This is a genomic window from Agromyces fucosus (assembly GCF_004134865.1).
Classification (GTDB): Bacteria; Actinomycetota; Actinomycetes; order Actinomycetales; family Microbacteriaceae; genus Agromyces; species Agromyces fucosus.
In genome coordinates this window covers 112539-226317 of sequence record NZ_SDPO01000001.1, presented here as the reverse complement: position 1 = coordinate 226317, position 113779 = coordinate 112539, and the positions used below count along the sequence as shown (strand labels likewise).

General features: G+C 69.3%; 110 protein-coding genes and 2 tRNA genes (2 of these 112 only partly in view). 31 read left to right on the top strand and 81 right to left on the bottom strand.

What is annotated here, in order from left to right:
- From ESP57_RS01115 to ESP57_RS01105, 3 genes are all read left to right on the top strand, one after another.
- A protein-coding gene (locus ESP57_RS01115; protein ID WP_056008579.1) for an NfeD family membrane protein crosses the window boundary here: on the top strand, positions 1 to 234 show its 3' end. Its footprint begins 237 nt before the window's first position; only the last 234 of its 471 coding nucleotides appear in the window; its start codon lies beyond the left edge, outside the window; it ends in the stop codon at positions 232 to 234.
- A gap of 97 nt (positions 235 to 331) precedes the next feature.
- Positions 332 to 1786: a flotillin family protein gene (locus tag ESP57_RS01110; RefSeq protein WP_129230266.1), complete on the top strand. Its 1455-nt coding sequence runs from the start codon at positions 332 to 334 to the stop codon at positions 1784 to 1786.
- A gap of 72 nt (positions 1787 to 1858) precedes the next feature.
- Positions 1859 to 3295, top strand: a complete 1437-nt coding sequence (locus ESP57_RS01105) for a DUF1254 domain-containing protein (protein ID WP_082571290.1) — start codon at positions 1859 to 1861, stop codon at positions 3293 to 3295.
- A gap of 41 nt (positions 3296 to 3336) precedes the next feature.
- Here the strand turns inward: ESP57_RS01105 and ESP57_RS01100 are convergent, their stop codons facing one another.
- Both ESP57_RS01100 and arfB read right to left on the bottom strand, forming a co-directional pair.
- On the bottom strand, positions 3337 to 3735 hold the full coding sequence (locus ESP57_RS01100) for an MmcQ/YjbR family DNA-binding protein (protein ID WP_129230264.1): 399 nt from the start codon (positions 3733 to 3735) through the stop codon (positions 3337 to 3339).
- A 92-nt stretch (positions 3736 to 3827) separates the two neighbouring features.
- The gene (arfB, locus tag ESP57_RS01095) at positions 3828 to 4265 is read right to left on the bottom strand and encodes an alternative ribosome rescue aminoacyl-tRNA hydrolase ArfB (RefSeq protein ID WP_056008570.1); all 438 of its coding nucleotides are present in this window, start codon (positions 4263 to 4265) and stop codon (positions 3828 to 3830) included.
- A 158-nt stretch (positions 4266 to 4423) separates the two neighbouring features.
- On the opposite strand from arfB, the gene dinB reads away from it, so the two are divergent.
- The gene (gene dinB / locus ESP57_RS01090; RefSeq protein WP_129230262.1) at positions 4424 to 5620 is read left to right on the top strand and encodes a DNA polymerase IV; all 1197 of its coding nucleotides are present in this window, start codon (positions 4424 to 4426) and stop codon (positions 5618 to 5620) included.
- Positions 5621 to 5633: 13 nt separating this feature from the next.
- On the opposite strand, the gene ESP57_RS01085 is transcribed toward dinB, so the two are convergent.
- Complete coding sequence (locus tag ESP57_RS01085) at positions 5634 to 6215, bottom strand: dihydrofolate reductase family protein (protein WP_056008565.1); 582 nt, start codon at positions 6213 to 6215, stop codon at positions 5634 to 5636.
- Positions 6216 to 6347: 132 nt separating this feature from the next.
- Between ESP57_RS01085 and ESP57_RS01080 the strand changes: the two genes are divergently transcribed.
- Positions 6348 to 6539, top strand: a complete 192-nt coding sequence (locus ESP57_RS01080; RefSeq protein WP_056008562.1) for a hypothetical protein — start codon at positions 6348 to 6350, stop codon at positions 6537 to 6539.
- A gap of 21 nt (positions 6540 to 6560) precedes the next feature.
- Here the strand turns inward: ESP57_RS01080 and ESP57_RS01075 are convergent, their stop codons facing one another.
- On the bottom strand, positions 6561 to 7136 hold the full coding sequence (locus ESP57_RS01075; protein ID WP_129230260.1) for a DapH/DapD/GlmU-related protein: 576 nt from the start codon (positions 7134 to 7136) through the stop codon (positions 6561 to 6563).
- A gap of 41 nt (positions 7137 to 7177) precedes the next feature.
- A complete protein-coding gene (locus ESP57_RS01070; RefSeq protein WP_056008556.1) occupies positions 7178 to 8056 on the bottom strand; it encodes a helix-turn-helix transcriptional regulator in 879 nt (292 codons plus the stop codon).
- Positions 8057 to 8278: 222 nt separating this feature from the next.
- Between ESP57_RS01070 and ESP57_RS01065 the strand changes: the two genes are divergently transcribed.
- Positions 8279 to 8677 (top strand): (R)-mandelonitrile lyase, encoded by a 399-nt coding sequence (locus tag ESP57_RS01065; RefSeq protein WP_129230258.1) that lies wholly within the window; start codon positions 8279 to 8281, stop codon positions 8675 to 8677.
- A gap of 39 nt (positions 8678 to 8716) precedes the next feature.
- A complete protein-coding gene (locus ESP57_RS01060) occupies positions 8717 to 9751 on the top strand; it encodes a zinc-binding dehydrogenase (RefSeq protein ID WP_200941697.1) in 1035 nt (344 codons plus the stop codon).
- Here the strand turns inward: ESP57_RS01060 and ESP57_RS01055 are convergent.
- From ESP57_RS01055 to ESP57_RS01020, 8 genes are all read right to left on the bottom strand, one after another.
- Positions 9700 to 10065: a type I phosphomannose isomerase catalytic subunit gene (locus ESP57_RS01055; RefSeq protein WP_165877349.1), complete on the bottom strand. Its 366-nt coding sequence runs from the start codon at positions 10063 to 10065 to the stop codon at positions 9700 to 9702. The two genes, ESP57_RS01060 and ESP57_RS01055, sit on opposite strands and share 52 nt — an antisense overlap.
- 128 nt (positions 10066 to 10193) lie before the next feature.
- Complete coding sequence (locus tag ESP57_RS01050; RefSeq protein WP_129230253.1) at positions 10194 to 12266, bottom strand: cellulase family glycosylhydrolase; 2073 nt, start codon at positions 12264 to 12266, stop codon at positions 10194 to 10196.
- Between the two features lie 77 nt (positions 12267 to 12343).
- Positions 12344 to 13309, bottom strand: a complete 966-nt coding sequence (locus ESP57_RS01045; RefSeq protein ID WP_129230250.1) for an N-acetylglucosamine kinase — start codon at positions 13307 to 13309, stop codon at positions 12344 to 12346.
- Complete coding sequence (locus tag ESP57_RS01040; protein WP_424219016.1) at positions 13306 to 14304, bottom strand: glycoside hydrolase family 113; 999 nt, start codon at positions 14302 to 14304, stop codon at positions 13306 to 13308. Before ESP57_RS01040 ends, ESP57_RS01045 begins: the two co-directional genes overlap by 4 nt.
- Positions 14301 to 16796, bottom strand: a complete 2496-nt coding sequence (locus ESP57_RS01035; RefSeq protein ID WP_129230248.1) for a glycoside hydrolase family 2 protein — start codon at positions 16794 to 16796, stop codon at positions 14301 to 14303. The genes ESP57_RS01040 and ESP57_RS01035 overlap by 4 nt, the downstream gene beginning before the upstream one ends.
- A gap of 11 nt (positions 16797 to 16807) precedes the next feature.
- On the bottom strand, positions 16808 to 17626 hold the full coding sequence (locus tag ESP57_RS01030) for a carbohydrate ABC transporter permease (RefSeq protein WP_207904453.1): 819 nt from the start codon (positions 17624 to 17626) through the stop codon (positions 16808 to 16810).
- On the bottom strand, positions 17623 to 18627 hold the full coding sequence (locus tag ESP57_RS01025) for a carbohydrate ABC transporter permease (RefSeq protein ID WP_129230246.1): 1005 nt from the start codon (positions 18625 to 18627) through the stop codon (positions 17623 to 17625). The genes ESP57_RS01030 and ESP57_RS01025 overlap by 4 nt, the downstream gene beginning before the upstream one ends.
- 118 nt (positions 18628 to 18745) lie before the next feature.
- Positions 18746 to 20062, bottom strand: coding sequence for an ABC transporter substrate-binding protein (locus ESP57_RS01020; protein WP_243648361.1), 1317 nt, complete (start codon positions 20060 to 20062; stop codon positions 18746 to 18748).
- A 273-nt stretch (positions 20063 to 20335) separates the two neighbouring features.
- Here ESP57_RS01020 and ESP57_RS01015 point away from each other — a divergent pair, with 273 nt between their 5' ends.
- Positions 20336 to 21358, top strand: a complete 1023-nt coding sequence (locus ESP57_RS01015) for a LacI family DNA-binding transcriptional regulator (protein ID WP_056008539.1) — start codon at positions 20336 to 20338, stop codon at positions 21356 to 21358.
- Between the two features lie 4 nt (positions 21359 to 21362).
- Here ESP57_RS01015 and ESP57_RS01010 read toward each other — a convergent pair whose 3' ends face one another.
- The 4 genes from ESP57_RS01010 to ESP57_RS00995 form a co-directional block, all read right to left on the bottom strand.
- Positions 21363 to 22397: a LacI family DNA-binding transcriptional regulator gene (locus tag ESP57_RS01010; protein ID WP_129230244.1), complete on the bottom strand. Its 1035-nt coding sequence runs from the start codon at positions 22395 to 22397 to the stop codon at positions 21363 to 21365.
- 504 nt (positions 22398 to 22901) lie between these two features.
- Positions 22902 to 22978 (bottom strand) — tRNA-Ile (locus tag ESP57_RS01005).
- Positions 22979 to 22988: 10 nt separating this feature from the next.
- A complete protein-coding gene (locus tag ESP57_RS01000) occupies positions 22989 to 24242 on the bottom strand; it encodes a glycosyltransferase (RefSeq protein WP_243648359.1) in 1254 nt (417 codons plus the stop codon).
- A gap of 169 nt (positions 24243 to 24411) precedes the next feature.
- The gene (locus ESP57_RS00995; protein WP_129230242.1) at positions 24412 to 25329 is read right to left on the bottom strand and encodes a DMT family transporter; all 918 of its coding nucleotides are present in this window, start codon (positions 25327 to 25329) and stop codon (positions 24412 to 24414) included.
- 40 nt (positions 25330 to 25369) lie between these two features.
- Here ESP57_RS00995 and def point away from each other — a divergent pair, with 40 nt between their 5' ends.
- Complete coding sequence (gene def / locus ESP57_RS00990; protein ID WP_056008505.1) at positions 25370 to 25933, top strand: peptide deformylase; 564 nt, start codon at positions 25370 to 25372, stop codon at positions 25931 to 25933.
- A gap of 36 nt (positions 25934 to 25969) precedes the next feature.
- Here def and ESP57_RS00985 read toward each other — a convergent pair whose 3' ends face one another.
- A complete protein-coding gene (locus ESP57_RS00985) occupies positions 25970 to 26275 on the bottom strand; it encodes an AzlD domain-containing protein (RefSeq protein WP_056008502.1) in 306 nt (101 codons plus the stop codon).
- Positions 26272 to 27033 (bottom strand): AzlC family ABC transporter permease, encoded by a 762-nt coding sequence (locus ESP57_RS00980; protein ID WP_129230240.1) that lies wholly within the window; start codon positions 27031 to 27033, stop codon positions 26272 to 26274. The genes ESP57_RS00985 and ESP57_RS00980 overlap by 4 nt, the downstream gene beginning before the upstream one ends.
- Positions 27034 to 27115: 82 nt before the next feature.
- Here ESP57_RS00980 and ESP57_RS00975 point away from each other — a divergent pair, with 82 nt between their 5' ends.
- Positions 27116 to 27601, top strand: coding sequence for a GNAT family N-acetyltransferase (locus tag ESP57_RS00975; RefSeq protein WP_129230238.1), 486 nt, complete (start codon positions 27116 to 27118; stop codon positions 27599 to 27601).
- 62 nt (positions 27602 to 27663) lie between these two features.
- Here ESP57_RS00975 and ESP57_RS00970 read toward each other — a convergent pair.
- From ESP57_RS00970 to dusB, 10 genes are all read right to left on the bottom strand, one after another.
- Positions 27664 to 27736: transfer RNA gene (locus ESP57_RS00970), tRNA-Asn, on the bottom strand.
- Positions 27737 to 27828: 92 nt separating this feature from the next.
- The gene (locus tag ESP57_RS00965; RefSeq protein WP_129230236.1) at positions 27829 to 28845 is read right to left on the bottom strand and encodes a D-isomer specific 2-hydroxyacid dehydrogenase family protein; all 1017 of its coding nucleotides are present in this window, start codon (positions 28843 to 28845) and stop codon (positions 27829 to 27831) included.
- The gene (locus ESP57_RS00960) at positions 28842 to 29699 is read right to left on the bottom strand and encodes an ATP-binding cassette domain-containing protein (RefSeq protein WP_056008496.1); all 858 of its coding nucleotides are present in this window, start codon (positions 29697 to 29699) and stop codon (positions 28842 to 28844) included. Before ESP57_RS00960 ends, ESP57_RS00965 begins: the two co-directional genes overlap by 4 nt.
- A complete protein-coding gene (locus ESP57_RS00955) occupies positions 29699 to 31387 on the bottom strand; it encodes an ABC transporter ATP-binding protein (RefSeq protein WP_129230234.1) in 1689 nt (562 codons plus the stop codon). The genes ESP57_RS00960 and ESP57_RS00955 overlap by 1 nt, the downstream gene beginning before the upstream one ends.
- A complete protein-coding gene (locus ESP57_RS00950) occupies positions 31384 to 32457 on the bottom strand; it encodes an ABC transporter permease (protein WP_129230232.1) in 1074 nt (357 codons plus the stop codon). The genes ESP57_RS00955 and ESP57_RS00950 overlap by 4 nt, the downstream gene beginning before the upstream one ends.
- Position 32458: 1 nt before the next feature.
- Positions 32459 to 33550 (bottom strand): ABC transporter permease, encoded by a 1092-nt coding sequence (locus ESP57_RS00945; protein WP_056008486.1) that lies wholly within the window; start codon positions 33548 to 33550, stop codon positions 32459 to 32461.
- Between the two features lie 97 nt (positions 33551 to 33647).
- On the bottom strand, positions 33648 to 35279 hold the full coding sequence (locus ESP57_RS00940; protein WP_056008483.1) for an ABC transporter substrate-binding protein: 1632 nt from the start codon (positions 35277 to 35279) through the stop codon (positions 33648 to 33650).
- 187 nt (positions 35280 to 35466) lie between these two features.
- Positions 35467 to 37341, bottom strand: a complete 1875-nt coding sequence (gene dnaG, locus ESP57_RS00935) for a DNA primase (RefSeq protein ID WP_129230230.1) — start codon at positions 37339 to 37341, stop codon at positions 35467 to 35469.
- 107 nt (positions 37342 to 37448) lie between these two features.
- On the bottom strand, positions 37449 to 38705 hold the full coding sequence (locus tag ESP57_RS00930) for a deoxyguanosinetriphosphate triphosphohydrolase (RefSeq protein WP_056008477.1): 1257 nt from the start codon (positions 38703 to 38705) through the stop codon (positions 37449 to 37451).
- Between the two features lie 2 nt (positions 38706 to 38707).
- Positions 38708 to 39865 carry a tRNA dihydrouridine synthase DusB gene (dusB, locus tag ESP57_RS00925; protein WP_056008474.1) on the bottom strand — a complete coding sequence of 386 codons (1158 nt, stop codon included), beginning with the start codon at positions 39863 to 39865 and terminating at the stop codon, positions 38708 to 38710.
- Between the two features lie 92 nt (positions 39866 to 39957).
- On the opposite strand from dusB, the gene ESP57_RS00920 reads away from it, so the two are divergent.
- The gene (locus ESP57_RS00920; RefSeq protein ID WP_129230228.1) at positions 39958 to 40434 is read left to right on the top strand and encodes an aminoacyl-tRNA deacylase; all 477 of its coding nucleotides are present in this window, start codon (positions 39958 to 39960) and stop codon (positions 40432 to 40434) included.
- 28 nt (positions 40435 to 40462) lie between these two features.
- On the opposite strand, the gene ESP57_RS18815 is transcribed toward ESP57_RS00920, so the two are convergent.
- Positions 40463 to 40594: a hypothetical protein gene (locus tag ESP57_RS18815; RefSeq protein WP_279387782.1), complete on the bottom strand. Its 132-nt coding sequence runs from the start codon at positions 40592 to 40594 to the stop codon at positions 40463 to 40465.
- Positions 40591 to 41256 (bottom strand): DsbA family oxidoreductase, encoded by a 666-nt coding sequence (locus ESP57_RS00915; RefSeq protein ID WP_129230225.1) that lies wholly within the window; start codon positions 41254 to 41256, stop codon positions 40591 to 40593. Before ESP57_RS00915 ends, ESP57_RS18815 begins: the two co-directional genes overlap by 4 nt.
- 75 nt (positions 41257 to 41331) lie before the next feature.
- Here ESP57_RS00915 and ESP57_RS00910 point away from each other — a divergent pair, with 75 nt between their 5' ends.
- The 5 genes from ESP57_RS00910 to ESP57_RS00890 all read left to right on the top strand — a co-directional run bounded on the left by ESP57_RS00910 (position 41332) and on the right by ESP57_RS00890 (position 48994).
- A complete protein-coding gene (locus ESP57_RS00910) occupies positions 41332 to 41901 on the top strand; it encodes a P-loop NTPase family protein (protein WP_129230223.1) in 570 nt (189 codons plus the stop codon).
- 46 nt (positions 41902 to 41947) lie between these two features.
- On the top strand, positions 41948 to 42532 hold the full coding sequence (locus tag ESP57_RS00905; RefSeq protein ID WP_129230221.1) for a PadR family transcriptional regulator: 585 nt from the start codon (positions 41948 to 41950) through the stop codon (positions 42530 to 42532).
- Positions 42533 to 42582: 50 nt separating this feature from the next.
- Positions 42583 to 44301 (top strand): ABC1 kinase family protein, encoded by a 1719-nt coding sequence (locus ESP57_RS00900; RefSeq protein ID WP_129230219.1) that lies wholly within the window; start codon positions 42583 to 42585, stop codon positions 44299 to 44301.
- A gap of 80 nt (positions 44302 to 44381) precedes the next feature.
- Positions 44382 to 45722: an SWIM zinc finger family protein gene (locus ESP57_RS18345; protein WP_165877348.1), complete on the top strand. Its 1341-nt coding sequence runs from the start codon at positions 44382 to 44384 to the stop codon at positions 45720 to 45722.
- Positions 45719 to 48994: a DUF7824 domain-containing protein gene (locus ESP57_RS00890; RefSeq protein ID WP_129230217.1), complete on the top strand. Its 3276-nt coding sequence runs from the start codon at positions 45719 to 45721 to the stop codon at positions 48992 to 48994. The genes ESP57_RS18345 and ESP57_RS00890 overlap by 4 nt, the downstream gene beginning before the upstream one ends.
- A gap of 31 nt (positions 48995 to 49025) precedes the next feature.
- Here the strand turns inward: ESP57_RS00890 and ESP57_RS00885 are convergent, their stop codons facing one another.
- Both ESP57_RS00885 and recO read right to left on the bottom strand, forming a co-directional pair.
- On the bottom strand, positions 49026 to 49835 hold the full coding sequence (locus ESP57_RS00885; RefSeq protein WP_056008451.1) for an isoprenyl transferase: 810 nt from the start codon (positions 49833 to 49835) through the stop codon (positions 49026 to 49028).
- A complete protein-coding gene (gene recO, locus ESP57_RS00880) occupies positions 49832 to 50569 on the bottom strand; it encodes a DNA repair protein RecO (RefSeq protein WP_056008448.1) in 738 nt (245 codons plus the stop codon). The genes ESP57_RS00885 and recO overlap by 4 nt, the downstream gene beginning before the upstream one ends.
- A gap of 107 nt (positions 50570 to 50676) precedes the next feature.
- On the opposite strand from recO, the gene ESP57_RS00875 reads away from it, so the two are divergent.
- A complete protein-coding gene (locus ESP57_RS00875) occupies positions 50677 to 51336 on the top strand; it encodes a trimeric intracellular cation channel family protein (RefSeq protein ID WP_056008445.1) in 660 nt (219 codons plus the stop codon).
- Between the two features lie 71 nt (positions 51337 to 51407).
- Here the strand turns inward: ESP57_RS00875 and leuA are convergent, their stop codons facing one another.
- From leuA to hrcA, 13 genes are all read right to left on the bottom strand, one after another.
- Positions 51408 to 53183 carry a 2-isopropylmalate synthase gene (gene leuA / locus ESP57_RS00870; protein WP_129230215.1) on the bottom strand — a complete coding sequence of 592 codons (1776 nt, stop codon included), beginning with the start codon at positions 53181 to 53183 and terminating at the stop codon, positions 51408 to 51410.
- A gap of 226 nt (positions 53184 to 53409) precedes the next feature.
- A complete protein-coding gene (locus tag ESP57_RS00865) occupies positions 53410 to 54807 on the bottom strand; it encodes an ABC transporter permease (RefSeq protein WP_129230213.1) in 1398 nt (465 codons plus the stop codon).
- The gene (locus ESP57_RS00860) at positions 54807 to 55568 is read right to left on the bottom strand and encodes an ABC transporter ATP-binding protein (RefSeq protein ID WP_056008437.1); all 762 of its coding nucleotides are present in this window, start codon (positions 55566 to 55568) and stop codon (positions 54807 to 54809) included. Before ESP57_RS00860 ends, ESP57_RS00865 begins: the two co-directional genes overlap by 1 nt.
- Positions 55569 to 55663: 95 nt before the next feature.
- Positions 55664 to 56335: a response regulator gene (locus tag ESP57_RS00855; RefSeq protein WP_115958156.1), complete on the bottom strand. Its 672-nt coding sequence runs from the start codon at positions 56333 to 56335 to the stop codon at positions 55664 to 55666.
- On the bottom strand, positions 56332 to 57519 hold the full coding sequence (locus ESP57_RS00850; RefSeq protein WP_129230211.1) for a sensor histidine kinase: 1188 nt from the start codon (positions 57517 to 57519) through the stop codon (positions 56332 to 56334). The genes ESP57_RS00855 and ESP57_RS00850 overlap by 4 nt, the downstream gene beginning before the upstream one ends.
- Before the next feature lie 129 nt (positions 57520 to 57648).
- On the bottom strand, positions 57649 to 58542 hold the full coding sequence (gene era / locus ESP57_RS00845) for a GTPase Era (protein ID WP_235507672.1): 894 nt from the start codon (positions 58540 to 58542) through the stop codon (positions 57649 to 57651).
- The gene (locus tag ESP57_RS00840; protein ID WP_129230209.1) at positions 58535 to 59851 is read right to left on the bottom strand and encodes a hemolysin family protein; all 1317 of its coding nucleotides are present in this window, start codon (positions 59849 to 59851) and stop codon (positions 58535 to 58537) included. Before ESP57_RS00840 ends, era begins: the two co-directional genes overlap by 8 nt.
- A gap of 1 nt (position 59852) precedes the next feature.
- Positions 59853 to 60314: an rRNA maturation RNase YbeY gene (gene ybeY / locus ESP57_RS00835; RefSeq protein ID WP_056008422.1), complete on the bottom strand. Its 462-nt coding sequence runs from the start codon at positions 60312 to 60314 to the stop codon at positions 59853 to 59855.
- The gene (locus ESP57_RS00830) at positions 60311 to 61327 is read right to left on the bottom strand and encodes a PhoH family protein (protein ID WP_243648416.1); all 1017 of its coding nucleotides are present in this window, start codon (positions 61325 to 61327) and stop codon (positions 60311 to 60313) included. The genes ybeY and ESP57_RS00830 overlap by 4 nt, the downstream gene beginning before the upstream one ends.
- Positions 61328 to 61415: 88 nt before the next feature.
- Positions 61416 to 61778, bottom strand: coding sequence for an HIT domain-containing protein (locus tag ESP57_RS00825; protein ID WP_129230205.1), 363 nt, complete (start codon positions 61776 to 61778; stop codon positions 61416 to 61418).
- Positions 61779 to 61802: 24 nt separating this feature from the next.
- Positions 61803 to 62537, bottom strand: a complete 735-nt coding sequence (locus ESP57_RS00820; RefSeq protein WP_129230203.1) for a 16S rRNA (uracil(1498)-N(3))-methyltransferase — start codon at positions 62535 to 62537, stop codon at positions 61803 to 61805.
- A 12-nt stretch (positions 62538 to 62549) separates the two neighbouring features.
- A complete protein-coding gene (dnaJ, locus tag ESP57_RS00815; protein ID WP_056008409.1) occupies positions 62550 to 63650 on the bottom strand; it encodes a molecular chaperone DnaJ in 1101 nt (366 codons plus the stop codon).
- Between the two features lie 55 nt (positions 63651 to 63705).
- Positions 63706 to 64728, bottom strand: coding sequence for a heat-inducible transcriptional repressor HrcA (gene hrcA / locus ESP57_RS00810; RefSeq protein ID WP_056008406.1), 1023 nt, complete (start codon positions 64726 to 64728; stop codon positions 63706 to 63708).
- A 196-nt stretch (positions 64729 to 64924) separates the two neighbouring features.
- On the opposite strand from hrcA, the gene ESP57_RS00805 reads away from it, so the two are divergent.
- Together ESP57_RS00805 and ESP57_RS00800 are read left to right on the top strand one after the other, a co-directional pair.
- Positions 64925 to 65344 carry a DUF4870 domain-containing protein gene (locus ESP57_RS00805; protein WP_129230201.1) on the top strand — a complete coding sequence of 140 codons (420 nt, stop codon included), beginning with the start codon at positions 64925 to 64927 and terminating at the stop codon, positions 65342 to 65344.
- Positions 65345 to 65482: 138 nt separating this feature from the next.
- Entirely contained in the window at positions 65483 to 65869 is a 387-nt protein-coding gene (locus ESP57_RS00800; protein ID WP_056008399.1) for a DUF4870 domain-containing protein, read from the top strand.
- On the opposite strand, the gene hemW is transcribed toward ESP57_RS00800, so the two are convergent.
- The 3 genes from hemW to ESP57_RS00785 form a co-directional block, all read right to left on the bottom strand.
- Positions 65853 to 67103 carry a radical SAM family heme chaperone HemW gene (gene hemW, locus ESP57_RS00795; protein WP_129230199.1) on the bottom strand — a complete coding sequence of 417 codons (1251 nt, stop codon included), beginning with the start codon at positions 67101 to 67103 and terminating at the stop codon, positions 65853 to 65855. The two genes, ESP57_RS00800 and hemW, sit on opposite strands and share 17 nt — an antisense overlap.
- A 2-nt stretch (positions 67104 to 67105) precedes the next feature.
- Entirely contained in the window at positions 67106 to 67744 is a 639-nt protein-coding gene (locus ESP57_RS00790) for a DUF1990 family protein (protein ID WP_129230197.1), read from the bottom strand.
- Positions 67745 to 67876: 132 nt separating this feature from the next.
- Complete coding sequence (locus ESP57_RS00785; RefSeq protein ID WP_207904452.1) at positions 67877 to 68842, bottom strand: S66 peptidase family protein; 966 nt, start codon at positions 68840 to 68842, stop codon at positions 67877 to 67879.
- Between the two features lie 134 nt (positions 68843 to 68976).
- Between ESP57_RS00785 and fosX the strand changes: the two genes are divergently transcribed.
- Positions 68977 to 69414: a FosX/FosE/FosI family fosfomycin resistance hydrolase gene (fosX, locus tag ESP57_RS00780; protein ID WP_056008391.1), complete on the top strand. Its 438-nt coding sequence runs from the start codon at positions 68977 to 68979 to the stop codon at positions 69412 to 69414.
- Positions 69415 to 69441: 27 nt separating this feature from the next.
- Here the strand turns inward: fosX and lepA are convergent, their stop codons facing one another.
- Positions 69442 to 71295, bottom strand: a complete 1854-nt coding sequence (lepA, locus tag ESP57_RS00775; protein ID WP_129230192.1) for a translation elongation factor 4 — start codon at positions 71293 to 71295, stop codon at positions 69442 to 69444.
- Between the two features lie 79 nt (positions 71296 to 71374).
- On the opposite strand from lepA, the gene ESP57_RS00770 reads away from it, so the two are divergent.
- The 4 genes from ESP57_RS00770 (at position 71375) to rpsT (ending at position 74461) form a co-directional block, all read left to right on the top strand.
- Positions 71375 to 72616 (top strand): sensor histidine kinase, encoded by a 1242-nt coding sequence (locus tag ESP57_RS00770; RefSeq protein ID WP_129230189.1) that lies wholly within the window; start codon positions 71375 to 71377, stop codon positions 72614 to 72616.
- Positions 72613 to 73236, top strand: coding sequence for a response regulator (locus ESP57_RS00765; RefSeq protein WP_129230187.1), 624 nt, complete (start codon positions 72613 to 72615; stop codon positions 73234 to 73236). The genes ESP57_RS00770 and ESP57_RS00765 overlap by 4 nt, the downstream gene beginning before the upstream one ends.
- A gap of 3 nt (positions 73237 to 73239) precedes the next feature.
- Positions 73240 to 74082, top strand: coding sequence for an alpha/beta fold hydrolase (locus ESP57_RS00760; protein WP_115958180.1), 843 nt, complete (start codon positions 73240 to 73242; stop codon positions 74080 to 74082).
- A 118-nt stretch (positions 74083 to 74200) separates the two neighbouring features.
- The gene (rpsT, locus tag ESP57_RS00755) at positions 74201 to 74461 is read left to right on the top strand and encodes a 30S ribosomal protein S20 (RefSeq protein ID WP_056008379.1); all 261 of its coding nucleotides are present in this window, start codon (positions 74201 to 74203) and stop codon (positions 74459 to 74461) included.
- Between the two features lie 218 nt (positions 74462 to 74679).
- On the opposite strand, the gene holA is transcribed toward rpsT, so the two are convergent.
- The 10 genes from holA to ESP57_RS00705 form a co-directional block, all read right to left on the bottom strand.
- Positions 74680 to 75717 (bottom strand): DNA polymerase III subunit delta, encoded by a 1038-nt coding sequence (holA, locus tag ESP57_RS00750; RefSeq protein WP_056008376.1) that lies wholly within the window; start codon positions 75715 to 75717, stop codon positions 74680 to 74682.
- Positions 75718 to 75743: 26 nt separating this feature from the next.
- Positions 75744 to 78128 (bottom strand): ComEC/Rec2 family competence protein, encoded by a 2385-nt coding sequence (locus ESP57_RS00745; RefSeq protein WP_056008372.1) that lies wholly within the window; start codon positions 78126 to 78128, stop codon positions 75744 to 75746.
- Positions 78129 to 78794 (bottom strand): ComEA family DNA-binding protein, encoded by a 666-nt coding sequence (locus ESP57_RS00740; protein WP_082571281.1) that lies wholly within the window; start codon positions 78792 to 78794, stop codon positions 78129 to 78131.
- Positions 78795 to 78985: 191 nt separating this feature from the next.
- Positions 78986 to 79612 (bottom strand): Chromate resistance protein ChrB, encoded by a 627-nt coding sequence (locus tag ESP57_RS00735; RefSeq protein WP_235507670.1) that lies wholly within the window; start codon positions 79610 to 79612, stop codon positions 78986 to 78988.
- On the bottom strand, positions 79599 to 80213 hold the full coding sequence (locus ESP57_RS00730; protein WP_056008366.1) for a DUF1349 domain-containing protein: 615 nt from the start codon (positions 80211 to 80213) through the stop codon (positions 79599 to 79601). Before ESP57_RS00730 ends, ESP57_RS00735 begins: the two co-directional genes overlap by 14 nt.
- A 107-nt stretch (positions 80214 to 80320) precedes the next feature.
- Entirely contained in the window at positions 80321 to 80734 is a 414-nt protein-coding gene (locus ESP57_RS00725; protein ID WP_129230185.1) for a hypothetical protein, read from the bottom strand.
- 442 nt (positions 80735 to 81176) lie between these two features.
- Positions 81177 to 81383 (bottom strand): hypothetical protein, encoded by a 207-nt coding sequence (locus ESP57_RS00720; protein ID WP_115958185.1) that lies wholly within the window; start codon positions 81381 to 81383, stop codon positions 81177 to 81179.
- A gap of 164 nt (positions 81384 to 81547) precedes the next feature.
- Positions 81548 to 81877 carry a hypothetical protein gene (locus ESP57_RS00715; protein WP_115958186.1) on the bottom strand — a complete coding sequence of 110 codons (330 nt, stop codon included), beginning with the start codon at positions 81875 to 81877 and terminating at the stop codon, positions 81548 to 81550.
- Between the two features lie 83 nt (positions 81878 to 81960).
- Complete coding sequence (locus ESP57_RS00710) at positions 81961 to 82335, bottom strand: hypothetical protein (protein ID WP_129230183.1); 375 nt, start codon at positions 82333 to 82335, stop codon at positions 81961 to 81963.
- Positions 82336 to 82438: 103 nt separating this feature from the next.
- A complete protein-coding gene (locus tag ESP57_RS00705) occupies positions 82439 to 83140 on the bottom strand; it encodes a LysE family transporter (RefSeq protein WP_129230181.1) in 702 nt (233 codons plus the stop codon).
- 69 nt (positions 83141 to 83209) lie between these two features.
- On the opposite strand from ESP57_RS00705, the gene ESP57_RS00700 reads away from it, so the two are divergent.
- The 3 genes from ESP57_RS00700 (at position 83210) to ESP57_RS00690 (ending at position 86106) form a co-directional block, all read left to right on the top strand.
- A complete protein-coding gene (locus tag ESP57_RS00700) occupies positions 83210 to 83629 on the top strand; it encodes an Lrp/AsnC family transcriptional regulator (RefSeq protein WP_129230179.1) in 420 nt (139 codons plus the stop codon).
- A gap of 469 nt (positions 83630 to 84098) precedes the next feature.
- Entirely contained in the window at positions 84099 to 85415 is a 1317-nt protein-coding gene (locus ESP57_RS18665) for a TrkH family potassium uptake protein (protein ID WP_129230839.1), read from the top strand.
- Positions 85408 to 86106 (top strand): potassium channel family protein, encoded by a 699-nt coding sequence (locus ESP57_RS00690; RefSeq protein ID WP_235507667.1) that lies wholly within the window; start codon positions 85408 to 85410, stop codon positions 86104 to 86106. Before ESP57_RS18665 ends, ESP57_RS00690 begins: the two co-directional genes overlap by 8 nt.
- A 97-nt stretch (positions 86107 to 86203) precedes the next feature.
- Here the strand turns inward: ESP57_RS00690 and leuS are convergent, their stop codons facing one another.
- From leuS to ESP57_RS00660, 6 genes are all read right to left on the bottom strand, one after another.
- Positions 86204 to 88780, bottom strand: a complete 2577-nt coding sequence (leuS, locus tag ESP57_RS00685; RefSeq protein WP_056008341.1) for a leucine--tRNA ligase — start codon at positions 88778 to 88780, stop codon at positions 86204 to 86206.
- A gap of 77 nt (positions 88781 to 88857) precedes the next feature.
- The gene (gene pabB, locus ESP57_RS00680; protein WP_129230177.1) at positions 88858 to 90348 is read right to left on the bottom strand and encodes an aminodeoxychorismate synthase component I; all 1491 of its coding nucleotides are present in this window, start codon (positions 90346 to 90348) and stop codon (positions 88858 to 88860) included.
- Between the two features lie 9 nt (positions 90349 to 90357).
- Entirely contained in the window at positions 90358 to 92076 is a 1719-nt protein-coding gene (gene cydC / locus ESP57_RS00675; RefSeq protein WP_129230175.1) for a thiol reductant ABC exporter subunit CydC, read from the bottom strand.
- Entirely contained in the window at positions 92069 to 93754 is a 1686-nt protein-coding gene (cydD, locus tag ESP57_RS00670; RefSeq protein WP_129230173.1) for a thiol reductant ABC exporter subunit CydD, read from the bottom strand. The genes cydC and cydD overlap by 8 nt, the downstream gene beginning before the upstream one ends.
- Entirely contained in the window at positions 93755 to 94759 is a 1005-nt protein-coding gene (cydB, locus tag ESP57_RS00665; protein WP_056008327.1) for a cytochrome d ubiquinol oxidase subunit II, read from the bottom strand. It abuts the gene before it with no gap.
- Positions 94760 to 94770: 11 nt separating this feature from the next.
- The gene (locus ESP57_RS00660) at positions 94771 to 96183 is read right to left on the bottom strand and encodes a cytochrome ubiquinol oxidase subunit I (protein ID WP_056012643.1); all 1413 of its coding nucleotides are present in this window, start codon (positions 96181 to 96183) and stop codon (positions 94771 to 94773) included.
- A gap of 111 nt (positions 96184 to 96294) precedes the next feature.
- Here ESP57_RS00660 and ESP57_RS00655 point away from each other — a divergent pair, with 111 nt between their 5' ends.
- The 3 genes from ESP57_RS00655 to ESP57_RS00645 all read left to right on the top strand — a co-directional run bounded on the left by ESP57_RS00655 (position 96295) and on the right by ESP57_RS00645 (position 98476).
- The gene (locus ESP57_RS00655) at positions 96295 to 96669 is read left to right on the top strand and encodes a BlaI/MecI/CopY family transcriptional regulator (protein ID WP_056008324.1); all 375 of its coding nucleotides are present in this window, start codon (positions 96295 to 96297) and stop codon (positions 96667 to 96669) included.
- Positions 96670 to 96688: 19 nt separating this feature from the next.
- Positions 96689 to 97624, top strand: a complete 936-nt coding sequence (locus tag ESP57_RS00650; protein ID WP_056008321.1) for a M56 family metallopeptidase — start codon at positions 96689 to 96691, stop codon at positions 97622 to 97624.
- A gap of 105 nt (positions 97625 to 97729) precedes the next feature.
- Entirely contained in the window at positions 97730 to 98476 is a 747-nt protein-coding gene (locus tag ESP57_RS00645) for a DedA family protein (protein WP_115958194.1), read from the top strand.
- Here the strand turns inward: ESP57_RS00645 and ESP57_RS00640 are convergent.
- The 5 genes from ESP57_RS00640 to ESP57_RS00620 form a co-directional block, all read right to left on the bottom strand.
- The gene (locus ESP57_RS00640; protein WP_115958196.1) at positions 98473 to 99399 is read right to left on the bottom strand and encodes an ABC transporter substrate-binding protein; all 927 of its coding nucleotides are present in this window, start codon (positions 99397 to 99399) and stop codon (positions 98473 to 98475) included. The two genes, ESP57_RS00645 and ESP57_RS00640, sit on opposite strands and share 4 nt — an antisense overlap.
- Entirely contained in the window at positions 99396 to 100139 is a 744-nt protein-coding gene (locus tag ESP57_RS00635; protein WP_056008315.1) for an ABC transporter permease, read from the bottom strand. Before ESP57_RS00635 ends, ESP57_RS00640 begins: the two co-directional genes overlap by 4 nt.
- On the bottom strand, positions 100136 to 100822 hold the full coding sequence (locus ESP57_RS00630; RefSeq protein WP_115958198.1) for an ABC transporter permease: 687 nt from the start codon (positions 100820 to 100822) through the stop codon (positions 100136 to 100138). The genes ESP57_RS00635 and ESP57_RS00630 overlap by 4 nt, the downstream gene beginning before the upstream one ends.
- Entirely contained in the window at positions 100819 to 101631 is an 813-nt protein-coding gene (locus ESP57_RS00625) for an ABC transporter ATP-binding protein (RefSeq protein ID WP_115958200.1), read from the bottom strand. Before ESP57_RS00625 ends, ESP57_RS00630 begins: the two co-directional genes overlap by 4 nt.
- A 106-nt stretch (positions 101632 to 101737) precedes the next feature.
- The gene (locus ESP57_RS00620) at positions 101738 to 102403 is read right to left on the bottom strand and encodes a TetR/AcrR family transcriptional regulator (RefSeq protein ID WP_129230170.1); all 666 of its coding nucleotides are present in this window, start codon (positions 102401 to 102403) and stop codon (positions 101738 to 101740) included.
- A gap of 106 nt (positions 102404 to 102509) precedes the next feature.
- On the opposite strand from ESP57_RS00620, the gene ESP57_RS00615 reads away from it, so the two are divergent.
- Entirely contained in the window at positions 102510 to 103568 is a 1059-nt protein-coding gene (locus tag ESP57_RS00615) for an App1 family protein (protein WP_056008305.1), read from the top strand.
- Between the two features lie 68 nt (positions 103569 to 103636).
- Here ESP57_RS00615 and ESP57_RS00610 read toward each other — a convergent pair whose 3' ends face one another.
- From ESP57_RS00610 to ESP57_RS00565, 10 genes are all read right to left on the bottom strand, one after another.
- Entirely contained in the window at positions 103637 to 104689 is a 1053-nt protein-coding gene (locus ESP57_RS00610; protein ID WP_129230168.1) for a quinone-dependent dihydroorotate dehydrogenase, read from the bottom strand.
- A 40-nt stretch (positions 104690 to 104729) separates the two neighbouring features.
- The gene (gene nrdR, locus ESP57_RS00605; protein WP_056008298.1) at positions 104730 to 105203 is read right to left on the bottom strand and encodes a transcriptional regulator NrdR; all 474 of its coding nucleotides are present in this window, start codon (positions 105201 to 105203) and stop codon (positions 104730 to 104732) included.
- A gap of 88 nt (positions 105204 to 105291) precedes the next feature.
- Positions 105292 to 106599, bottom strand: coding sequence for a histidinol dehydrogenase (gene hisD, locus ESP57_RS00600; RefSeq protein ID WP_129230166.1), 1308 nt, complete (start codon positions 106597 to 106599; stop codon positions 105292 to 105294).
- A 46-nt stretch (positions 106600 to 106645) separates the two neighbouring features.
- Positions 106646 to 110179, bottom strand: a complete 3534-nt coding sequence (gene dnaE / locus ESP57_RS00595) for a DNA polymerase III subunit alpha (protein WP_056008293.1) — start codon at positions 110177 to 110179, stop codon at positions 106646 to 106648.
- A gap of 88 nt (positions 110180 to 110267) precedes the next feature.
- Positions 110268 to 111188 carry an RluA family pseudouridine synthase gene (locus ESP57_RS00590; RefSeq protein WP_115958210.1) on the bottom strand — a complete coding sequence of 307 codons (921 nt, stop codon included), beginning with the start codon at positions 111186 to 111188 and terminating at the stop codon, positions 110268 to 110270.
- On the bottom strand, positions 111188 to 111802 hold the full coding sequence (gene lspA / locus ESP57_RS00585) for a signal peptidase II (RefSeq protein ID WP_129230163.1): 615 nt from the start codon (positions 111800 to 111802) through the stop codon (positions 111188 to 111190). The genes ESP57_RS00590 and lspA overlap by 1 nt, the downstream gene beginning before the upstream one ends.
- Entirely contained in the window at positions 111792 to 112487 is a 696-nt protein-coding gene (locus ESP57_RS00580) for a DivIVA domain-containing protein (RefSeq protein WP_082571278.1), read from the bottom strand. The genes lspA and ESP57_RS00580 overlap by 11 nt, the downstream gene beginning before the upstream one ends.
- 115 nt (positions 112488 to 112602) lie before the next feature.
- Positions 112603 to 112920 (bottom strand): YggT family protein, encoded by a 318-nt coding sequence (locus ESP57_RS00575; protein WP_115958214.1) that lies wholly within the window; start codon positions 112918 to 112920, stop codon positions 112603 to 112605.
- Positions 112921 to 112926: 6 nt separating this feature from the next.
- Positions 112927 to 113403, bottom strand: a complete 477-nt coding sequence (locus ESP57_RS00570; protein WP_115958216.1) for a cell division protein SepF — start codon at positions 113401 to 113403, stop codon at positions 112927 to 112929.
- A gap of 33 nt (positions 113404 to 113436) precedes the next feature.
- On the bottom strand, positions 113437 to 113779 hold the 3' portion of the coding sequence (locus tag ESP57_RS00565) for a YggS family pyridoxal phosphate-dependent enzyme (RefSeq protein WP_165877347.1). It continues 350 nt past the right edge of the window; the window shows 343 of its 693 coding nt (coding positions 351-693); its start codon lies off the right edge, out of view; it ends in the stop codon at positions 113437 to 113439.

The window sequence follows — 113779 nt, the reverse complement described above, 5'->3', positions numbered from 1 at the left end:
TGCGTGCTCACGATCCGCAACCTCACCCGGAGCTCCGACGGCGTGCCCGCCTCGGCGGTGGGTCTCTCGGGCGTCGCGCGGTCCGGCATCACGACCGCGGGCGGCGAAGTGAGCCTCGACGGCCCCGGAGAGCTCGAACGCCGGCTCGCCTACTCCGACGAGCCGATCGCCGAGGGCGCCCGCGTGCGCGTCGTCGAGCACGCCGGCAGCCGCGTGAAGGTCGTCGCGGGCTGACCTCGGCCCTCGCCCGCCACGCCCCACTCCTCCCCCGAACCCCCTGCACCACCCCTCCTGCACCACCTCCCTGCGTCTCCTCCCGAAAGGAAACCCGATGCTCTCCCCCCTGCTGATCCAGGTCATCTCGGTCGTCGCGATCGTCATCGCGCTGCTCGCACTGTTGACCTTCATCGCCCGTCGCATCCGCCGTGTGCCGCCGAACGAGGCCCTCGTCATCGTCGGGCGCGGCGCCGGCCGCACCGCACCCGAGCAGTCGTCGGCCCAGCGCGTGGTCATCGGCGGTCGCACCTTCATCTGGCCGATCCTGCAGCAGGGCTTCGCGATCTCGCTCGAGCAGCGCCAGATCGGCATCACTGTCGAGGGCGTCGACAAGAACCGCATCAAGATCGCCATCAAGGCGTCGATCAACTTCAAGGTCAGCGGCACCGAAGACGGCGTGCGCCGTGCAGCCCAGCGCTTCCTCTCGCAGCAGAGCCTGCTCACCGAGATCATCAAGGAATCCCTCGAGGGCTCACTGCGCTCCATCGTCGGCGACATGACGATCGAGCAGATCATCTCCGACCGCAAGAGCCTCTCCGACCGTGTCGTCGCCGAGACGAAGACCGACCTCGTCGAGCAGGGCCTGCAGGTCGACCTGCTGAACATCTCCGACATCTCGACGCCCGGCAGCGAGTACCTCGCGAACCTCGGCCGCGCCGAGGCCGCCCGCGCCCGTCAGGTCGCCGAGGTGAGCGAGGCCGAGGCCGCCCGAGTCAGCGAGTTCGCTCGCATCGAAGCCGCCGAGCAGGTCGCCGAGCGGCAGAAGGCGCTGAGCCTGAAGCAGGCCACGATCAAGGCCGAGACCGATCGGGCCAACGCCGAGGCCGAGGCATCCGGTCAGCTCGCGAAGGCCGAGCAAGACAAACTGGTCGCCGTGCAGGAGCGCGACGCCCTCTCGGAGCAGGCGCTCGTGACGCAGGAGCGCCTCGACATCGAGATCCGCAAGCCCGCCGAGGCCGAGGCCTACGCCGAAGTGCAGCGCGCCACCGCCATCCGCGACGCCGCCAACGCGAGCACCGAGGCCGAGGCCTACAAGCGCACGAAGATCGCCGAGGCGAACAAGGTCGCCGCGGTGCAGGACGCCGAGGCGTCGGCGACCTCGGTGCGCTTCGCCGGTGAGGCCGAGCGCGACCGGCAGGTGGCACTCGCCGCCGGTATCCGCGCCGATGGCGAGGCCCGCGCCGCCGCGATCCAGGCCGAAGGTCTCGCCGAGGCGGCAGCGACCGATGCCAAGGCCATGGCACTGAAGAAGTACGGCGAGGCCGCGCTCGCGCAAGAGATCATCTCTCGCCTGCCCGAGATCGTGCGCGCCGCAGCGGAGCCGATCTCGAACATCAAGACGCTTACTGTCGTGTCGACCGACGGGGCGAGCGCCGTCACGAAGACCGTCGGCCAGGTGCTCGGCGAGGGCACCGAGGTCGTGAAGTCGCTGACCGGACTCGATGTCAGCTCGATCCTCGCGGGACTCGCGGGCGGCCAGCTCGTGAAGTCCGACGCCACGACGGACTGACGCGCCGTACCCCTTGATCGACGTCGGCGCGACCCACTGCCAAGGTGAGAGGACGTTCGATCAAGGGGGAACATGTCAGAGCAGCAGCGTCCAGGATTCACCGCGGCCGAAATGGCGGAGGCAGTGGCCTCGGTGAGCACACCGGACACCGTAGCGTCGCCATTCGGTGAACTTCACTTCTTCGACGGGGTGCCGTTGCCCGAGACGGTCGAGACCGCGTACGACGCGCTCGACCTGATTCGGGCCATCGACGTGTTCCTGAACGCCGTACCCGGCGCGTCACTCGTCGCGTTCCGCGCCGGCCTGCGCGTCGCCGGTGTCACCTCTCCCAGACAGATCGGCATCACCGAACCCCGGGCGACGTCGAAGGCGTTGTTCCTCACGCCGAACACCGAGACGACCTACGGCGTCACCATGCTCGATCTCAAAGCGTGGGGACCCACCGTCATCGAGGCGCCGCCGCAGTCGCTGTGCGTCGTGGACGACTTCTGGTTCCGCTATGTCGCCGACATGGGCATCGCCGGTCCCGACCAGGGCGCAGGCGGCAAGTACCTCTTCCTGCCGCCGGGGTACGAGGGAGACGTGCCCGACGGCTACTTCGTCTACCACACACCCACGTACACGAACTTCGTCGTGCTGCGCGCGCTCGGCGGCGTGCCGGCGATGAAGCAGACCCGCATCTATCCGCTCGCCGACGCAGCGAACCCCGCGGACAACGAGTTCATCAACCTCGCGGAGACCCCGTTCAACACGGTGCACGCGAACGACTTCTCGTTCTTCGAAGAGGTGGCGGAGCTCGTGCAGGAGGAACCCGCATCGGCACTCGACCCGGAGCGTGCCGGGCAGCTCGCCGCGATCGGCATCGCGAGCGGTCAGCCGTTCGCCCCCGATGCACGCCTGCGCGGCATCCTCGAGCAGGCGGCGCCGATCGCCGCCGGGCTCGCTCGGACGGTCAGCTACGCGCCCCGCGACCCCGAGGCAGTGCTCTACGGATCGTGGCGCAACGCCTTCGTCGGCGGCGACTACGAGTTCCTCCGTGACGGAGCACGGCTCCTCGACGCGCGCACCCAGTTCCACTACATCGCGACCGTCATCACCCCGGCGATGGCGCATGCCCAGGTCGGTGCGGGCTCGGCGTACGCGTACACCGTGCACGATTCGGCGGGCAATCTCTTCGACGGGTCGCGCACGTACCGTCTGCACGTCGAAGCCAATCCCCCGGCGAAGAACTTCTGGGCGGTCGACGTCTACGACACGCAGACGCGATCGCTGCTCGTCGTGCCATCGACCCCGTACCCCGCCCTTGCCAGCAACGACGGCAAGATGCAGGCCAACGAGGACGGGTCGTTCGACCTGTACTTCGGCCCGAGCGCACCCGCCGGAAAGGAGTCGAACTGGGTCGAGACGGTGCCTGGAAAGTCCTGGTTCCCGATCCTCCGGATCTACGGCCCGCTCGAGCCCTGGTTCGAACAGACGTGGCGATTGAACGAGGTCGAGCCGATCGACTGAACGCGAGGCCGGCAGCGAACGCGAGCGGGCCGAGCGCGTTGTCACCGCCCGCTCAGGCGGCCGCCATCGAGCTCGGCCCGCAGGTACCTCGGCGCCTGCACCCGCCACGCCTCCGTCACGAGTTCGGCGAGATGCCGCTCGTCGACGGCCGCCATGCGGAACGCGACCTTCGGCTCGCCCCACCTCGTCGTCGTGCGCAGGAACACGTCGGGCGCCATCTCGACGAGGGCCAGGGCGTCGATGGGATCGCTGACCTTCACCCCCACGACGAGTTCGGCCGCGATGATCGCGCGCATGTCGGCCGGGATGCTCGGCCACGGGTGGCACTCCCACGCGTAGAGCTTGCCGCGCACGAACCACGCGGCGCCGCCGGTCGTCGAGCGCTCCTCGCTGCCGGGAAGCTGAGCGGCAGTGCGGCGGAGATCGTCGAGGTTCGGCACACCGCGAGTGTACGGCCGGCCACCGACGCGGCAGCTCGGGCTCGTGATGCGACGCGACGCCCTCGACGAGCATCGCGACCGCCACCTCGTGATCAGTCGTGAGGCGGGCGACGCAATCGCTTGACGTCGGTGCGCCGCTTCTTCGCATCGAGGCGCCGTTCCTTGGCTCCGCGACTCGGCTTCGTCGCTCGTCGCGACGGTGACGGCGGCCGCAGGGCGTCGGCCACGACGGCAGCCAGCCGAGCGCGCGCCGCATCCCGGTTGCGCAGCTGGGCGCGGTGCTCGGATGCCGCGATCGTCAGCACGCCGTCCACGAGGCGACCGCTCAGGTGTTCGAGGATCCGCTCCCGCTGGAGCGTCGAGAGCGCGGCCGAGCGTGCTGCATCCCACACGAGCTCCACCCGCGAGTCGGCCGTGTTCACGCCTTGCCCGCCGGGACCGGAAGACCGCGAGAACCGCCATGACAGCTCGGACTCGGGGATCGTGAGTCCGGCGTCGACCCGGAGACCGGGACGGTGGGCTGCGGGCATAGGTCCATCATCCTCTCCCGCTCGAGCCCTGACACGCGGGATCGCGCGGCAGAGACCGTGCCGATCGCGCGCGACCCGTTCGATGAACGCGAAGACGGAGCATCCGGTGTCGTCGGGGCATGCGACGATCCGCAGGACGGACGATCGTTGGGAGCGAGATGCGGGGCGAGGCCACCGTGCTGCATGCGGATCTCGACGCGTTCTACGCCTCGGTCGAGCAGCGCGACGCGCCCGAACTGCGCGGCCGGCCCGTCATCGTCGGCGGAGGCGTCGTGCTGGCGGCGAGCTACGAGGCGAAGGCACGTGGCGTGCGCACCGCGATGGGCGGCCGACAGGCGCGAGACCTGTGCCCCGATGCCGTGGTCGTCCCGCCGCGCATGGACGCCTACTCGGCGGCGAGTCGGGCCGTGTTCACGATCTTCCGAGATACCACGCCGCTCGTGGAGGGGCTCTCCATCGACGAGGCGTTCCTGGAGGTCGGGGGCCTGCGTCGCATTGCGGGCACGCCCGAAGAGATCGCGGTGCGATTGCGCGAGCGCGTTCGCGTCGAGGTGGGGTTGGCCATCTCGGTCGGGATCGCACGGACCAAGTTCCTCGCGAAGGTCGCGAGCGCCGTCAGCAAGCCCGACGGCCTCCTGATCGTCGAGCCAGGACGAGAGGAGGCGTTCCTGCTGCCGCTTCCGGTGGAACGATTGTGGGGCGTCGGTGCCGTCACCGCCGAGAAACTGCATCGGCTCGGCATCCGCACGGTCGGAGAACTGGCCGAGCTCGAGGCCGCGACCGCGGAGCGGCTGCTCGGCAGGGCAACTGGCGCCCACCTGCACGCGCTGGCCCGTCTGCGGGACCCCCGCCCGGTCGTCGCCACGCAGCGCCGCGGCGCCATCGGCTCCCAGCGTGCACTCGGCAGCCGCCCGCGCTCAGCCGAAGAGCTGGATCTCATCCTCACCCAGCTCGTCGACCGTCTCGCCCGCCGACTCCGGGACGGCGACCGGGTCTGCCGCACGGTCGTGCTGCGGCTTCGCTACGCCGACTTCGCCAAGGCGACCCGATCTCGCAACCTCCGCTCCTCGTCCGGCCGCACCGCGGTGCTGCTCACCGTCGCACGGGAGCTGCTCGCCGGCGCACAACCCGAGATCGACGAGCGGGGCATCACCTTGATCGGCGTCTCGCTGTCGCAGCTCGGCCGCGCCGCCGACCTCCAGCCGGAGCTGCCGATCGACTGGGACGACGGGATGCGCCTCGACACGGCGCTCGACGCGGTACGCGACCGCTTCGGGGCGACCTCCGTCGCGCGGGCGACGCAGCTCGGTCGCGATCCGGGCTGGTCGCCGCCGCTGTTGCCCGAGTTCGAGTGAGCAGCCGGGTCGATCAGCGGCGTACTCGATACCGAAGGTGGAGTACCCGTTCGCCCTGGATGACCACATCTGGATCCTCCAACAGGTGCTGCGCCTGGACGGAGCCGAAGTATCGTTTGCCCGACCCGAACACGACCGGAGCGACGTCCATGCGCACCTCGTCGACGAGGCCCGCGGCGAGCACCTGGCCGCCGACATCGCCGGCGGCGACCTCGACGATGCGGTCGCCCGCAAGCTCCTGTGCGATGGCCACGGCCGCCTCGACGCCGTCGACGAAGGTGAACGGCGCATCGGAATCCCAACCCTCGGGTTGTGGTCGGTGCGTCACGACGACCACGTGGTCGATCCCGCTCGGAGGCGTGCCGTCCCAGCCGTCCGTCAGGTCGAAGACGTGGCGGCCCGCGATCGTCACACCGATCCGATCCCAGTACGGCCGCGTGTAGTCGTACGTCGCCTGCGAGACCTTCAGCACGCCGCTCGCGTCCAACGGGACGTCGCCGCCGGTCAACCAGTCGAACAGCGGTCCGGGCTGGTCGTTCGCGTCGGCGATGAAGCCGTCCACCGACACCGAGCCGTACATGACCACCTTGCCCATGGCACGCTCCTCTGCATCGGGTGTCCCCAAAATATCGTGCTCCGTCGCGCTCGGAAAGACGTCGATCGCCTCAGGAATCGCGTATCCCGACCCGCTTCCGGGGGCGTATCGTGAGCCTTGGGGAGGCCGAACATGAATGACAGAGGTTCGAATGCCGGATGCTTCGCCGGCGGCGGTGCGATCTACGGACTCGGCATCATCGGCGCGTGGGTGTTCTTCTTCCAACAGGCCGATGCGTTCTGGGAGTTCATCGGAGCGTTCTTCCAGGGCCTCTTCTGGCCGGCGTTCATGGTCTACGAGGTGTTCACGGCGCTCGTGGAGTGAGACACGAGTTGGCGAGGCCGCTTACTCCTCGATGGTGCGGACCACGCGTGCGGGTGAGCCGACGGCGATCGCGCCCGCGCCCGCGGGGATGTTCTTGGTGACGATGGAGCCGGCACCGATGACCGCGTCTTCCCCGATGGTGACGCCTGGGAGGACGGTGACGTTGGCTCCCAGCCAGACGTTTCGCCCGATGACCACCGGGGAGGGTATGAGGTCGCTGCGCCGGCGGGGGTCGATGTCGTGCTGGAGAGTGGCGATGACGGCATTGTGGCCGATCAGGCAGTCGTCGCCGATCGTGATGCCGCCTTGGTCTTGGAATCGGCAGCCGGAGTTGATGAAGACGCGCTTGCCGAGCGTGATGTTCTTCCCGAAGTCAGCGGAGAACGGCGGGAAGAGTGTCACGGTCTCGTCGACGGGCTTTCCGGTCAGTCGCGCCAGGAGTTCCCGTACTTCCGCCGGCTCGTGGTAGCCGGTGTTGAGCTCGCCCGCGATGCGGAGTGCGTCTTGACTGGTGTCATGCATGACGGCGTGGGCGGGTGAACCGCCGGTGATGGTCTCGCCGGCGTCGAGGAGTGCGAGAAGTTCTGTGAGCGTCATGCGTGCCTCTGTGTGGATCGGGATGGGACGGCTGAGCGCTGTCATTCTGACGGCGCCGTGCGGGCCGGAACGTCGGCACTCCAGTTGGCGAGCATCTGGAGTCGCTCCGCTGACGGTGACCCGGGCTCGGCCGTGTAGATGAGGAGGCTGAGGCCGTCTTCGGCGGTGACGGTGAGTTCTTCGTAGAGCAGGGTGAGCTCGCCGACGATCGGGTGTTGGAAGCGTTTGGTGCCGGTGCCATGGGTCCGGACGTCGTGTGCGGACCAGAGTCTGGCGAAGGTCTCGCTTCTGGTGGTGAGTTCGCCGACCAGGTCCTGCATGGCGCGGTCATGTGGGTCTCGCCCCGCTTCGACGCGCATGATGCCGACGCACATCTGAGCGAAGAGCTCCCAGTCGGGGTAGAAGTCACGGGATGCGGGGTCGAGGAACTGGAATCGTGCCAGGTTCGGCACCCTGCCGCTGGTCCCGATGACGGGTGAGTAGAACGCTGCCGCTAGGGCATTCGTGGCGATGAGGTTCTGGTGACGGTCCCGGACGAACGCAGGCCCTCCGGTGATCGCGTCGAGCGTGCGTTGCAGACCGGCGCGGGCTGGCTGCTGTGCCGTCGCGCGCCGACGCGGACGACCGGAGGTCGGGATGCCATCGGCCGCCCGTGCGAGATCGAGCAGATGCATCCGCTCGGTTTCATCCAGACGTAGTGCGCGTGCAAGTGCTTCCAGGACTCCTGCCGATGCGCCGGCGATGTCGCCGCGCTCCAGCTTCGCGTAGTACTCGACGCTGACGTCAGCCAGCATCGCCACCTCGGCACGGCGCAGCCCGGCCACGCGCCGGTTCGCGCCGGCCGGGAGCCCGACGTCGGCGGGTGAGATGCGCGCGCGTCGTGACATGAGGAACTCGCGCACCTCCGCCTTGTTGTCCATGCAATCCACAGTAGGACGATCCGTACGCGGGAGGGATGCACTGCGGGTACACCTTCCGCAAGGGACTCCCTCGGCAGGCCTTCCGCGGCTTGACTTGCAACGTGACCAATCGACGCGCCATCTCTGCAGGACTGATCGCCGTCGCAGTGCTCCCCGCTCTTGCCGAGTGCATGGCGAGCGAACAAGCTCCGTCGATCCAGTAACGCAAGAGAGGACCGAACCATGCACATCCTTCCCATCGCCCCCACGGTGAAGAATCCCGCGAAGTGGTTCACCGGTGACGTGTGGCTCGACCAGGTCATCTCACCGCAGGACGACGGCCAGCGGTTGAGCGCTGGCCTGGTGCGGTTCAGCCCGGGCGCCCGCACTGCATGGCATACGCACCCGCTGGGCCAGACGCTTCGCATCATGGAGGGCACCGCGCTCGTCCAGGCCCGCGGCGGAGACGTGATCGAAGTCCATGCCGGCCAGACCGTGTACACACCTCCGGGCGAGGAACACTGGCACGGCGCCGCCCCCGACAGCTTCATGACGCATCTCGCCCTTTGGGAAACGCCCGACGGCGAAGACAGCGCCCACTGGGGTGCACACGTGACCGACGCCGAGTACGGCAACCCCTGAACGAACTCCACCGCTGAGTTCCAGAAGAAAGGACTGCTCATGCGAGCAACCCTGATGTACAACGCCGGCGACATCCGAGTTGAAGACGTCCCCGAACCCACCATCCAAGAACCGACCGACGCCATCATTCGCGTCACGTACGCGTGCGTGTGCGGATCGGACCTGCACCCCTACCACTCGCTCGAGGAGACGCCCGAAGGGCGTCGCATGGGGCATGAGGCGATCGGCGTCGTCGAACAGATCGGCTCGGACGTCGCACGTCTGTCCGTCGGCGACACCGTGATCGTGCCGTTCGCATGGTCGGACAACACCTGCTCGTTCTGTCGCGACGGTGTCACGACGTCCTGTGTGCACGGCGGATTCTTCGACGGGGCCTCGTCGGCGACGCAGGCGGAGAAGCTGCTCGTGCCGCAGGCGGACGGTACCGCAGTCGTGATTCCGGAGGGCACCGACGAATCGTTGATGCCGTCGTTGCTGACCCTCTCCGACGTCTACCTCACCGGGTACCACGCCGCCCACAAGGGCGGAGTCGAGCCCGGAAAGACCGTCGTCGTCATCGGCGACGGTGCGGTCGGTCTGTCGGCGGTCCTCGCCGCCAAGCAACTCGGCGCTGAAACGATCATCCTCATGGGCCGCCACGAAGACCGCACCACCCTCGGTCGAGAGTTCGGCGCCACCCATGTCGTGCCCGAGCGCGGAGAAGAAGGGATCGCGAAGGTCCTGGGCATCACGGGCGGGGAAGGCGCGCACGTGGTGCTCGAAGCCGTCGGCCACATGCCCGCTTACGAGCAGGCCTATGGCATCGTCCGCCCCGGCGGCACGATCTCACGTGTCGGAGTACCGCAGTACGAGGATGCCCCCGTCGGTTTCGCATCTCTGTTCGGAAAGAACGCGACCCTGACGGGTGGGCCTGCAACGGTTCGCGCCTACCTCGAGGCCGCGCTGCCGCAGGTCCTGGATGGAACGATCGACCCCGGTCGGGTGTTCGATCGCGAGCTTCCCCTGGATGAGATCGCCGAGGCTTACCGACTCATGGACTCCCGCGAAGCGCTCAAGGTACTCATCCGCCCGTAGGGCTCGGCCAGCACGCTGGCCCGGCCGCACAGCTTCGTCCGTGGGTCGGGATGCGCCTGGATCGACAGCGGCGACGCCGCGCAGAGGATCTTGAGGAGGAACGGCAGGCTGCGCCCGCTCGCCTGCTCCCACTCGGCGAGATCGGCCCACGCGTGAGCCTGCACATCGGAGAGACCCGCGGCATCGGGGCCGCCCGTGGCATCCGTCACCGCCCGGCTCGGTCCCGAAGGGTGCGCTCCGAGCCAGAGCTCAGCCTGCCGCTCGCCCGTCGGCGGATGCCCGAGCACACGCGAAACGCCGTCGACCGCCCCCACTCGTATCCCTTGGAGTCGTTCGCGATCTTGGTGAAGAGGGGCGGCATTCGGGTCATCGTTTCCTCGGTGCATCTGTGGGTGGGAGGCGGATGCCGAGCCTCGGGCGACGCCCGACATCCGCCCGTCGACTACCGCAGCGTGAGGCGGTCGATCGAGTACTCACCGGCGTTGAAGTACACGAGCACGTCGTGCACGTCGGTGAGGGTCGTCACGTCGCAGCCGAAGGTCTCCATCGGCACGGTGACGGTGGTCGAGGTGTTCTCGGGCACCCACGTCCACGGCGACTGGCACCAGGTCCAGTCCCCGCCCGATCGCACCGCGATCGAGACCGAGGATCCCGTGACCGCGGTCGTGACGTCGAACTCGAGGGAGGACTTCGTCGACAGGTCGAGCAGGGGCGAGTCCGCGGGTGAACCGAACCAGGCGCCCTTCGAGCTCACCTGCAGGGCGGATGCCCCGTCGGTGGCCCCCGCCGCGCCGGTCGAGAGGGCTCCGGGGTCCGACTGCCAGTTCGCCGGCGCCCAGCCCTCGAGGCCGCTCTCCCACGAAGCGAGCACCACGGGATCGCCTGGGGCGGGCTTCACGGTCACCGTGAGGGTTGCCTGCGCCGTGTCGATGCCGTTGCCCACGGAGTACGGGAATTCGACCTTGCCGGTGAAGCCGGCGTCGGGCGTCACGAGCACGGTCCCGCCCGCCTGGATCGCCGCGGTTCCGCCGGCGCGCACGATACTCGTCTGGCGACCCCTCGTCCCGGGGTCGAGGTCGAGCGTCTTCGCCCGCACGGGGAGCGTGAACGAGACGTCGTTGGCGAGCACGTCGACGACCGCGGTCGTGTCGCGCTGGATCGTGACGGCGTCGTGGTCGGCGATGATCTCGAGCAGGGTCTTCGCGCCGCTCAGCGAGAGCGGGACGAGCTTCGCCTGATCGCTCATGAGCTCGCAGACGGGGCTCGGGCAGTAGACCGTGAAGCCGTCGTAGTCGGCGTAGGGCGTGCCGTCATCCTGCTGCGAGGCGAGCATCCAGTAGAGGGTACCGTCGACGCCGAGAAGGCGGATCGTCTTCAGCCACTCCTCGTAGACCGGCATGCGCGTGGCCTTGTCGGTGATACCGAACTCGCCGAGGTAGACGGGCTTGTCGATCTTGGCGGCCGCCTTCGCATGCTCGGTGATCCAGCCGGTGCCCCAGGCGGTGCTGGTCTTCCAGTGGTCGGGGTAGAGGTGCATGGACATGAGGTCGATGTTCGGCAGGGAGGCGAGTGCGACGGTGTCGACGCCATCGGCGCAGTCCTCGCCGAAGCCCGGGCCGTAGCCCGAGGCACCGTACTTCTGGGTGAGGATCCACTGGTCGGCGGGGCGGCAGAAGAACCCCTCGTCGCCGGCCGAGAGCAGGTGGTTGCGGTCGATCGACTTCACGAACGTGCTCATCTCGTCGGCCCACGTCGTGATGGTCGTCGTGTCGCAGTCGCCGTCGGGGTAGACGCCGGCGCTCGTGCATCGGGGCTCGTTCGCGAGTTCCCAGGAGAGGATCGTCGGGTCGTCCTTGTACTGCACGCCTGTGACGGTGTTCGTGCGGTTCAAGAGCGTCGAGATCCAGTCCTGGAACCATCCGCGGATCGTGGGGTCGGTGTAGAAGTCGGCGTGCTCGTCGAGGCCCGCCCAACGCACGTACTGGTCCATGCCGCCGAAAGCGTTCCAGTTGTTCGTGAACGGGATCACGAGCTTCAGCCCGCGTTCGCCCGCCTCCGCGATCGCGTAGTCGAGCTTCTCCAGCCCGTCGGCGCCGGTGTTCACGATCGGCGCACCGGATGCCTCGTCCCACGCCTGGTACCAGACGCCCTCGAAGTTCTGGTGCACCGAGTCCGAGCCGTCGGGGTTCTGGAAGTCCTGGAATCCCCAGGTGCGGATCACGTCGAACCCGGCGGTCTTCGCGTCATCGAGCACGGCGTCGACCATGGCCTCGGACTTGTAGCCGAGGTAGTAGTTGTTCGTGCCGGCGAACTCGTAGGCCTTGCCGGCGAGCGTCAGCCTCGAACCGCTCGCCTTCACGAACGGGGTCGGCGTCGCCTTCGACGAGACGGATGCCGCGGCGGAGGCCGGTGCTGCGACGGCCGGGCCGGCGAGCCCGACGACGCTGGTCGCCGCGAGCACCGCCCCGAGTGCGGTCGCGAGCACTCGGGCCCGCGAGGTGGATCTGTGTGTCATCTTCGACTCCTGTCAGGTGCTGCTCGAGGTGATCGACGATCACCTCGGGGAACCCGGCGCCCGATCCGGGGGTTGGTTCACGTGGTGGCCGAATGCTCCACCGACGCGATGGTCAGGTGCGCCCGCAACGGATGCCGCTCGGCGAGCGCCGCGAGCGCGGCGGAGCCGTCGAGCCCGTTGCCCTTGGGCGCGATGATCTGGATGTGCGGCACGGCGTCCCGCACGCGGTGCTCGAACCGGTTGCGGATGCGGTCCGAGCGGAAGACGCCGCCGATCGCGCTCAGGCGCGGTTCGGCATCGGGTCCGGTTTCGCCAACGCTCTGCAGCGCGGCGAGGACGGAGAGCGCGAGTTCATCGGCGGCGGCGCGGCAGATGTCGGCCGCGACGTCGTCGACCGACGCGAGCGCCGCGACCTGCTCGGCGAATGCTGCGACGACGCTGACCCGGTGCGGGTCGGCCTGCAGGTCGATGTAGGCCTGCTCGATGTCAGGCCAGCGATCGGTGATGAGCCCGCTGAGCAGCGTCTCCGGGCCTCGTCCGTCGTAGGAGCGCATGCCCGCCTCGAGCGCCTCGCGGCCGATCCAGTAGCCGCTTCCGGCGTCGCCCATGATATTGCCCCAGCCGTCGACGCGCCGAACACGCTCCCGCCCGACGCCCAGGGTGACGACACCTGTGCCCGACGCGACGACCGCGCCGCGGTCATCACCGAGCGCGCCGACGAACGACGAGATGGAGTCGTGCGCGAGGAGCACGCGGCGCACACCGAGCGGGGCGACGGCGGCGAGCAGTGCAGCGGCATCGGCATCCGCCCGCGTCAGGCCCGAGACGCCCGCGGTAACGGTGTCGATGCCGGTGATTCCGCCGGAGACGTCCGTCCCCGTGTTCGGTGCGAGCTGCGCGGTGACCTGTGCGAGCTGTGCGAGCAACGGCTCATGCGTGCGGATGCCGGGGAGCAGCGTCTCTCGAACAACGGCGCCGTCGACGACCAGGCGGGTCTTGATGCCCGTCTGGCCGGCGTCGATGGCGAGCACGGACCGGGTCATGCGCTCGCCTCGGCGGCCCAAGCGCGGTACTCGCGCATCATCACGTCAGCGGCCGGCTTGCCGTACGGGCAGTAGTCGTCGTTCAACGATGCCTGCTCGGGGGCATAGAGGTCGGCCGGCCAATCCCACAGCATGAGCCCGCGAACCCACGGCCGCGCCCGGCACGCAGCGAACATCGCCCCGAAGTAACGCACCTGCTCGGCGCCCGACGGCGAACCGACGAGGTTCCAATCGTTCGGGAGCTCGGCCGAGCCCTCGCGTGACGGGCACCCGGCCTCCATGAAGAAGAACGGCTTGCCGTGCTGCAGGGCGACCCGCTCGATGCGATCGAGCTGCTCCTGCCAGGAGTCGATCGGGTAGTACCCGCTCGAGCTGATCACGTCGACCGCATCCCACCAGGTGACGCGGTCTTCCTGGTACTTGTCGCAGTTGTACGTGATCGGGCCTGTGTAGACGGCTCGCACCTCGGCGATGAGCGCACGCCAATGCGCCTCCTGGCCGTCGGCGCGCACCATCTCGCAGCCGATGCAGAGCATCTCGCAGCCCTCGGCTTCGGCGATACGCGCCGCGTGCAGGATGAAGTCGCGGTACGAGGCGAACCACTGGGTCCAGCTCGGCTCGCCCGGCACGTCCCAGTCGAAGAAGCCGATGTTGGCACGCCACGTGCCGTCGGCGACGTTCACGACGGGCTTCAGGCAGACCTTCATGCCGAGCCCGTGCGCGCGCCGGATCGACGCGACGATCTCGTCGTCGGTCACCGTGGGCTCGGCCTCGAACGGGATCTCAGTCGAGAACGGCGTCGCCTGTTCGGCCGCGTACGCGATCGCCGTCCAGGTCACGGCATGTTCGGCCATGCGGCGCATCGACTCCTCGGCGGCCGGGGTCGTCCACGTTCCGCGAATGCCGGTCCAGCCCCAGGTCATGCCGCAGACGGGCTCGCGCAGCAGCTCCACGGCCGCGGCGGCAGATATCGCCGCGGCGTCGACGGCGCTCACTCTGCGACCAACTGGTTCGCGCTGCGCAGCACTCGGGGGTCGCGAACGACGTCGAGGTCGAGCGCGTCGACGCCGCGGACGAGGAAGGTCCACGACTCCCCCGGCAGCAGCGTCACGAGGCCGGACTCGACCGAGGCGCGCACGTCGAGCTTGTCGACGAGCAACGTGAGGTCGCGGACGACAGAGTCCTCGGCGGTCACGGTGACGGCGATCCCGTCGTCACCGGAACCGGTGCTCTTCACCACCAGGTCGGCGGCCTTCAGGGCGCTGTCGCGCGGCTCGACGAACCACCAGAGGCCGCGCACCTCACCGATCGACGCCGTGAGCAGTTCGCCCCCGGCATCCGTCGCCTCGGCGACCTCGGCGGGGATGGGCACGGTGCCCGAGGCGCGCGGTGCCACGTCGACGGATGCAGCGGCGCGCGCGATGACCGATCCGTCGAACCCGCGCCGCTCGAACACGACCTCGCCCGACCAGGCGTCGCCCGTGTCGTTGCCAAAGATCGCCGCGAGTCCATCACCCCGGGGCTGGATCGTCACGACGCGCGGTGCGAACGCGGTGCGGATCGCGTGCAGCAGCGGCTTGGCGTGGCCGTCGCCGTCGATCGCCGCCCACGAGGTGACGGGCCAGCAGTCGTTCAGCTGCCAGACGACCGCACCCGCGGTCTTCGGCCAGTGCGAGCGGTAGTGGTCGAGTGCGCAGGAGATCGCGTTCGCCTGGTTCAGCTGCATGGCCCAGTGCCAGGTCTCCATGTCGTTCGGCACGCGGAAGTGGCGCACGACGCCAGCGGTGAGCTTCGCGTTGCCGTCGATGGCCTTCTGGTGCACGATCATGCCCGGCGATGCGGGCGTCAGTGGGTCGTCGCTGATTGCACGGGTGAGCGTTGACCATGCGGGCGGGCCCTGCCAGCCGAACTCGGCGACGAAGCGCGGTTCGAGGTCGCGGTAGTGCGGCCAGTCCTTCTGGTTCCACAGGTCCCAGACGTGCATGGTGCCGTGCGCCTCGGCGTTCGGGTGCGCGCCGTTCGGGCTGAACGGACTGCCCGGCGCATACGGCACCTGCGGTGCGAGCTCGGCCACGAGGCCGGGAAAGAGCTCGTGGTAGTAGTACGCGCCCCAGGTCTTGCCGTCGAGCGCGAGCTTCCAGTCCCAATCCTCGTAGCCCCAGAGGTTCTCGTTGTTGCCCGTGAGCAGCGCGAGCGAGGCGTGGTGGGCGAGGCGCACGATGTTGTCGCGCGCCTCTGCCGCGACCTCGGAGCGCAGCGGCTCCTCCTCGGAGTACGCAGAGCACGCGAACAGGAAGTCCTGCCAGGTGAGCAGGCCCATCTCGTCGGCGAGGTCGTAGAAGTCATCGGCCTCGTAGATGCCGCCGCCCCAGACGCGAATGAGGTTGAGACCGGCGGATGCCGCCTGCTCGAGCCGTGCGCGGTACCTGGTGCGGCCCACGCGGGACGGGAAGGCGTCGTCGGGAATCCAGTTGACGCCTTTCACGAAGACGGGCTGCCCGTTGACCACGAGCTGGAACGGGGTGCCGTCGGCGTCGGGCGTCGTGTTCCACTCCAGCTCGCGGAAGCCGACGCGACGCGCGGTCTCGTCGAGCACCCAGCCCTCGACGCCGAGACGCACGTGCACATCGTGGAGCACGGGGTCGCCGTAGCCGATCGGCCACCAGCGCTCGACACGGTCGAGTTCGACGCGCACGACTGCCTCGTCGGATCCGGCCGGCAGGTCGACGGCCGCGCGCACGCCGCCGACCTCGAGGTCGAGGTGCAATTCGGCGCCTGCGCCGGCGGCCCCCGCAGCCCGCTGCACGCGAACAACAGCCTCGACGCTGCCGCCCTCGCCGTCGGGCGTACCCCGCACAAGCACCTCGTCGAAGCGCGCGGTCGACCAGGATTCGAGGCGCACAGGGCGCCAGATGCCGCTGGTGTACGTGGCGATGCCCCAGTCCCAGCCGAAGCTGCAGGCCGACTTGCGCATCGCGTCGAAGGGCATGGCGTAGGGCCCGGGGCGCGCGCCGAGGGCGGCGCTCTGGGCGGCGGCGTACTTCACCGGGCTGCGGAACGCGACGACGAGGTCGTTGACTCCGTCCTGCAGCACCGCGGTGACGTCGATGCGGTGCACCCGGTGCTGGTTCGCGACCTCCGCGACGACCGTGCCGTTCAGCAAGACTGTCGCCACGGTGTCGAGTCCGTCGAAGACGAGTTCGTGCACGGATGCCGCGGCGCGGTCGGATGCCGGCAGCTCGAACGAGGTCTCGTAGGTCCAGTCGACGAGTCCCACCCACGCGACCGCCGATTCGTTGTCGTCGAGGTACGGGTCGGGGATGAGCCCCTCCCGCATGAGGTCCAGGTGCACGACGCCGGGCACGGTGGCCGGGATCGCCGAGCCCCCCACGGCTTCGGGAGCAGGGCCGGCTGCGGCGCGCACGCGCCATGCCGTGTGCAGGCGGCGCTCGATGCGGTGCACGTACTGCTGGGATGTGGTGGTCATGATCTCCGGGTTCATTTGACGGCTCCGGCCACGAGGCCCTTGTAGATCCAGCGCTGCAGGAACAGGAACGCGACGAAGGTCGGCACGATCACGAGGATCGTGCCCGCCGCGATCACCTCCCACTGCGCGCCGAACGGCCCCTTGAAGTTGAACAGCGAGGTCGAGATCATGCCCTCCGACGGCAGGTACAGGAAGGGCAGGTAGAACTCGTTGTAGATCGCGATGCCCTTGATGATCACCACGGTGGCGATCGCGGGCTTCAGCAGCGGCAGGATGACGCGCCAGTAGATGGTCCAGCGGTTCGCGCCGTCGATCATGGCCGCCTCGTCGAGGGAGATCGGGATGCCCGCCATGAACTGCAGGAAGATGTAGATCGCGATGATGTCGGTGCCGAGGAAGAGCAGCACGAGGGCCGCCTTCGTGTTGAAGAGGCCGATCCCTGAGATGATCTGGAACGTCGCCACCTGGCTCGTGACGCTCGGGATGAGCGTGGCCACGAGGAAGAGGCCCATGATCAGCTTGCGTCCGCGGAACTGGAACCGGTCGATCGCGTAGGCGGCCATCGTGCCGATGATGATCGTGCCGGTGAGCGAGATGATGAGCACGACCGTCGTGTTGACGAAGCCCTCCACCATGTCGCCGCTCGTGAACGCCGTCGCGAAGTTCTCGAAGTTGAACCAGTTCACCGGCGGGGTGAGGGGGCCGGTCGAACCGTACTCGTTCGAGCTCTTGAAGCTGGCGAAAAGCACGACCGACAGCGGCAGGATCACGAAGACCGCGGCGATGATGAGGGAGGCGTACTTTCCTACGCCGGGCAGTACGCGGGTCACGTGAGGTCCACCTTCTCGTCGGGGAAGAGCTTGCGTTGGATCCAGGTGACGACGAGCACGATCGCAAGGAGCACGACGGCCATCGCGGAGGCGAGGCCGACCTGTCGATACGAGAACGCCGTCTGCAGGGTTTGGATCACGAATGTCGCGGTGCCGTTGGCGCCGCCGGTCATGATGAACGGGATCTCGAACACCGAGAGCGCGCCGGCCACGGCGAGGATGAACGAGAGGCCGATGATGCGGCGGATGCCCGGGAAGATGATGTTCGTGAACTGCTGCCACCGGCTCGCGCCGTCGAGTTCCGCGGCCTCGTAGAGGTCACCGGGGATCGACTGGATCGCGCCGAGGAAGAGTACGAAGTTGAGGCCCGTGTAGCGCCAGACCGAGGTCCCGGCGAGCGAGTAGTTCGCGATCGATGCGTCGCCGAGCCACTGCGGCGGGTCGCTCAGTCCGAACCACGAAAGCACGGTGTCGAGCGTGCCGTCGGGCTGGAACAGGTAGAGGAAGACGAACCCGATCGCGACGCCGTTGATCAGATACGGGAAGAAGATGACCCCGCGGAAGAAGTTCGAGAACTTGGTGCTGAAGCTGAGCAGGGTGGCGAAGTAGAGGGCGAGCGCCATCTGCACGAACGCGCCCACGAAGTAGTAGAGGCTCACGCCGAAGACCGAGAAGATCCTTGGGTTGGTGAAGACCTCGACGTAGTTGTCGAAGCCGACCACGTTCTCGATCCGGCCGAGGCCGTTCCAGTCGGTGAAGCTGTACCAGATCATGTTCGCCGCGGGCAGGTAGGTCAGCAGCAGCAGGAGTCCGACCGCACCGACGAGGAACAGGTACGGGGTGAACCGCGAGATGAGTGGCTTGCTGCCGGCCGGGCCGCTGCGGCGAGGTGCCCGGACCGCGCGGTTGGCGCGCGTGGGCGGGGGGTCCTCGAGCGATGCGACGCCGTGAAGCGGACCGGAGATGCCCACGGGGTCGGGTCCTGTCGTCGACACGGACATGCGGTGCTCCTTCGTCATGCACTCGGCCGTTCGGGGTCGGGCTCGGTGCGGTGGTGCGGGTGGTGCGGGATGCAGGGAGATCCCGGCGCCTCGGGCCGGGGCGCCGGGATCCGAAGTGCTACTCGGCCAGTTCGTCGACCGCCGCACCCCACTGCTCGTTGAGCTGCGCGAAGAACGACTTCTTGTCGCCGTCGGCCTGGCCGCGGGCCACGTCGATGAGCTTCTGGCGGTAGATGTTGCCCCAGACGTCGACCTGGGACAGGTCGGCGGTGTCGCTGAAGAGCGACTCCTCACCCGCGGGTGCCGCGGCGATCTCGAGCAGTTCGGTTCCCGATTCGCTCAGGCCGCTGAGGTTCTCCGGGAGATCGGCAGCCTTGATCGCCGAGATCATGCCCTGCGTGTCGGTGAAGCCCGAGTCCTCGATCAGCCAGTTCATCCAGGCCTCGGCCGTCGCCTTGTTCGACGAGTTCTTGTTCACGCCGAGGAAGTAGTCGCCTGCGACGGTCGCGTACTGCTGGCCCTCGAGGTTCGTCGGGAACGGCATGAATCCGACGACACTCGGGTCGGCACCAGCATCCGTCGCCGCGGCCTGGAACTGCGAGATCGCCCACGAGCCGAGCACCATCGCACCGATCTTGCCGGTCGCGAAGTCGCCCTTCGACTGCTCCCAGTTCGTCGTGAGCGGGTCGGCCTCGGTGAGGCCCTGGTTCACGGCGTCGAAGAGCAGCGAGTCGAGCGCGTAGATGTCGGTGCCCTCGGTCCACGGTGCCGGGTCGTGCGCCATGACGGTCTGTGCGGTCGGGTCGCCCGTCACCGCGCCGATGATGTTGGTCCACTGCCCGCCGAGCGGCCAGCCGTCCTTGTAGTTCGTGTAGAGCGGCGTGACGCCCTTGGCCTTGATCGCCTCGAGGTCGGTGAGGAACTCCTCGGGCGTGGTCGGCAGGTCGGTGATACCTGCGTCGGCGAACACCTCGGTGTTGTAGAGCACGCCGTTGGCGTTGCCGCCGAGGGCGAGGCCGTATTGCGTGCCGTCGACCGTCTTCGGCGCGAGGAACTGGTACGTGTCAGCGAGGTCGGCGGCATCGCCGAGGGGCTCGAAGAAGTCCGCATACTGATCGGGCGAGACGCCGTTCGGAATGAGCAGCACGTCGCCGTAGCCGTTGGGCGTACTGAGACGCGTCTTGACGTCATCCTCGTAGTTGGTGATCGCCTCGACCTTGACCATGGCGTCGGGGTACTTCTCCTCGAACTCCGCGACGTACTCGTCCCAGGTGCCGTCGGTCTCCAGGTCGGTGCGGTTGGTGAGGAACGTGATGTCGCCGTTGACCTCGCCGGAATCGCCGCTGTCGTCGGTACCGCCTGCGGCGCACGACGTCAGCAGCAACGTCGCGGCGGCCACGGCGGCGAGGCCGACGATTGCCTTGCGTGATGCCATGTGAACTCTCCCTTGTGTGTGGTCACCCTCGGATTGCAGTCGAAGGTGCCCTCGACAGCGGGGGTGGCAGAAGTGAGCATACGCATTTCTAAAGCGCTTTAGCAAGTGCTAGTGTCATCGCTGTCTCGTTCTGTCCCCGGATCGGTAGTTCCCCCGATATATCGCCTGGCCTCGCGTTTCTTCGGGTGCGACAGTTGCCGGAATTCGAGAATGTCTTCCCGAATGTCTCACGACAGACATCAGCCGGCACAACCCCAAATGTAAGGAGAATTTATGGCCGTGCAGACCAGGGCGACTTTGCACGATGTCGCGCGGCTGGCCGGCGTCAGCGCGAAGACCGTCTCACGCGTCTACTCGCAACGCGACCTCGTCGCACCCGACACCGTCGAGCGCGTGATGAGCGCTGCGAAGCGATTGCGCTTCCGACCGAACCTCCTCGCCCAGAGCCTGCGGCGCGGCGGCGGGGCGACGACTGTCGGATTCATCATGGGCGAACTACTGAACCCCTTCTACTACACCGTCGCCGCGGGCATCGAGCGAGAACTCGCACTGCACGGGTTCGCGCTCATCGTCGCCACGACCGACGATTCCGTCGAGGGCGAGGCTCGCGTCGCGGACACGCTCCTCTCCCAGCGGGTCGGGGCGCTACTCATGATCCCGGTGGGCGAGGATCAGTCCTATCTGGAGGGCGAACGACAGCTGGGCACACCAGTCATTGCGATCGACCGACCAGCGCGCGATCTCGTCGCGGATTCTGTCGTTCTCGCCAACCGTGCCGGCGCGTATGAGGCGACCAGAGCTCTCATCTCGCGAGGCCACCGACGCATCGCCTACATCTGCAATCCTGCGTCCGTCTATACCCAGGTGGAGCGGGTCACGGGGTATCGCGCCGCATTGGCAAGCGCGGGCATCGACCCCGATCCGCGCTGGGAACGTCTGCTGGACGACCCCGCATCCTCTCCTGAATCAGTCGTGCGCGATCTCATGGTGCAGCCGTCCGTCCCGACGGCGATCATCGCCGGTAACAACCGCGTCTGCATCGGCGCTGTACGGGCGACCCTCGAGATGCCGGCGCCCCCGGCCCTCATCGGCTTCGACGATTTCGAGACCGCCGATGTCCTCGGAATCAGCGTGGTCGGACACGACCCGATGGAGATGGGCCGCCGTGCCGCGCGCCTCGCCGTCGAACGTATGCGCGACCCAATTGGTTTCACCACGCAGCTCGAACTGCCGACCAGGCTCATCGCGAGAGGAAGTGGGGAACGCGCTCCAGCTCTTTCCGAATCGTCCCGTTGATCGATCAGGCCGGTCCGGTAGATCCGCGAACCACGAGGCGCGGCGTCTCGTCGAGATACGCTCCCCGCTCGGCACCGTCGATGAGGTCAAGCAATCGACGGACCACATGCGCGCCGAAGCCAACGACATCGCGTCGGAGGGCGGTGAGCTGCGGAAAAGTGTGCTCGCAGAGCACGGAATCGTCCCATGCGATGATCGATAGGTCAGACGGAACGGAGAGACCACGTTCCATCGCCACGCTGAGACCCGTGACCGCCATCACGTCGTTGTCATAGATGATGGCCGTCGGGCGATCGGCTTCGTCAAGGAGCGACCTCGTCGCGACCCGGCCGGACTCGGGCAGGTAGTCGGTCCGGGCGATGGTGGAACTCAGTCCGAGCCGCTCGGCCTCATCGAGGAATGCGACCTCACGAACCGCGGTATGCGCGAAGCGATCGAGGCCCGCGACCCGAGCGATGCGCCGATGGCCGAGACTGGCCAGGTATCGCACGGCTTCGCGCATGGCAGTGTCGTCGTCGGTCGAGACGCTCGTGAGGCCATCGGCGACGCTCGCATCCCCGACAACGACCGTCGGTAGGTCATCGGAGGCCGCGAGCAGGTCGACCCGGGGGTCATCCGGAGTGAGATCGACCAGGAGTACGCCGTCGACGCGTCTCGTCGCGCGCCATTTCGCGATCGCCTCGAGCTCAGCCGCCGGCGTCGGCACGAGTTGCATCAAGAGTGCGTAACCGCGGATCGCGAGTTCCGACTCCATGCCCGCGATGAATCGCATGTAGAAGGTCTCGATCCCAAGCGTGTCGGGATCGCGGGCAAGCACCAGCCCGATCATCTCGGTGCTCGCGACGGCGAGCGATCGCGCGGCGGTTGAGGGAGCCCATCCGAGTTCGTCAGCGACCTGACGCACGCGCTCTCGGGTGGCCTCGGAGACTCCGTCTCGGCCGTTCAGCGCGAAGGACACTGCCCCGATGGAGACGCCCGCCCGCTCGGCGATGTCCTTGATGGTGACTCGCCTTGCCTGCGGGGCTCGGTCCTTTGCCACGGCTACTCCCCGGCCTTGTCTCGGCGTGTCGGTGCGCCGACCTGCGAGACCGATGGAAGGAGTTGAATGTTGCGCACACGCACAAATCTACGCCCTTCGCCGAGCACCGACTGAGTCGTCGCCGGACTACCCTAACCGGGGGGACTCAGCACGATGAACGATCGCCCTCCATGGGGTGGCGGAGCCCCGCCGCCCGGGGCGGGACATCCTCGAACCAAAGCCAGGCCGCTTGCTGATGTCGTCTTTCGTGGCAATCGCGACTGCAACGCCAATTCGCTGGCCTGGCGGGCAACCGTCTCGGAGCAAGCTCCTCCAGTGTCATGCCGACGACCAGGGATCTCGAAGCCTACAGTCTCGTTGCTAGCCGAAGGAGATGTCCTCCAAGTAGGACGTGGGCCCCGAGCGAGGACTCGTGCAATACAGATTTCAAGCCGGATCGAGCGGGTCGTCTCCTATCCGCGGCCAGCAGGTGTCAGCGAAGAAAAAGCCCAGATCAGAGGCCATTGGTAGGGCGGACGGGACTTGAACCCGTGACCGATGGATTATGAGTCCACTGCTCTGACCAGCTGAGCTACCGCCCCGCGCACCGGGTCACTCTGGAGTGGCGGCCGGCGCGACGTCGGTGACCGGATCGGTCACCGGCTTCCCACGATACAGACTCTCGAACGTCGAGATCGTGCGCTGGATGTCGTGTGCGGCGATGAGCCGGATCGACCCCTCCTTCAGCGCTCGGTACTCGGCCGGCGACGCCTCGAGCACGATGCGCAGCTTCGCGGCGAGGTCTTCGGCGTTGCTCGGCTCGAAGAGGTAGCCGTTCTCGCCGTCGTGCACGAGGTGCGGCAGCGCCATTGCGTTCGCCGCGACGACGGGCAGCGCCGAGGCCATGGCCTCCATGGTCACGATGCTCTGCAGCTCGGCGATCGACGGCATCGCGAGCACCGACGCGCGGTGGTAGGCCTCGCGCAGCTCGTCGTCGGTCACGTACCCGGTGAACTTCACCCGGTCGGCGATGCCGAGTTCGACCGCCAGGTGCTCGAGGTGCTTCTTCTGGTCGCCCCCGCCGACGATCTCGACCTTGGCGTCGAGCTCCTTCGGCAGCAGCGTGAGGGCGCGCAGCAGCACGTCGATCTGCTTCTCGCCGGTCACGCGACCGACGAAGAGGATCCGGTTCTCGGTGCGGGGCTCCCAGTTGGGCGAGTACTTGTGCGCATCGATGCCGCACGAGATCGCGTGCACGCCGACGAGACCGGTGTGCTTCTCGAGGAACTGCGCGGCCTTGCGGGTCGGTGTCGTCACGGCCTCGGCGCGGCCGAAGGTGCGGCGTGCGGCCTTCCAGGCGAGACCGACGGCCCACTCCTGCCACCCTGCGGGCAGCAGGGTGAACTCGAGCATGTTCTCGGGCATGAAGTGATTGGTGCCGATGATGCGGATGCCGCGCTTCTGGGCCTCGACCGAGAGACCACGGCCGGTGATGATGTGCGACTGGAAGTGCACGACGTCGGGCTTGACCTGGTCGATGACCTTGGCGCTGTTCTGCCGGATGCGCCACGGCAGCGCGAATCGCAGCCAGTCGTGCGGGTACCAGCGCCAGCTGCGCAGGCGGTGCGCGGTGATCTCCTGACCCTCGTGCACCTCCTTCCAGGTGCCGTGCTTGCGGTTTCCGGCGGGGGCCATGACGTGCACGTCATGGCCGCGTTCGGCGAGACCTGCCGCGAGGCGCTCGGCGAAGCGCGCGGCACCGTTGACGTTGGGGGCGAAGGTGTCGGCGCCGATCAGTACCGTGAGCCGTCGTTCGGTCTCGGCTCCGGCGGTGCCGGGACCACTCGCACCGGGGGTGTCTGACACGTGGGGTTGTTCCTCACCATTTCAAGGGATCGAGGGCGATCGGCCCTCGTCGGGGCATCGGGGCGCTGCGATAGGCGGCTCGACGCGCGGACTGAATCCGACGATAGTCTACGCAGCGCACCGGATGCTCCCCTGTGCACGCATGTCGCCGGAGCCGTCGTCGCTCAGCTCACAGGCGCGTCTGCGGGTGGTTCCGTGCGAGTTGGAAGACGCCCCACACCGCGATGACGCCCGCGACGATGAAGACGCCGATCGCCCAGAGCGGCGCCTGCGACGCCTCGCCGAGCACCGCGATGCCGATCGCGACGGCGACCATGGGATCGACCACCGTCAGTCCGGCGATGACCAGGTCGGGCGGGCCGGAGGCGTACGCGTTCTGCACGAAGTAGGCGCCGAGGGCGGCGGCACCGAGCAGCCCGATCACGCAGAGGGTGGTCAGCCACTCGAACTCCCCCTGCTCCACCCGCCCGATGACGACCTTGGCGAGCGTGGCCACGAAGCCGTAGAGCACGCCGGCCATGATGACGTAGTAGATCGCGCGGATGTGCTGGCGGAAGAGTGCGAACGTGACGCCGGCGGCCGCGAGCACCACGGCGAGGATGATCAGGATCGTGATGAGCTGCTTGTCGGTGACCGGCTTGTCGACGGCCGTGAACGCGGCGACGCCGACGAAGAGGAACACGCCGCCCACGCACATCACGATGGCCGTGATCGACTTGCGGTTCAGCTTCACGTGATTGATGCGGGAGTTGAGGATCGAGGTGATGACGAGCGCGATGGCGCCGAGCGGCTGCACCACGATGAGCGGCGCGAAGTAGAGGCTCGACAGCTGGAAGACGATCGCGAGGCCGAGCATGACCGTGCCGATGACCCACGAGGGCCGCGCGAGGAGCAGCGCGAGTTGCTTGAAGTTCAGCCCCTTGCCGAAGCTGTCGACGGTGCGCGACTCGACCTTGACCACGCCTCGGTGCTGGAACTGCGCGCCGAGGGAGAGGAACACCGCGCCGACGAGGGCCAGCGGGATCCCGATGAACTGGGTGGGGTCGAGTGCGATCTGCTCGGTGAGGTCGCTCAGGTCCGGTTCCACGCATCGACCCTACCCGGTCCGTGCCGGATATCCTTGCCGAATGGCCGTGCTCCCCATTCGAATCACCGGTGACCCGGTGCTGCATTCCCCCGCCCTCCCGATCGAGGAGATCGACGACGAGATCCGCACCCTCGTGGCGGACATGTTCGAGACGATGGATGCCGCTCCGGGCGTCGGGCTGGCCGGCCCGCAGGTCGGCGTGGGGCTCAGGCTCTTCACCTACGGATGGGTCGAAGAAGACGGCACGCGGTGGCGAGGCGTCGCGATCAACCCCGAGCTCTGGATCTCCCCGCCGCCGGCCGGTGAGCCCGACATCGACGAGGAGGAGGGCTGCCTCTCGTTCCCGGGCGAGCGTTTCGGGCTTCGACGCGCCGAACGCGCGATCCTCCGCGCGACCGACCTCGACGGGGAGCGATTCGAGATCACGGCCGAGGGATGGCTCGCACGCATCTTCCAGCACGAGTACGACCACCTCGACGGCACGCTCTACACCGACCGTCTCGGTGAGCGCGATCAGCGCATCGTCGCGAAGATCACCCGCAAGCTCGGCTGGGGCAAGCCCGGTGCGCAGTGGATGCCGGGCGTCGACGAGCTCGAGGCCTGAGCGGCACCAGATCAGCGGATGCCGCGTGGCGCCGGTTCATGCGAGGGCGCGGATGCCGGCGGCGACGAGCGCGGCGACCGCCACGACGACGATGAACGGCACCCTGAGCGCGTAGAGCGCGGCCGCGACGATCACCGCGGGAACCCGCGCGTCGACCACGATCTCCTGGCCGGCGCCGAGGGTCTGCACCGCGATGAGCGCGGCGAGCAGCGCGACCGTCAGCAGGTCGGCGATACGTGCCGGGCGCTCGCGCTCGAGGAAGCCGGCCGGCACGAGGTGCCCGACGAGCTTGAGTGCCAGGGTCGCCGCACTGGCGATGAGGATGATGTGCCACGTGGTCACGATGCACGCCGCCGATCGAACAGGTTGAACCAGCCGACGACGACCGCGACCACGGCCGCCACCAGCACCGGGAGGCCGGGCATGAGCACCGGCGTGGTGAGCGTCGCGACGACCGCCGCCGCCACCGCGACGGCGCCCGCCTGGAATCGCTTGAGACGCGGCCACAGGAGTCCGAGGAAGGCCGCAGCGGCCGCGGCATCCAGCCCCCACGCCCGCGTGTCGCCGATCGCGTCGCCGATGAGGGCGCCCGCGAGCGTCGTCAGGTTCCAGCCGACGAAGATCGTGATGCCCGTCACCCAGAAGCCCATGCGCGCCGCCCGATCGTTCGACTGTGCGAGCGCGACCGCCGTCGACTCGTCGATCGTGACCCACGCCGCAGCGACGCGTCGCCAGATGCTGCCTCGTCCGGTCGCCGGATCGACGTCGTCGACGATCGGCTTCATGCGCATGCCGTAGACGACGTTGCGGATGCCGAGCATCGCCGCGGTCGCGATTGCCGACCATCCGGCCGCGACTCCACCGCTCGCGAGCACGCCGACGAGCGCGAATTGCGAGCCACCGGTGAACATCACGAGGCTGAGGAAGCAGGTCTGCCAGATGTCGAGGCCCGCCGCCACCGCGAGTGCGCCGAAGGAGACGCCGTAGATGGCGGTCGCGAGGCCGACGGCCAGGCTGTCGCGGACCGCCGTCGAGCGCTCGGCAGCAACGTCGTCGCCGTCGCCGGCGGCGGATGCGTCGGCAGCGGTGCGCTCGTCCACAGACCCTCCTGTTCCGTCCACCAGAATATCCGGGCGCGGCGGCCCCGAAGCCGGCTCGAGGGGCCTCGGCTAACGTTGGCGAGTGCTCACCTTCGTTCACGCCGACCCGACGACCGAGGCCGCGCGCCTGATCCTCCGCCGCTACTACGACGACATCATCGGCCGGTACCACGGGCGCCCCGCGACGGCCGCCGAGATCGAGGAGACGCTCGCCGATGAGCCGAGCGACGACCTGCAGGGCGGCACCGGAGCCTTCGTCCTCGCACTCGACGCCGACCATGTGCTCGGGTGCGCCGGCGTGCGGTACGTCGGCGACGAGATCGGTGAACTCACCCGTGTCTTCATCACGGCGGAGGCGCGCGGCCGAGGCGTCGGGGCAGCGCTCATCGGTGAGGTCGAGCGCCTGGCGGAGCAGCACGGGGTGCGACGCATGCGACTCGAGGTGCGCGGCGACCTGGTCGAAGCGCAGCGCCTGTACCGTCGCTCCGGCTATCGCGAGGTACCGGCGTTCAGCGATGGTCCGTACGCCGACCACTGGATGGCCAAGGATCTCGTCGCACCGGCGTGAGGCCGCCACGGCAGGGCGGAGACGAGAACGGCCCGGCCTCCGAAGAGACCGGGCCGCGAATGCTCCCCCACTTGGACTCGAACCAAGAACCTACCGGTTAACAGCCGATTGCTCTGCCAATTGAGCTATGGAGGATCGCTTGTTCAGCGATGGATACTCTAGCAAAAGGTTCGCCCGACTCCCAATCCGAGGCCGCCTCGACAATGCCGCACGCGACCGCACGGACCTCAGTAGCCTGCGACCGGATCGATCCGACCCTCGAAGTCGCCGTCGCCGAGGAACGCGCGCACGTTGTGCGCGATGCGCTCGGCGAAGAGCGGCACGGTCATCTCCTCGGTGTCGGCCACGTGCGGCGTCACGATGCAGTTGGGCGCCTGCCAGAGCGGATGCCCCGTGGGCAGCGGTTCGGGGTCGGTGACGTCGAGCCCGGCACCGCCGAGGTGGCCCGACTCCAGCGCCTCCACGAGCGCTCCGGTGTCGATGAGACCGCCTCGTGCCACGTTCACGAGCACGGCGCCACGAGGCATCCGCTGCAGCTCTGCCGCTGCGATCAGGCCGCGTGAGTCGCCGGTGAGCGCCGCGGCGAGCACCACCACGTCGGCGTCGTCGAGTGCCTCGCCGAGGCGCGTGGTCGGCAGCGTGCGTTCGGCGCCGACCACGGGCTCTGCGCTGCGCCGCACGATCGTCACGCGCGCACCGAATGGAGCGAGCAGACGCAGCAGCTCGACGGCGATGCCGCCGGCGCCGACGATGACGACGTTCGCACCGTAGAGCGTGCGGCCGACCTCGTCGACGTGCCACGACGTCGCGCGCACACGTCGTGGGAGCTCACGGAGCACCGCGAGCACGAGCATGAGGGCGTGCTCGGCGACGGGCTGCGCGTAGGCGCCCTTCGCGCTCGTCCACACACGCCCGTCGCCGGCCGCACGCCCGATGAGCCCGGCGAACGCGTCGACGCCCGCCCACGGCAACTGCAACCACGCGACCGACGGGTGCTCGTCGAGCACGCCTGCGAGATCTTCGCTGCCGGATGCCGCAGTCCACACGATTCCGCGCGTCGCGGCCGTCAGCGGGGCGACGACTCCCCCGGCGCGCTCGACGGCGGCGACGAAGGCAGGCTCGGCCGATGGCAGGATCGCGATCGGACCCGCCTCGACCGGCGTGACCGCCGCGCGGCGCGAACCTGGTGCGCCGGGCACGACGCGATGCCGTGCGCGCGGCGCGGGCGCCGCGGCATCCGTCATACCGAAGGACCCAGATCGAGGTCGTCGATCACGGCATGACCGGCATCGAGCGCGCCCGCGAGGGCCTTCACGTACGGATGCTGCGGGTCGTCGAGCACCTCGTCGATCGTGCCGATGGCGACGAGCCGACCACGATCGAGCACCGCGACGCGCTTCGCGGTACTGCGCAGCACCGGCAGGTCGTGGCTGATGATGACGGCCGAGAACGTGTGCTCGCGCTGCAGCTCGCCGATCAGCTGCGCCACGACGTCGCGCACGGTGAGGTCGATGCCGGCGGTGGGCTCGTCGGCGATGAGCACCGACGGCCCGAGCACGAGCGCCCGGGCCAGCGCCACCCGTTGCCGCTGCCCGCCCGACAGTTCGTACGGGTACATCTCGAGCTTGCCGAGCGGCAGGCGCACGCCGTCGAGCATGGTCGCGACCCGGGTCGCGAGGGCGCGCGCGTTGTAGCGGTGGTCGCGCTCGAGGATCGGCTCGCCGATGATCTCGGCGACCGTGCGATCGGCGGGCAGGGTCGACGCCGCGTCCTGCGGCAGGTAGCCGACATGGAACTGGTACTCGGGCAGCTTCCGCTTCGGGATGCCGCGCAGCGACTGCCCGAGCACGGTGGCGTCGCCGCCGGTGATGAGCGGCCGGCCCTCGGATGCGCGGGCGTCGAGCGCGACGCCCGCGAGCAGCCGCGCGAGGGTGCTCTTGCCGCTGCCAGCGCTGCCGAGCAGGCCGAGGACCTCGCCCGGCGCGACGGAGAAGCTCAGGCCGTGCAGGGCGACGTGCGCCGGACTCGGGCCACGGGCCGGATACTCGACCGACAGGTCGTCGAGCACGATCGGATAGCCGTGGGCGGCGCCACGCATCACACCGCCTCCCGGAGTCGCCGGAGTTCTTCGCGACGCTCCGCCTGGGCGACCGGGTCGGGGACCGGCAACGACGCGAGCAGTCGCTGCGTGTACGGATCCTTCGGCGCACCGAGCACCTCGGCACCCGTGCCCTCTTCCACGAGCGAACCGCGGTAGAGCACCGCGATGCGGTCGGCGAGGATGTCGACGACGGCGAGATCGTGGCTGATGAAGAGCGAGGCGAAGCCGAACTCGCGCTGGAGCTCGGCGAAGAGCTCGAGCACGCGGGCCTGCACCGAGACGTCGAGCGCCGAGGTCGGCTCGTCGGCGATGAGCAGTTCGGGCTCGAGCGCGAGCGACCGGGCGAGGCTCGCGCGCTGGCGCTGCCCGCCCGACAGCTCGTGCGGGTAGCGGTCGCCGTAGGCCTTCGGCAGCTGCACCGCCTCGAGCAGCTCGTCGACCCGCTTGCGCGCTGCAGCGGGGTTCGAAGCCCTGCCGTGGATGACGAGGGGCTCGGCGACGCATTCGGCGATCGTCAGCAGCGGATTGAAGCTCGACGCCGGGTCTTGGAAGACGAAGCCGATGCGACTGCGCAACGGCCGGAACTCGCGCTCCCGCACGCCGTTCATCTCGTGGCCGAGCACGCGCAGCGAACCGCCCGTGACCTTCGTCAGTCCCGCGATGGCACGACCGATGGTGGTCTTGCCCGAGCCGGACTCCCCCACGAGCCCGAGCACTTCGCCCGGGCGGATGACGAAGTCGACGCCGCCGACGGCCTGGAACCCGGGCTTGCCGAAGCGGCCCGGATAGACGATCTCGAGACCGGATGCCTCGACGACGGGCGCCTGCTCGAGCCAGTCGGCCGGTCGCTTCGCCGCGCGTTCGATCGCGCTCGCGGTGCCGGTACCGACGTAGGGCACCGCGGCGAGCAGCGCCTTCGTGTAGTCGGCCTTCGGCGAGGCGAAGAGGGTCTTGGCATCGGCCTCTTCGACGACCTTGCCCTGGTACATCACGGCCACTCGGTCGGCGAGATCGGCGACGACGCCCATGTTGTGCGTGATGAGCACGATGCCCATGCCGAACTCGTCGCGGCAACGGCGGAGCAGATCGAGGATCTCGGCCTGCACGGTCACGTCGAGCGCCGTGGTCGGCTCGTCGGCCACGATCAGGCCGGGGTCGAGCACGAGCGCCATGGCGATGACGATGCGCTGCTTCTGGCCGCCCGAGAACTGGTGCGGGTAGTGGTCGACCCGGTGCTCGGGGTCGGGGATGCCGACCCGGCCGAGGATCTCGATCGCCTTCGCCCGCGCGTCCTTCGTCGAGATCGACGTGTGGGCACGGAGCCCCTCGATGATCTGCCAGCCGACGGTGTAGACCGGGTTCAGGGCGCTCGAGGGCTCCTGGAACACCATCGCGACATCCGTGCCCCTGACGGCTCGCAGCTGCTTCTTCGAGAGCGAGATGACGTCGCTCTCGGAGGTGCCGGCCTTGTTCGACAGGATGACGGCACCGTTCGTGGTGGCCGTCTCGGGCAGGAGACCGAGGATCGTCTTCGCGGTGACGGTCTTGCCGGATCCCGACTCGCCGACGATCGCGAGCACCTCGCCGCGCTCGACCTTCAGCGAGACGTCGTCGACGGCCTTGACCGCCCCGGCGTCGGTGGCGAACGAGACGCCGAGCCGCTCGATGTTGACGACCGTGCTCATGAGCGGACCCCGATTCCGTGTTCGTCGAATGATTCGCCGTCTTCGAGACCGCCGAGCCCTCCGGGACCCGCGGTCAGCGTGCCGCCGGGGACGACGGAGGTCTCCGCAACGGTGCCGGAGGCCTGTGCGACGCGACGACGGCCGCGCAGGCGCGGGTCGGCGAGGTCGTTCAGGCTCTCGCCGACGAGCGTGATGCCGAGCACCACGAGCACGATCGCGAGGCCCGGGTAGAGCGCCGTCCACCAGATGCCGCTCGACACGTCGGAGAGCGCCTTGTTGAGGTCGTAGCCCCACTCCGCCGCCGCCGTCGGCTCGATGCCGAAGCCGAGGAAGCCGAGGCCCGCGAGGGTCAGGATCGCCTCGGACGCGTTCAGCGTGAAGATCAGCGGCAGGGTGCGGGTGGCGTTGCGCAGCACGTGGCGGAACATGACCCGGCCGTTCGAGGCCCCGAGCACCTTGGCCGATTCGACGTACGCCTCGGCCTTGATGCGCACGGTCTCGGCGCGGATCACCCGGAAGTACTGCGGGATGAACACGACCGTGATCGAGATCGCCGCCGCGAAGACGCCGCCCCAGAGGTTGGACTGGCCGCCCGAGATGACGATCGCCATGACGATTGCGAGCAGCAGCGACGGGAACGCGTAGATCGCGTCGCACACCACCACGAGCACACGGTCGAGCCAGCCGCCGAAGTAGCCGGAGACGAGGCCGAGCAGCACGCCAGCGAACAGTGACAGGATCACCGCGATGACGATGACGTACAGGGCGGTCTGCGCACCCCACAGCACGCGGGAGAGCACGTCGTAGCCGCCGACCGTCGTGCCGAAGAGGTGGTCGGCCGACGGCGGCTGCTGGCTGCCGAAGGGGCCCTCGAGGTCGCGCAACTGCGCGAAGCCGAACGGGGCGATGAGCGGTGCGAAGATCGCGACGAGCACGAAGAGCCCAGTGAGCACGAGGCCCGCGACGAGCATGCCCCGCTGGAGGCCGACGCTCTGGCGCAGCTGGTGCACGACGGGAAGGCGGTCGCGCAGGCGCCGCCTCGGCGGCTGGATGACGGTGTCGGTCGACATGTCAGTACCTCACCCTCGGGTCGATGAGCGCCGCGATGATGTCGACGATGAAGTTGGTGAGCGCCACGATCACAGCGAGCAGGGCCACGATGCCCTGCACGGCGACGAAGTCGCGCGCCTGGAGGTACTCGGAGAGCATGAACCCGAGGCCCTTCCACTCGAAGGTCGTCTCGGTGAGCACCGCGCCGCCGAGGAGCAGCGCGATCTGCAGGCCGATGACCGTGATGATCGGGATGAGCGCGGGGCGGTACGCGTGCTTGCGCACGAGCCGGTACTCGCTCACGCCGCGCGAACGCGCGGCGTCGACGTAGTCGGTCGAGAGCGTGCCGATGACGTTGGTGCGTACGAGCCTGAGGAACACGCCTGCCGTGAGCAGTCCGAGCGCGATGGCGGGCAGCACCGCGTGGGCGAGCACGTCGCCGAGCACCGCGGGATTGCCGGTCATGATCGCGTCGATCGTGTAGAGGCCCGTCTTGTTCGGCAGCAGCTCCATCTGGAGCTGCGCACCGACCGAGGCTCGACCCGAGACCGGCAGCCAACCGAGCCACACCGAGAAGACGAGCTTCAGCAGCAGGCCCGAGAAGAAGACCGGGGTGGCGTAGCAGAGGATGGCGAACACGCGCAGCGAGGCATCCTGCCCCTTGTCGCGGAAGTACGCGGCGATGAGGCCGAACGGAATGCCGACGACGAAGGCGACGATGAGGGCGTAGAACGCGAGCTCGAGGGTCGCGGCGCCATAGGTGACGAGGATCTCGGTGACCGGTCGGTTGTCGGTCAGCGTCGTGCCGAAGTTGCCCGTGGCGATCTGGCCGAGGTACTCGAGGTACTGCACGATGATCGGGCGGTCGTAGCCGGCCGCGTGGATGCGCTCGGCGAGCTGGTCGGCCGGGAGCTGGCCGCCGAGTTTCGCGGTGATCGGGTCGCCCGTCGAGCGCATGAGCACGAAGACGAGGGTGACGAGGATGAACACCGTCGGGATGATGAGGAGGGCCCGCACGATGATGTAGCGGCCGAGGCCGCCACCGGAGGATCTGGGTGGTCTCCGTTTTGCGGGGGACGCGCTACTGGCGGGCGCCGTCGTCGTTGAGGTCAATGTTCGCCAATCGGGTGAGGCTCGAATGCGGATGGCCCGCTCCGGAGAGCGGGCCATCCGTTCCTTGCGTAGAAGTGACTCTAGCCGTTCAGTCGGCTCAGCCCTTCGACAGCGCCGCGTAGCGGAACTTGAACGAAGCGTCGAGCGTCTGGTCGGCGCCCTCCACGTCGGTGCCGGTCACGGCGACCTGGGCGCCCTGCAGGTACGGCACGGTCGACAGGTCGGCCGCCACCTTCTGCTGGATCTCCTCGATGAGCGCGGTACGGGCCGCCGGGTCGAGCGTCGACGCCTGCTCGATGATCAGGTCGTTGACTTCCTGGTTCACGTAGTGGTTCGAGAGGAAGTTCTCGATCAGGAAGAACGGCGTGACGTAGTTGTCGGCGTCCGAGTAGTCGGGGAACCAGCCCAGCTGGTAGGCCGGGTACACGTCGGACGTGCGGTCCTCGGAATACTGCACCCACTCGGTGGTCTGCAGGTTGACCGTGAACAGGCCGGTCGACTCGAGCTGGTCCTTGATGAGTGCGTACTCATCGGCCGACGAGGGGCCGTAGTGGTCGTTCGAGTACTGCAGGTTGAGCTCGACCGGGGTGGTCACGCCGGCAGCCGTGAGACGCTCGGCGGCCTTGTCGGCGTCGGGCGCACCCGAACCGTCGCCGTACATCTCGACCAGCGGCTCGATCGCACCGGCGAGGCCGGCGGGAACGTAGGAGTACAGCGGCGTGTAGGTGCCCTTGTAGACCTGGTCGGCGAGCTCATCGCGGTCGATGAGGTCGGCGACGGCCTGGCGGACGGCGAGCGCCTTGGCCGGGTCGGCCTCGGGCGTCTTCGCGCCGTACGGCTGCGTGTCGAAGTTGAAGACGATGTAGCGGATCTCGCCGCCGGGGCCCTCGACCACGTTGACCTTGTCGTTGCCCTTGAGGTCGTCGATGTCGGTCGCGGAGAGGCTGCGGTAGGCGACGTCGATGCCGCCCTCCTGCACGTCGAGCTTCAGGTTCGACGACTCGGCGTAGTACTTCAGGTTGACCGTGTCGGTCTTCGCCTCGGCGAGAAGGCCCTTGTACTCGGGGTTCTTCTTGAACGAGATGAGCGTGTTGAAGTCGTAGCTCGTGATCGTGTACGGACCTGCGAACGCGTTCGCCGCGACGATCTCGTCGTCGGGGGTCAGCGCGTCGGCCGCGAACACCTCGTCGTCGACGATGGCGCCCGGGAAGCTCGTGAGGATGAGCGGGAAGACCTGGTCGTTCTCGGCCTTGAGGTGGAAGACGACGGTCGTGTCGTCGACGACCTCGGTGCTGTCGAGGTTGTAGAGCAGGCTCGATGCGCCGTTGGGGTCGGCGATCGCGATCTGGCGGTCGAACGAGAACTTGACGTCGTCGGCCGTGAGGTCGTTGCCGTTGGCCCACTTGAGGCCCTCGGGAAGCGTGACCGTGTACTCGGTCGGCGAGGTGAACTCGGCCGACTCGGCGAGGTCGGGCACGACGTCGGTGCTCTGGTAGTCGGTGTTCAGCAGGTACGGGAAGACCTGCGTCTGCACGGCGAGCGAGCCGTTGTCGTACGAGCCGGCCGGGTCGAGCGTCGTCACCTTGTCGGTCGTGCCGACGGTGATCGAGCTGCCGGAGGCCTCGTCGGCCGGCTGGCCGGCCGAGCAGCCCGCGAATGCGAGGGCTGCGGCCGAGAAACCGGCCACTGCGACGAGGCTGCGCCGCCCGTTCTTGGATGCGGATGTCATATCCGTCTACCTCTTCCTGTCAGGACTCAATCGCGCTGCGTTGCGCGCAGGCGCGTTTTCGTATCCCCAACAGGTAGCACACCAGGCATGAAAGCTGCATGGCTCGTCCACAGGACGGCGGAATGTTTACCGATCTGCAACCTGACGCGCAACCGATGAGCGTCGTTCCCGTGCTCGGCGGATTCGCTCAGTCGGCCCTGAGCGCTCGCCGCTCGGTCTCGATCTCGACGAGCGCGCGCTGCAGCGCCGCATATGCGGCGACGTCGGTGCGGTCGGTGCGCTGCAGGCGCCCGAGCAGTTCCGACTTCTGGCGCAGCAGCTCGCGATCGACGAGCGCGCCCACCACGCCCTGCACGTAGACGGTGAGCTCGGCCTCGTTGCGATGCGGCATGGGAGCGACGGCGAGCTGCTGCACGAGGCTCGCGAACGGTGCGGGCACCTCGGCGACGACGCGATCGACGCGCACCTGCGGATCGGGAGAAGCGAGCACGGAGGCGATGCCGTCGCGGATGACCGCGAGCGACGGGTTGCCGAACCGGCAGTCGATCGCGTGGCGCAGGAGGTCGGCGCCGACCGTGTCGGGATGCTGCACCATCGCCTGGAGGGCGTCGCGTTCGAGGCGGGTCGCCGGGTCGCTCGGCAGCTGGGTGATCGAGAACGGGCGCTCTGGGGCATCCGTCGCCTCGGTGGAACCTGCCGGGCCGGATGCCGCGGACTGACCGCTGCCCGACTCCCCCGACTTCGGCCGGCTCGCCGCGGAGCGCACCGCGCGCGAGACCTCGCCGAGCTCGACGCCGAGCATGCGGGCGAGCTCGCGGGTGTATCCGGGCCGCAGCGCGGGGTCGCGGATGTCGGCGACGACGGGCGCGGCCGCCCGAAGCGCCGCGACCCGGCCCTCGACCGTCTCGAGGTCGTAGCGGGCGAGCGTGTGCTTGATGACGAATTCGAACATCGGCGTGCGCGACTCGATGAGGGTGCGCACAGCGGCGTCGCCGCGCGCCAGGCGCAGGTCGCACGGGTCGAGCCCGTCGGGCGCGACGGCGACGAAGGTCTGGGCGGCGAAGCGCTGCTCTTCGCCGAAGGCGCGGATCGCCGCCTGCTGGCCGGCCGCGTCGCCGTCGAACGTGAACACGACCTCGCCGACGCCCGAGGCGTCGCCGAGCACCCGGCGCAGCACCTTGATGTGGTCGACGCCGAACGAGGTGCCGCACGTCGCGATCGCCGTCGTGATGCCGGCGAGATGGCACGCCATGACGTCGGTGTACCCCTCGACGACCACGACGCGATGGGTCTTCGAGATGTCGCGCTTGGCGAGGTCGAGCCCGTAGAGCACTTGCGACTTGTGGTAGATCGCGGTCTCGGGGGTGTTCAGGTACTTGGGGCCCTTGTCGTCGTCGAGCAGCCGCCGGGCGCCGAAGCCGACGGTCTGGCCGGTGACGTCGCGGATGGGCCACACGAGGCGGCCTCGGAAGCGGTCGTAGACGCCCCGGTCGCCTTGCGAGACGAGGCCCGATGCGGACAGCTCTTCGGTCGTGAATCCGCGACCCTTGAGGTGGTCGGTCAGGGCGTCCCAGCTCTTGGGCGCGAAGCCCACGCCGAAACGACGCGCGGCCTCGGCGTCGAAGCCGCGCTCGCCGAGGAACCGCCGGCCGACCTCGGCGTCGGGGGCGCTGAGGCGCTCGACGAAGAACTCGGCGGCGGCCTGGTTGGCGGCGAGGAGACGGGCACGGTTGCCGTGGTCGGACGCCTGGCCGCCGTCTTCGTAGTGCAGCTCGAAGCCGATGCGCCCCGCGAGCCGCTCCACTGCCTCGGTGAACGAGACGTGGTCCATGCGTTGCAGGAACGAGTAGACGTCGCCCGACTCGCCGCAGCCGAAGCAGTGGTAGTAGCCGAGGCCGGGGCGCACGTGGAAGCTCGGGCTGCGCTCGTCGTGGAAGGGGCAGAGGCCCTTCATCGAACCGACGCCGGCCGACTTCAGGCTGACGTGCTCGCCCACGATGTCGGCGATGTTCGTGCGGGCCTTCACCTCATCGACATCGCTCTGTCGAATTCGGCCCGCCATGGCTCTCATCCTAGTTCGCCGCGGGACGTCGGCGGCCGAACGGACCAGTCGTCACCGCTGCGCCACGCCTTCGCCGCTGCGCGATGCCGTGCTGCTGCGCGATGCCGTCACTGCTGCACGAGGCGTTCGTACCAGGCGAGGGCCGACTGGTCGGTCAGGCTCGCGACCTGGTCGACGACGACGCGCTTGCGAGCGGTGTCGTCGCCGGCGGCGCGCCAGTCCTCGGCGAAGCCCGCGTCGAGATGCCGCTCACCGCTTGCGAGGAGCACGTCGGCCAGGGTGGTGAGCACCTCGCGCTGCTGGTGATAGATCGGCTGGCGCGTGTTCTTCGACATGACGTACGCCGCCACGATGCCCTTCAGCACCGCGATCTCGGCCTGGATCTCTCGCGGCACGATGACGTCGGCGTCGAACCGGATGAGGCTCGCGAGCGGGAACGCCGACCGGGTCGCCGAGGTCGCCGCGTGTGCGAACCGGCCGATGAGCTGGCTCGTGAGGTTCTTGAGGCGCCCCTGGTCGACGCGGCTGCCGTTCCACGTGTCGAGCCAGCCGTCGAGCGAGTCGAGGCGGTCGAACGCGGCGATGAGCTCGTCGTGCGTGACGGACCCGCCGACCCACTCGTGCATCGACGTGACGAGGTTCTCGTGGTCGACGCGTGCGCCGAGGGCGGCGACGTCGATGTAGCCGTTGACGATCGCGTCTTCGAAGTCGTGCACCGAGTAGGCGATGTCGTCGCTGAGGTCCATGACCTGCGCCTCGATGCAGAGCCGTCGCTCGGGCGCGCCGGCGCGGAGCCAGCGGAAGACCTCGGTGTCGCTCTGGTAGAAGCCGAACTTCGCGCGCCCGGACGGGTCGGCGACGCTCGTCTCCTCAGGCCACGGGTACTTGCAGCTCGCGTCGAGGCTCGCACGCGTGAGGTTCAGGCCGTAGGTGCGGCCGTCGGGGCCGAACACCTTGGGCTCCAGCCGGGTGAGGAGGCGCAGCGTCTGTGCGTTGCCCTCGAACCCGCCGATGTCGGCCGCCCAGGTGTTCAGCGCCTTCTCGCCGTTGTGCCCGAAGGGCGGGTGCCCGAGGTCGTGCGCGAGGCACGCGGTGTCGACGACGTCGGGATCGAGGCCGAGGCTCGAGGCGAGCTCGCGGCCGACCTGCGCGACCTCGAGCGAGTGCGTGAGGCGGTTGCGGGCGAAGTCGAGGCCCGCCGTGGGGCTCAGCACCTGGGTCTTCGCCGCAAGACGCCGGAGCGCGCTCGAATGCAGCAGTCTCGCGCGGTCGCGCGCGAAGTCGCTGCGCCGCGAGGAGTGCTCTTCGGGAAGCCAGCGCTCGGTGTCGGTGGCCTCGTAGCCGCCGAAGAGTGGTTCGCGCATGCTCAGCCGCCGCTCGTGTCGAGTTCGGCGTCGACGAGCGTCACGCGGTCGTGACCCGCGAGCTCCTGCGAGTCGAGCCATCCCTCGGGCAGCGCCGGCTTCTTCGGCGTGCCCGCGCGGCCGCGAGGGCCTTCGGCGCCTTCACCGGGGTAGGGCATCGACCAGTCGAGCGTGCCGAGCAGCTCGTCGAGCTGGGCGAGCGACTCCACCGTCGCGAGGCGGGCGCGGAGGTCGCCGCCGACGGGATAGCCCTTGAAGTACCAGGCGACGTGCTTGCGGATGTCGCGGCACCCGCGCTCTTCGCTGTCGAAGAACTCGGTGAGGAGTTCGGCGTGGCGACGGAAGGTCTGCGCGACCTGCCCGAGCGACGGGTGGAAGCTCTGCGACTCCCCGCGGAAGGCCGCGGCGAGGTCGCCGAAGAGCCAGGGGCGGCCGAGGCATCCGCGCCCGACGACGACGCCGTCGCACCCGGTCTCGGCGACCATGCGCAGCGCGTCTTCGGCCGACCAGATGTCGCCGTTGCCGAGCACCGGAACACTCGTCACCGTCTCTTTGAGCTTCGCGATGGCCGACCAGTCGGCCTCGCCGGAGTAGAACTCGGACGCCGTGCGCGCGTGCAGCGCGACCGCCGCCACGCCCGCGCCCTCGGCGATGCGACCGGCCTCGAGGTACGTGAGGTGGTCGGCGTCGATGCCCTTGCGCATCTTGATGGTGAGCGGCTTGTCGCCGGCAGCCCGCACGGCTCCCTCGACGATGTCGCGGAAGAGCCCGCTCTTCCACGGCAATGCGGCACCGCCGCCCTTGCGGGTGACCTTCGGCACGGGACATCCGAAGTTCAGGTCGATGTGATCTGCCCGGTCTTCGGCCACGAGCATGGTGACCGCCTCTGAGACGGTCTTCGGGTCGACGCCGTAGAGCTGGATCGAACGCGGCGTCTCGGACTCGTGGTGCGTGATGAGGCGCATCGACTCGGGCGTGCGCTCGACGAGGGCGCGGGAGGTGATCATCTCGCTGACGTAGAGACCGGCGCCGAACTCGCGGCAGAGGCGACGGAAGGCCGTGTTCGTGATGCCGGCCATGGGGGCGAGCACGACGGGCACGTCGAGGGCGAGCCCGCCGATCGTGAGCGGGCCCGTGGGAAGCGTGGTGGTTGAGGACATCACCGTCGATTCTCCCAGAGATCGGGGCGCGCTCGCCCGCTTCGGCCGTGCGCGCCTAGGATTCTCGGAGGAACGAGGCTGGGGAGGACGACATGTCGGAGCTCACGGGCGTGGATCGGGTGCGAGCGGATGCCGCGGCGCGCGGCCTCGAGGTCGAGATCATCGAGCGCCCGGCCGCGAACAGCCTCGAGGAGGCGGCGAAGCTCATGGGCATCACGCCCGCCGACATCGTCAAGTCACTCGTCGTCAAGCGCAGCGACGGCACCTTCGTCTTCGCCCTCGTGCCCGGCGGCCGCAAGATCTCGTGGCCGAAGCTGCGCGCCGTCGTCGGCGTGAACAAGCTGCAGCTGCCCGACGCCTCGCTCGCGCTCGCCGCGACCGGCTACGAGCGCGGCACGATCACCCCGCTCGGCTCGACCACGGCGTGGCCCGTCGTCGCCGACGCCTCGATCGAGGGGCGGCGGGTCTCGATGGGCGCCGGCGAGCACGGCCGCAGCCTCTTCGTCGACGCCGACCGGCTCATCGACGCGTTCGACGCGACCGTGGCCGACATCTCCGACCCCGAGTAGACGAGGTCTCGATACGGCGCCTGAGCGCCTATTCCCCTGCTGCGGTGCCGGGGATGTAGCAGACGTCGCCCTCGCAGACCATGGCCGACGGATCGCCCGCGATCATCGCGAAGGGCGCGGGCGCCGCGGCATCCGCTTTCGCAGTGTCGACGTCGTTCACGCGACGGCGCCCTCGCGCTCGCCGGCGACCTGCGTGAGCGCCTGGGCGAAGACCTCGGCGGGCTGCGCGCCGGAGATGCCGTACTTGCCCTCGATGACGAAGAAGGGCACGCCGTTGATGCCGTAGGCCTGGGCCTGGGCGATGTCGGCCTGCACGGCGGCGGCATAGCGGCCCGAGTCGAGCGCCTCGCGTGCCGCGTCGGCGTCGAGGCCGACCTCGGCGCCGAGTTCGACGAGCTCGTCGATGCGGCCGACATGGCGGCCTTCGGTGAAGTACGCGCGCAGCAGCCGTTCGGTGAGTTCGAGCTGCAAGCCCTGCTCCTTGGCGAAGTGCAGCAGCTCGTGCGCCTTCAGCGTCTTGGTGTGCTGCAGCGCGTCGAAGTCGTAGTCGAGACCGGCGGTCGCCGCGACGCCCGTGACGTGCTCGAGCATCTGCTGCACGCGCTCGGCGGGCATGCCCTTGTGCTTGGCGAGGAAGTCGATCTCCGACCCCTCGAAGTCCACCGGGGTGTCGGGCGCGAGCTCGAAGGAGTGGTACGTGATGTCGACATCGGGGGCGTCGTCACCCAGCGAGGCGATGCCGCTCTCGAGGTGGCGCTTGCCGATGTAGCACCACGGGCACGCGATGTCGGACCAGATGTCGATCTTGATGGGTTCACTCACGAAGTATGCGAACGGATGATTCGCCCGCGGTATTCCCGACTGGAGCGTGGTTCCGGCCCGGTTTAGGGTGAACGGATGCCTCACGCCGCCGATGCCCCACGCGACCACGCACCCCGGCGCATCCTCGTCGCCGGCGCGAGCGGCGCGGGCAAGTCGACGCTCGCGCGGCGGATCGCAGCGGCGGCCGGCGTGCCGTACACCGAGATCGACGCGCTGTTCCATGGCGAGGACTGGACGCCGCGGCCGAGCTTCGTCGCCGACGTCGACGCATTCACTTCGGAGCCCGGCTGGGTGACCGAGTGGCAGTACGACTCCGCGCGTGAACTGCTCGCCGACCGCGCCCAGCTGATGATCTTCCTCGACTACTCGCGGTCTCGCGTGATGCGGCAGGTGGTCGCCCGTACGGTGCGCCGCCGCGTGCGGCGCGAGGAGCTCTGGAACGGCAACGTCGAGCCGCCGTTGACCACGATCTTCAGCGACCCCGAGCACATCATCCGCTGGGCATGGAGCACGCACTCCTCGAGAGGCGAACTCGTCGCGGAGGCCGCCCTGCGTCGCCCGCACCTCGAAGTCGTGCGGCTGCGGCATCCGCGCGAGGCCGAAGCCTGGCTGGCCGACACCTACCCCTTCCATCCGGAGTCGTAGCGATATATCGTTGAGTATCGTTCAATTCGAACGCCGGGAGGTCATCATGAACGGTCAGCGCCCGACAGGCGGATTCGGTGGAGCAGGTTTCGGTGGTGAGCGCGGCTTCGGCGCAGGCAGCCCCGGCGCCGCGATCTGGGAGGCGATGGAGCAGTTGCGCTCCACGTTCGACCCTCGGCCGGGAGCGAAGCGGATGGCGCGGGGCGATGTGCGCGCGGCCGTCCTGGCCCTGCTCGCCGAGCAGCCGATGCACGGCTACCAGATCATCCAGGAGATCGAGGAGCGCAGCGGCGGCTCTTGGAAGCCGAGTGCCGGATCGGTCTACCCCACGCTGCAACTGCTCGCCGATGAAGAGCTCATCGTCGCCGAAGAACTCCGCGGCCGGAAGACCTACTCGCTCACCGACCTCGGCCGCGCAGAGGTGGAGGGCACCGCCGACCGTGCCGCCCCGTGGGAGTCGTCGTCACCGCACGGCAGCGAACAGCATCGTGCGCTCTCGAAGGCGGCCGTCGATCTCGCCGCCGCCACGGCCCAGCTCGGCCGCAGCGGAACGCCCGAGCAGGTGAAGCAGGCCGTCAGCGTGCTCGACGACGCCCGTCGCGCGCTGTACTCGATCCTCGCCGAGAGCTGACACGTGCCGCTGCTGCCTCCCCGTCGAGGAACCGACGAGAGCACGGTGCGATGAGCGACGGTGCACGCCGTGCGCGCTCGCGCCGCATCCTGACGTTCGCCGCCCGGCGGCTCGTCCAGCTCTGGTGGTTCGAACTCGCACTGCCGAAACTGGGCCTCGCCGGCATCGCCGAGCGCACGCGCGAGCGACGGATCCGGCGCCTCGCCGAAGACTTCCGCACGCTCGCCGTCGAGCTCGGCGGCCTCATGATCAAGGTCGGGCAGTTCCTCTCCTCGCGCCTCGACGTGCTGCCGCCCGAGATCACCTCGGAGCTCGAGGGACTGCAGGACGAAGTGCCGCCCGTGCCGTTCCCGGCGATCCGAGAACTCGCGGAGGCCGAACTCGGGGCACGCCTCGGACAGGTCTTCGACCGGTTCGACGAGGTCCCCGTGGCGGCGGCGTCACTCGGGCAGGTGCACCGGGCCCGGCTCCTCGACGGCGACGCCGATGAGACCGGACTGCGGGACGTCGTCGTCAAGGTGCAGCGCCCCGGCATCGATGAGATCGTCGCCGTCGACCTCGCCGCGCTCCGCCGGGTCGCCGGCTGGCTGCGACGGGTACGCATCGTGTCCGACCGAGTGGATACCCCGGCCCTCGTCGAGGAGTTCGCACAGACGAGCCTCGAGGAGATCGACTACCTGCACGAGGCCGCGAGCGCAGAGCGCTTCGCGGAGTCGTTCGCCGACGACCCCCGTGTGTACGCCCCTGCCGTGGTGTGGGAGCGCACGACACGTCGGGTGCTGACCCTCGAGGACGTCACGGCGATCAAGATCAACGACACCGACGCCCTGAGGGCCGCCGGCATCGCGCCCGCCGACGTCGCCCGGGTCTTCGCCGAGATCATGTTCGACCAGGTCTTCACCCATGGCTTCGTGCACGCCGATCCGCACCCCGGCAACATCTTCGTCACGCCGCTGCCGCCCGCGACCGGTCGCGGCGGCGAAGAGCCAGGCGACCGGGCCGGCCCCCTCTGGCGGCTCACCTTCGTCGACTTCGGCATGATGGCCGAGGTGCCGACCGAGCTGCGCTCGGGCCTCCGGGCACTCGTCATCGCCGTGGCCGCTCGTGATGGCAAGGCGATGATCGAGGCCGCGCGCGAGATCGGCGTGCTCATGCCGACGGCCGCGACCGGCGAGCTCGAGCGTGCGCTCGCCGAGCTCTTCGAACGCTTCGGCGGCATGGGCTTCGCCCAGCTGAAGGACGTCGATCCGCAGGAGTTCCGCGAGTTCGGCACGGAGTTCGGCGATGTCATGCGTTCGCTTCCATTCCAGCTGCCCGAGCGACTGCTGCTGTTGATCCGCTCGATGGCCCTCACATCGGGCATGTGCAGCGGGCTCGACCCCGAGTTCAACGTGTGGGATGCCGTCGAGCCCTACGCCGGCCGACTCCTCGACGAGGAGCGGGGCGACCTCGCGAGAGATCTCGCTGCCGAGGCGATGAAGAGCGCGGGGCTGATCTGGCGGATGCCGCAACGCGTCGATGCCCTCATCACGAAGGCTGATCAGGGCCGCCTCTCGTTCGACACGTCGCGTCTCGAGCGGCGACTCGACCGGCTCGAGGGCGTCGCCCGCCGGGTCGTGTCGGCCGTGCTGTTCGCCGCGCTGCTGATCGGCGGCGCAGTGCTCGTCGGGCCGAACCCCGTGCTCGGGACGACGCTGATGATCGCCTCGGCCCTGCCTCTCCTGCACGCCCTGTTCGCCGGAGTGCTCGGCCGCCGGGGCCGCCGCTAGGGGCTGTCCGAATCTTCCGTCGAGTCCGTATCGATCCGCGTGGCGAAAGACGGAGGAACTCCTCCGCTAGCCTCGTCCGCATGGGTGTTCGCGGGTTCACGACGGCGTCTTCGGTGACTCGGGATCGGCTCGCACTCGCGCTCGCCCCCGCGCTCACGCCCGACGGTCCAGTCACCAGTCCGAGCTTCTTCCACGGCTTCTCGACCGAGCCGCAGGTACTGGCACGCGGACTGCTGTCGCTCGCCGACATCACCGCGACACGGTACTTCAAGTACACCCCCACCACCCAGCGCGACCCGGTGCTCACCGCTCACGGCGACCGCCTGCGCGCCGAGGTGTTCTCGGCGTGCAACAGCGTGTACGCGCGCCTCGACCTGCTCGGCTCGGGCCTCGACGGCGGCGAGGTGTCGCATGGAACCACCAACGTCGACATCGGGATGTCCACGCGACGGGCCCTCGCCTCGGTCGGGCGAAATGAGCTGTTCCACCTCGATGTCGGCCGCCATGGTCTGAAGGTCGCCACTCCCTCCGATGCTGCGACCGAACGACCGGTCGAGATGCCCGGTCGCTGGGTCCACGCGCTCGGCAACGTCGCGGAGATGCACCGTCGGCTCACGCGAGCCTTCAGCCTCGACCGGGCGGCCGCACGCGCACTACTCACCTCGATCCCTGCGGCGACCGTGGCAGGGTCGGCCGGATGGCTGACGCAGACCAGCGCAGGGGTCCGCATCGCGCCGCGTCGCACCGTCGGCGCGGTCCACGTGCACGGACTGCAGCGCCTGAGCGCCCTGAAGCGCCTGCTGCCGCACGTCGACGGACTCACCGTGTACGGCCCGGCCGACGGTGAGCCAGGGGCCGCGGCGTTCGAGGTCGATCTCCCGCACTCCCGCCTGCTGCTCGGGATCACGAAGGAGGCGTGGCGCGGCTTCTCGGGTGAGGGGTCGCTGCTGGGCGCCCTGGCCGGCCCCGGGGCGGCCGAGCACGCAGCGCTCGTCTCCGCACTGCTGGCCTTCGAGCCAGTGATCGACGTCGACCGGCTCCGTCTCGCATCGGGACTGCCGACCGCAGACGTCGAGTCGGGACTCGCCGTGCTCGCTGCTTCCGGACGTGTCGGCTGGGACGTGCACGCGGGCGCCCATTTCCACCGTGAGCTGCCGGACGACCCCGCGCGGGTCGCGCGCGACAATCCGCGCCTCGCAGCTGCGCGACGCCTCGTCGCGCAGCACCTCGTGGAACGCGGCACCGAACTCGGCGAGTGGCTCGTGCACGCAGGCACCCGAACCGAACCTGCCACCTACACCGTGCGCGGCGCCGACGGCGGCTTCCGCTGCAACTGCACGTGGCAGCTCACCGGCGGCGACGATCGCGGACCGTGCAAGCACGTGCTCGCCGTGCAGATCCTGATGGAGGAGATCCGATGACCGACGCCCTCACCCGTTCGCTCGAGCTGTTCCGCGACCTCGGCTGGGCCGACGCCGCGCAGGCGGGCGCGCTCGAGCTCTCGGTCGGCACCGAAGCGCAACGGCGCGAGGCGCGTATCGGTCTCCAGCGCGGCGATTGGAGCGACTGGATCATCGAGGGGAACACCCTCACCCGCGAGTCCGTGGTCGGCACGGCCGACCACGGGATGCTCGCACTGTTCGCGATCCGGGTGGGTGCAGACCCGCAACGTGCCGAAGCCGTGCTCGGCGGGCCGGGTTCCGTGCCGGATCACCTCGCTGCCGAGGTGCTCGCGACGCGCGGCCCCGAGTTCGCGATCGCGTTCACCGCACGTGCCTGCCGTTCCAACCGTCGCCCATGGGAGCACGCGACCTCGGTGCACGCCGGTCGCGCGGTGCGCCTGGTGCACCATCACGAACTCCCCGTGCCCGAGAGCGTGGAGTACCTGAAGGACTGGGCCGTGTACGCGGCCGTCGCGCTCGGCCTCGAGGCGGAGCTGTATCCGGCCGACCGTGGCCCGATCGAGACCGGCCTCATTCGATCGCGCTTCGCCGACCACCTGCGGACCGGCGTCGCCGTCGGTGCGCCTGCAACCGGTCCGTTCGGCGGCGTGCTCGCCGCCGGAGCCGAACAAGGATGGATCGAGCGGGACGAAGCCGTCTCGCTCGCGCTCGATGCCCTCGATGCCGCCCAGCGCCCTGGTGATCGCAAGGTGTGGGCCGGACTCCTCGTCGGTTCGCTCGCGCTCACCGACGCCGAGATCGCCGCGCGCGCGGATGCGCTCGTCGGAGCCATCAGCCACGCCGAGGCCCCCGTGGTGACGGCGCTCGCGCCCGCGATCATCGAGCACGGTGACGACCATCAGGCCGCCGACGTGCTCTCCCTCTCGCTCGCCGCGAAGTCCGGAGCCGCCCGAAGGGCGGTACTCGACGCAGCATTGCGCCGCGTGCGGCCCCTCACCGGCGACGCGGCCGCGACCGCCGTGATCGCACTGTCTCCGATCGAGTCCGGACGAGACGGCTCGCTCGCGAAGTCGGCGAAGGCGCTCCGTGAGCGATGGGGTGTCGACACCGAGCACGTGCCGGAAGCAGCGATCGCGTCGACCCCGTGGCAAGCTGCGCCCGAGGTGTGGACGGTACCGCGATTCCGACCGTCGGTCGTCTCCCCTGCCGCGCTCGCCGAGGCCGCTGGGATCCTGGCATCTCGCCCGGACGGCGCGGAGGACGTCGAGGTCGACCGCTTCCTGGAGCTCGCGAACGCGGTCGCGCGTGCGGATGCAGCGGCCGCGCGCGCCGCGCTCCGCGGGCTGAGGCCGAATTGGAGCGCTGGGGTGAGCGCCGCTGCAGACTCGGTCGCCGGCACCCGCATCCGCATGCTCGACCGCCTCGTGCAACCCGGCGACGACGATTGGCGGAGCGATGTGGTCTTCGGTCCGACGCCGTCACGCGAGGCCGCGGTCGTCCAACGGCTCGGCGAGGTCCCCGTGCTGCTGTCCACGCCGTCGTGGGACGACCTTCGGATCGCACCGTACGACCTCGTCGAACGTCTGCAGGCGTACCGCGATGCAGACGCCACCTCGAGCGAGGCGGATCTGTTCCTCGCGCTGCTCCGGCTCGACCTGACGCTCGTCGAGCGACGACACCTCGATGCGTTCGCCGCGCTGCACGTGCCCGTGGTGCTGCAGTCGGGAGCCCTCATGCCCATCGCGGCCGGCCCGGCAGCACGGGCATACGCGCTCGATCCATTGCTCGAACCCGCGTTGGTGCAGGACGAGGACGGCGACTGGCGTCGCGAGCCCACCGCACTTCCGGCATCGCTGGCCCAGTTCCCGCGGCGCATCGATACGACGAGGTACGGCTGGGGCACCCCGGTCGACGTGCCGACGTGGGGCGACGGGGCGTTCTCGGGCGACGGGCTCGAAGCCGGCAGCGGCTACGAGTGGCGGCAGCTCGCGCGCCGCAAGGAGCCGCTCACACCACGCCTCGCTGCACGGATGCTCTGGGGACTCGGCTCACCACACCCGCGCGCGGCCACCGACATGTTCGAGGGCGTGCTCGAGGCCTGGGACCGAGGACTGCTGCGACCGGGAGTGGCTGATCTCGCCCTGCTCGGCCGGGGTGCTCCGGGTGGTGCGCAGCTCGCCCGCGTCGCGCTCGAGCTGAGCGAGGCCGGTCTCGGCTCGGTCGTCTGGCCACTGCTCGACGATTTCGTGGGTCAGTCGCTCGGAGCGGTTCGGATGACGGCGGGCACCGCCGAGATCGTCGAGGCGATCGGCACCCTGCTCACCGCTGCCGCGGATGCCGTCGCGGCAGGGCTCGCCGACCCGTCGACCCTCGACCTGCCGCACACGCGCACCCTTGCTGGACGACCGGGCTCGTCGCGCGCCGTTGCCGCAGCGAAGGCGATCGCCGGGCGGCTCCCCGAACCGAACCCGGCTCCCGGCTCCGATGTCGCTGCGCCGCGGCCCTCGATCGATCTCGACGCGATCTGGCCCGACGGGGACAGCGAAGGACCGGTGGTCGACGACGGCGTCCGCATCGCCTCGTCATCGCACACTCGGGGGTCGAAGCGGTTCGTGCCGCTCGAGTTCGCGCTGCCCGAGGCACCTGCCGTGCGCTACCGGGCACTCATGTCCTGGTCCTACGCCCTCGACCGCGAAGGGCAGCTCGATGCCGACACGATCGAGGGCGACGAACGACGCTGGTTGCAATGGGATGACGCGCTCGACCGGATCATCCCCTCGGAGTTCCGCGATCGCAGTACCAGCACGGACGGGCCGATGAGCAACGGCCCGGTGCCGCCGCTGACGGTGCTGATGGTCGCGGTCGTGCTCGCCTCGCTGTGCTCCGACGTCGAGTCGCGTTACAGCGTCGACGCGATGGTCGCGAACCGCCGATTCAGCGCGGAGTCGGTGCGCCTGGCCGCCGCACGACTCCTGCCGCTGCCCGACATCTCCCCCGCACGAATGATGGGGTCGATCGAACGCGAGCTGCGCGCCCTGCCGGTGCTGTGGCCGCTGCTCACCGAATCCGTCCGCTACGCGGCATCCCAGTCGAAGCCGCCGTCGTGGCTCAATCGCGTGCTCGACGTCGGGCTGCTTCGAGCCCCGGTACTGCGCGCCGCCGCTGCCGCGGGACGGATTCCGGCCGAGCACGCCGTCTGGCCGGGCCTCGCCGAGCTTGCATCGCGGTCGGGATCGAGTGCCGTGCTCACCAAGGCACGAAAGCTCGTCATCGAACTCGGCCTCGGTTGACGCGCACCATGGCCGAAGGAGTCGGGCCGACTCAGCTTCCGGCGGTCGGCGCGTCGACCGCGCCGCCGAAGCGGCGATTGCGCCCGGCGTAGAGCTCGATGGCCTGCCAGAGGTCGACGCGTGAGAAGTCGGGCCACAGCGTGTCGAGGAACACCATCTCGGCGTACGCCGACTGCCAGAGCATGAAGTTCGAGGTGCGCTGCTCCCCCGAACTGCGCACGAAGAGATCGACGTCGGGCAGGTCGGGCACGTAGAGCCGCTTCGCGATGAGCTTCTCCGACACGGCCGACGGGCGAAGGCGACCGGATGCCACGTCGTCGGCGATCGATCGCACGGCGTCGGCGATCTCGGTGCGCCCGCCGTAGTTGACGCACATCGTGAGGGTCAGGGTGTCGTTGCCGGCGGTCAGTTGCTCGGCGACCTGCAGTTCCTTGATGACCGAGGCCCAGAGGCGGGGCCGGCGGCCGGCCCAGCGGATGCGCACGCCCCACTCGTTGAGCTGGTCGCGCCGGCGGTGCAGCACGTCGCGGTTGTAGCCCATGAGGAAGCGCACCTCTTCGGGCGAGCGCTTCCAGTTCTCGGTCGAGAAGGCGTAGACCGAGACGTGCTTCACGCCGGCCTGGATCGCACCGGCGACGACGTCGAGCAGCGCGATCTCGCCGGCCTTGTGCCCCTCGATGCGGGTGAGCCCGCGCCGGTTCGCCCATCGTCCGTTGCCGTCCATCACGATCGCGACGTGCGCCGGCACAGCGCCCTTCGGGAGCTCGGGCGGGTAGAGGCCCGTCCAGTCGAGCGGCCGGTAGGGCACGGCGTCGCGGTGGGTGTAGGGCTTCGGGCTCACTGGGCGGTCGTCTCTCTGGATACGTGCGGCAGCGAGCGGAGGCCCCGCTCGAGGTGCCACTGGGTGTAGGCGGCGATGATTCCGCTGGCCTGCCCGCGGTCTCGGTCGCTCGACGCCTTGGCGAAGGTCCAGTCTCCGGCGAGCAGTGCGCCGAGGAGGGCCACCGTGGACCCGGCGATGCGGGGCGTGCCGGGCGGGGCGCACTCGTCGCAGACGACGCCGCCGAGCTGCACGACGACCGCCGTGTGCTCGCCGACCTTGCCGCATCGGGCGCAGTCCTGGAAGCTCGGCGCCCACCCGGCGAGGGCGAGGGCGCGCAGCAGGTAGGAGTCGAGGGTGAGGCTCGCCCCGTGCTCGTGCCGTGAGAGGGAGCGCAGGGCGCCGACGAGCAGCAGGTACTGCTGCAACGACCCTTCGGCCTCGGTGAGCTTGTCGGCGGCCTCGACCATCGCGTTCGCCGCCGTGTACGCCGAGTAGTCCTGCGTGATGAGCGCGCCGTACGAGCCGAGCGACTCGGCTTGCGTCACGACGTCGAGGCTCCGACCCTCGTAGAGCTGCAGGTCGGCGACCATGAACGGCTCGAGCCGCGACCCGAACTTCGAGCCGGTGCGCCGCACACCCTTGGCGACGGCCCGCACCTTGCCGTGCTGCCGGGTCAGCAGCGTGACGATGCGGTCGGCCTCGCCCAGCTTGTGGGTGCGGAGCACGACGGCTTCATCTCGATACACGGGCACCCTTCATTCTCCCACCCCGCGCAGTCGAACCGTCCGAAGCGGATGCCGCGGCGCTCCACGAGCGTCACGTTCGAGCGGTTCCTCTCGCCGCGTGATTCACTGGTGGCGTGAGCTCCGCACTCTTCGTCATCCCGCTCTGGCTCGACCTCACCGCAGTGGCGATCGGAGCCATCCAGGGAGCGATGTTCGCGGCCCGTCTCACCGAGCGCCGCATCGACCTGCTCGGCGTCGCCCTCATCGGCGTGCTCGTGGGGCTCGGCGGAGGTCTGCTTCGCGACGTGCTCCTGAATCAACCGCCCGCGGCGATCTTCGACAACTGGTACATTCCCGTCGCGACCGCCGCCGCCTTGCTCGGCATGCTGCTGCTCCGGGTCTTCACGAGGCTCAACGGGCTCATCATCGCGCTCGACGCTGTGACGATCGGACTCTTCGGCGCGATCGGCACGACGAAGGCGCTCGCCTACGGGGCGCCGGTGGTGCCGGCCGTCTTCGTCGGCGTGCTCTCCGCCGTCGGCGGCTCGATCCTCCGCGACGTCGCGCTGAACCTGCCGATCGCCCTCATGCACGTCGGTTCGCTCTACGCGATCGCCGCCACCGTCGGTGCGGCGCTCCTCGTCGTGCTCGTCGCGCTCGGGGTCAACGTGATCGTCGCGGGCAGCGCCTGCGTCGTCGTCACCACGCTGATCAGGCTCGGCTCCGTGCGGTTCGGCTGGAGCCTGCCCGAGCAACGTGCCCTCGGCTCCTGGAAGGTCTGGCGTCGAGCCTGACCACGGCACCCTGAACGAGCGGATGCCGCGTGCACACCTCGTGCACGCGGCATCCGATCAGATTCTGGGAATCAGACGCCGACGACCTCGCGCTCGGCCTCGGCGGGCGCCGCGCTGCGGAGCGCACGGTTGACCGCGGAGACGACCGCCTTCAGCGATGCCGTGGAGATGTCGGCGTCGATGCCGACGCCCCAGAGCACCCGGCCCTCGACTTCGAGCTCGACGTAGGCCGCGGCCAGAGAGTTGCCGCTCGCGGCGAGCGTGTGCTCGACGTAGTCGCGCAGCTGCACCGCGACGCCCTCGGCGCCCAGAACGGCGAGGAACGCCGAGATCGGGCCGTTGCCGCTCGCGTCGGCCTCGACGCGCTCGTCGCCGTCGCGGAGACCTACCCGCACGTTGACGACGCCGTCGAGTGCGCTCTCGGTGCGGAGCGACAGCAGCTCGAAGCGTCCCCACTTCTCGTCGGGGCGATCCTGCGGCGCCGGCAGGTACTCGTCGTTGAAGACGCGCCAGATCTCATCGCTCGAGACCTCGCCGCCCTCGGCGTCGGTCTTGGCCTGCACGACGCCCGAGAACTCGATCTGGAGACGGCGCGGCAGGTCGAGCGCGTGGTCGGTCTTCAGCAGGTACGCGACGCCGCCCTTGCCCGACTGCGAGTTGACCCGGATGACCGCCTCGTAGCTGCGGCCGAGGTCGCGCGGGTCGACGGGCAGGTACGGCACGGCCCACTCGAGCTCGCCGAGCGTGACGCCGCGGCGCTCGGCCTCGGCGTCCATGGCCTCGAAGCCCTTCTTGATCGCGTCCTGGTGCGATCCCGAGAACGCCGTGTAGACGAGGTCGCCGGCCCACGGGTGGCGCTCGGGCACCGGCAGCTGGTTGCAGTACTCGACGGTGCGCTTGACCTCGTCGACGTCGGAGAAGTCGATCTGCGGGTCGATGCCCTGCGTGAACAGGTTGATGCCGAGGGCGACGAGGTCGACGTTGCCGGTGCGCTCTCCGTTGCCGAAGAGGCATCCCTCGATGCGATCGGCGCCGGCCAGGTAGCCGAGCTCGGCCGCCGCGACGGCGGTGCCGCGGTCGTTGTGGGGATGCAGCGAGAGGATCACGTTCTCGCGGTGGGCGAGGTGCCGCGACATCCATTCGATCGAGTCGGCGTAGACGTTGGGCGTGGCCATCTCGACGGTCGCGGGCAGGTTGATGATGACCTTGCGCTCGGGCGTCGGCTCGAAGATCTCGATGACCTGGTTGCAGACGTCGACCGCGAACTCGAGCTCGGTGCCGGTGTAGCTCTCGGGCGAGTACTCGTAGAAGACGGTGGTGCCGGGGATCGACGCCTCCATCTCACGGCACTTGCGTGCGCCGTGCAGGGCGATGTCGATGATGCCCTGCTGGTCGGTGCGGAAGACGACCTCGCGCTGCAGGATGCTCGTCGAGTTGTAGAGGTGCACGATCGCCTGCTTCGCGCCGGCGATCGACTCGTAGGTGCGCTCGATGAGGTGATCGCGGGCCTGCGTCAGCACCTGGATGGTGACGTCGTCGGGGATCGCATCGCCCTCGATCAGGCTGCGCACGAAGTCGAAGTCGGTCTGGCTCGCCGACGGGAAGCCGACCTCGATCTCCTTGTAGCCCATCTTGACCAGAAGGTCGAACATGATGCGCTTGCGCTCGGGGCTCATCGGGTCGATGAGTGCCTGGTTGCCGTCGCGCAGGTCGACGGCGCACCAGCGCGGCGCGACCTCGATGCGCTTCGACGGCCACGTGCGATCGGGCAGGTCGACGCGGATCTGCTCGTGGAAGGGGCGGTAGCGATGCACGGGCATCGACGACGGCTGCTGGGTGTTCTGCATGGGGTGCTCTTCTCGCTTACGGATGGGTTTCAGCCGACGACGAACTCCGCAGCGAGGGAGGCCTGAGACTAGGACTCGCTGCGGCAGCTAAGGAGAAGCAGGCCGTGAAGCACACGCCAAGGCTAACACCACCGCTCTCCGCTCGCGCAATATGACGGAACGAGCGGATGCCTCCCCCGACGCATCCGCTCGTTCCGTTCCCCGCAGCACCTCGCAGTCGTGCTCCCTAGTCGACCGCGAGGGCGACCACCGGCGAGACGCGCATCGCACGACGAGCCGGGGCGAAGGAGGCGACGAGCGTCAGGACGCCGGCCGCCACGAGCAATCCGCCGAACAGCGCCCACGGGATGCCCGGCAGCACGAACGTCGGCTCGCCCTGCGCACCGCCGAGCAGCGCCTGGGCCCCCGCCCAGCCGTAGCCGAACCCGAGGACGATGCCCATGAGCGTGGCGGCCAGCGTGAGCGCGGCGCTCTCGACGACGATCATGCCGCGGAGCTGCCGGCGGTCGAAGCCGAGTGCACGCAGCAGCCCGAGTTCACGGGTGCGCTGCATGACGCTCAGCGACAGGGTGTTCACCATGCCGATCGCGGCGATGAGGGCGCTGAAGCCGATGAGCACGGTGAAGATGGCCACGGTGACGTTCAGCATCTCCTCGATGCCCGCGTAGACCTCGGGCTGAGCCTGCTGAGCGGCGAGCAGCATCGCCCGGTACGACTCCATCGTCACCGAGAAGGTCGTCACGAGCGTGACGCCGATGACGAGGCCGATCGTCATGCGGGAGCTCCGCTCGGGGTGACGCACCGCATTCTCGGCGGCGAGCCGCGCCGCGGGCGAGGCACCGAAGAGTCGGCCGACGAGCCGAAGCACCGGCGGCATCACGACGTGGGCGCCGAGCACGATGCCCGTGAACGAGACGAGACCGCCGACCATGCCCACGAGCACGCCGTACGGCTCGGTGAGACCCCAGATCACGCCGGCGACGAGCAGGGCGATGCCCACGACGAAGAGCACGAGCGCAGTGACGTTGCGCCCGCGACGACGACCGAGCTCCTCGCGGTCCTGCTCGTTGGCATTGCCGATCGCCTGGATCGGGCGCACCCTGAGCACGCGGCGCGACCCGACCCACGACGCGAGCCACGTGGTGATGACGACCGCGACCGCCGGCAGCACGATCAACACGTTCAGGTAGTCGTAGTCGGTGGCCGGCATGAGGTCGTTGGCGACGGAGACCTCCTCGAGCCCGAAGGCGATCGCGGTACCCGCGACCACGCCGATCGCCGCGCCGATCGCGCCGACGAGGAGCCCCTCGCGGGCGATCTGCGCACGCTGTGCACGGGCGCTCGAGCCGATGAGTCGCAGCAGGGCGATGAGCCGGGTGCGACCCGCCACGACGGTCGAGACGGTGTTGGCCGTCACGATCGCGCTCACGTACACCGCGATCACGATGAAGACCACGGCGACCAGGGTGAGCATGAGCGCCACCGTGCTGCTCTGGCCGGTGACATCGTCGGCGGCGATCGCGGCGGCGAGCAGCCCCGTGATGTGCAGCAGGGCGACGCCGAACGTCCCGGCGAGGGCGGCGACGAGCAGCGTCGGCCACTGGTCCTTCAGCCGCGTGTGCATCAGGCCGCGACCTCCATCGAGAGCATGAACGAGGAGATCTCCTCGGCGCTCGAGCGGCCCGAATCACGCACGATACGACCGTCGGCGAGGTACAGGATGCGGTCGGCGTGGCTCGCGGCGACGGGGTCGTGCGTGACCATCGCGATGGACTGGCCGTAGCGCGCGCTCGCCGCGGCGAGGAGGCCGAGCACCTCGCGCCCGGTGCGCGAGTCGAGGTTGCCCGTGGGCTCGTCGGCGAAGACGAGGTCGGGGCGCGTCGCGAGGGCGCGGGCGATCGCCACGCGCTGCTGCTGGCCGCCCGACAACTCGTGCGGGCGGTGCCCGATGCGGGGCCGCAGGCCCAACGTGTCGAGGAGCTCGTCGATCCACGCCTGCTCGTCGCGCGTCGGGCGACGCCCGTCGAGGTCGAACGGCAGCATCACGTTGCCGCGCACGTCGAGCGTCGGCACGAGGTTGAACGACTGGAAGATGAAGCCGATGCGGCGCCGCCGCAGCACGGTGAGGGCCGAGTCGGAGAGTTCGGTGATGTCGGTGTCGCCGAGCCACACCTGGCCGGCCGTCGGCGAATCGAGACCGGCCATGATGTGCATGAGGGTCGACTTGCCCGAGCCGGAAGGGCCCATGATGGCGGTGAACTCGCCGCGGCGGAGGCCGAGCGAGACGTCGTCGAGGGCGGTGACGGTGCTCGCACCGGTTCCGTAGCGCTTGCCGAGTTCGGCGACGCGGGCGATGAGGCCGAGGTCGGAGGGTTGGATCTGCATGTCTTCGACGCTACGGACGGCGCGGCTGCCGGGGCATCCGGCTCATGGATGGTTCGCCGTCATCCTGCAGGATGACTCGGCATCGCCCGCGAAGGTCAGGACACCGTCGGAAGCTCGTGCTCGTAGGCGAACACCACGAGCTGCACCCTGTCGCGGAGCCCGAGCTTGGCGAGGATGCGGCTCACGTGCGTCTTCACCGTCGCCTCCGAGAGGAACTCGGATGCCGCGATCTCGCCGTTGCTGAGGCCGCGCGCGGCGAGGGCGAAGATCTCGCGTTCGCGGGGCGTCAGCTCCGACCAGGCGGCGGGAGCCGGGCGCCTGCCGCTTCCCCGGCCGACGTGCGCGAAGAGCGCCCGCGTGGCCGCCGCCGCGATCACCTGGTTGCCCTGGTGCACGGTGCGGATCGCGGCGAGCAGGAACTCGGGATCCGCGTCCTTCAGCACGAAGCCGCTCGCGCCGGCGCGGATGGCCCTCGCGGCGTTCTCGTCGAGGTCGAAGGTGGTCAGCACGACGATGCGCGGCGGCGGTGTGCCGTCGCGGTCTGCGGCGGCGAGGATCTGCTCGGTCGCGGCGATGCCGTCCTGCACCGGCATTCGCACGTCCATGAGCACGACGTCGGGACGCTCGCGGCGCGCGAGCTCGACGGCGGCCCCGCCGTCGCTCGCCTCACCCACGACCTCGAGGTCGGGTTGCGACTCGATGAGCATGCGCACGCCCGCACGGAAGAGCGCCTGATCGTCGACGAGGGCGACGCGGATGCCGCTCATGCCGGGCGGCCCGTCTGTGCGGGGATCCGCGCAGTCACGCGGAACGTCGCGTCGCCGCCGGCCTCGACGAGCAGCGTGCCACCCGTGAGCTGCGCCCGCTCGCGCATGCCGGGGATGCCGTGGCGGAAGGCGTGCGACTCGGGCGCCGAGGCATCCGCTCGCCTGGCGTTCACGAGCGAGACCGTGACGCCGTCGGCGTCCCAGGCGAGCTCGAGGTGCACCGGTTCGGAGGTGTCGCCATGGCGGAGCGCATTCGTGAGGCCTTCCTGGACGATGCGGTAGACCGCGATCTGATGGCCGGTGCCGAGCGGCAGCCGCTCGCCGGTCTCGCTGAACCTGAGGTCGAGTCCGGCGGCGCGGACCTGATCGAGCAGGCCGTCGAGGTCGTCGAGCACCGGCTGCGGAGCCCCGGCCTCGTCATGTCGGAGTTCGGCGAGGAGCAGTCGCACGTCGCCGAGCGCGCCGCGCGCGACGCCGGCGATCGTGCCGAGGGCGTCGACGGCGGCCTCGGGCCGGTTGGGTGCGGCGAACCGGGCGCCGTCGGCCTGTGCGATCACGACCGCGAGCGAGTGGGCCACGACGTCGTGCATGTCGCGCGCGATGCGGTTGCGCTCCTGCTCGACGACGTATCGGTACTCGACGAGCTCGCGCTCGCGGTTCGCGGCCTCTTCACGGCGCCGCACCTCGCGGGTGTCGCGCACGGAGCGCACGAGGAGCCCCGCCGTCCAGGAGAGCACCAGCACCGCGATCGAGGCGACGAAGAGCACGAGCGTCAGCACGACCATGCTGACGGTGTCCTGCGGACCGACGAAGCCCGCGTTGTCGATGAGCGGCTTGACGACCGCGAGGTAGCCGGTCGCGAACAGGGCGCCGACACCAGCGGAGACGAGGCCGAGCCACTTCACGAGGCGGCCGCCGTGCGCCGCGGTCGAGTACAGTACCCCGAGCACCGCGACGTCGTAGAGCTGCAGGTCGCGCAGCAGCAGCATCTGCACGAGCGCGCCGCCCCAGGCGAGGCCGAGCGACCACCCGGGCGATGCACGGCGCACGGCGAGGGCGGCAGTGAAGGCGAGGAGGGCGACGATGTCGGCCCACTCGCCGAGGAGCGCGAACGGCAGGCAGGCCAGGCCGAACACGCCGGCGAGCACGATGTCGGTCGTGAGCTTCGCGCGGCTGATGGTCATGGGCACCGATCCACCGTACGCGCTCCGGCGTTGCCAGACCTCAGCGGACGGCCGGAATCATCCTCGAGTCGTACGCACGCGACGACAGCAGGAAGCGCCCCGATCGCGACCGCGGCGACGGCCGACGGCTCAGAAACCGAGACGGCCGAGCTGCTTCGGGTCGCGCTGCCATTCCTTCGCGACCTTCACGTGCAGCGCCAGGTGCACCTTGCGGCCGAGCAGTCCCTCGATCTGCGCACGGGCGGTCGTGCCGACCTCCCGCAGTCGCGAACCGCCCTTGCCGATGATGATGCCCTTCTGGCTGTCGCGCTCGACGTAGAGGTTCGCGTAGATCTCGAGCAGGTCCTTGTCTTCGCGCTCGACCATGTCGTCGACCGTGACCGCGATCGAGTGCGGCAGCTCGTCGGAGACGCCCTCGAGCGCGGCCTCGCGGATGAACTCCGCGATGCGCTCGCTCGTGTCCTCATCGGTGAGGGTCTCGGCCGGGTAGAGCGGCTGGTCGGACTCGGGCAGGAGCGCCAGCAGCTCGTCGACGAGCACGTCGAGCTGATCGCCCTGAGGTGCGGAGACCGGGATGATCGCCGCCCATTCGCGGAGCTCTGAGACGGCGAGCAGGTGCTCGGCGATCTTCGACTTCGACGCGGCATCCGTCTTCGTGACGATCGCGACCTTCTTGGCCCGCGGGTACTGCTCGAGCTGCTCGTTGATGTAGCGGTCGCCCGGGCCGATCGGCTCGTTCGCCGGCACGCAGAACGCGATGACGTCGACGTCGCCGAGGGTCGACTGCACGAGGGAGTTGAGGCGCTCGCCGAGCAGCGTGCGCGGCCGGTGCAGGCCCGGCGTGTCGACGAGGATGATCTGGCCGTGCTCGCGGTGCACGATGCCGCGGATCGCGCGGCGCGTCGTCTGCGGCTTCGAGCTCGTGATGGCGACCTTTTCGCCGACGAGGGCGTTCGTGAGCGTCGACTTGCCGACGTTCGGCCGCCCCACGAACGAGACGAATCCGGCACGATACTCAGCCACGGGAGTTCCTTCCATCGGTGTCGCTCGACCCGAACGCGCTCTGCACGTCGATGAGCGCCTGGTCGCGCTCGACGAGGATCGTCGAGATGCGCTTGCGTCTGCCTTCGGTGCGCTCGGCCTCGAGCAGGAGTCCCGACACGGTCACCCGTTCGCCCGACTGCGCGAGACGACCGAGCTCCTTCGCGAGGAGGCCGCCCGCCGAGTCGACGTCATCGTCTTCGATGTCGAGTCCGAACAGTTCGCCGAGCTCGTCGATCGGCAGACGCGCATTCACGCGGAACCGCCCGCCGCCGAGGTCTTCGACCTGCGCCGCTTCGCGGTCGTACTCGTCGGCGATGTCGCCGACGAGCTCTTCGATGACGTCTTCGAGGGTGACGAGGCCGGCGATGCCGCCGTACTCGTCGACCACCATCGCGAGGTGGTTCGACTCGAGCTGCATCTGCCGCAGCAGCGCGTCGGCCTTCATCGACTCGGGCACGAAGAGCGCCGGGCGCACGAGCTCGCCCACGGTGAGCCCCTCGGCGTCGAGCGGGCGCTCGAAGCCGAGTCGCGCGAGGTCGCGGAGGTAGAGCACGCCCGTCACGTCGTCGGCGTCGCGCTCGACGACGGGGATGCGCGAGTACCCCTCTTTCAGGAAGACGGCCATGGCGTGCGGCAGGTGGGCCGCAGCCTCGATCGTGACCATGTCGGTGCGCGGCACCATCACCTCGCGCACGACGGTGTCGTTGAACTCGAAGATCGAGTGGATCAGTTCGCGGTCGCCCTCTTCGAGGACGTCGAGCTCGGTGGCCTCGTCGACCATGCTGAGCAGTTGCTCTTCGCTCGATACCCCGGCGAACCTGATGCGCCCGGGCGTGACGCGATTGCCGAGCGAGACGAGCGCGCCGGCGAGCGGTCCGATCAGCACCCGCAGGAAGTGCACGAGCGGTGCGGTGAGACGCAGCACGTTCTCGGCGTTGACCCGCCCGACGCTGCGGGGGCTCGCGCCGACGAGCACGAACGAGACGGCGGTCATGATGAGCGCCGAGTACAGCAGCACGAGCCAGACGTTGTCGAGGAACGAGGCGAAGGCGAGTGTCACGAGCACCGCAGCCGTCGTCTCGGCGATGATGCGAACGAAGTTCACCGCGTTGACGTGGGCGCCGGTGTCCTCGGCGATCGCGAGCAGCGAGCGACGAGCGCGGGATTCGAACGCGAGCTCCGTCACATCGGCGCGGGAGCTCGAGGCGATCGCCGAGTCGACGGCGGCCATGAGGCCGCCGAAGGCGACGAGCACGAAGGCGGCGCCGAGGAAGAGCCAGGGCTGCATGTCAGCGGCGCCGCTCCTGCATGGAGAATCCGACGAGGATGTCGCGCTGCACGCCGAACATCTCCTTCTCCTCGGCCGGCTCGGCGTGGTCGAAGCCGAGCAGGTGCAGGATGCCGTGCGTCGTCAGCAGCAGCAGTTCGTCGATGAGCTGGTGCCCCGCGGTGCGCGCCTGCGCCTCGGCGACCTGCGGGCACAGCACGATGTCGCCGAGCAGTCCGGCAGGCGTCGGCGCGTCATCGGTGCCCGGACGCAGCTCGTCCATCGGGAAGCTCAGCACGTCGGTCGGGCCCGGCTCGTCCATCCACTGCACGTGCAGCTGCTCCATGGCGCCCTCGTCGACGAGCACGATCGCGATCTCGGCATCGGGGTGCACGTGCATCGCATCGAGCGCATAGACGGCGAGCCGCTGGATGGCGGCCTCGTCGACCTCGATCGCCGACTCGTTGTTGATCTCGATGCTCATGCCTTGCCCTTCCTCGGCAGGTGGTCGCGGGGGCCGGCGCCGCGCCGTTCGGCGCGGTTGGCGAACTCGCGCGCCTGGTCGCGCTCGTATCGCTGCGCCTGCTGGCGCTGGTCGTACTCGGTGTAGGCGTCGACGATGCGGCCGACGAGGGTGTGTCGAACGACGTCGTCGCTCGTCAGCCGCACGAACTCGATGTCGTCGACGTGGTCGAGGATGCGCGTGACGAGCCGCAGGCCGCTGGACCCGGTGGGCAGGTCGACCTGCGTGATGTCACCGGTGACGACCATGCGCGAACCGAACCCGAGACGGGTGAGGAACATCTTCATCTGCTCGGGCGTCGTGTTCTGCGCCTCGTCGAGCACGACGAACGAGTCGTTGAGCGTCCGGCCGCGCATATACGCGAGCGGCGCGACCTCGACCGTGCCGGAGGCGAGCAGCTTCGGCACGAGCTCGGGGTCCATCATCTCGTTGAGCGCGTCGTAGAGCGGCCGCAGGTAGGGGTCGATCTTGTCGGTGAGGGTTCCGGGCAGGAATCCCAGTCGCTCGCCGGCCTCGACCGCGGGGCGCGTCAGGATGATGCGGCTGACCTCTTTGCGCTGCAGCGCCTGCACGGCCTTGGCCATCGCGAGGTACGTCTTGCCGGTGCCGGCGGGGCCGATGCCGAAGACGATGGTGTGCTCGTCGATCGCGTCGACGTAGCGGCGCTGGCCCTCGGTCTTCGGCCGGATGGTCTTGCCGCGGCTCGAGACGATGACCTGCCCGAGCAGTTCGGACGGCTTGGCATTGGAATCGGCATCGAGCATTCGGGCCGAGCTCCTCACTTCGGTGGGTGTTGGATCCTGCCCGGCGCGTACGAGCTCGAGCAGTTCTTCGATGAGTCGGCGCACGTGCATGCGCCCGTCGGCGTCGCCCCGGATCGCGATCTCGTTGCCGCGGACGTGCACCTGGACCCCGGGGTACTCGCGCTGCACCTGGGCGAGCAGTCGATCCTGCGGGCCGAGGAGTCGCACCATGGCGACACCGTCGATCGTGAGCCGCTCCTCGTCGGCCGTGGCGGCCTCCGTCGTCGGGCGGTCGGCCGCGGCGCGGTCGTCGATCGGGTCAGTCTCCGGCAAGCGTGGCCTCCTCGAGACCGCCGGCCAGCACATGCGCGTGCACGTGGAAGATCGTCTGGCCCGCGGCGGCTCCGGTGTTGAAGACGAGACGGAACTGGCCGTCGGCGAGTTCGTCGGCCACGCCCTGCGCGACCTCCACGAGTTCTGCGAGCAGCCCGGGGTCGCCGGCGGCGAGTTCGACGACATCGCGGTAGTCGCCCGACTTCGGCGTCACGATGACGTGCACGGGCGCCTTCGGCGCGATGTCGTGGAACGCGATGACCCGGTCGGTCTCGGCGACGAGGCGCGCGGGGATCTCACGGGCGGCGATGCGCTCGAAGAGGGTCGGTTCTGCGCGGGACTCGGTCATGACTCCATCGTAGCGACGGATGCCTCACCACCGCCCGAGCGCGGCGTTGAGCACGGCGATCGCCGCGGGTCCCGCGGTCGAGGTGCGCAGCACGGATGCACCGAGCCGCACGGGTTCGGCACCGGCGGCCGAGAGACGTTCGATCTCGGCGGGCGAGATGCCGCCTTCGGGGCCGACGACGAGCGCCAGGTCGCGCCCGTCGGGCCGGATGTCGGTGAGCAGTGCCGTCGCGGTCGGCTCGAGCAGCAGCATCCGCTGGCCCTCGAGGCGTTCGGCGAGCTGCGCGGTCGTCGTGACGGGCGCCACGGGCGGCAACCATGCCCGAATGGACTGCTTGACCGCCTCGCGCACGATGGTCGCCCAGCGCTGGCGACCCTTCTCGGCCTTCGGCCCCTCCCAACGGGAGACCGAGCGGATCGCCGCCCAGGGCACGATCGCGTCGACGCCGAGCTCGGTCGCCGCCTGCACGGCGAGTTCGTCGCGGTCGCCCTTCGCGAGCGCCTGCACGAGCGTGATGCGCGGTGAAGCACCCTCTTCGACGAACACCTCGTCGACCGTCAGGTCGAGCTCGCGGGCGCCCGTCGAGGCGACGACGCCGTGCACGAGCGTTCCGCGTCCGTCGCCGATCGCGATGCGCTCACCCGCGCGCACCCGTGAGACGGTGACGGCATGGCGCGCCTCGTCGCCCGAGATCGCCACCGTGGCACCGGGCGCGACGGCGGAGAGATCGAGCGACTCGTCGAGGTAGAGGTGGCTCACCGGTGCGACCGCCTAACCGAGGAACCGGTCGCGCAGGCGGGCGAAGATGCCCTGCTGGAAGTGGCTGAGCTCGGGCGCGGGCGCCTTCTTCGACGCGGCGAACTGCTGCATGAGGTCGCGTTCCTTGGAGGAGAGCTTGGTCGGCGTGACCACCTGGATGCCGACCTTGAGGTCGCCGCGGCCGGACCCGCGCAGGCGCGACACTCCCCGGTCCTTCACGGTGAGGATCTCGCCGCTCTGGAGGCCGGCCTTGAGCTCGAGCTCGACGTCGCCGTCGAGAGCGGGGATCGTCGAGTGCGTGCCGAGGATCGCGTCGGTCATCGACACCTCGAGGGTGCACAGCAGGTCGTCGCCGTTGCGGCTGAAGACGTCGTGGTTCTTGACCTTGATCTCGAGGTAGAGGTCGCCGTTCGGGCCACCCGCGGGGCCGGCCTCGCCGGAGCCCGGCATCTGCAGGCGCACGCCAGTGTCGACACCTGCGGGGATGTCGACCGGAACGGTACGACGTGCGCGCACGCGGCCCTGGCCCTGGCACGTCACGCAGGGCGTCGCGATGACGGTGCCGTAGCCGCGGCAGGTGCCGCAGGGGCTCGACGTCATGACGTTGCCGAGGAGCGAGCGCACCGAGCGCTGGATGGAGCCGGTGCCGTGGCAGATGTCGCACGTGACGGGCGCGGTGCCGGGCTGGCAGCACGAGCCGTGGCAGGTCTCGCACGTCACCGCGGTGTCGACCTCGATGTCGCGGTGCGTGCCGAAGATGACCTCGTCGAGGCCGACCTCGACGCGCAGCAGCGCGTCTTGACCGCGCTCACGGCGCGAACGCGGTCCACGGCTCTGCTGGCCGGCCCCGAAGAACGTCTCGAAGATGTCGCCGAAGCCGCCGAAGTTCTGGCCGCCGCCGAAGCCGCCCTGGTCGCCGAGGTCGTACTGCTGGCGCTGCTTCGGGTCGGACAGCACGTCGTACGCGTGCGTCACCGACTTGAAGCGCTCGGATGCCTCGGCGCCCGGGTTCACGTCGGGGTGCAGTTCACGGGCGAGACGGCGGTACGCCTTCTTGATCTCGTCGGGGGTGGCGTCGTGTGAGACGCCGAGGACCTCGTAGTGGTCGGCCACGGAGGGCTTGTCCTTTCGGTTGCCGGATGCCGGTCGTGCGAGACGGGCGGCTGGTTCAGTTCTCGCCGAGCGTTCGGGAGAGGTAACGGGCGACGGCGCGAACGGCCGCCATGCTGTGGGAGTAGTCCATGCGGGTGGGGCCGACGATGCCGAGGCGCGAGATGTCGCGGCCCGGGATCGCGAAGGCGCTCGAGACGACGGAGGTCTCGCCGAGGCCGAACGACGCGTTCTCGCGGCCGATGCGAACGGTGACGGCGTGCTCGTCGGTCGCCATCTCGCCGAAGAGCTTCAGCAGCACCACCTGCTCTTCGATGGCCTCGATCACGCCGAGGATCGAGCCGGCGAAGTCCTGCTCGGTGCGCACGAGGTTCGCCGCCCCGGCGACGACCAGGCGGTCCTGCCGCTGGGCCCGCGCCTGCTCGGCGAGCGTGACGGCGAGGGTGTGCAGCACCGCTGCATGGCGCGGGTCGACGTTGTCGATCTCGCCCGACAACGCGTCCGCGGCATCCGCCATCGCCCGGCCGCCGGCGATCTCGTTCAAGCGCACGCGCAGGTCGCCGAGCGTCTGCTCGTCGACCGGCTCCACGAGCTCGGCGAGGCGCTGCTCGACCTGACCGGAGTCGGTGATGAGGATGCAGAGCACGCGCTCGGGGGCGAGCGCGATGAGCTCGACGTGGCGCACGCGCGCGCTGCCGAAGCTCGGGTACTGCACGACCGCGAGTTGATTGGTGAGTTGGGCGATGAGTCGCACGGTGCGTGCGAGCAGTTCGTCGAGATCGCTCGATTCGCCGAGGAACGTCTCGATCGCCTGACGCTGGGCGCCGCTCAGCGGGCGCACGTCGGTGAGCTGGTCGACGAAGACCCGATAGCCCTTGTCGGTCGGGATGCGACCCGAAGAGGTGTGCGGGGCCGCGATCAGCTCCTCCTCTTCGAGCAGTGCCATGTCGTTTCGGATCGTCGCCGCGGAGACGCCGAAGGCGTGCCGTTCGACGATCGACTTCGAGCCGACGGGTTCGCGGGACGCGACGTAGTCCTGCACGATCGCGCGCAGAACGGCGAGGCTGCGTTCGGAGACCATGACCCTCGCTTCCCTCCATCGCTTAGCACTCGTTCTGAGTGAGTGCTAATCATATCGCGCCATACCGTGACACGGCCGTTGCCAGCCGCCGGGCGCGGCGCTAGCTTATGGGTATCCCCCGCGAGTCACCCCCTTTGCAGCGACCCCCGTCGCGCGAGATGCGGTTCATCTGAGAGCCCCCTGAAAGGCACGCACCATGACCGATTCCAATATTCCCGCCCCCGACGCCGACGGTCAGCCGACACCGCCGCCCGCCGCGCCGCAGGGTGCACCGCAGCCGGTTGCAGCGGCGCCCCTCTCGCAGGAGCAGGACGTGCAGTGGGGTTCCTTCGCCCACCTCGGCGGCATCGTCGGGTTCCTCCCGTCGCTCATCATCTGGCTCGTCTTCAAGGACCGCGGCTCGTTCACCAACACCGAGGCGAAGGAGGCGCTGAACTTCCAGATCACGATCGTCTTCGCCTACATCGTGGGCTCGATCCTCACGTTCATCGTCATCGGCGTCTTCATCGTCTGGGCCGCCTGGATCGTGAGCGTCGTCTTCTCGATCATCGCCTTCCTGAAGGCGAAGGACGGCCAGCACTACCGTTACCCGTTCGCCATCCGACTCATCAAGTAGCGAGCCGGCACCGAGCGCGCCGGGCGGGGTCTTCACCCGGCGCGCTCTGCTGTGCCAGCATGAGAGAGCCTCGACCTTTCGCCCATCGGGCGACGAGACCGAAATCTCGCCCCCGGGCGAGTCGACCAAGGAGACATCATGTCCGGTGCAACCCCGCCTCCCCCGCCTCCCGGCAACCCCTACGAGCAGCCGAGCCAGCAGCTGAGCCCGGCCGACGAGAAGCTCTGGGCGACGCTGATCCACATCGGCGGCATCTTCTTCAGCTTCGTCCCGGCCCTGATCGGCTACTTGGTCCTGAAGGACAAGGGCCCGTTCGTGCGCGAGCACACCGCGACCGCCCTGAACTTCCAGATCACGATGGCGATCGCCTACGTGGTCAGCTACGTCCTGTGGCTCATCCTCATCGGATGGCTCATCACCATCGCGATCGGCATCGTGGTCATCGTCTTCAGCATCATCGCCGCGGTGAAGGCCAACCAGGGCCAGCCCTACACCTACCCGCTCTCGATCAAGTTCGTGAGCTGAGCTCCGACGAATCGTCGAGCAGGCGCCGTACCACGGCGTCCGCGAGCAGCCGCCCTCTCCTGGTGAGTGTCACCATTCCCGAGAGGGCGGCTTTCGCGTCTACGAGGCCGTCGGCCATGAGACCGGCGACCGCGTGGCCGCCACCGGCGTGGAGCGTCTCAATGCTGATGCCCTCGCGGATGCGCGTGAGGAGCAGCACCCGCTCGACCTCGCGGGTCGGGTCGTCGAGCGTCTCGCGGCCGACGGCCGGTGAAACACCCGCGGTCACCCGGTCGGCATATGCCGAGGGGTGCTTCGCGTTCCACCACCGCACGCCGCCGACGTGGCTGTGCGCACCGGGGCCCACGCCCCACCAGTCGTCGCCGCGCCAGTAGCCGAGGTTGTGCCGCGACCGGTGCGAGGCATCCGTCGCCCAGTTGCTGACCTCGTACCATTCGTAGCCGGCGGCCGCGAGCAGGTCGTCGGCGAGCTCGTACATGTCGGCCTCGAGGTCGTCGTCGGGCTGCGCGAGCTCGCCGCGACGGATCTGCCGCGCGAGCTTCGTGCCGTCTTCGACGATGAGCGCGTAGGCGCTCACGTGGTCGGGTCGCTCGGCGACGACGGCCTCGACGCTGCGTCGCCAGTCGTCGATCGACTCCCCCGGCGTGCCGTAGATCAGGTCGAGGCTGACGTCGAGCCCTGCCTCGCGCGCCCAGCGCACGACGAGCGGCACCCGCGCCGGGTCGTGCGTGCGGTCGAGCGCCGCGAGCACGTGCGGCACGGCCGACTGCATGCCGAACGAGATTCGCGTGAAACCGCCCTCGGCGAGGCGCACGAGGTCGTCGGGGCCGACCGAATCGGGGTTCGCCTCAGTCGTGACCTCTGCGCCGGGTTCGAACCCGAACTCGTCACGGATGGCGCCGAGCATGCGCACGAGGTCGTCGGCCGGAAGCAGCGTCGGCGTGCCGCCGCCGAAGAAGACGGTCGATGCTGGGCGCGCAGGCAGAGCGGATGCCTCGAGCATCTGCCGCGACATCCGGATCTCGGCGATCGCGTGGTCGGCGTAGTCGACCTGGCGCGCGCCTCGCAGCTCGTCGGACGTGTAGGTGTTGAAGTCGCAGTACCCGCAGCGCACCCGGCAGAACGGCACGTGGAGGTATACGCCGAAGGCGCGATCGTCGGCGCCGACGGCGGCGGACGCGGGCAGGAGTCCGTCGGCCGGTGCCGGGTCGCCCAGGGGCAGGGCGGATCCCACGACTAGACGCCGCCGGCGGGGTGCAGCGCCCGCAGTTCGAGGCGGGTCAGCTCGCGGCGCCGCTTGCGCTGCATCGGTGCGGTGACGCCGGTCGTCGCGAAGATCGATCGGATCGTGAGCCAGACGGTGTCGTCGTCTCGGTGCTCGACGATGAAGGACTCCTCGCCGCTCTCGGGGCCATCGGCAGTCGTGCCGTACGCGAAGCCGAGGCGCTGCGGCTCGTCGATGACGTACACGATGAGGACGGGGGTCTTCTCGGAGCCGAACCGCTTCTTGCGCTCGAGCGTCGCCGTCATGCCGGGCGCGATGTAGGGCGTTCCGTCGGCGCCGAAGCGCTCCTCGATTCGCGGTGCCGGCTGGTCGGCGAGCGGGGCGCCTTCGGCGTCGTAGACGATGCCCGGGTACTGGGCGCCGGTGCCGGTCGAGATGTCGGAGACCTCGAATCCCGAGCCGCGCTGGATGCCCCAGGTCATGAGTGACTCCGCGGCGCGCTCGAAGCGCTCGAGGCCGGATCCGAGGCGCACGGCGTCTTCGGACGGGCGATAGCCGGCCGGCGGGTAGCGCAGCAGGTCGGGCGCGAGGGTCGCCCCGATTGCTCCGTACGTGACCGACTGGTCGGTGAAGGTGCTTCGGCGGGTCATCCGTGGGCCTTTCCTGTGGTGCGGCGCCTGCCGGGCGCGCACGTCTGATGCGATTGAGGCTCGACAGGCATCGCTCGATTCTACGGAGGTCGCCTGTGTCCGCACTGGTGATGGCGACTCGTCGGCTTGGACTCAGCGTTCGACGACGGCCGATTCGAGCAGCGAGAGGGTTGCGGCATCCGCATCGAGCTGGGCGCGCACGCCGAGCGGCAACGGCAGGTTCGGCGGGTTGTGGCCGATTTCCAGATTCGCGAGAACCGGGATGTCGCGGCCGCCGAGCACGTCGAGCACGACCTCGCGCAGGCCGGGGCCGCCATCGGTGACCTCGATGTCGGCGACCGGGCCGACCAGCATTCCCGCGATGCGATCGAGGATGCCGGCGTGGCGGAGCACGTGCAGGTCGTTCCAGACGGCGGAGGTCGAGGTGTTGACATCCTCCCAGAACAGGATGGCGCCGTCGAAGCGTTCGGGCGGCAGCGCGAACGGTGTCGCCTGCAGACGCACGAGACGGTTCAGGAGTCCGCCGATCAGCGGGCCGACCGCGTGGCCACCGCGCCAGCGTTCCCAGGCGCTGTCGGCCGGCAGGAGGCCGACCGGCGACGTGCTCGTCAGCAGACGGCTCGAGACGTCGGCGAGTTCCTGTCGTCGTTCGGCGCCGGCGCCCTGCCACTCGCCGTACCCGAACGTCACGAGGTCGCCGTGCCCGCCGACGAGACCCGTGCGGGAGTGGAGCGCGAGCAGCACGCCGTCGATGTCGCTGAAGCCGATGACGGGCTTGGGGTCGGCTTCGACGGCCGCGTAGTCGATCAGGTCGAGGTAGCTCAGGGTCATGCGACCGCCGATGAGTGCGAAGATCGCGCGCACCTCGGGGTCGCGGAGCATTCGGTTGAACTCGTTTGCGATCTCGACCGGTGTTGCCGCGCCCCACCACCAATGGCGCCCGGTCTCGATGAGCGGCGAGATCTGCACGTCGAAGCCGAGGCCCTCAAGTTCGGCGACCCCGCGCCGGAAGAGCGCCTCCTCGTCGGCGTCGAGACCATCCGACAGCGCCGCCACGGCGACCGTGTCGCCGGGCCGGAGCGCGCCTGGACGCAGCATCCGGATCATGCTCTGCCCCTCTCGGAGTGAGTGCGACCGCTCGATGCGGTGCGCCTCGTCACCTGCGGCGACCACGCTAGCGCGGCCCGGCGTCGGCGTCGAGAACCCGGGTCGAGCTCTCCGAGAATGGAGGCATGGCAGACACCACCCCTCGAATCGGCAGCTCCGGCCTCAGCCACGTGACCTTCGTCGTCTCCGACCTCGACCGAATGGAGACCATCCTCACGCGCGTGCTCGGAGCGGTGCGCGTGTACGACAGCGGTGCCGAGACGTTCTCCCTGTCGGAAGAGCGCTTCTTCCTCGTCGGCGACGAACCGGCGGCGACCTGGGTGGCGATCATGCAGGGCGACGGCGGGCTGCCGCGCTCGTACAACCACGTCGCGTTCCAAGTCGACGCCGATTCGCTCGATGAACTGCGTCAGGTCATCGATTCGCTCGGTCTCGAGCAGCGACCGCCGCGCTCACGAGTACAGGGCGAGGGCGAGTCGATCTACTTCTACGACGACGACGCGCATCTCTTCGAACTGCACACGGGTTCGCTCCGCGAGCGGCTCAGCGCGTACGCGCCGTGACGCCCGGCACGTCGGAGCGACCGAAGGCTACTTCTTGTCCTTCTTCTCGACGTCGCCCGAGAGCGCGGCGATGAACGCCTCTTGGGGGACCTCGACGCGGCCGACCATCTTCATGCGCTTCTTGCCCTCCTTCTGCTTCTCGAGGAGCTTGCGCTTGCGGCTGATGTCGCCGCCGTAGCACTTGGCCAGCACGTCTTTTCGCATCGCACGGATCGACTCGCGCGCGATGATGCGAGCGCCGATCGCGGCCTGGATGGGCACCTCGAACTGCTGGCGCGGAATGAGCTCGCGCAGGCGCCCCGTCATGAGCACGCCGTACGCGTAGGCCTTGTCGCGGTGCACGATCGCGCTGAACGCGTCGACCTGCTCGCCCTGCAGCAGGATGTCGACCTTCACGAGGTCGGCAGCCTGGTCGCCCGTGGGCTCGTAGTCGAGCGAGGCGTAGCCGGCCGTCTTCGACTTCAGCTGGTCGAAGAAGTCGAAGACGATCTCGCCGAGCGGCATGTTGTAGCGGATCTCGACGCGGTCTTCACCGAGGTACTCCATGCCGATGAGCGCACCGCGGCGCGACTGGCAGAGCTCCATGATCGTGCCCACATAGTCTTTCGGCGCGAGGATCGCGGCGCGCACCATGGGCTCGCGCACCTCGACGATCTTCGCCCCGGTCGGGAACTCGCTCGGGTTCGTGACCGTGACGGTCTTCTTGTCTTCGGTCGTGACCTCGTAGATGACCGACGGCGCCGTCGCGATGAGGTCGAGTCCGAACTCGCGCTCGAGGCGCTCGGTGACGATCTCGAGGTGCAGCAGGCCGAGGAAGCCGCAGCGGAACCCGAAGCCGAGTGCGACGGAGGTCTCGGGCTCGTAGACGAGCGCGGCATCGGAGAGCTTCAGCTTGTCGAGCGCCTCGCGGAGCTCGGGGTAGTCGCTGCCGTCGATCGGGTACAGACCCGAGAAGACCATGGGCAGCGGTTCGGTGTAGCCGGGCAGGGCCTCGGTCGCCGGCTTCGCGGCGGTCGTGACCGTGTCGCCGACCTTCGACTGTCGCACGTCTTTCACGCCGGTGATGAGGTAGCCGACCTCGCCGATGCCGAGACCCTTCGACGGGGTCGGCTCGGGTGCGCTCACGCCGATCTCGAGGATCTCGTGCGTCGCCCTCGTCGACATCATCTGGATGCGCTCTCGCGGCTTCAAGTGACCGTCGATCATGCGCACGTAGGTGACGACGCCGCGGTAGCTGTCGTAGACGGAGTCGAAGATCATCGCGCGCGCCGGGGCATCCGCATCGCCGACCGGGGCCGGGATGCGCTCGACGACGCGGTCGAGCAGCTCTTCGACGCCGACGCCCGTCTTGCCCGAGACCTTGAGCACGTCGTCGGGCGAACCGCCGATGAGGTCGGCGAGCTCCTTCGCGTACTTCTCGGGCTCAGCGGCCGGCAGATCGATCTTGTTCAGGACGGGGATGATCTCGAGGTCGTTCTCGAGGGCCAGGTACAGGTTCGCGAGCGTCTGGGCCTCGATGCCCTGAGCCGCGTCGACGAGGAGGATCGCACCCTCGCAGGCCGCGAGCGACCGGGAGACCTCGTAGCTGAAGTCGACGTGGCCCGGCGTGTCGATCATGTTGAGCGCGTACGAGGCGCCGTCGACCCGCCACGGCATGCGCACGGCCTGGCTCTTGATCGTGATGCCGCGCTCGCGCTCGATGTCCATGCGGTCGAGGTACTGCGCGCGCATGTCTCGATCGCTCACGACGCCCGTGATACCGAGCATGCGGTCGGCGAGCGTGGACTTGCCGTGGTCGATATGCGCGATGATGCAGAAGTTGCGGATCAGCGCGGGGTCGGTGGCAGCAGGCACCGGCGGGTTCGTGGCTCTCGGGGACATCCTGACGATTCTCCCATGACTTCGCTTCAGACTTTCGACGGATGCCCCGTGGCGCGCCCCCGGGCTACGCTCGGAGCAAATGGCGGTCATCCAGATTCCAAGCGAACGCGTCGCTCCCTCGGCCCTGCGACCCGTCTTCACGGCGCTCCGGCTCGGCCTGCACGTGCTCGTTATCGGCCTCACGCTCTTCGTCGTCGTGCGGGCGCTGCTCGACGACGCGCCCGATGAGATCGGAGTGACGGTGCTCGCCGTCGCGTTCCTCGCCTGCTACGGGGCCGGCATCGCGGCAGCGCATCGGAACCTCCCGACCTGGGCGCGGGTGATCTGGCTCGTGAGCCTCCTCGTGCTGTGGGTCGGCATGTCGGCCATGACCCCCGACGCCGCCTTCCTCGCGTTCCCGCTCTTCTTTCTCGAGCTGCACGTGCTCGCGGCTCCGATCGCGGTGCCGCTCGTCGTCGTGACCTTCGGCCTGTCGGTCTGGGGCACGGCGACGCACCTGGGGTTCGAGGTCGGCTCGATCCTCGGCCCGCTCATCAGCGCGGGCGTCGCGATCGTGATCGGCCTCGGGTACCGCGCGATGGCGCAGGAGACGCAGGAACGCCAGGCGCTGATCCTCGACCTGATGGCGACGCGAGAGGAACTCGCGGCGGCGAGCCGGGAGGCGGGCACCCTCGCCGAGCGCGAGCGCCTCGCGAAGGAGATCCACGACACCGTGGCGCAGGGCCTCTCGAGCATCCAGATGCTGCTGCACGCCGCGGAACGCGACGTCGCCGACGAGGCCACGCAGCAGAAGCTGCAGCTCGCCCGCGAGACGGCCGCCCAGAACCTCGGCGAGACGCGCCGGTTCATCCGTGAGCTCGCGCCGCCGTCGCTCGATGCGCAGTCCCTGCCTGCTGCGCTCCGACGCCTCACCGAGTCGACGACCGAGCAGTCACTGCAGTCGGGCACGCCGCTCCGGGTCGAGTTCTCCACGAGCGGCGAGCCCGTGATGCTCTCGATGGCGGCCGACGCGGCGCTCCTCCGCATCGCCCAGGGGTCGCTCGCGAACGTGCTGCAGCATGCGAATGCGTCGCACGCGTCGGTGACGCTCAGCTACCTCGGCGACGAGATCGCTCTCGATGTCGTCGACGACGGCGTCGGATTCCGCTCCGCTCCGGCGAACGGCGTCGACGGCGAACAACCCGGTGACGCCGGCGTCGGCGGCTTCGGCCTGCGGGCGATCCGGCAACGAGCCGCGGCCCTCGGCGGCAGCGTCGACATCGAATCGACGCCCGGCGACGGCACGGCGATCTCGGTGCGCATCCCGGTGGTGGCGCCTTGATCCGCATCCTGCTCAGCGACGACCACCCCGTCGTGCGCGCCGGCATCCGTGCGATGCTCGAGAGCGAACCCGATCTCGAGGTCGTCGGCGAGGCGACGACGGCGGAAGACGCGGTGCGCCTGGCCGAGGCATCCGCCGTCGACCTCGTACTCATGGACCTGCAGTACCCGGGCGCGATGCAGGGCGCGGAAGCGACCCGCCGCATCCGCTCGCAGCAGAGCTCGCCGCGCGTGCTCGTGCTGACGAACTACGACACGGACGCCGACATCCTGGGGGCGATCGAGGCCGGTGCGAGCGGCTACCTCCTGAAGGATGCCCCGCCCGCCGAACTCATCGCCGCCGTGCACGCCGCCGCCGTCGGCGACGCCGCGCTCGCGCCCGGCGTCTCGTCGCGCCTGGACGCCTCGCGCACGAGCGGCGAACGGCTGACCGTTCGCGAGGCCGAGGTGCTCTCGCTCGTCGCCGAGGGGCGCACCAATCGCGACATCGGTCGCGCGCTCTTCCTCAGCGAGGCGACCGTCAAGTCGCATCTCGTGCACATCTTCACGAAGCTCGGGGTCGGCTCGCGCACCGCCGCGGTCGCCAGAGCACGCGAACTGGGTGCGATCAGGGCGGGCTGACGGATGCCTCGCGCTCGCGTCGTGCTCGTGCACGGACTCCGCACCTCATCGTCGATGTGGCGCAGGCAGCTCGAGCTGCTCGGTGCGCACGACCTCGACGTCGTCGCGATCGACCTGCCCGGACACGGCAGCAGGATCGGCGAGGCGTTCTCGATCGAGGCGGCACTGGAGGAGATCGACGCGGCGTTGAATCCCCAGGCTGGAGTCCGCGGCGCTGACCGCTCGGTGCCGCGCCTGCTCGTCGGCCTCAGTCTCGGCGGGTATCTCTCGATCGAGTTCGCCGCACGGAACCCCGACCGACTCGACGGACTCGTGGCCGCGTCGTGCAGCACACGGCCACGAGGCGCGCCCCTGAGTGGCTACCGGCGGCTCGCAGCACTCATCGGACGCATGCCCGATCGCGGACGCGGCCTCAACGATGCGATGGCACGGCTCTTCCTCTCCCCCGAAGCCGCCGACGACGTGCTCGCGGGCGGCGTCGCCCTCGATGTCATGGCGCCGGTGCTCGCGGCCGTCGGCGACCTCGACCCCGTCGGAGCGCTCTCGGCGATCGAGGTGCCCGTCTGGCTCGTGAACGGCCGCTTCGACCACTTCCGCATCGAGGAGCGACGGATGCTGCGCGCCGCCCACGACGCACACCTCGTCATCGTGCCCCGGGCGACGCACCTCGTGAGCCTCATCCGCCCCGACGATTTCGCGGCGGTCGTGCTCGGGGCCGTCGCGGAGCTCGATCGCCGTGCGGCCGCCGGGCGACGCCGTCGAAATGCGCACGCTGGTGCATCTGCGGGCTCGCCGAGTTTCCCCGGGCAACTCGCAGGCGCGAACGTTGGTGACCCACTCTCATAGCTGGTATCGTTGCCTGTTGGCTTGCGTGTGGGTCCCACCCCGCACGATTCGCCGGTGAGGCCCCTCTACCTTTCCCGGCACATCCGGTACCCGCACAAGAACGAAAGACGAACTCCACGTGGCAAACATCAAGTCGCAGATCAAGCGCAACCGCACGAACCTCAAGGCGCAGGAGCGCAACAAGGCCGTCAAGAGCGAACTGAAGACCGTCATCCGCATTGCGAAGGACGCGATCTCCACGGGCGACAAGGACAAGGCGACGACCGCCCTCCGTGCCGCGACCCGCAAGCTCGACAAGGCTTCGAGCAAGGGCGTCATCCACAAGAACCAGGCCGCGAACCGCAAGTCGGCTCTCGCGAAGCAGGTTGCCGCGCTCTGACGCGAACACGCACTCGATGAAGGCCCCGGCACGGATGTGTCGGGGCCTTCGTCATGCTCGGAGCGGTGATTCGATGCCGTCGTGCCTGAGCACCGCTTCGTTCCATCGCGGCGTGCGCGACGGCTCGTCACGGTGGGGTGATCGGGGCTCGCGCGTGGGCGCGCGGGCGTGGGCGTGGGCGCACGGGCGCGGACGCGCAGGCGATGCGGCGCACGAGGCTAGGCGCGGCCGCGGGAGGCGATGACGCCGACGAGCCGTTCGAGCGCGAACACGGGGTCGCGTTCAGCCCCCTTGACGGCGGCATCGGTGGCCGCGAGTGCTTCGATCGCTCGCCCGAGCCCCTCGTCAGTCCAGCCGGCGAGATCGCGCCGCGCACGATCGACCTGCCACGGCGCGAGACCCAGCGAGCCGGCGAGCTGCGCTCCCCCGCCGCGGGTGCCCGACACCTTCGCCATCGTGCGCACCTTCATGGCGAACGCCGCGACCATGGGCACCGGGTCGGCACCGCTGTCGAGCGCGTGTCGGAGCGCGATGAGCGCCTCACCGTGGCGGCCCGCGATGGCGGCGTCGGCGACGGCGAACGCATTGGTCTCGACGCGGCCGCCGTAGTAGCGCGCGACGACGGTCTCGGTGATGTCGGACGGCGCATCGGCCAGGAGCTGTCGGCATGCGGCGGAGAGTTCGCGGAGGTCGTCGCTGAACGCGCCGACGAGAGCACGCAGCGCACCGGGGCTGATCTTGCGACCAGCTGCACGGAACTCCGCGGCCGCGAAGTCCTGCTTCTCGGCGTCTTTCTTGAGTTCGGCGCAGACGATCTCGATGCCGCCGCCACCACCGGCGCGGATCGCGTCGAGGAGCTTCTTGCCGCGCACGCCGTTGCGGTGGCGCAGCACGAGGGTCGTGGACTCGGCCGTCTGCTCGAGGTAGTCGAGCGCGTCGAGGAGGAAGTCGTCGCTGGCGCGCTCGACGCCGCTGACCCGGATGAGGCGCGGCTCGCCGAACAGCGACGGGCTCGCGAGCGTCATGAGCTCGCCGCGCCGATAGCCGTCTGCTTCGAGGTCGCTCACCTCGAGCGCCGGGTCTTCGGAGCGGAGGAAATCACGGAGCATCGTGATCGATCGCTCGGCGAGCACGTCTTCGGCGCCCGTCACGAGCACGACGGGAGCAGGCCGGATCGCGTGCCACGCGAGCTGCGGGATCGCCGCCTTCGCCTTGGGCGATGCCCCTGAGCGCGATGCTCCTGTGCGCGATGCCACCGCACCTCCCGTTCGTCGCTTCGAGTCTACGGGCCGCCGACGACACCGGCAGTGTCGCGCTCGCTCCACAGGCTGAAGCCGCCGCCATCGGCCGTCAGCAGCGCCGTGCCCGACCGATCGGTGCGCACGATCGCAGTGCCGTCGGCACGCAGCAGGTCGAGCAGCCGGTCGGTCGGGTGGCCGTATCCGTTGTCGGCACCGACCCCGATCACCCCCACCGTCGCGCCGAGTTCGTCGTAGAGACGCTCACTCTGATCGGCGGAGCCATGATGGGCGACCTTCACGAGATCGACGCGTCCGAGCGCGGCGGACCGCAGCATGCGCGCCTGGGCCTCCTCACCGAGATCGCCGAGGAAGAGGCCGCGGTAGTCGGGAGTCGAGACGTCGAGGACGACGCTCGCATCGTTGCCCGGTTGCGCGTCGCGCTTCGGCCACACCACGCGCCACCGGGCGTCGCCGAGAGTACCGCCGAACCCTGCCACGACCTCGACCGGCTCGGCGCCCGCCGCGACGAGCGGATCGAGCGCGCGCGTCGAGCGGTCGCCGTCGAGCGGCCCGTGCACCACGGTGTCGACGAGTCCCACCGCCGCCGGGACTCCCCCGACATGGTCGGCATCCCAGTGCGTCAGCACGAGCAGGTCGATCCGCGAAATTCCGAGGAAGGTCAGACACCGCGAGAGTGCAGCGGGATCGGGCCCGGTGTCGATCAGCGCCGTCGCGTCGCCCGAGCGGAGGAGGACCGCGTCGCCCTGCCCGATGTCGCACGCAGCGACATCCCAACCACTGGGCCGGGTCGCCGCACCGATGAGCGGACTGCCGGCGAAGAGCCCAACGGGCACCGCGATCGTGACGATCAGCGTCGCGGCCGCGAGCATGCGAAGTCGTCGGCGGCGCCGTGATCCCAGCAGGAGCCAGAGTCCGATCGCGGTGCACGCCGCGAGCAGCAGCGCGCCCGGGGCATCCGGCAGCCATTCGAGGCGTGCGGCGGGCAGCGCCGATGCCGCCTGGGCGAGCAGCGCGATCCAGGTCGCGGGCAGCCACGCGAGCTGGAGGCACGCGAACCCGACCGACGGCAGCACCGGCAGCAGGAGGCAGCCGATGAGCCCGACGACGGTGCCGATGGGTGCTGCGGGTGCTGCGAGCAGGTTCGCCGGCACACCGTAGAGCGCAAGTGCCGGGTCCAGCAGCACGAGCACGGGCTGGCAGGCGAGCTGGGCGGCGAGTGGCACGCCGATGACTGCGGCGATGGGCAACGGCATCCAGCGCGCGAGCGCCTCGCTGAGGGGTCGCGCGAGCAGCAGCAGACCTGCCGTCGCGAACACCGACAGCGCGAACCCGTAGTCGCGGGCGTACCAGGGATCGATCGCGAGCAGCACGACCACGGCGAGTGAGAGCGCTGCGACACCGCCGCCGGGGCGACCTGCGGCGATCGCCACGAGCACCACGATCGCCATGGTCGCCGCGCGGACCACGCTCGCCTCGGGGGTGACGAGCACCACGAATCCCGTCAGGGCGAACAGCGCGACGACGACACGGGCCAGCCGCGGCAGACCGATCAGGGCGGCGAGGGCGAACGCGGCCGCCGTGACGATCGCGCAGTTCGCGCCGGAGACGGCGGTCAAGTGGCTCAGCGACGACGCCTTCATCGCGGCGTCGAGCGTCTCGTCGACCGCACTCGTGTCGCCGATCGCGAGCCCGGGTACGAGCGCTCCGCCATCGCCGCCCAGTGCGCCGGCGGCGTCGGCGAAACCGGTGCGCAGTCCGACGGTCCAGGCGAGCCATGGCGGGGGCGGTGCAACCGAGCGGATGTCGCCGACCGCCGCCAATCGGAACGCCGAGCCCTCGTCGGCCGGCAACGGCGTGACACGGGCCGTGAACGTGACCCGCGCGCCGAGCTGCAGCTCCCCAGTCGGGAGCGACAGCGCCGTCGTCACCGGTACCGCGCGCGCCGCGGCGCCGTCGACGGAGACGAGCTTTCCCTCGACTCGGAGAGCAGGCGCCTCGCCCTCGGCGAACCAGCTCGAGCGCATCGCCCTCGGCGCACCGGTGAGTTCGATCGTGACCACGGCGGTGCGATGCTCATTCGCCGCCTCGGCGAGTGGAGACGACTCCCTCGCACCGAGCCCGAGCGCCGTGGCGCTCACGACGAGCGCACCCGCCGCGAGTACGACGAGCAGGGTGGCCGCTGCAGCGCGGACGACCCGCGCGACGACGCCGGCGTCATGTGTCGGCGCGGAACCATGGCGCCTCCGCATGGCCGCGGTGATGACGAGTCCGGCGACGAGCCACGCCGCAACCCAGCACGCCACCGCGACGAGCCCGGCAAGTGCGGCGCCGCCAGGGATGCCGATGGCGCACCACGCGGCGATCCACGCGAGCGACGCGGGCAGGAGCAGGCGGAGGTCGCGCACTCAGAGGGCCACGAGTGGTTCGAGGCCCGCGAACACGGCGTCGCCGATGCCGGCGACGTCGAGCAGCTGGTCGACCGAGGTGAAGGGGCCGTTTGCGTCACGCCAGTCGAGGATGCGCTGCGCCAGCGCGGGGCCGATGCGCGGGAGGGTGTCGAGTTCGGCGACGCCTGCGCTGTTCAGGTGCACGAGCCCGTCGGACGGTCCCGCACCCGGCGCCGACGCGCCGCCGGCGGCGGGCGGCGCCACCTGTCCGACGACGGGAACGGCGAGCTGCTCGCCGTCGACGAGCGGCCGCGCGAGGTTCACGCCCGCGGGATCTGCGTCGGGCGCCAGCCCGCCGGCCGCCGCGATCGCGTCGACGACCCGGGCGCCCGCACCGAGTTCGACGAGGCCCGGCCGCACGACGGCGCCGAGCACGTGCACGAGCACCGACGGCGCCCCCACGGTCGAGGTCGCGTCGGCCGAGACATCCGCTCGGTCATCGGATGCCTCGATGCGATCTTGATCGCCGCCGCCGCCGGCGCCGAACGACATGAGCGCGGCGACCGCCACGGCGAGCACGAACAGCACCACGGCGGCGCCGACTCCGACGCGCACCCGCGGGCCGGCGCGGCGGGCGGACGCATCGAGCACCGCCATCGGGTCGACGGCATCACGAGCGGGCATGCTCGCACGCTAGACCGCCGGAAGTCGGTCGAAACGGGAGCGGGCCGCGCCCGTGCACCGGTTGGCGACATCCTCACCTGTCGAGGAAGAGTCGTACCCTCGTTACCGCCGAACCCGCGAGACGGAAAGCTGCGAGGCGCGTGTCCTGCCGCCGGGCGGTGGGTTCGAGAGATCGGCCGAGCCGCCTGCTCCTAGTCCGTGATGGGGGTCGGCAGATTCGCGGCGAAGACGAGTTCCGAGTAGCCGGACAGCCGTTCAGCCACCTCTTCGAGCCGCTGTGCTGCCGCGGCGGTGATGGCGAGTTCGACGGGATTCCTTCGCAGGAGGTCGCGCTGCCACCGTCGCAGTCGTTCGAGGCTCTGCTCCTCCTCTTCCAACTCGCCGAACGTGAACTTCTCCTTCGCGATCTCGCGATCGATCTCCGCCTCGAACTTTCCGCAATCCGCGATGAACTCGCTCCACTCATCGGTCCGGGTGGCGATGAACGCGTCGCGCACCAGAGCGAGATCTCCGTCGCCGTGCGAGTCCACCTTCAGCACTGCGATACTCCCCCCGCCCTTCTCAGCAAGCGTTCGCAGGTTCGGCAGTGGCTCCGTGAACGCAGGCAGATCCGGGATGGCCCAGGCCCCCGACGCGGCAGGCACTGCTCCAAGCCTGCGGAGTTCCCGCCATACCGCGACGCGGTGTCGAGAGGGCTCGGCCGGCACGCGAGGGATCACGAGCAGCCAACGAACATCGGTCTCAGTAGCCATGAGAAGAATGTAACAGAAGTTACAGATGCATATGTGCCGAATGTACGATGTGTCAGGATCCTTCACGCAGGTCGAGCAGCGTCTCGTCGGTGAGTCGGATCTGATCGAATCTGGCTTCGCACGTCTCCCCCAGCGGCGCCTGCGACATGAATCCGACGACCGGCGTGACGTCCGTGTGCAGCCTGAACAGTCGCACGAAGTCCCACCGCTCACCATCCGTCGAGGCGTGGAACGCATACGCCTCTCCGATGCGCGACACCCGAAGATGCACGAACTCCTCCTCGACGATGCTCGAATTGCAGTCGTCCGAGTAGTCGTTGGTCACGACGCTCACCACCATGGCCTGGCCGCCGGGCGAGTACTCGAAGCAGAGCTTCGCCCAGTGGTCCTCGTCGCACCAGAGGCCGAGCACCGCAGCATCGAAGGTCGTGCGCTCGCTCACGACCCGGGTCCGTGCGCTCAGCGTGAAGTCGCCCTCCGGCGTGAATCCCAGCAGGCTCGCCCCGTGCTGACCGGGCCCACCGAGCGAGTCGTTGCTCCAGTCGACCCCGGGAGCGGCGCGCATCACGAGCTCGCCTGCACTCGCTGCGTCTCCTGCCCCGGGGTGGTAGGCAGCGACTGACGCGGCATTCGTCCACTGAAGAGCTGGCAGTCCGGGTATCTGCATGGTGATCTCCTCGCGTCGGTTCGCGTGAACATCCTCCCGCGAAGGGGCACGCCGGGGGTCCACCAATGGGCTCCTTGCTGCTTCATTCTTTGACTGCGAGACCTTCGTCAAGAAGCTCCGATCGTCAGCCCGGCGACGACCAAGACACCGCCCGCAAGTACCAGCGCGCCGCCGACGAACAGCACGGTCCGCACCACTGGCCACCCCGTCGATGCAGCGATGGCCGCGGCGATGCCCGTGACGAGGAGCCACAGGATCACGAAGGCCACCGACGCAATCACGATGCCGAGGTATTCCTCACTCGCGTTCATCGCTGCGTTGTCACCGGGCTCCATGGTGGCGCCGGTGTACGTCTGGTACCCGTGGATGCTCAGCGAAAGCAGAAGGGCGACGTACATCGTGGGCACCAGCGCCAGGACCGACAGAGAGATGATCGAAACCAGTCCACCGGTCGATCGCTTGTGCTGGATGGCTGTGTCTCTGTTCGTGTCCGTGTCTCTGTCCGCTTCGAGTTCAGTCACGGCGCGAGCCTATCGGGAGGGGCGTTCTCGTGTTCATCACGCCGGGATGCTCCTTCGCGCGAACCGAGGGCAGCGGGTTCTCTATTCGAGCAACCCCGCGAACGTTCCGTCGCGATCGAGCTACCTCAGCTTCCACCCCCGCCGCCGATCCCAGTGCCACGCCCAGCATCCGCCGCGTAGGCACGCGCCATCGATTCGGCATGCGATGCATCTCCATGAGCCCCGGAATAATGCTCGCTGAGTGGGCGGTTCCGGCGCTCGCGAAGGCCGAGGAGCGCGGTCGCGACGACTGCGAGCACGACGATGACGACGACCGCAACGACGATCCAATCCATCGTGATCCTCCACCTCCGTTGGCGCACACCCTATATCAGGGGCGGGCAGGCCAAGTATGTGCACCGTGATCACCCGGGCGGCTCACGTCAACACCGTGCCTCGGAGCCTACGACAGCACCATCGACCAGATGACGGCGATCGCCAGCGCCAGCAGCACCCCGCCGAGGATCAGCACCGCTCGAAGGATGCGCCGCCGGCTCACGCTTCCGCGCTCGACCGATGAGCGGGAGAGCTTGTCGAGGTTCGGGCTGATGGCCTGGTACGGAGGGTCCTCGCGACTGCGCGGAATCTCCTCTTCACCATTCACGTCCATGCTGAAGCCCTTCTGCTCGCATCAGGTGGTCCTGCAGCGGGTGTGCTGAGTGTCTCATTCCCACGCGACGTCGTACACCCGCGCCGGGCGGGGGTCATATCCCACCCGTTCACGCGCATCTGCGTTCCCGCTCGGGTCTGACGGGCTCGAGCTGTGATCCGGTCTCAGGCAGAGACGGCGACGACTGACTGTTCCGAAGTCCTCGACCCCTGTGCGCGGGGTCGACGGATGCGTCGTCGCGCCGGCCGCAGGAACGAGTCACGATGATGCGCGGGCACGTAGAGGCGACCATACCGAGCGGCGCGGCTCGGCCGTACGATGAGCCCGATGCAGACGATCGCCACGCCGGCCATCGAGACGGATGCCCCGCATGCGACGATCATGAGGGCGATGCCGACCTGGTCGGCTGAAGTCGCCGACCCCTCGCCGAACGCCGACGAGTGCGCGAGAATCGCGGCTCCGGTCACCATGACAACCGCGCCCACGATCGTCATGGTCCCACCCACCTGCCTGAGCTTCTCACCCTGCGCCACCGCGCCACCTCATTCCTGTCTGCTGGGGTCGTCGTCGAGCGAGGTCACCCGGTGATCACCTGCTGCTCGCCGGTGAGCGCCGAGCCCGCCCGCCTGGCCGGGCGCTCGTACGTCGCTCGATGCACGGCCGGCACGTACCGACTGGCTCGTCGGGTCGCGCGCTTCGAACTGCTGCGCTTCGGCCGGAGCACGAGCCCCATGCACACGAGGCTGACGCCTGCGATCGCGGCCGCTGCTCCGGCTGCGGCGACGAGCAGTGCGACGTCGCGTTGCTCGCCGGTGTCGATGGACACCGTGCCGAACGCCGACGCGAACGCGAGCATCGCCGCGCCCACCACCATGCCGATGAGACCGACCATCGTCACCGCGCCGCCGACGCGCATGAGCTTCTTGCCAGCCTGCATCGTTGTCACCCCCAAGTACACCTTCTCCTCAACAGAGATGTCCGGGTATGGGACCTTGGTTGCATCTTGGGTCGCTCGACCCGACAGGAGCGCTCATCGCAGGCCTTCTTGCCGTGCGCTACACCACCTGCGCGATGAGCACCGCGCCGAGCACCGCCACGGTGGCGTTGCCGATGACCGCAGTCCAGTTCCTGAACGAGGCGCCGGTCTTGTGCCGCAGGCCTGCTCCGAGCGCGACGAGGAGCGCTTGCCATGCGAACGACGCCACGGCGACGCCGACCACGAAGCCGACTTGGGCGGCGCCCGACGATGCCGTCTCCCTCAGGCCGGGGAGGATCGCGACGAAATACAGCAGCGTCGCCGGGTTGATCGCGGTCAGCCCGAGGAAGAGCGCATATCGAACCCATCCGGTGGTTGACGTCGACGGGGTCGACCACGACGGGGTCGCCCCCGTCACGGGGATCGAACGAGCCGCCGGTCCCAGCGCTCGTGTCGAACTCGTGGCGGCAGTCGGGCGTGCCGCGCGCCAGCCCTTCACGAGTCCGTGGATGCCGAGCGCGATGAGCACCGCCCCGCCGCTGATCTGGGGCCAGGGCGCCCACGTGGTGATCATGGGGCTCAACACGGCGCCCGCCGCCACCGCACCGGCGCAGTAGAGCGTGTCCACCGTCGCGACAGCAGCGGCACCCGGAAGCCCGCCCGGCAGGCCCCGCAGGATTCCCTCCTGGACGAGGAGCACGCCGATCGCGCCGAGCGGCGCTGCCAGCGCCAGGCCGGCGACCGCGCCGGCGAAGAGGCCGATGATGAGGTCCGTGTCCATACGACGATGATCCGCTCTGGTTGACCTGCACACTGCGCAAACATCCTGTCGCCTGAGAGAATCATCTGCATGGATGCCGTAGACGAGAAGATTCTCGATGTTCTCCGAGTCGACGGGCGCGCTTCGTTCAGTGCGATCGGCCGTCAGGTCGGTCTCAGCACGAACGCGATCGCCGCGCGGGTGCGTCGCATGGAGAAATCGGGGGTGATCGTCGGGTATCGGGTCGTTCTCGCTGCCGATGGGCCGGAGAGCACCGCGGGTCTCGAAGCGTTCATCGACGTCCGCCTCGATCCCGCAGAAGACTCCGAGGCGTTCCTGGCATGGGCCCGGCTGGTGCCGGAGATCCGCGATGCAGTCCACGTCACCGGTGCCTACGACTACCTCCTGCACATCGGGGTTCGCGACACTGCGGCGCTCGACCGCCTCCTGCGAAGCCTGAAGAAGCAGGGCGGTGCCGCTCACACCCAGACTCGTCTCGCGCTCCGCTGAGTCTGGCCGCACCATCTGCGACCCTTCAGCGATCATCGACTGGAGATCGCCGGGCGTAGCACATGGCACCATCCGTGTTCCGGCTGCTAGCCTCGGCGTTACCAGCGCGTACGGCGGCGGCTCTGTTTCGGGTACTCTGCCTCCTCTCGACCGGACGCGTTGAGTCGGACGAAGAGATCAGAGGGGGGCAACCACTCTTCGCCCCTGAAATGACGCGAGCGCGAGTGCGTGCGCCATCGATGGAACCGCGACCCTACCCGCGTAGGACATCGATGGCCGGGCCGGTGAGACCTCTTCACCGGCCCGGCGGCTCATCTCCGAAGATGCGCGCCAAGCCGGATTCGAGCGACGGGGCGATCTGGATCGGGACGTGCCTTCGATTGGGTGTCGGAGAGGCTACAGTTTTCCGGTGACCACTCGCGCACCCGCCGCAGCTGGACGGCAACGGCGCCGACTCGTTCGGCTTCGGATGCATCCGGCTCAGACGGTCGTCACGGGCTTCGCGCTCGCGATTCTCGCCGGCACCGCCCTGCTCATGCTGCCCATTTCGAAGGTCGGCCCCGGCGGCGGCTCCTTTGTCGATGCACTGTTCACGGCGACGTCGGCGGTGTGCGTCACCGGGCTGACGGTCGTCGATACACCGACCTACTGGACTCCGTTCGGCCAGGTCGTGATCATGGCGCTGATCCAGCTGGGCGGGCTCGGCATCATGATCTTCGCCTCCCTCATCGGCCTCGTCCTCGCACGCAAGCTCTCGGTCCGCTCGCGGCTCAACACCGCCGCCGAAGCGAAGGCGGTCGGCTTCGCCGACGTCCGCGGGCTGGTGCGCGGCATCCTGAAGATCACCGTCCTCATCGAATTCGGCGTCTTCGTCCTCCTCGGCGTGCGGTTCATGCTGGGATACGGGTACGGCGTCGGCGAGGCGGCCTGGCACGCTGCGTTCCTCGCGGTGTCATCGTTCAACAACGCCGGCTTCGCGCTCTACACCGACAACCTCATGGGGTTCGTCGCCGACCCGTTCGTCTGCCTCCCGATTTCGGCGGCGATCATTCTCGGCGGGCTCGGTTTCCCCGTCATCATGCAGCTCCGCAAGGAGTTCACGAAGCCGCTGCACTGGTCGATGAACACGAAGCTCGTGCTCTGGGGCAGCGCGGTGCTGCTCATCGGCGGCACCGCATACATCACCCTCATCGAGTGGAACAATCCCGCGACGCTCGGGACCCTCGACCCTGGCGCACGGCTGCTCGCGGGATTCTTCCAGTCGGTGCAGACTCGCACCGCGGGGTTCAACTCCATCGACATCGGCTCGATGCACGACGCGAGCTGGCTCGGGATGGATGTGCTGATGTTCATCGGCGGCGGGCCGGCCGGCACGGCGGGCGGCATCAAGGTGACCACGTTCGCAGTGCTCTTCTTCATCATGCTCACCGAGCTCCGCGGCGAAGGCTCGGTGAACATCTTCGGCAAGCGGCTGAGTCGAGCCGTTCACCGCCAGGCCATCACCGTCGTGCTGATCGCCGTCGCCGCGGTCGTCGCCGGAACCGCCGTGCTGTTGCTGCTGACCGGTCTCGACCTCGACCGGGTCCTCTTCGAGGCCGTCTCGGCATTCGCCACCGTGGGCTTGTCGACCGGCATCACAGCCGGCCTTCCCGATGCGGCGAAGGTCGTGCTCGTGCTGCTCATGTTCCTGGGCCGGCTCGGCCCGCTCACCCTCGGCACCGCCATCGCGCTCCGCGAACGCCGAGTCCTCTACGAATTCCCCAAGGAAAGGCCAGCCATTGGTTAAGTTCCCGTTCTTCGGCGGAGACACGTCGCGCCGCATCGCCGAGGCCGACTCCGTCGCGGTCATCGGGCTCGGCCGCTTCGGCAGCGCCCTCGCCGTCGAGCTGATGGCGGGCGGCACCGAGGTGCTCGGTATCGACCTCGAGGAAGATCTCGTCCAGGCCCTCAACGGCCAGCTCACCCAAGTGGTGCGAGCCGACTCCACCAAGGAGGAAGCGCTTCGCCAGCTCGCCATCGATGAGTTCGACCGTGTCGTCGTCGCCATCGGCGGTGACGTGTCAGCCTCGATCCTCACCTGCTCGGTGCTGCTCAGCATGCAGATCCCCGTGATCTGGGCCAAGGCCGTCGACGATCGTCACGGGCTCATCCTCGAGCAGCTCGGCGTGCATCACGTGATCTACCCCGAGAAGGACATGGGTCGCCGCGTCGCGCACCTGGTCCGCGGCGCCGCGCTCGACTACATCGAGGTGGCGCCGGGATACGCGCTCGTGAAGACGGCAGCGCCATCGCTGCTGCACGGAAAGCGCCTCGGTGACACCGGCATCCGTGCCAGCCACGGCATCACCATCGCCGCCTATCAGCACGACGACGAGCCCTGGCGGAACGCCGACAACAACACCCTCCTGCACGACGGGGACACCGTCCTCGTCGTCGGCCCGACGAGCAGCGCCGAAGCGTTCGCGCAATTGCGCTGAGGGAGGCGGACTCCCGCAGCGGTTCGAGCGGCGACGCACTCGTCTCGGGAGGGTACGCATTCGCCGGCCGCCCGCTTCGCGCGGGCGCGCCGGGACGTCAGCCCTTCGTCGCGATGTTCACGATTCGAGGAGCGCGCACGATCACGTTGACGATCTCGCGCTCGCCGATCGAGCGCACGACCGCTGCCGAGGCGCGCGCCATCGCCTCGAGCTCGTCGCCCGAGATCTTCGGCGACACCTCGAGCCGGTCGCGCACCTTGCCGTCGACCTGCACGATCGCGGTGACCGACTCCTCGACGAGGAGCGCCGGGTCGGCCTTGCGCCACGGCACGAGAGCCACGGTCGGCTCGTATCCGAGACGCTGCCACATGTCTTCGGCCGTGAACGGGGCGAAGAGATCGAGGATCATCGCCGTGACCTCCGCCGCCTCACGGACCGCAGCGTCACCGGCGCCTGCACCTGAGTCGATCGCCTTGCGCGTCGCGTTCACGAGCTCCATGAGCCGCGCGACGACGACGTTGAACTTGAAGGCCTCGACGAGGCCCGGCGCGTCGGCGAGCAGGCGGTGCGTGATGCGCCGAAGCGACGGGTCGCCCGTCTTCCACTCGACCTCGGGGCTCGAGGTGACCTCGCCCGAGATGCGCCAGGCGCGGGCCAGGAACTTCGAGGCGCCGACCGGGGAGACATCCGCCCAGTCGATGTCGTCTTCGGGCGGGCCGGCGAACGCCAGGGTGACGCGGAGCGCATCGGCGCCGTGCGCCTGCAGCTCGCTCGCGAACTCGACCAGGTTGCCTTTGGACTTCGACATCTTGGTGCCGTCCATGATGACCATGCCCTGGTTCAGCAGCGACGTGAACGGCTCGGTGTAGCTCAGGTAGCCGAGGTCGAAGAGCACCTTCGTGATGAATCGCGAGTAGAGCAGGTGCAGGATCGCGTGCTCGACTCCGCCGACGTACTGGTCGACGGGGGCCCACTTCTCGGCCTCCGCCGGGTCGAAGGCGCGCGTGTCGTCGGTGGGGTTCAGGTAGCGCAGGTAGTACCACGACGAGTCCACGAACGTGTCCATGGTGTCGGAGTCACGGCGCGCGGCGCCGCCGCAGTTCGGGCAGGCGACGTTGACCCAGTCCTCGGCCGCGCCGAGCGGGCTCGCGCCCTTCGGCTTCAGGTCGAGCCCCGCGGCATCCGGCAGTCGCACCGGAAGTTCGCTCTCAGGAACCGGCACCTCGCCGCAGTCGGGGCAGTGGATGATCGGGATCGGCGTGCCCCAGTAGCGCTGGCGCGAGATCAGCCAGTCGCGCAGGCGGTAGTTCTTCGACGAGCGGCCGAGGCCGCGCTCGGCGAGGATCTCGATCACGCGGCGGATCGCGTTGGACTTCGAGAGTCCGTCGAGGGGGCCCGAGTTGATGAGGCGGCCCTCGCCCGCGAGTGCCACGCCGGTCGACGCCGGGTCTTCGAGCGTGACGAGTTCGTCGGGCAGGTACGGGTCGCCGTTCTCGTCGAGCGGGATGACGGGGATCACGCCCGTGACGGGCGCGTTCGTGTCGACGACGACGCGCACGGGCAGGTCGAACGCGCGCGCGAAGTCGAGGTCGCGCTGGTCATGCGCGGGCACGGCCATGATCGCGCCGTGGCCGTAGTCGGCGAGCACGTAGTCGGCGGCCCAGATCGGCAGGCGCTCGCCGTTGACCGGGTTGATCGCGTAGCGCTCGAGGAACACGCCCGTCTTCGGGCGGTCGGTCGCGAGCCGGTCGATGTCGCTCTCGGCCCGCACCGAGTCGACGTAGTCCTGGAAGCGCATGCGCACTTCTGCGGAGGCCCCGCTCGCGAGCTCGGCCGCGAGGTCGGAGTCGGGGGCGACGACCATGAACGTGGCGCCGAAGAGCGTGTCGGGACGCGTCGTGAAGACCGGGATGCGCTCATCGCGCCCCTCGATCTCGAATTCGACGTCGGCGCCCGAGGAGCGGCCGATCCAGTTGCGCTGCATCGACAGCACCTTCGACGGCCAGGCGCCCTCGAGCTGGTTCAGGTCGTCGAGCAGGCGGTCGGCGTAGTCGGTGACGCGGAAGTACCACTGCGTGAGGGCCTTCTTCGTGACGACCGCACCGCAGCGCTCGCAGTGGCCGTCGATGACCTGCTCGTTGGCGAGCACCGTCTGGTCATTGGGGCACCAGTTGACCTGACCGGCCTTGCGGTAGGCGATGCCCTGCTCGTAGAGCTTCAGGAACAGCCACTGGTTCCACTTGTAGTACTCGGGGTCGCTCGTGTGGAGCTCGCGCGACCAGTCGAACGACGGCGCGTACTGGCGGAACGACTTCTTCTGCTGCTCGATGTTCTCGTAGGTCCACCCGCGGGGGTCGATGCCGCGCTTGATGGCGGCGTTCTCGGCGGGCAGGCCGAAGGAGTCCCAGCCGACCGGGTGCAGCACGTCGAAGCCCTGGTGGCGCCAGTACCGGGCCACGGTGTCGCCGTAGCCGAATGCCTCGGCATGGCCCATGTGCAGGTCGCCCGACGGGTACGGGAACATGTCGAGGATGTACTTGCGAGGCCTCGTGTCACCAGGGAGCCCTGCGCGGAAGGGCTCGGACTCATCCCAGACGGGAAGCCACTTCGCCTGGATCGCGGCGAAGTCGTACGCGCCGGCGTCGGCGTGCGCTGGGTCCTGGTCGTGTGCCACGTGACTCTCAATCGTGTATCGCTCGGGGAGGGCTTCCGGGCGCGCCGGAACGCGGCGCACTCGGACATCCAGCCTACTCACTCCGAGACGGGCACGTCCGCGCCCAGCACGGCGAGCAGCGCGCGCGCCTTGACGCGCGTCTCCTCGACCTCCTCGGCCGCGACGGAAAGGGCGGTGATGCCGCCGCCGGTGCCGATCGACGCGCCGCTCGGAGTGAGCACGATCGAGCGGATCACCATCGCGAGGTCGGCACCGCCGTCGATGCCGAGGTAGCCGAACGCACCGGAGTAGACGCCTCTCGGCCCCTGTTCGAGCTCGTGCAGGATCGTCATGGCGCTCCGCTTCGGCGCACCCGTCATGGAGCCGGCGGGGAACGCGGACTGCACGGCGTCGAGTGCGGTGAGCGGATGCCGCAGCCGCGCGATCACCGTCGAGACCAACTGGTGCACGTGGGCGTACTCCTCGACGTCGAGCAGGCTCGGCACCTCGACCGTGCCGAGCTCGGCGATGCGGCCGAGGTCGTTGCGCATGAGATCGACGATCATGAGGTTCTCGGCGCGTTCCTTCTCGCTCTCGAGGAGTTCGCGGCGAAGGGCGGCATCGGCGTCGGGGTCGTCGCTTCGGGGCCGCGTGCCCTTCATGGGCTTCGTGGAGACGAGCCCGTCGGCGTCGACGTGCAGGAACTGCTCGGGCGAGGCGCTGAGGAGCGCCGTGTCGCCGAACCGCAGGTAGCCGCCGTGGTGGCTCGGGCTCGACGTCCGCAGGGCGAGATAGGCGGTCGCCGGGTCGGGATGCACGTCGACGTCGACGCGGTTGGTGAGGCACAGCTGATAGGCGTCGCCACGCACGATCGCCGCCTGGCATTCGGCGATGAGCTGCGCGTACCGCGCGGCATCGTGCCGCCATCGGCTCGGCACGCCGACGGTCCGCGCGCTCGTCGGGTGCGATGCCGACGAGGTCACCGGCACGGATGTCGCGTCGAGCCGCTCGATCGCGCCCGCAAGCGCCGCCGCCCATGCTTCAGGCGTCTTCCGTGCCTCGCGCTCGTCGTCGCCGCCATCGCCATCGCCGTCGATCCAGACGAGCCGCACCGATCGTGCGCCGTGATCGAACACGATCGCCCGGTCGACGAAGAGGAACGCGGCATCCGGCGTCTCCGCCTCCGCGATCGGCACGCCCTCGTGGGCGGCGCCCAGCTCGTACCCGAACCACCCGAACCAGCCGAGGGGCGCGGCGGCATCCGCTCGGGCGGAGTCCGTCTCGGCGGCCGGGCGATGCGCGGCGAGGGCACCGCCGAGCACCTCGAAGATCGACGCCGCCGACGTGGCGGGCTCGGCACCACCGGGCTCGGCCGACCGCGGGCGGCTGCGAGAGACCGTGCCGCGGATCACGTCGGCGGTCACGAACTCGGAGCGCTCGTGCGCGACGGCGAGCACGCTCGAGCCCGACACGGCATCCGCCCCCCCGTCGAGCCAGACGACGTGCTCGGACTCGGCGAAGAGCGCGCGGAAGACCGCCTCGGGGTCGCGCCACACCGGCAGGGCGAGCTGGCGGACGCGACGCGGCATCCTCTCAGCCTAGATCGCCGGCAGGCGACCGTCTTCGATCGTCACGACACGATCGACGAGCGAAGGGTCGACGGGCGCGTGCGAGATGAGCACGACGCTGCTGCCCGAACGGCTCGCGGCATCGGTCAGGTCGCGGAGCAGCGCGTCGGCCCGTGCCGGATCGACGCTCGCCGTGGGCTCGTCGAGCACGAGCACCGGGAAGCGCGCGAGCATCGCCCGGGCCAGGGCCAATCGCTGCGCCTGTCCGCCCGAGACGAGCGCGCCGCGCTCTCCGACTCTGGCGTCGAGCCCGCCGCGCTCGTCGACCCATTCGCGCAGGCCCACGCGCGCGAGCACCTCGAGCAGTTCGTCGTCGGTCGCGGTGTCGCGAGCGAAGATCAGGTTCTGCCGCACATCTTCATCGAAGAGCCAGGGTCGCTGCTCGACGAGCCCGACGATGGCGCGCACGTCGGCGGGGTCGAGGGTCGAGGCCTCGACCCCTCCGAGACGATACGAGCCCTCGTAATCGAGGAAACGCACGAGCACATGGGCGAGCGTCGTCTTGCCCGCTCCGGATCCGCCGCGGACGAGGAGCCGCTCGCCCGGCGCGATCGCGAGGTCGACACCGGTGAGGGCAGCGCCGCGGTCGGCGCCGGCCAGACCGGAGCCCGTGCCGTCGGTGTTCACGAGCGCCGGCCAGCCCGCCTGCACGCCGCGCAACTCGACCGTCGGCGGCGTATCGCCGCTGGGCGGTTCCGCGGGCGACGGCGGCAAGACCGGGATGCCGGCCGGCACGGAGTCCGGCACGGCACTCGCGACCCGGGCGGCGCTGGCGCGCGCGAGCCGGAGCGACGACGCCGCGAGCGGCACCGCCGTCGCGACCTCGGCGATCGCGAGCGGCACGAGGCAGAGCACCGCGAAGGTCGGACCGTCGATGCGGCCGCCCTGCAGGAGCGGCACGGCGGCGGCGAGGCTCGCGGCCACGGCGAAACCGCCGATCGCGCTCATCGCCGCCGCTGCGACACCGGTCGCCGCCGCCCGCGAGCGGGTCGCCGCGGCATACCGGGCGCCGAGCGCGTCGATGCGGCGCCGCCCGGCGCCCGCGGCGTCGAAGGCGACGAGCACGTCGAGAGCCTGCACGTGCTCGACGATCGCCGCCTGGAGTTCACCGCGGAGGGGGGCCGTCGTGCGTTCGGCATGGACGAGCGCCCGCTGTTGCACGAGGAGCGCCACGCCGATGCCGACGGCCAGGCAGATCAGCACGGCGATCGCCGACTCGGGCGCGAGGAACCCGATGCCGACGACGGCTGCCACGAGCACGATCGCCGCGCTCACGAGCGGCTGCACCGCCCGCAGCGGCACGTTCTGCAGCTCGTCGACGTCGCTCACGAAGCGATCGAGCAGGTCGCCGCGACGCGTCGCCGCGATGCCGTCGGGTGCGATCGGGAGCATGCGCTCGAACACGTTCGCGCGGATCATGGCGAGCTGCTTGAACGACGCGTCGTGGCCGCTCAGCCGCTCGAGGTACCGGAAGACCGAGCGCCCGAGGGCGAACGCCCGCACGCCGACGATCGCCACCGACAGGTAGAGCACCGGCGGCTGCTCGGCGGCACGCGCGATCAGCCATGCCGAGCACGCGAGCAGCACGATGCTCGAGCCTGCTGAGCCGATGCCGAAGAGCACCGCAGGCAGGAGCCGGCGCGGGCTCGGGACGGCGCGGCGAAGCATCTCGCGGGCGGGATCAGACATGTGCGGGCTCCAGCTCGATGACACGATCAGCGCGGCCGGCGAGTGCTGCTCGGTGGGACGACACGACGACGATGCGTCCCTCGGCGGCGAGTTCGACCAGGGCATCGCCGAGCGCCGCCTCGCGGTACTCGTCCTGCGCCGAACTCGGCTCGTCGAGGAGCAGCAGCGAGGCGTCGCGCGCGAGCAGTCGATGGATCGCCCGGGCGGTCGCGACGCGCTGCGCCTGGCCCCCCGAGAGGCCGGACCCGCCGGGTCCGAGACGCAACTCGGGGTCGAGCTCGACGCCCGCGAGCCGGCATGCGCGCGTGCAGAGGCCGGGGTCGGCGCCCTCCTCACCGAGTCGCACGTTCGAGGCGATCGTTCCGGCGAGGAGAGCCGGCGTCTGGCCCGACCACGCGATCCGCGACCGACCGCTCGCGTCGGCGCCTGCTCCGGCTCCGTGGCCGGCGTCGGCGCCGAGCACCGCGCCGTCGAGCCGCGCGACGCCCTCGAGCGGCACGAAGCCGAGCAGCGCAGCGAACAGGCTCGACTTGCCCGAGCCGCTCTCCCCCGTCACCGCGACGAGTTCGCCGCGAGCTGCGTCGAGGTCGAGGCCGTCGATCACGGCCCGGTCGCCCCGCATGACCCGGATGCCTCGGAGGTGCAGTCCGTCCGCGGCATCCGCGCCCTCGTTCGCCTGGTCGGCCGGGGCGACCGCGGACGCGCGCGCCGGAGCGCGAACCGCCCGTTCCGCGGCGTCGAGCAGATCGAACGCGTCGGCCGAAGCGGCGACGCCCTCGGTCGAGGCGTGGAACGCGGCACCGACGTTCCGGAGCGGCAGGAAGACCTCGGGCGCGAGCACCAGCACGAAGACGCCCGCGATCAGCAGCATGTCGCCCGCGACCAACCGAAGGCCGATCGAGACCGCGACGAGCGCCACCGACAGGCTCGCGGCGAACTCGAGGGTGAAGCCCGAGAGGAACGTGATGCGCAGCACCTTCATGGTGTGCGAGCGATAGTCGTCGGTGACCGCCCTGATCCTGGCGGTCTGGCGCTCGGCCCTGCGGAAGAGCAGCAGCGTCGACAGACCGCCGACGACCTCGAGGAACCCACGCGAGAGCGAGGCGAGGCTCTCCCACTGGCGACGCTGCACGGCCTCGGTGGCCATGCCGATGAGCGCCATGAACACGGGGATGAGCGGCAGCACGATCACGAGCACGAGCCCCGAGAGCGGATCGGCGACCCACGCCATCGCGATGAGGATCGGCGTGACGACGATCGTCGACACGAGCTGCGGCAGGTACTGCCCGAAGTAGGCGTCGAGGGCGTCGAGGCCGGGACCGAGCAGCGTCGCGATCCGCGCCGTGGGAAAGTCGGGAAGACCCTCGGGCCGCGCCTCGAGCGCCAGGAGCAGTTCGCTCCGGAGCTCCGCCTTGACCCGGGTGGCACCGGCCGACCCCACGACGTCCCAGAGCCACGCGGCGACGGCGCGAACGGATGCCGCGGCGACGAGCAGCACAAGGAGCGGTACGGCATCGGGCATCGCCATTCCGTCGATGAACCCGGTGACGAGGGATGCCAGCGCCCATGCGAACGCCACGATCGCGGCACTCTGGACGAGGGCGAGGGCACCGCCCGCGGCGAGGAAGCCGCGAGCGGCGCGGGAGCGGCGAAGGAGGCGCGGATCGAGCGGCTTCACCTAGTGCGCTGCCGCCTCGATCGACGCGCGCGTGACGCGCTTGCGGAAGACCCAGTACGTCCACCCCTGGTACAGCAGCACCAGCGGGAGGAAGACCACGGCCACCCAACTCATGACGGTGAGCGTGTACGTCGTGCTCGAGGCGTTCACGATCGTGAGGCTGTTCGCCGGGTCGTTGGAGGCGGGCATCACGTCGGGGAACAGCGCCGCGAAGAGCGACAGTACCGCGGCGGCGACCGTGACGGCGAGCAGGGTGAAGGCGATGCCCTCGGCACCGCGCCGATTCGCGAGCCATCCGCCGATGAGCGCCACGGCTGCGGCGACCGCGAGGATCCAGAACCAGAACGTGCCGAACGCGAGGCCGGTCCAGAGGAGGAAGAGTGCCGCGACGACGATCGTGATGAGACCCGACCTCGCGGCGAGCCGCCGTGCCCGCTCGCGCAGCTCCCCCTCGGTCTTCAGCGACGCGAACACGACGCCGTGGGTGAAGAAGAGCAGCAGCGTCGTGACGCCTCCGAGCAGCGCGTACGGGTTCAGCAGGTCGAAGAGCGTACCGGTGTAGTTGTGATCCGCATCGAGCGGCACCCCCTGCACGATGTTGGCGAAGGCGACGCCCCAGAGCAGTGCCGGCACCGCCGAGCCGACCACGATCATGCCGTCGAACCACTTCTTCCAGCGCGACTCGGGTCGCTGGTGGCGGTACTCGAAGGAGACGCCGCGAGCGATGAGTGCGAGCAGGATGAGCAGCAGCGCGAGGTAGAACCCGGAGAAGAGCGTGGCGTACCACTCGGGGAACGCCGCGAAGAGCGAGGCGCCCGCGACGATCACCCACGTCTCGTTGAGGTCCCAGACGGGCCCGATCGTGTTGATGAGCACGCGACGATCGGTCTCGTCCTTCCCGAGGAACGGCAGGGACATGCCGACGCCGAAGTCGAAGCCGTCGAGTACGAAGTAGCCGACGAACATGAAGGCGACGATCCAGAACCAGAGCACGGTGAGATCCATGGGGTGTCCTCCTAGTAGACCGTCGTGGCGGGTTCGACGCGGCCGGTTTCGGGATCGGGTTCGCCGAGCTCCGGCGGCCCCTTCTTGATGGCCCGGATGATGAGACGCACCTCGACGACGGCGAGTGCGCCGTAGATCAGGGTGAACGCCACGAGGGAGATCAGCACCTCGAGCCCGGTCACGTTCGGCGAGACCGCCGATTCGGTGGGGAGCAGGCTGAAGACGATCCAGGGCTGCCTGCCCATCTCGGTGAAGATCCACCCGACGATCATCGCGGCGAGCGAGAGCGGGAAGCTCCAGATCGCGACCTTCCAGATCCAGGCCTGCTTGGGCATGCGGCCCTTGCGGGTGAGCCAGAGGCCGACGACGGCGACGAGCACGTGAGCGAGGCCGAGCCCGATCATCCAGCGGAACGCCCAGTACGTGACCCAGATGATCGGCGCGTAGTCGCCGGGACCGTAGAGCTCCTGGTACTGCGCCTGCAGGTCGTTGATGCCCTCCACGCAGCCGTCGAAGGTGTGCGTCGACAGGAACGAGAGCAGGTAGGGCACGCGGATCGAGAAGAGCTCGCTCGAGCCGTCGGGGGTGCCGAGGGTGAACAGCGAGAACGAGGCATCCGCACCGCAGACGGTGTTGTAGGTCGCCTCGGCGGCCGCCATCTTCATGGGCTGCGTCGCCACCATGGCGAGGCTGAGCTGGTCGCCGAAGAGGGTCGTGAGGATGCCGGAACCCACCATCACCCAGAGGCCGAACTTCAGCGCGGGGCGCATCGAGTCGAGGTGCTGGTTGCGGGCGAGGTGCCAGGCGGCTGCGCTGATGATGAGGCCGGCCGCCACCATGAAGCTCGCGGCGATCGTGTGCGGGAACGCCGCGAGCGCCACCGGATTGGTGAGGAGTGCGCCGATGTCGACGAGCTCTGCACGACCGCGTTCGACGTTCATCTCGTAACCGACCGGGTTCTGCATGAAGGCGTTCGCCGCGATGATGAAGTACGCCGACGCGATCGAGCCGATGGCGGTGCACCAGATCGTCGCGAGGTGGATGCCGCGGGGCAGCTTGTCCCAGCCGAAGATCCAGAGGCCGATGAAGGTCGCTTCGAAGAAGAAGGCGAGCAGGCCCTCGAGCGCGAGCGGGGCCCCGAACACGTCGCCGACGAAGCGCGAGTACTCCGACCAGTTCATGCCGAACTGGAACTCCTGCACGATGCCCGTCACGACGCCCATGGCGAAGTTGATGAGGAAGATCGTGCCGAAGAACTTCGTGATCTTCAGGTACTCGAGCTTGCCGGTGCGGAACCACGCGGTCTGGAAGACGGCGGTGGACGTCGCGAGGCCGATCGTGATCGGAACGAACAGGAAGTGGTACACGGTGGTGAGCCCGAATTGCCATCGGGCGAGCAGCAGCGGGTCCAGCAGCTCGTTCACGGATGCCCCTTTCACACGCGATCGCGTTGTGATGCCGTCTCGTTCTACACGTCGTAGAACGTTCTTCTACAGAGCGTAGAACATTTCGCTCTTGGACGGTAGTCTGGAGATATGGCGAGTCTCGGCGAACTGGAGCGCTCCGTGATGGAGGTGCTGTGGTCGCGCGACGCCGCGCTCACGGCCAACGAGCTGCGCGACGCCCTCGCCCTGAGCGACGACGAGCCCGGCCGCGCCGTCGCGACGACCACCGTGCTGACCGTGCTGTCGCGACTCGAGCGCAAGGGGTTCGTCACGCGCGCGAGAGAGACCCGCCCGCACCGCTACCGCGCGCTCCTCACCCGTGAAGAGCACACCGCCGAGCTCATGCACGAAGTGCTCGACCGCGCCAGCGACCGCGATGCCGCGCTCGCCAGATTCGTCGGCACGGTGAGCGCCGGCGAGGCCGCGACGCTTCGACGCCTGCTCGACGACCTCTCCCGCTCCTGACCATGGTCGCCTCCTGATCATGTTCGCCGTCGCGGTACTGCTCGGCGGGTTCGCCCTCCTGCTCGCCTGGCCGATCCCCCTCATGCTGTCGCGCGCGGCCTGGCCCGCGCACTCCCCGGCGATCGCCCTCGCGCTCTGGCAGGCGATCGCCCTCGGCGGCGGCCTGTCGATGATCGGCTGCCTGCTCGTCTTCGGCGCTTCCCCGGCCGGATCGCTGCTCGGTGCGGCTGAGGCGCTGCTCCCCCATCTCTTCACGGGACCGATTCCTCCCGAGTTCGGAGTCGTGCACGTCGCGGCGCTCACGCTCGCCGCCGGGCTTGCGCTGCACCTCGCGCTCAACCTCGCGCTGACCGCCGTGCGTGCCGAGCGCGAACGTCGCCGTCAGCATCAGCTCATCGACCTGCTCAGCGATCCGATGCCCGGTCAGCCGAGAACCCGCGTGCTCGCCCACCCCGTTCCCCTCGCCTACTGCGTGCCGGGCATCCGCACCGCGACCGTGCTCACCGACGGCCTCATCGACGCCCTCGACGAAGCGGAGCTGCGAGCCGTGATCGCGCACGAACGCGCGCACCTCGACCAGTTGCACCATCTCGTCCTCCTCGCGTTCCGCGCCTGGCACAGCTCACTGCCCTGGTTCCCCATCGCCAACCGGGCCGAGCGTTCAGTCGTGCTCCTCGCGGAGATGCTCGCCGACGATCGAGCACGACGCGAGGCCGACGACGACGCCCTGCGCCGTGCAATGCTGCAAGTGGGCAGCGGCGGCGAGCCCGGTGCCTATGCCGACTCCGGCGGCGTCGTTCCCGACGTCTCGATGCTCGAGGCGAGACTCGCCCGCCTCGGCGAACCGCAGCGACCCTCTGGCCCGCTGACGGCCTCCGCCGTCGTGTGGACCGCGGCGATCATCGTCGCCGTGCCGATCGCCGCCCTGCTCGCCACCCTCGGCGTGGTCGCCTGATCCCCCGACCACGAGCCTGACCCCGACCCCGGTACGAGCCACCCCGCCGCCGAATCAGCCTGCGGTCTGATGTCGTCGTTCAGGGCGCCTCGGTACGCTCGAACGATGAACGAGATCCTCGACTGGATCCTCGACACCGTCCAGGCTGTCGACCCGATCGCCCGCACCCTGCTCGCCGGGCTGGGAATGCTGCTCGAGACCTCCGTGCTCATCGGCCTCGTCGTGCCCGGCGACACGATCGTGATCGTCGCCTCGACCGCGGTCGGCGGCGTCGGCGAGTACTTCGCCCTCACGGTCACCGTCATCATCGGCGCCCTCATCGGCGAGAGCATCGGCTTCGCACTCGGGCGCTGGTTCGGCCCGCACATCCACCGGTCGTGGGTCGGACGCAAGATCGGCGACGAGAACTGGGCACGCGCCGAGCGCTACCTCGACCGCCGCGGCGGCCCCGCGGTCTTCATCTCCCGTTTCCTGCCCGTGCTGCACTCGCTCATTCCGCTCACGGTCGGAATGAGCTCCATGCGATACCGCAAGTTCATGGCGTGGACCATTCCCGCCTGCGTCATCTGGGCCTTCTCATACGTGACCGTCGGCTGGCTCGCGGCCGGCAGCTACCGCGAACTGAGCCGCGAACTGCACTGGGCGGGCTACCTGTTCGTCGGGGTGATCGCGCTCTTCCTCGCCGCCGCCTGGGGCGTCAAGAAGCTCCTCGTGCGTTCGGAGGCCAAGCACATGACAGCAGCGGATGCCCCGACGGCAGCGCCGTCCGACGGCAGCCCCGAGGCGCTCGACGACGGCGAAGGGCCGGATGCCGCGGCATCCGACCCCTCGAATCTCGACGCGAACCGCTAGAACAGCGACTTCTCGGCGAGCCAGTCCTTCGCGATCTGGTCGGCCGACTGCTGCTCGTCGACGCTCAATGCGTTGAGCGCGACGAGGTCTTCAGCGGTGAGGGCCTTGCTCACCGTGTTGATGACGTCGGCCATCTCGTCGGTGACCTTCTCGCTCACCACGGGCACGACGTTCGAGGCGAGGAAGAGCCCCTCGGGGTCTTCGAGCGTCACGAGGTCGCTCGTCGAGATCGCGGGGTTCGCGCTGTAGATGTTGACGAGCTGCACCTGCCCGTCTTCGAGCGCCTTGATGGTCAGCGGGCCGCCGCTGTCTTCGATCGGCGTGAACCCGACCTCGACGCCGTAGACCTCTTTCAGGCCGGTCGGGCCGTAGGGGCGCGTCTCGAGCTCGGAGTTACCGCCGAGCGTCAGCGGGGTCGTGACCTTCGCGAGGTCGGCGAGGCTCGTCACGCCGTTCGCCTCGGAGAACTCCTTCGTCACGTTGTAGGAGTCCTGGTCGGTCGCGGGCGACTGGTCGAGCACGCGCAGCCCCTCGGGCAGCGCCGTCTCGAGCTCGGCGTAGACGTCGTCGCTCGTGGTTGCCGTCGTGTCGGGCACGTAGTACTGCAACAGGTTGCCCGTGTACTCGGGGAAGACGTCGATCTCACCCGCCTCGATCTCGGGGATGTAGACCTCGCGCTGCCCGATGCGAGGCTGCGTCTCGACCGTGAAGCCGTTGGCCTCGAGCGCCTGCGCGTAGATCTCGGCGATGATCTCGTTGGAGTAGTAGTCCTGCGAACCGACGACGATCGTGTCCGACGACGCGTCGTCGGTGCCCGATCCGCTGTCCAGCGGATCGCCCGACGCGCACCCTGCCAGGGCCACTGTCGCCCCGACCGCGACTGCTGCGAGTGCGAGCAGCCGGCCTTTTCCTGCGGAGTTCATTCTCGATTCCCTTCGGTGATGGGTTGCCCCACGACCGCCCGGGGCCGGGTCGGCCGCGAGCGGAGCTCTCTGGTCCTGGTCGCCCGCACACCGGCGGGCACGACGAGGCGCTGGATGATCGCGAAGAGGCCGTCGATCGCGAGGGCGAGCAGGATCACGAGGATCGAGCCGCCGAGCATCTCGGCGTAGTCGCGGGTCTTGAGGCCGGCGAAGATGAAGCGGCCGAGGCCGTCGTCGGCGATGTAGGCGGCCAGCGTCGCGGTCGCCACGATCTGCAGGGTCGCCGAACGGATGCCGCCGACGATGATCGGCATGCCGAGGGGCAGTTCGACCTTGCCGATGACCTGCCGCTCGCGCATGCCCATCGCCCGTGCGGCATCGACCGTGCGACGATCGACGGACTCGAGCCCCGCGTAGGCGCCGGCGAGCAACGGCGGCAGTGCGAGGACGACCAAGGCGATGATCGGTGCCTGCAGGCCGATGCCGATCGACAGCCCGAGGAGTGTGAGGAGGCCGAGCGTCGGCAGCGCACGCAGCCCGCCCGACACCGTGACCGCGCCGTCTTTGCCCCGACCCGTGTGCCCGACGAACATGCCGATCGGCAAGGCGATCAGCGAGGCGATCACGAGTACGGTCGCCGAGATCGCGAGATGCTGCATGATGCGCTCGGGGATGCTCCCGGCACCGGTCCAGTTGGCGGGATCGAAGATCCAGGCGATCGCCTCGAGGAGGAGGTTCATGCGGCGTCCACCCGCTCGACGCGTTCGAGGGTTCGACGCCGAACGGCAGCGCTCGGCCGCCACCATGGCATGAGCAGCCGGCCGATCGCGACACTCGCCCAGTCGAGGCCGATCGCCAGCGCCATGGTGAGGACTATGCCCGTGACGATCTCGGCCTGGATATTGCGCTGGAGGCCGTCGGTGAAGAGGCTGCCGAGGCTCTGCACGCCGATGACGGCGCCGATCGTCGCGAGGCTGACGGTGCTCACGATCACGACGCGCAGCCCCGACAGCAGCACCGGGCCAGCGAGCGGCAGCTCGACGCCCCAGAACCGGCCGGCCGGCGAATAGCCGATCGCGGTCGCCGACTGCCGCACGTCGGGCTCGACCGCGTCGAAGGCATCGGCGGCCGTGCGCACGATCACGGCGATGCCGTACAGCGTCAGTGCGATCACGAGATTGATCGGGTTGGTGGTCCGCAGCCCCGTGACGACCGGGAGTGCGATGAGCAGCGCGAGCGACGGGATCGCGTAGAGCAGGCCGCAGAGCGCGAGGAGCACCCCGCGCGACCACTGATAGCGATGCGCGACCCATCCGATCGGAACGGAGATCACGAAGCTCAGTATGATCGCGGGCACCGACAATGCCAGGTGGGTCAGCGTCAGCTCACCGACCAGGTCGAGGTTCGACCACAGCCAGTTCACGAGGCGAGCACTCCAGCCGGACGGCCGTCGCCGTCGACGACGAGCCTGCGACCGTCGACCTCGGTCACGTGCAGCGCCCGCTTGCCGCGATTCGCGCCGACGAAATCCGCGACGAAGTCGTCGGCGGGATTCGCGAGGATCTCGGCCGGCGAGGCGGCCTGCGAGATCTGCCCGCCCTGCTGCATGATCACCACTTGATCGCCGAGGAGGAACGCCTCGTCGATGTCGTGCGTGACGAAGACGACGGTCTTGCCCAGCTCGCCCTGCAGGCGCAGCAGTTCCTGCTGCAACTCCGACCGCACGATCGGGTCGACGGCGCCGAACGGCTCGTCCATGAGCAGGATGTTGGGGTCCACCGCGAGCCCGCGTGCGACGCCCACCCGCTGCTGCTGGCCTCCTGAGAGCTGGCTCGGGTACTTGTCGGCGAGCGATCGGTCGAGCCCGACCGTGTCGAGCAGTTCGAGCGCCCGGGCGTGCGCTGCCGCCTTCTTCTCGCCGCGGAGCATCGGCACCGTGGCGACGTTGTCGATCACCTTGCGATGCGGCAGGAGCCCCGAGTTCTGCATCACGTAGCCGATGCTGCGGCGCAGTGCCACTGGCTCGAGCGTCGCGACATCCGTGCCGTCGATCAGTACCTGCCCGCCGGTCGGATCGACCATGCGGTTGATCATGCGCAGGAGCGTGGTCTTCCCGGACCCCGAGGACCCGACGAACACGGTCGTCTTGCGCGGCGGCACGACGATGTCGACCCCTGCCACCGCCACGGTGCCGTCTGGGAACTGCTTGGTGACGCCACGGAACTCGATCATGCTGCCTCATTCCACGCTCGGCGCTCGCCGAACCGGCTACCAGCCAAACACCATTCACGTGCCGAGGCAACGAACGCGACGCGGCGCGTCGGCCTCGGAGGTCAGCTCAGGCGGCGGTGCTCGCGCTGCGCGCGGCGCCGAGGTGCTCGGCGAGGTAGTCGTGCACGAGTCGCTTCGCCTCGGCGAGGTATCGGTCGTCGCCGGCCTCGTCACGCTCGAAGGCGCGGCTGATGAGCGCGTCGCCGAGCTCGATCGAGACGCCGAGGCGGAACCGCAGCTCGGCGAGGTCGAGGTCGTCGCTGCCGAACTCGGCTTCGATGAGGCGCGCCAGGCGGTGGGCGAGCTCGGGCTCGATGTCGTCTTCGGGAGTCTCGCGGCGCGCGGCGTGCACGACGCTGAACCCGGGCTCGTCGCGGTACATCGCGGCGCAGGCGTCGATCGCCACGTCCATGAGGTGCCACCAGTTGGCGAGGTCGATGTCGACGAGGTCGTCGGCGATGCGTTCGCGGAAGCGTCGGACCGAGCGCTCGCGGAGCGCGTACAGCACGGCGACGCGGTCGGGGAAGTAGCGGTAGACCGTGCCGATGGAGGCGCCCGCGCGCTCGGCGACCATCTGCGTCGTCAGCCGCTCGAACCCGGACTCGTCGACGATCTCCGCGGCCGCATCGAGCAGGGCGTCGAGGCGCTGCGTACTGCGTCGCTGGGTCGGCTCGGTGCGGATCGAGCGTCTCCGGCTCGGATCGGCCCCCAGGATCAGGTCGACATTCGGCACGGAACCTCCTCAGTTGCCCGTCCACTCTACCCGGAGCGGCACGGGTGATCCGACCAACTCCGGGCATGTTTCGCGGGTCGGTGTCGACGCATGACAGACTGAGTGGATGCCGGCGAGCTCCCCCCTTCCGGCCGGACAACGAGAGCGCCAGGTCCGGCATCGTGCCGCGCGCCTCGAAGACTGGGTGCACGACATCCGCGAACGCTGGGCGCGGCGCCGCGGCCACCAGCCGACCATCGTGCCGTACACCGGCTACGGATCCACCGAGTGGGTGCGCGTGCTCTGCCGTGTGCTGCTCGCGAAGCCGGTCGACCCCGATGAGACGTCGAAGCGCCGTCGCCGCAGGGGCGAGCAGGGCATCCGCGGATGGCGCAGCTTCACGAGCGTGCCCGTCGGCGGCGTCCCCGTGGTGATCGAGGTCGGCGGCACGCGCATCGAGGTGCTCGCCGATCGTGGCGGCGTCGTCGACACCAAGGTGCCCGTCTCGCTCGAACCCGGCTGGCATCGCGTCACGCTGCACACAGAGGGCTCCGAGCCGGTCGAAGCGCCGATCTGGATCGTCGGGCCCGATGTTCGCTTCGGCATCATCTCGGACGTCGACGACACCGTGATGGTCACAGCCCTCCCCCGGCCGCTCGTGGCGTTCTGGAACACCTTCGTGCTCGACGAGCACGCCCGCATCCCGACCCCCGGCATGGCGGTGCTGTTCGAGCGCCTCGTGCGCTCCCACCCCGGCGCCCCCGTCATCTACCTCTCCACGGGTGCCTGGAACGTCGCTCCGACCCTCACCCGGTTCCTGTCGCGCAACCTCTACCCGGCCGGGCCCCTGCTGCTCACCGATTGGGGCCCCACCCACGACCGGTGGTTCCGGAGCGGCCGGGAGCACAAGCAGGAGAACCTCCGGCGACTCGCCGAGGAGTTCCCCGACGTGCGCTGGCTCCTGATCGGCGACGACGGCCAGCACGACGAGGAGCACTACGAGCGATTCGCCATGGAGCACCCCGACAAGGTCGCCGCCGTCGCGATCCGCCGCCTCTCCAAAGGAGAGGCGGTTCTCGCCGGCGGGCGCACGAAGGGCGAGCAGCACGACTCGGGACTGCCCTGGGTGTCGGCGAACGACGGATCGGCGATCGCCGACCGTCTCGCCGAACTCGGCGTGCTCTGAAGCTCAGTCCGACCGACGACCGGAGGCCGGTGATCGCGAGGTCGGGCTCCCGCCTGCGTGCCGGCTCGCTACGCGGCGACCGCCGAACGCCGACTGCGCGCGAACCTCGCGAGGCCGCGGTTGACCTGCCTCGCCCAGAACGGGCCGCGGTAGATGAACGCCGAGTAGCCCTGCACGAGCGTGGCTCCGGCGTCGAGCCGGTCCTGCACGTCGGCGGCGGTCTCGACACCGCCGACCGAGACGACGCAGAGCTCCGCCGGAACCTGGGCGCGGATGAGTCGCAGCACTTCGAGCGACCGCGCGGCGAGCGGCGCTCCTGAGAGGCCGCCGGCACCGATGGCTTCGACGACGGATGCCTCGGCCTTCAGCCCCTCGCGGGAGATCGTCGTGTTCGTGGCGATGATGCCGTCGAGGCCGAGTCGCTCGACGAGCTCGCAGATGCGCACGATCTCGGCGTCGTCGAGGTCGGGCGCGATCTTCACGAGGAGCGGGGTGTCGCCCGCGGCGGCGCGCACCGCTTCGAGGAGCGGCGCGAGCGAGTCGATCTCCTGCAGGCCGCGCAGCCCCGGGGTGTTCGGCGAGCTCACGTTCACCACGAGGTAGTCGGCGAACGGAGCCAGCACGCGGGCGCTCCGTTCGTAGTCGGCGACCGCGTCTTCGACGGCGGTGACCCGGCTCTTGCCGATGTTGACGCCGAGCACCGGACGGTCGCGGCGGCGCGACAGTCGCGAGAGACGGCCGGCTGCGGCATCCGCCCCGCCGTTGTTGAAGCCCATGCGGTTCACGAGCGCGCGGTCGCCGACGAGGCGGAAGAGCCGCGGACGGGGGTTGCCCGGCTGCGCGACCGCCGTGATCGTGCCGACCTCGACGTGGCCGAACCCGAGGTTGCCGAGACCGCGAACCGCGTACCCGTCCTTGTCGAATCCGGCGGCGACGCCGAAGGGAGACGGGAAGCGCAGACCGAGCGTCTCGACGGCGAGCGAGGGGTCGGGCGCCGTGAAGCGCTCGACGAGCGTGCCGAAGCCCAGCGTTGGCAGTGTACGGATCACTCGGAACGCGAGGTGGTGCGCGTCCTCGGGGTCCATGTGGGAGAGGACGGCGCTGAAGAGAAGTCGATACATCGCGCCTCAGGCTACCGGAGTGGGAGCGACCGGGCCGACCTCACTCGACCGGTCGCGCCGGGAGACGGCCGTGCTCTTCTCGGAGCTGATCGATCGCCGACTCGAAATCGTCGAGCGAGTCGAACGCCTGGTAGACGCTCGCGAAGCGGAGGTAGGCGACCTCGTCGAGCTCGCGCAGCGGCGGCAGGATCGCGAGCCCGATGTCGTTCGCCTCGATCTGCGAGGCACCCGTCGAGCGGATCGTCTCCTCGACCTTCTGCGCGAGCACCGCGAGGTCGGAGTCGGTCACCGGGCGCCCCTGGCAGGCCTTTCGCACGCCGAGCACGACCTTCTCGCGGCTGAATGGCTCGACCACGCCCGAACGCTTGATGACGACGAGACTCGCCGTCTCGGTCGTCGAGAACCGGCGGCCGCACTCCGGGCACTGACGGCGGCGGCGGATCGAGAGCCCGTCGTCGCTCGTGCGGGAGTCGATGACACGGGAGTCGGGGTGACGGCAGAAGGGACAGTACATGGTGCTCCCAGCCTAGCGGCGGCCCTCGGGGCGGCGATCGAGGCGGCGCCGACCGCGTGCTGAATCGGAGGCCGGCGACCGCGTCGACTCAGCCCTCGAAACGGGCGGTGACGGCCTCGCCGTGGGCGGGCAGGTCCTCCTCGGTCGAGAGCGCGGCGATCACCGGCGCCACCTCTCGGAGCGCCGGCTCGTCGTAGCGCACGACCTGCTGCGGTCGCAGGAACGTGGCCGCAGACAGGCCCGCCGCGTGGCGCGCCTGGCCGCCGGTCGGGAGCACGTGGTTCGAACCGGCCGCGTAGTCGCCGAGGCTCACCGGGGAGAACGGGCCCACGAAGATGGCCCCGGCGTTCTCGATGCGTGCGAGCGTCGCGTCGACGTCGCGCACCTGGATCTCGAGGTGCTCCGGGCCGAAGGCGTTCGCGAAGTCGGCCGCCTGCTCGAGGTCGTCGACGAGCACGAGCGCCGACTGCGCGCCCCCGATCGCCTCGCGCACGCGCGCACTGTGCTTCGTCGCCGCGACACGGGCCTCGAGGCGATCGGCCACTCGGGCCGCCAGGCCTGCCGAGTCGGTGACGAGCACCGCAGCGGCGAGCTCGTCGTGCTCCGCCTGGCTCACGAGGTCGGCTGCGACGAAGTCTGGGTCGGCGCTGTCGTCGGCGATGACGAGGATGTCGGTGGGCCCGGCCTCTGCGTCGATGCCGGTGACGCTCTGCACGACCCGCTTGGCTGCGGCGACGAAGACGTTGCCCGGTCCGGTGACGCGCTGCACCGGCTCGAGGCCGATGCCTTCGACGCCGTACGCGAAGGCCCCGATCGCCCCGGCGCCGCCCATCGCGTAGACCTCGGTGATGCCGAGGAGCGCCGCGATGCCCGCGATCGTCGGGTGGATTCGTCCGCCGAACTCCGACTGCGGCGGCGACGCGAGGGCGATCGAGCGCACACCCGCGACCTGCGCCGGCACGACGTTCATGATCACGCTCGACGGGTAGACCGCCTTGCCGCCCGGAACGTAGAGGCCGACGCGTGCGACCGGCTGCCAGCGCTGCTCGACGACGGCACCCGGCGCGAGACGAGTGACCTGCGGAGCCGGCACCTGCGCCTCGCTCGCGGCACGGACCCGCTCGATCGTCTGAAGCGCCGCCGCACGGATCTCGGGGGCGAGCCCATCGAGCGACGCGGCCAGCTCATCGGCCGGCACGCGCACGCCGGCCGGACGAACGCCGTCGAAGCGCTCCGCCTGGTCGAGCAGCGCCGACTCGCCGTGCTCGCGCACCTCGTCGATGATCGAGCGGGCGGCGTCGAGCGCCGCCGCGACGTCGGTCGCGGCCCGGGGCACGAGGGCGAGGAGCCCTGCGGTCGTCGGTCGGGTTCCGCGGAGATCGATGGTGCGCAGCATGATGCCTCCAGACTACCGAGCCGTCAGCACACGCTCCCGGTCGTCGTCATACGAGGCAGTTCGGGCCGAGCAGGCTCTTCAGCTCTCCGTAGAGGTCGGCGGTCACCTTGACCGGGTACTGCCCCACCTCGAAGACGCGACCGACGCGGCCCTTCGTCAGCGTGATCCGGACCTCGGTCTCCCCGCGATGGCGAACGAGCACGTCTCGCAACGCCTCGGTCGTCTCCTGCGTCGCCCGTTGGTCGGGCAACGTGATCTTCACGATGCCGGATTCCTCGTCTTGGCCGATCTCAGGCGTGAACACGCTGTAGGCATGCAGGTTCATGCCGTCGTCGCGCATGCTGACCCGCCCGCGCACGACGACGATCGAATCGGCCTGCAGGCCGGGCGCGAACTCCTGGTACGCCTTGCCCATGAACATCACCGTGATCTCGCCCGAGAAGTCCTCGACCGTGATCATGCCGTATTGGTTGCCGGAGGCCTTCGCGATGCGATGCTGCACGCTCGTGACGAGGCCGGCCACCGTGACGGTGTCGGCATCCTGCGTGGAATCCGACGTGGTGAGATCGAGGATCGACGTCGACGCGTGCTTCGCGAGCGACACTTCGAGTCCGTCGAGCGGATGCTCCGACACGTACAACCCCAGCATCTCTCGTTCGAAGGCCAGCTTCTGCTTCTTCGGCCACTCGGGGCGGGCGGGCACGAGCGACGGCGCGGCATCGCGCTCGTCGTCGTCGAAGAGACTGTCGAAGTCGAATCCGAAGTCGCCGACCTCTTCGGCCCGCTTCTCTTTCACGACCGACTCGACCGCACCCTCGTGGATCTCGACGAGCGAGCGGCGCGTGTGTCCGAGCGAGTCGAACGCACCCGCCTTCACGAGCGACTCGACCGTGCGCTTGTTCGCCACCGGCAGGGGTGACTTCTTCAGGAAGTCGTGGAACGACTCGAACCGGCCCTTCGCGTCACGCGCCGCACGGATCGCGTCGACGACGTTGAAGCCGACGTTCCGCACCGCGCCGAGTCCGAAGCGGATGTCTTCGCCGACGGCGGCGAAGTACCCGATCGATTCGTTCACGTCGGGCGGCAGCACCTTGATGCCCATGCGGCGGCACTCGTTGAGGTAGAGCGCGAGCTTGTCGCGCGCGTCGCCGACGCTCGTGAGCAGGGCCGCCATGTACTCGGCCGGGTAGTGCGCCTTCAGATACGCGGTCCAGTAGCTGAGGACCCCGTACGCAGCCGAGTGCGCCTTGTTGAACGCGTAGTCCGAGAACGGGAGCAGGATCTCCCAGAGCTTCTGGATCGCGGCATCCGAATAGCCGTTCGCCTTCATGCCGCCCGAGAAGCCCTCGTACTGCTTGTCGAGCTCCGACTTCTTCTTCTTGCCCATCGCACGACGCAGGATGTCGGCCTGGCCGAGCGAGAACCCGGCCACCTTCTGCGCGATCGCCATGACCTGCTCCTGATAGATGATCAGGCCGTAGCTCGTGTCGAGGATCTCGCGGAGCGACTCCGCGAACTCGGGGTGGATCGGCGTGATCTCCTGCAGGCCGTTCTTGCGCAGGGCGTAGTTGATGTGCGAGTTCGCACCCATCGGCCCGGGTCGATACAGCGCGATGACGGCCGAGATGTCCTCGAAGTTGTCGGGCTTCATCTGGCGGAGCAACGATCGCATCGGGCCGCCGTCGAGCTGGAAGACGCCGAGCGTGTCGCCTCGCGCCAGGAGGTCGTATGCCCCCTGGTCGTCGAGCGCGAGGTCTTCGAGCACGGGTCGATGCCCGCGGTTGGCCTCGATGTTGTCGAGGGCGTCGTCGATGATCGTGAGGTTGCGCAGCCCCAGGAAGTCCATCTTGATGAGGCCGAGCGACTCGCACGCCGGGTAGTCGAACTGCGTGACGATCTGACCGTCTTGTTCGCGCTTCATGATCGGGATGATGTCGACGAGCGGATCGCTCGACATGATCACGCCGGCAGCGTGCACGCCCCACTGCCGCTTCAGGTTCTCGAGGCCGAGCGCCGTCTCGAAGACGGTCTTCGCCTCGGGATCGGTCTCGACGATGGCCCGGATGTCGGAGGCCTCTTTGTATCGCGGATGCTTCGAGTCGAAGATGCCCGTGAGCGGGATGTCTTTGCCCATCACCGCGGGCGGCATCGCCTTCGTGAGCTTCTCGCCCATCGAGAACGGGAAGCCGAGCACGCGGCCGGAGTCCTTCAGCGCCTGCTTCGCCTTGATCGTGCCGTAGGTCACGATCTGGGCGACGCGCTCGTCACCGTACTTCTCGGTCACGTACCTGATGACCTCGCCGCGACGACGCTCGTCGAAGTCGACGTCGAAGTCGGGCATCGAGACGCGGTCGGGGTTCAGGAACCGCTCGAAGATGAGGCCGTGCTGCAGCGGGTCGAGGTCGGTGATGCGCATCGCGTACGCCGCCATCGAGCCGGCGCCGGAACCACGACCTGGACCTACCCGGATGCCGTTGTTCTTCGACCAGTTGATGAAGTCGGCGACCACGAGGAAGTAGCCGGGGAAGCCCATCTGCAGGATGACGCCGACCTCGTAGTCGGCCTGCTTGCGCACCTCGGCGGGGATGCCGTTCGGATAGCGCACCGCGAGGCCGCGGTCGACCTCCTTCACGAACCAGGTGTCTTCGCTCTCGCCCTCGGGCACCGGGAAGCGCGGCATGTAGTTGGCGTTCGTGTTGAACTTCACGTCGGCGCGTTCGGCGATGAGCAGGGTGTTGTCGCACGCCTCGGGGTAGTCGCGGAACACGTGCCGCATCTCGGCGGCGGTCTTCAGGTAGAACTCGTCGGCGTCGAACTTGAACCGGTTGGGGTCGTCGAGCGTCGAGCCCGACTGCACGCAGAGCAGGGCGGCGTGGCTCTTCGCGTCGGCGGCGTGCGTGTAGTGCAGGTCGTTCGTGGCCACGAGCGGCAGCGCCAGGTCCTTCGCGAGCCGGTGCAGGTCCTCCATGATGCGGCGCTCGATGCCGAGCCCGTGGTCCATGATCTCCGCGAAGTAGTTCTCTTTGCCGAAGATGTCGCGGAAGTCGGAAGCCGCCTTGACGGCCTCGTCGTACTGGCCGAGCCGGAGTCGCGTCTGCACCTCGCCCGACGGGCAGCCGGTCGTCGCGATGAGCCCCTTCGAGTACATCGACAGCAGCTCGCGGTCCATGCGCGGCTTGAAGTAGTAGCCCTCGATCGAGGCGCGACTCGAGAGGCGGAAGAGGTTGTGCATGCCCTCGGTCGTCTCCGAGAGCAGCGTCATGTGCGTGTAGGCGCCCGAGCCCGAGACGTCGTCGCCACCGCCGTTGCCCCACCTGATGCGGGTCTTGTCGCCGCGTGCCGTGCCCGGTGTGATGTAGGCCTCGGTGCCGATGATCGGCTTGATGCCGGCGTCGGTGGCCTGCTTCCAGAAGTCGTACGCGCCGAACACGTTGCCGTGGTCGGTGATCGCGACCGCGGGCATCCCCTCGCCCTTCGCGGCCTGGATGAGCTCCCCCACCCTGGCGGCGCCGTCGAGCATCGAGTACTCGCTGTGCACGTGCAGGTGGACGAAGGAATCGGTGGCCACTGGGCTCCTCATCGGGTACGGCGAGTGTGTTTCGGGGGTCTTCGAAAAGTCTACGGCGACCGGGCGACGCCCGGCCCCTGGGCGCGCGATCGGTGCGGCTTCAGTCGCCGCGGAGCACGTCGAGCGCGTGCGCGAGGTCGGCCGGGTACTCCGACACGAAGGTCGTCCAGGCGCCGTCGGCGGGATGGGCGAAGGCGAGCTGCTTGGCGTGGAGCCACTGGCGGTCGAGGCCGAGCTTCGCCGAGAGCGTCGGGTCGGCCCCGTACATGGAGTCGCCCGCGCACGGATGCCGCTGTGCGGCCATGTGCACCCGGATCTGGTGCGTGCGGCCCGTCTCGAGGTGCACCTCGAGGAGCGACGCGTACGGGAACGCCTCGATGGTCTCGTAGTGGGTGACGGCGTGCTTGCCCTCGGCGGTCACGGCGAACTTCCACTCCGAACGCGGGTGGCGGCCGACCGGAGCATCGATCGTTCCGGCGAGCGGATCGGGGTGGCCCTGCACGACCGCGTGGTAGATCTTCTCCACCTCGCGGTCGTGGAACTGGCGCTTGAGCTCGGTGTAGGCGCGCTCCGACTTCGCGACGACCATCAGCCCGCTCGTGCCGGCGTCGAGCCGGTGCACGACGCCCTGGCGCTCGGAGGCCCCGGAGGTCGAGATGCGGAATCCCGCCGCAGCGAGCGCGCCGACGACGGTCGGCCCGTTCCAGCCGACCGAGGGGTGCGCGGCAACACCGGCCGGCTTGTCGACGACCACGAGGTCGTCGTCGTCGTGGATGATGCCGAGGTCGGGCACGGCGATCGGATCGATCGTGAGACCGCGCGGTTCCTCCCAGCTCACCTCGAGCCAGGCGCCGGCGCGGAGCCGGTCGGACTTGTCGACGGATGCACCGTCGAGCGACACGCCGCCGGCCGAGGCGATGTCGGCCGCAAGGGTGCGCGAGAACCCCAGGAGCTTCGCGAGACCGGCGTCGACGCGCGAGCCCTCGAGCCCGTCGGGAACGGGGAAGGAACGGTGCTCCATCAGGCTCCGGTCGCGGCTTCGCGAAGCGGTGCGTCGCCCTCGGCGGCAGCGGGTGCGTCACGCTGCACGGACTCCGCCGAATCGCGCTTCGCCGGCCGCAGTTCGCGCGAGCCGTCGAGCCCGATGCCGCGGATGGTGAGGATCATGAAGAGCACCATGCTCGACACGATCGCGATGTCGGCGATGTTGTAGATCGCCGGGATGAGCCACGGTGTCGAGATGAAGTCCACCACGTGGCCGAGGCCGAACGACGGCTCCCGGAAGAGCCGGTCGGTCAGGTTGCCGAGCACGCCGCCGAGCAGGAGCCCGAAGACGACGGCCCAGGCGATCGAGCGGATGCGCCGGGCGAACCACACGATGAAGGTGATGACGCCGGCCGCGAGGATCGTGAAGATCCACGTCATGCCGCTCGCGAGCGAGAATGCCGCTCCCGGGTTGCGCACGAACTGCCACTGGAGCAGCGAGCCCAGCACCGGCACGATCTCACCCTCGGTGAGGTTCGAGACGACGAGGAACTTGCTCAGCTGGTCGAGGCCGTACGCCGCGAGTGCGGCGCCGGCCACGACCAGGAGGGCGGTGGCGGAGCCGACCTTCGCGGCCGGCTCAGCCTCCAAAGCCCTGGAACGTCGGTGCAGGCTGCTCAGCGGGCAGGCCCGATGCGCCGACCGGCGACGAGAAGCCCTGGTTGCCGGTGACCTGCACCGGCGCTGCGGTGTCGAGCTCGCGGAGCTGACCCTCGATGTAGTTCTTCAGCTTCGCACGGTAGTCGCGCTCGAAGACCCGGAGCTCGTCGACGCGCTTCTCGAGTGCGACGCGCTCCTGGTCGAGCACGCCGATCTGGGCGCGCTGCTTGGCCTCGGCCTCGGCGACGACGCGCGCCGCAGTGGCGTGGCCCTCGGCGATGAGCGCATCGCGCTTCTCGACGCCCTCGCGGACGTGCTCCTCGTGCAGTCGACGCGCGAGCTGCAGGAGGTTCGTCGTGCTCGCCTGCTCGTCGAAGTCCGACTGCTGCGACGCGGGCTGCTGCATCGGCACCGCGACCGTGGGCGGCGGAGCCGCCGGCTCGGTGTAGACCGCGGCAGCTGCCGGCGCAGCGGCGGCGGGAGCCTTGGCGGCCTCCGCAGCACGGGCCTCGGCCGCGGACAACCGCTGACGCAGTTCCTCGTTCTCCCCGTTCAGTCGACGAAGCTCCACCACGACCTCGTCGAGGAAGTCGTCGACCTCGTCTTGGTCGTAGCCTTCCCGGAACTTCGTCGCCTGGAAGCGCTTGTTGACCACATCTTCCGGAGTTAGCGCCATGGCTTTCCACCCTCAAATCTGTCGAACTGTTCGATCACGTTCAGCTAACGGTAGCAAAGACATCCTCAGAGTCGTGAGTGCCGATCGTCTCGACCTCATCCCTCGCAGGAGATCATCAGGCGGGCATCGCTGCCGCCTGCTGCAGAAAGGACACCACGGTCATCGCGACGATCACGACGAGCATGGCCAGACTCCACCCCAGATCCAATGCGACCTGGCCGATGCGGATCGGCGGCACGAGCCGCCGGAAGAACCGCACGGGTGGATCGGTGAGGCTGTAGACGGCCTCCACGACCACCAGCCAGGCGCCGCGAGGACGCCATGACCGGTTGAAGGTGCGCACGAGATCCAGCACGAACCGCCCCCACATCACGAAGAAGTAGATGAGCAGCAGCAGGTAGAGGATGTTCCAGACGACGAGCAGCGCGCCCACGACGGGCTACGCGTGCGTGAAGAACGACGCGTCCACGTCGCCTTCACTCTCGCCGGTCTCCCCCGAGACGACCACGTGTGCGGGCGAGAGCAGGAAGACCTTGCTCGTCACCCGTTCGATCTTCCCGTAGAGGCCCTGCGAGAGGCCGCTCGCGAAGTCGATGAGACGACGCGCGTCCGCATCCGACATCTGCGAGAGGTTGATGATCACGGGGACGCCCTCTCGGAACGACTCGGCGATCACCTGCGCGTCACGGTATTGACGCGGGTGGACGGTCAGGATCTCGTTCATCTCCGCCTGCGGTGTACTCGGTTGGACATGGTTCTTGCGCAGCGGCGTGACCGATGCACCAGTCCTCGGTGCTGGCGTCGCGTTCACTACCGGGGTCACCGGTGCGGGCGCGTGGGCCTGCGTGGTCTCCTCTTCGAGCTCTTCATCGGCGAGGCCGAGATAGACCATCGTCTTCTTGAGCGGGTTCGACATCGCTGCCTCCGTCTGTGTTCCGTCTCTTCGAGGTTAACCGGCGACCGGCCGATTCCCGGTGATTGCCGTTCCGATTCTCAGGTGTGTCGCACCCTCCATGATCGCGTCGCGAAAGTCGTGCGACATCCCCATGGACAGATCGTGAGCGGTCGGGTCGAGTTTCTGCACCAGCTCGGACATCGCGCGGACTCGGGCGAACGAGGGGCGGGCGGGTTCGCCAAGCGGCGCGACGGCCATGAGGCCGCGCAGTCGCAGCCCCGGGGTCTCGAGCACGTGCTCGACGAGCGCTTCGAGCGCCTCCGGTGCGACACCCCCGCGACCGGGGTCGTCGGTCAGGTTCACCTGCACGAAGCAGTCGACGGATGCCTCGTCCGAA

Coding starts and splice junctions, on each gene's coding strand:
- ESP57_RS00850 (WP_129230211.1), bottom strand. CDS start 57,519: ATGACCATCAGCCGCGCGAAGCTCACGACCGACATCGTGCTCGCCGGC.
- ybeY (WP_056008422.1), bottom strand. CDS start 60,314: ATGAGCATCGAGATCAACAACGAGTCGGCGATCGAGGTCGACGAGGCC.
- ESP57_RS01060 (WP_200941697.1), top strand. CDS start 8,717: ATGCGAGCAACCCTGATGTACAACGCCGGCGACATCCGAGTTGAAGAC.
- ESP57_RS00740 (WP_082571281.1), bottom strand. CDS start 78,794: ATGCCCGCTCGTGATGCCGTCGACCCGATGGCGGTGCTCGATGCGTCC.
- cydB (WP_056008327.1), bottom strand. CDS start 94,759: ATGGATCTCACCGTGCTCTGGTTCTGGATCGTCGCCTTCATGTTCGTC.
- ESP57_RS00900 (WP_129230219.1), top strand. CDS start 42,583: ATGAGCGACGGTGCACGCCGTGCGCGCTCGCGCCGCATCCTGACGTTC.
- dusB (WP_056008474.1), bottom strand. CDS start 39,865: ATGTCCTCAACCACCACGCTTCCCACGGGCCCGCTCACGATCGGCGGG.
- ESP57_RS00830 (WP_243648416.1), bottom strand. CDS start 61,327: ATGGTGCGACTCCTCGGCCCGCAGGATCGACTGCTCGCCCAGGTGCAG.
- ESP57_RS01050 (WP_129230253.1), bottom strand. CDS start 12,266: ATGACACACAGATCCACCTCGCGGGCCCGAGTGCTCGCGACCGCACTC.
- ESP57_RS00855 (WP_115958156.1), bottom strand. CDS start 56,335: ATGAGCGGCATCCGCGTCGCCCTCGTCGACGATCAGGCGCTCTTCCGT.
- ESP57_RS00645 (WP_115958194.1), top strand. CDS start 97,730: ATGAACGAGATCCTCGACTGGATCCTCGACACCGTCCAGGCTGTCGAC.
- ESP57_RS00860 (WP_056008437.1), bottom strand. CDS start 55,568: ATGCAGATCCAACCCTCCGACCTCGGCCTCATCGCCCGCGTCGCCGAA.
- arfB (WP_056008570.1), bottom strand. CDS start 4,265: ATGCCCGCAGCCCACCGTCCCGGTCTCCGGGTCGACGCCGGACTCACG.
- dnaE (WP_056008293.1), bottom strand. CDS start 110,179: ATGAGGAGCCCAGTGGCCACCGATTCCTTCGTCCACCTGCACGTGCAC.
- ESP57_RS01065 (WP_129230258.1), top strand. CDS start 8,279: ATGCACATCCTTCCCATCGCCCCCACGGTGAAGAATCCCGCGAAGTGG.
- nrdR (WP_056008298.1), bottom strand. CDS start 105,203: ATGTACTGTCCCTTCTGCCGTCACCCCGACTCCCGTGTCATCGACTCC.
- ESP57_RS00705 (WP_129230181.1), bottom strand. CDS start 83,140: ATGGACACGGACCTCATCATCGGCCTCTTCGCCGGCGCGGTCGCCGGC.
- ESP57_RS01075 (WP_129230260.1), bottom strand. CDS start 7,136: ATGACGCTCACAGAACTTCTCGCACTCCTCGACGCCGGCGAGACCATC.
- ESP57_RS00910 (WP_129230223.1), top strand. CDS start 41,332: ATGCCTCACGCCGCCGATGCCCCACGCGACCACGCACCCCGGCGCATC.
- ESP57_RS00655 (WP_056008324.1), top strand. CDS start 96,295: ATGGCGAGTCTCGGCGAACTGGAGCGCTCCGTGATGGAGGTGCTGTGG.
- ESP57_RS01110 (WP_129230266.1), top strand. CDS start 332: ATGCTCTCCCCCCTGCTGATCCAGGTCATCTCGGTCGTCGCGATCGTC.
- ESP57_RS00905 (WP_129230221.1), top strand. CDS start 41,948: ATGAACGGTCAGCGCCCGACAGGCGGATTCGGTGGAGCAGGTTTCGGT.
- ESP57_RS00940 (WP_056008483.1), bottom strand. CDS start 35,279: ATGACATCCGCATCCAAGAACGGGCGGCGCAGCCTCGTCGCAGTGGCC.
- ESP57_RS00625 (WP_115958200.1), bottom strand. CDS start 101,631: ATGATCGAGTTCCGTGGCGTCACCAAGCAGTTCCCAGACGGCACCGTG.
- ESP57_RS00615 (WP_056008305.1), top strand. CDS start 102,510: ATGCCGGCGAGCTCCCCCCTTCCGGCCGGACAACGAGAGCGCCAGGTC.
- ESP57_RS00640 (WP_115958196.1), bottom strand. CDS start 99,399: ATGAACTCCGCAGGAAAAGGCCGGCTGCTCGCACTCGCAGCAGTCGCG.
- ESP57_RS01015 (WP_056008539.1), top strand. CDS start 20,336: ATGGCCGTGCAGACCAGGGCGACTTTGCACGATGTCGCGCGGCTGGCC.
- ESP57_RS01085 (WP_056008565.1), bottom strand. CDS start 6,215: ATGGGCAAGGTGGTCATGTACGGCTCGGTGTCGGTGGACGGCTTCATC.
- hrcA (WP_056008406.1), bottom strand. CDS start 64,728: ATGGTCTCCGAACGCAGCCTCGCCGTTCTGCGCGCGATCGTGCAGGAC.
- ESP57_RS00610 (WP_129230168.1), bottom strand. CDS start 104,689: ATGTATCGACTTCTCTTCAGCGCCGTCCTCTCCCACATGGACCCCGAG.
- ESP57_RS00785 (WP_207904452.1), bottom strand. CDS start 68,842: ATGCTGCGTCCAGGCGCGCTCCGGCCCGGCGACACGGTCGCCGTGGCG.
- dnaG (WP_129230230.1), bottom strand. CDS start 37,341: ATGGCGGGCCGAATTCGACAGAGCGATGTCGATGAGGTGAAGGCCCGC.
- ESP57_RS18665 (WP_129230839.1), top strand. CDS start 84,099: ATGCATCCGGCTCAGACGGTCGTCACGGGCTTCGCGCTCGCGATTCTC.
- dinB (WP_129230262.1), top strand. CDS start 4,424: ATGCGGGGCGAGGCCACCGTGCTGCATGCGGATCTCGACGCGTTCTAC.
- ESP57_RS00790 (WP_129230197.1), bottom strand. CDS start 67,744: ATGACCCGCCGAAGCACCTTCACCGACCAGTCGGTCACGTACGGAGCA.
- ESP57_RS00960 (WP_056008496.1), bottom strand. CDS start 29,699: ATGCGTGGCGCCGCCCACGGCTATCCGATCGTGCTCGACGACCTGTCG.
- ESP57_RS00890 (WP_129230217.1), top strand. CDS start 45,719: ATGACCGACGCCCTCACCCGTTCGCTCGAGCTGTTCCGCGACCTCGGC.
- lepA (WP_129230192.1), bottom strand. CDS start 71,295: ATGTCCCCGAGAGCCACGAACCCGCCGGTGCCTGCTGCCACCGACCCC.
- ESP57_RS00650 (WP_056008321.1), top strand. CDS start 96,689: ATGTTCGCCGTCGCGGTACTGCTCGGCGGGTTCGCCCTCCTGCTCGCC.
- ESP57_RS00700 (WP_129230179.1), top strand. CDS start 83,210: ATGGATGCCGTAGACGAGAAGATTCTCGATGTTCTCCGAGTCGACGGG.
- ESP57_RS00950 (WP_129230232.1), bottom strand. CDS start 32,457: ATGTCGACCGACACCGTCATCCAGCCGCCGAGGCGGCGCCTGCGCGAC.
- hisD (WP_129230166.1), bottom strand. CDS start 106,599: ATGCTGCGCACCATCGATCTCCGCGGAACCCGACCGACGACCGCAGGG.
- ESP57_RS00590 (WP_115958210.1), bottom strand. CDS start 111,188: ATGGAGCACCGTTCCTTCCCCGTTCCCGACGGGCTCGAGGGCTCGCGC.
- fosX (WP_056008391.1), top strand. CDS start 68,977: ATGGCAGACACCACCCCTCGAATCGGCAGCTCCGGCCTCAGCCACGTG.
- ESP57_RS00715 (WP_115958186.1), bottom strand. CDS start 81,877: ATGACGATCGTGGGCGCGGTTGTCATGGTGACCGGAGCCGCGATTCTC.
- ESP57_RS01105 (WP_082571290.1), top strand. CDS start 1,859: ATGTCAGAGCAGCAGCGTCCAGGATTCACCGCGGCCGAAATGGCGGAG.
- ESP57_RS00840 (WP_129230209.1), bottom strand. CDS start 59,851: ATGCAGCCCTGGCTCTTCCTCGGCGCCGCCTTCGTGCTCGTCGCCTTC.
- ESP57_RS00720 (WP_115958185.1), bottom strand. CDS start 81,383: ATGGACGTGAATGGTGAAGAGGAGATTCCGCGCAGTCGCGAGGACCCT.
- ESP57_RS00955 (WP_129230234.1), bottom strand. CDS start 31,387: ATGAGCACGGTCGTCAACATCGAGCGGCTCGGCGTCTCGTTCGCCACC.
- ESP57_RS00570 (WP_115958216.1), bottom strand. CDS start 113,403: ATGTCGAACCCGCTCAAGAAGACGATGGTCTATCTCGGCCTCGCCGAT.
- ESP57_RS00805 (WP_129230201.1), top strand. CDS start 64,925: ATGACCGATTCCAATATTCCCGCCCCCGACGCCGACGGTCAGCCGACA.
- ESP57_RS00800 (WP_056008399.1), top strand. CDS start 65,483: ATGTCCGGTGCAACCCCGCCTCCCCCGCCTCCCGGCAACCCCTACGAG.
- pabB (WP_129230177.1), bottom strand. CDS start 90,348: ATGCCGCGTCGCGTCCGCCAGCTCGCCCTGCCGGTGTGGCGCGACCCC.
- leuA (WP_129230215.1), bottom strand. CDS start 53,183: ATGCAGAACACCCAGCAGCCGTCGTCGATGCCCGTGCATCGCTACCGC.
- ESP57_RS00930 (WP_056008477.1), bottom strand. CDS start 38,705: ATGCGCGAACCACTCTTCGGCGGCTACGAGGCCACCGACACCGAGCGC.
- ESP57_RS01070 (WP_056008556.1), bottom strand. CDS start 8,056: ATGGACAACAAGGCGGAGGTGCGCGAGTTCCTCATGTCACGACGCGCG.
- ESP57_RS01080 (WP_056008562.1), top strand. CDS start 6,348: ATGAATGACAGAGGTTCGAATGCCGGATGCTTCGCCGGCGGCGGTGCG.
- def (WP_056008505.1), top strand. CDS start 25,370: ATGGCCGTGCTCCCCATTCGAATCACCGGTGACCCGGTGCTGCATTCC.
- cydC (WP_129230175.1), bottom strand. CDS start 92,076: ATGTCTGATCCCGCCCGCGAGATGCTTCGCCGCGCCGTCCCGAGCCCG.
- ESP57_RS00580 (WP_082571278.1), bottom strand. CDS start 112,487: ATGGCGCTAACTCCGGAAGATGTGGTCAACAAGCGCTTCCAGGCGACG.
- ESP57_RS00635 (WP_056008315.1), bottom strand. CDS start 100,139: ATGAACCTCCTCCTCGAGGCGATCGCCTGGATCTTCGATCCCGCCAAC.
- ESP57_RS00965 (WP_129230236.1), bottom strand. CDS start 28,845: ATGACGGATGCCGCGGCGCCCGCGCCGCGCGCACGGCATCGCGTCGTG.
- ESP57_RS00760 (WP_115958180.1), top strand. CDS start 73,240: ATGCCTCGCGCTCGCGTCGTGCTCGTGCACGGACTCCGCACCTCATCG.
- ESP57_RS00920 (WP_129230228.1), top strand. CDS start 39,958: ATGTCGGAGCTCACGGGCGTGGATCGGGTGCGAGCGGATGCCGCGGCG.
- ESP57_RS00825 (WP_129230205.1), bottom strand. CDS start 61,778: ATGACCGAGTCCCGCGCAGAACCGACCCTCTTCGAGCGCATCGCCGCC.
- ESP57_RS01035 (WP_129230248.1), bottom strand. CDS start 16,796: ATGACCACCACATCCCAGCAGTACGTGCACCGCATCGAGCGCCGCCTG.
- ESP57_RS01020 (WP_243648361.1), bottom strand. CDS start 20,062: ATGGCATCACGCAAGGCAATCGTCGGCCTCGCCGCCGTGGCCGCCGCG.
- ESP57_RS18345 (WP_165877348.1), top strand. CDS start 44,382: ATGGGTGTTCGCGGGTTCACGACGGCGTCTTCGGTGACTCGGGATCGG.
- ESP57_RS01025 (WP_129230246.1), bottom strand. CDS start 18,627: ATGTCCGTGTCGACGACAGGACCCGACCCCGTGGGCATCTCCGGTCCG.
- ESP57_RS01045 (WP_129230250.1), bottom strand. CDS start 13,309: ATGACCCGGTCCGTGCTCGCCATCGACGCCGGCCAGACGGGCATCAAG.
- ESP57_RS00770 (WP_129230189.1), top strand. CDS start 71,375: ATGGCGGTCATCCAGATTCCAAGCGAACGCGTCGCTCCCTCGGCCCTG.
- ESP57_RS00730 (WP_056008366.1), bottom strand. CDS start 80,213: ATGCAGATACCCGGACTGCCAGCTCTTCAGTGGACGAATGCCGCGTCA.
- ESP57_RS00865 (WP_129230213.1), bottom strand. CDS start 54,807: ATGCACACGCGGCTGAAGGACCAGTGGCCGACGCTGCTCGTCGCCGCC.